The following is a 113,556-nucleotide window of genomic DNA, read 5'->3' as shown; positions in this document are numbered from 1 at the left end:
GCCATGTACCTGGCGGCGTCGGGGTGTTCGAAGCGATCCTGCTGGCGGCCTTTGCCGACAAACTGGGCGCCGCGCCACTGGCCGCCGCCCTGCTGCTGTATCGCTTGATCTACGTGCTGCTGCCGATGCTGGTGGCCTGCGTGCTGCTGTTGATCAACGAGGCCCAGCGACTGTTCCAGACACGCCAGACCCTGCGGGCGGCATCAGGCTTCGCGGCGCCGATCCTGGCGGTACTGGTGTTCCTGTCCGGCGTGGTGCTGCTGTTTTCCGGCGTGACCCCGGAGATCGATACACGCTTGGAGCACATCGGTTTCCTGATTCCCCATCGGTTGGTGGACGCCTCGCACTTCGGCGCCAGCCTGGTGGGCGTGTTGTGCCTGTTGCTCGCCCAGGGCTTGCGCCGTCGCCTGTCGGCGGCCTGGATGCTGACCACCGTCTTGCTGCTGGTAGGCGCCCTGCTCTCGCTGCTCAAGGGTTTCGACTGGGAGGAAGCCACGCTGCTGACCTCGACGGCGGCCCTGCTGGCAGTCTTCCGGCGCTCCTTCTACCGTCCGAGTCGCCTGACCGAACTGCCTTTTTCCCCGCTGTTCCTGATCGCCAGTCTCTGCGTGCTTGGTGCCTCGATCTGGCTGCTGCTGTTTGCCTACCAGGACGTGCCCTACAGCCATCAGCTGTGGTGGCAGTTCACCCTCGATGCCGACGCTCCCCGTGGCCTGCGCTCGCTGCTGGGGGCTGCCGTGCTGCTGGTGGTGGTGTCCCTGACCTGGCTGTTGCGCACCGCGCGACCGGTGATCCATCTGCCCACGGCAGAAGAACTGGAGCGGGCCAGGACGATCCTCATGGCGTCTTCGCAGCCTGACGGCGGCCTGGCCCTGACCGGTGACAAGGCGTTGCTGTTCCACCCCAACGACGAGGCGTTCCTGATGTACGCCCGCCGTGGTCGCAGCCTGGTGGCCTTGTATGACCCGATCGGCCCTACCCAGCAACGGGCCGAGATGATCTGGCAGTTCCGCGACCTGTGCGACATCCACCACGCCCGCCCGGTGTTCTACCAGGTGCGTGCCGAGAACCTGCCGTACTACATGGATATCGGCCTGACGGCGATCAAGCTGGGTGAGGAAGCCCGGGTCGACCTCAAGCGTTTCGACCTCGAGGCCAAGGGCAAGGAGATGAAGGACCTGCGCTACACCTGGAACCGCGGCACCCGGGACGGGCTGTCGCTGGAGATCCATGAACCCGGGCACGCGCCAATGGATGAGCTCAAGGTCATCTCCGATGCCTGGCTGACCGGCAAGAACGTACGCGAGAAAGGCTTTTCCCTGGGTCGCTTCAGCGACGACTACCTCAAGCATTTCCGCATCGCCGTGATTCGCTTCGAAGGCCGTCCCGTGGCGTTCGCCAACCTGCTGGAAACCCACAGCCATGAGCTGGCCAGCCTGGACCTGATGCGTGCCCACCCCGAGGCACCGAAGCTGACCATGGAGTTCATGATGGTCGGCTTGATCCAGCATTATAAGAACCATGATTACGCCCGCTTCAGCCTTGGCATGGTCCCGCTTTCGGGCCTGCAACCGCGTCGCGGTGCGCCATTGACCCAGCGCCTGGGTTCGATGGTGTTTCGCCGCGGCGAGCAGCTCTACAACTTCCAGGGGCTGCGCCGTTTCAAAGACAAATTCCAGCCTGACTGGGAACCTCGTTACATGGCCGTGCCCGCCGGACTCGATCCGCTGGTGGCGCTGGCCGATACTGCCGCCTTGATTGCAGGCGGCCTGACTGGACTGGTGAAACGCTGATGATGCAACGCTCCTGGCGATACGTAGTGGCCGCCCTGTTGGTGCTGGCGGTGATTCTCGGTGGCGGTTATTGGTATTGGAACCGCCCGGCCCCGCAACCCACCCTTGAACAACTGACCCCCACCGACGGCGCGCCGATGACCCGCGTCATTCCTGGCACCAAGCCTCGCGCCCAGGTGCTGGTGGCGGTCAATGAAGACCAGAAGCTCAGCGACACCCAATTGACGACCCTCAGCCGCGCCGGCTCGGCACAGATCGTTCAGGTGATCCTGCCCAAGGACTGCATGCTGCAGGGTCGCGCTTTGCAAGCGGGCCTGAGAGAGCTGCAAGGACCGGCGACACTGGTCAGCGGTATTGGCCCGGGCGCCGTGCTCGCGTGGCGTTGGCTGGCCGAACAGAAGGATGACAAGGTCAAGGCCATTTCGGTGGACCTGGCCCTGGAGAAACCCGGCTGCACGCACCTGTTGCCCAAAACGGCGGCCCACGGTCACTGGCTGGTCGCCTGGAACGACAACCCCGACGACACCAGCGCCGCGTTCGTAAGGGATCAGAAGAATGCCGAAACCAGCATCAGCGACTATGACATCAACCTGCCGCAGGTGCTGAACAACGAACTGCGCAAGATTCTCGTCGGCACCGACAAGGCCAAGGGTGGTCTGGCCATTCCAGTGGTCGAGGTGCCTGCGAGCCAGGCCCGGGATACCGTGACCCTGTTCCTCTCCGGCGATGGCGGCTGGCGTGACCTGGACCGCGACGTAGCTGATGAAATGGCCAAGATCGGCTACCCGGTGGTTGGCATCGACACCCTGCGCTACTACTGGCAGCACAAGAGTCCGGAGCAGAGCGCGGTGGACCTTGCCGAACTGATGCAGCACTACCGCCAGGTCTGGGGCACCAAACGCTTCATCCTGACCGGCTATTCCTTCGGTGCCGATGTGTTGCCGGCGATCTACAACCGCTTGCCGGCCACCGAACAGCAGCGGATCGACGCAATCATCCTGCTGGCCTTCGCCCGCACCGGCAGCTTCGAGATCGAAGTCGAAGGCTGGCTCGGCAACGCCGGTACCGAAGCCGCCACCGGCCCGGAAATGGCCAAGTTGCCGGCCGAGAAAGTGGTGTGCATCTACGGCGGTGAAGAAGCCGACGAAAGCGGCTGCACCGACAAGACCGCCGTAGGGGAAGCCATCAAACTGCCGGGCGGCCATCACTTCGACGAAAACTACCCGGCCCTGGCCAAGCGCCTGATCGATGAGATCAACAAGCGCCAGCCCAAGCCTGCCGATCAGTAATCCGATGCTGGCTTAACAAGAAGCCCCTGCCGCTTTGCAGCGTGCAGGGGCTTTTTGTTGTAGCGGTGCTGGCGTCTTCGCGAGCCAGCTCGCCCCCACCAAGGGGATTGGTCTTAGTAGACCTGCACCCGCCACAACTCCCGCGAAGCAGACCCCGCCGACATCGGCAGCCGCCCATGCAGTGTTCGATAGTTGTCGATCAGCACCAGATCACCTTCGCTCCACGGATGGGCAATCAGGCACTCCGGGTCGTAGACCAGGCTGTTGACCTGCTCCAGCAACGCTTGTTGAGCCGCCTCGTCATGATCCTGCACGGACTGGCTGAGGGTCTGCAGCGTCGAATCGGTACCCTCCTGGTAACGCAGGATGAGTTCACCGCTACGGGGGTGACGATCCACCAGACTGTACATGCGCGGCGAACCGCCGAAGTAGGTCATCTTGGTGTAGTAGGTGATGTTCACCGCCTGCCATTGCCGAGCGACGCGTTGCCCGACCTTGCGCAGCACGTTCCGGCTGTCGACGACAGTGGTCTGGCCTTCGCCCGGCAGCGGCGCCGTCTTGCAATACAACATGAACTTGCTGGCGCAGAATTTCGGGTTGCGCTGCACCTGTGCATCGCTGTCGGGCAGCATGTTCAGGTCCCAGTGCAAAGGCGTCTTCTCCAGCGAGTGCACCACGCCCTGCGGTTTGTCCGCAGGCTTGACCACATGCACGGCGCCAAAGGCCCATTCGTACAACGTGCCAAAGCGTTCGCAACTGCGGGCGAAACTGTCCTGGTCCTCAAAATGACAACCCTTGAGGCAAACAAAGCCGAAGGTTTCCACCAGTGACTCCAGCAGCCCCGTGGACAGCCGCTCGAAACCCAACCCCAACGGATCCCGGACCACCAGGCCAAAGAGCGGGAGCTTTTGCAGCTCGAACTCAAAGCCTTGTGCCTGGGGACCTTCTGTCTGGTGGTAAAGCCACGGCCGCCCCTGCCAAGTGACCAGCACATGCTGGTCAAGGTCGACCTGGGCCCGCGCCCGCAGGTGCTGGCTCCCATCGAGGTTGCACACCGGCACGGCGTGCCAGGGGCTGTCGGCGCGGCTCAGCCCTTCGGCCAGCCCGACGGTAAACTTGGGCCCGGCATTGTTGTATTGGTGGACCGACAGTCGAATGTCATCGGGGAAGAAGCGATCCACCGCCGCATTCAAGGCCTGCCCGCGCAGCATCATCTGGTAGGCCTTGTAGTTGATCTGCTGCAGGTACTCGTCCTCGCTCTGCCCGTCCTCGCGGCACAGGCGCAGGTCGTTGTAGAGATGACTGCAGAGATTGTCATGGGTCCTACCGAGGGCTTCATCGTGCCGGCTCTGCTCGATCAGGTCTCCCAGGTTTTTCCAGGGCAACCGGGCCTGCTTGACCAGGCTGGCGCGCACCGACTCGGCACTTTGTGCCTGCGGGAACAAGTCTTCCATGCTGACCCACTCAATCGTGTGGGTCGTACACAGTTCACGCAGCGCCCGGTTATAGGTAGCACGAACCTCGTCGGTCACCCCGACGATGTCGTTGAAAGTCGTTCCATCGCTGAGGATCGATACCACACACCCCGGCTCATGCAACGCGGCAATCGCCTGGCCCATCTGATCGAGGCGCTCGATGGCCATGAACTCGCCATAGTCCGGCAGCACGCCGAAGGTCTGGTCGATGGCATTGGGGGATTTGCAGGGAAAGCCCGGCAGGATCAGGCGTACCGGACGGCGCTGATCGAAGCATTGCCCCAGCCGGTGCGCCAGATGGTCCCGGCCCTGTGTTTCGAAACGATCATCCGTGCCCTTGAACAGGTAACCGGCCAGCAAATCGCTGACGGCCGTGATCCAGGCGTCTCTATGTTCCATGGAACAGCTTCCTTGAGAGTGGGTATATCAACAGGATTTGACGGTATCGCCACGCTCGGTGAATGCCTGCGCGGCGCCACGGTGTTGCTTGAGGATGTGTAACAGCCCGGCCGGCTGTTCACAGTAGAAGTCCGGGGCCTGGGCCTGCCAGGTGCACCCCGCGCCATAGCCCCAGGCGACCATTGCCGAGGGCATACCCGCAGCGCGGGCGGTTTGCAGGTCGATCTCGGTGTCACCAACGAACAGGCAATGGCGGGGCTCGACCGACAACCGCCGAGCGGCTTCCCACGCCACCCCCGGCTGGGGTTTGAGTGGCCGGCCGGCGCGATGCCCCAGGATCGCCTTGAAGGCCGTGTGCGCGAGCAGCGCATCAGCGACCTGGCAGGCCATGACCTCGGCTTTGTTGGTCACGATCGCCAGCGGAAGCTGTAGCGCTCGGCAGCCTTCGAGCACTGCCAATACACCGTTGAAAGGTTTGGAAAACTGCACCAGATGATCTTGGTACATCGCTATATAACGTTGATGCAGCATGGCCGCATCGGCGATGCCAAACTGCGTCGCCACCGCCTCGATCATCGCCGTGGTGCCGCCGCCGATATAGTCCCGCACCGCTTCCGCGGTCAGCGCCGGACATCCGTGCTCCAGCAATACCTGGTTCAGGCTCCAGGTGATGTCCGGCAAGGTGTCCACCAGGGTACCGTCCAGATCGAAGAGCACCGCATCGATCCGCAACCGAGACGTCCTCATTGGGCACTGGCGTAGTGACAAGGACGCCCCTTGCGAAAGACCAGTCGATGGAAACGCTCGTCGACATTGCTGCGCTTTTCGAGCGTGACCACACCCCGCCGCTTGATTGCCACCGAATGCCAGGGCGTACGCCACAGGTCACTGGTCGGCACGAGGCGGATGCCGATTTTCGTCGACACCGCCAGTTGCGGGTGGATCGACAGGCGCAGGCAATCCGGATAGCGCGCCTGCAGCAACGCGCTCCAGGCCTCGCTGCGCTGGATCACCCGCTGCGAGGCCGGCTTGGCGATCTTCTTCACCGCGTTGAGGCTCATGCCAGCGAATGCCTCGAGCCCCGAGTAGTCCTCGGACAGGAAGCGATGGATGCCGCAATACATCAACATCATGTGCGGGTCATCCTTGAAGCGCTGTTGCAACAGGATCAATGATTGACCGTGCTCGATCATCATTTCTTCGCGCATAGCGTCCAGGCAGTCGAGCTGAGGGTAGGCATTTCTGAGGTCGAAATGGGCGAACATACCGCCATAGTGCTGCTCGGCGTAGTCCTGGATCGAGTCCGTATACGCCTTGACGTCCGCATCGGGAACACGCACCAGATCGGCAAACACATAACCATCGGAGCAGATGTGGATCAACGCACCCGGCGCGTAGATCGCCTGGATTTCCGCACACAGCCGATGGAGCTCGTCGATGGCATGAAATTCAGCCAGATCAGGCAGGTGACTCAGGGTCTTCTTGCGGCTGGGGGATTTTCCGGGAAAGGCCGGCAAGACCATTTCAACTTTGCGACCGCTCTCGACCGCCCGCATGACTTTCGCCAGATGGGGTTCCAGCACCTGCAAAGAGAGTTCGTCGCTTTCCCCGGGGGCGAGGCTGCGACGGCGAAACAGGCATTCGAGAATCTGGTGGGCAATGTTCTGGGACGAGACGGGCTGATGCTCGTGCACGCGCTGACCGCCCACCTGTTGAGCAACGGTAGTTGAACCCTGCATAGACAATCCCTTGTTTGATGGTGACGGTAGCCAAATCCTTGGCCACCGGCAGATACTCCTTGATCTGCGGGCGGGTAAAAATCCTACAAAAAGCAAACACTTGTCAAATTTTTACGAAGCACCACAGGACAGTCCTGTCACGGAATACCCGGACAAATGCCGCAAAAAAGCCCCCGCTGCCGCAAGGCAACGGGGGCTTTTGGTTGACCGTTCCGATGCTACATCTCGACTTGCGTCCCCAACTCGATCACCCGGTTCACCGGCAGATTGAAGAAGCGCAGGTTGCCATTGGCATTCTTCAGCAGGAAGGCGAACAGCAACTCGCGCCAGCGGGCCATGCCCTCGAGCTTGGACGCAATGACCGTCTCGCGACTGAGGAAGTAGGTGGTGCGCATCGGGCTGAAGTCCAGGTCATCCAAATGACAAAGCTTGAGTGCCTGGGGCACGTCCGGCTCGTCGGTGAAGCCGAAATGCAGGATCACCCGGAAGAAGCCTTCGCCATAGGAATCGACCTCGAAGCGTCGCTGCGGCGGAACCCGTGGGATGTCCTCGTACACCACCGTCAACAGGACGACTTGTTCGTGCAATACCTGATTGTGCAGCAGGTTGTGCAACAGCGCGTGAGGCACGGCGTCGGAGCGCGCGGTCAGGAACACCGCGGTGCCCTGTACGCGATGGGGCGGCTGCACACGGATGCTGCTGATGAAGATCGGCAGCGGCAAGGCACCTTCGTCGAGACGTTCCACCAGCAACTGCTTGCCGCGTTTCCAGGTGGTCATCAACACGAACAAGGCGATACCGGCGACGACCGGGAATGCGCCGCCCTGAATGATTTTCGGCACGTTGGCGGCGAAGTACAGGCCATCCACCAGGAGGAAGCCGAGCAGCACCGGCACCGCCAGCAGCGGCGGCCATTTCCACAGCAACAGCATCACGGCTGACACCAGGACGGTGGTCATCAGCATGGTGCCAGTCACCGCCACACCGTAGGCCGACGCCAGCGCACCGGAGGATTCGAACCCCAGCACGAGCAGCACCACACCCACCATCAGCGACCAGTTCACCGCGCCGATGTAGATCTGGCCCTGTTCGGCGCTGGAGGTGTGCTGGATGTACATACGCGGGATATAACCCAGCTGGATCGCCTGGCGGGTCAGGGAAAACGCGCCGGAGATCACTGCTTGCGAAGCGATCACCGTCGCCAACGTCGACAAGCCCACCAGCGGGATCAGCGCCCAGCTTGGCGCCAACAGATAGAACGGGTTACGCGCCGCTTCCGGGTCGCCCAGCAGCAATGCCCCCTGGCCGAAATAATTGAGCACCAACGCCGGCAGCACCAGCAGGAACCAGGCACGGGCGATCGGTTTACGGCCAAAGTGGCCCATGTCGGCGTACAGCGCTTCGGCGCCGGTCAGCGCCAACACCACCGCGCCGAGGATCGCCACGCCCATGCCCGGATGGACCACGAAGAAGCGCACGGCCCAGGCGGGATTAACGGCCAACAACACCTCTGGTTGCCGGCTGATGCCATAGATGCCGAGCGCACCAAGCACCAGGAACCAGGTCACCATGATCGGGCCGAACAGGATGCCGATCCGCGCCGTGCCGTGCCGCTGGATCAGAAACAGCGCCACCAGCACCACCAGCGATATCGGCACCACCCAGTGGTCGATGCCTTCGAACGCCAGGCCGAGGCCCTCGATCGCCGACAATACGGAAATCGCCGGGGTGATCATGCTGTCGCCGTAAAACAGCGCGGCGCCGATCAGCCCGCAGATCACCAGGAACGTACGCAGCCGCGCCCGCTCCCCCGCCGCGCGCCGCGCCAGGGCGGTGAGTGCCATGATTCCGCCTTCGCCCTGGTTGTCGGCGCGCAGGACGAACATCATGTACTTGATCGATACGACCCAGATCAGTGACCAGAAGATCAGCGACAGGATGCCCAGCACCCCGTCATGGTTGACCGCCACGCCGTAGCCGCCGGTAAACACTTCTTTGAGGGTGTACAACGGGCTCGTGCCGATGTCGCCGTAAACCACTCCGACCGCCGCCACCAGCATGCTCAGCGGCTTCGCTGCCGAATGCTCGGCACCCGCCGTCTGACTACTTGCATGACCCATCCAACACTCCCGATTCCCAGACCTGTCTTCTTGAACGAAGCACTATGCTTGATGACGCAGCATGTACCGTTTTACATCTCGTAACAGGTATTTCGTTGACTATAAAAACCGATAAAGCACAAAGGCGCGAAGCATAGCGCAGCACTCGTCGTTTTTCCCCGTATAAAGCTGGTCAACTGCCTCGTCCATCGCTAGAATTGCGCACTTTTTGATCAGAGGCGCGTCAGGCGCCCTGTCTCGGCAAGAGACGATCCCCTTACACCGAGGTTAGACATGTCCACCACTACCGCGCCAGCCAATCCGAAGGTCGGCTTCGTATCCCTGGGTTGCCCAAAGGCTCTGGTCGACTCCGAACGCATCCTGACCCAGCTGCGCATGGAAGGCTATGACGTCGTGTCCACGTATCAGGACGCCGATGTGGTAGTGGTCAATACCTGTGGCTTCATCGATTCGGCCAAGGCCGAGTCCCTGGAAGTGATCGGCGAAGCCATCAAGGAAAACGGCAAGGTCATCGTCACCGGCTGCATGGGCGTGGAAGAAGGCAACATCCGCGACGTGCACCCAAGTGTGCTGGCCGTGACCGGTCCACAGCAGTACGAGCAGGTGGTCAACGCGGTGCACGACGTGGTGCCACCGAAGCAGGACCACAACCCGCTGATCGACCTGGTGCCGCCACAAGGCATCAAGCTGACCCCGCGTCACTACGCTTACCTGAAGATTTCCGAAGGCTGCAATCACAGCTGCAGCTTCTGCATCATTCCGTCGATGCGCGGCAAGCTGGTGAGCCGCCCGGTGGGCGATGTGCTCGACGAAGCCCAGCGCCTGGTCAAGGCCGGCGTCAAGGAACTGCTGGTGATCTCCCAGGACACCAGCGCCTACGGCGTCGACGTGAAATACCGCACTGGCTTCTGGAACGGTGCGCCGGTGAAGACCCGCATGACCGAACTGTGCGAAGCCCTCAGCACCCTGGGCGTCTGGGTCCGCCTGCATTACGTCTACCCGTACCCGCATGTGGATGAACTGATCCCGCTGATGGCCGCCGGCAAGATCCTGCCGTACCTGGACATCCCGTTCCAGCACGCCAGCCCGAAAGTCCTCAAGGCCATGAAACGCCCGGCGTTCGAAGACAAGACCCTGGCGCGCATCAAGAACTGGCGCGAGATCTGCCCGGACCTGATCATCCGCTCGACCTTCATCGTCGGTTTCCCCGGCGAAACTGAAGAGGACTTCCAGTACCTGCTGGACTGGCTGACCGAAGCCCAGCTCGACCGCGTCGGCTGCTTCCAGTATTCGCCGGTCGACGGCGCACCCGCCAACGACCTGGACCTGGACGTGGTACCGGATGACGTCAAGCAAGACCGTTGGGAGCGCTTCATGGCGCATCAGCAGGCCATCAGCTCGGCACGTCTGCAAATGCGCATCGGCCGTGAAATCGAAGTGCTGGTGGATGAAGTGGACGAGCAAGGCGCCGTCGGCCGCTGCTTCTTCGACGCCCCGGAAATCGATGGCAACGTCTTCATCGACAACGGCAGCAACCTCAAGCCTGGCGACAAGGTCTGGTGCAAGGTGACCGATGCCGATGAGTATGATTTGTGGGCTGAACAGATCAACTGATCTGACTGGTTTGACGGACCACCGCTGTACCCGTGGGAGCCGATGAGGAACCTGTGGGAGTCAAGCTTGCTCGCGATAGCGGTGTGTCAGCCGAATGAGAGACCAGCTGATCCGACGCTATCGCGAGCAAGCTCGGCTCCCACAGGGTTCTCATATTCAGGCAAAAATTGATAAGCCCCGCTCTTGCAACAAGATGCGGGGCTTTTTTACGGCTATCGTATGGGTAAACCCAGGACATCCAGCACAAGGAACAGGCGGGCATGCGCCAGCATTCGGTCATCCACACACCGAAACCCAGCGATTATCAGGAACTGACCCAAGTCTGGGAGGCGTCGGTACGGGCTACCCATGACTTTCTGCCGGACAGCTACATCGAGCTGCTGAAAAACCTGGTGCTCACCCGTTACCTGGATGCCGTGATGTTGATCTGCACCCGGGATGGCCGCCAACGTATCACCGGTTTCGCCGGTGTCGCGGCCGGCAAGGTCGAGATGCTGTTCATCGACCCGCAACACCGCGGCCAAGGTTTGGGCAAGCAATTACTGCGCTATGCCATGGACCACTTGAATGCCGATCAACTGGACGTCAACGAACAGAACCCACAAGCCCTGGGCTTCTATCTCAAGCAAGGCTTCGAAGTGGTCGGCCGTTCGGCACGGGACGGCATGAACCAGCCCTACCCATTGCTGCACATGCGCTACAGGCAGCCAGACCTGAAGGCCCAGCGCGGGTAGACGAGACAAATGGACACGCGATTAACCGGCGCCAGGCAGGTACAATGTCCCCCCTCTTTTTGTTACGGCCCTGTCATGACTGACCCGATTCGCCTCTCCAAACGCCTCATCGAACTTGTCGGCTGTTCCCGTCGGGAGGCTGAGCTGTTCATTGAAGGTGGCTGGGTCACCGTGGACGGTGAAGTCGTCGACGAGCCGCAATTCAAGGTCGACGCCCAACGCGTCGAGCTTGACCCCGAGGCCAAGGCCACCGCGCCGGAACCGGTGACGATCCTGATGAACGTCCCGGCCGGCATGGATACCGACACGGCAATGGCCACCCTCAAACCGGAGACGCTGAGCGAAGAACACCGCTTCGGCAAACGCCCGCTCAAAGGGCATTTCCTGCGCCTGACCGCCAGCGCCGACCTGCAGGCCAACGCCAGCGGCCTGCTGGTGTTCACCCAGGACTGGAAGATCCTGCGCAAGCTCACCGCCGACGCCGCCAAGATCGAGCAGGAATATGTGGTGGAAGTCGAAGGCGAGATGGTCGCCCATGGCCTGAATCGCCTGAACCATGGTCTGACCTACAAAGGCAAGGAATTGCCGGCGGTCAAGGCCAGTTGGCAGAACGAGAACCGCCTGCGCTTCGCCATGAAGAACCCGCAACCGGGCATCCTCGCCCTGCTCTGCCAGGCCGTCGGCCTCAAGGTGGTCGCCATTCGGCGCATCCGCATCGGCGGCGTATCCATCGGCAAGGTACAGCCGGGCCAGTGGCGCTACCTGTCTGCCAAAGAGAAATTCTAATTTTTTCGGCGCCGCAGCCGTCTGGGGCGCCCATTGCCGATCGATCAGGATTGAACATGATTCACAACGACGTACTGCGCAGCGTGCGCTACATGCTCGACATCAGCGACAAGAAAGTCATCGAGATCATCAAACTGGGCGGCCTGGACGTGTCCCTTGCGGACCTGGCGGGTTATCTCAAGAAAGATGAAGAAGAAGGCTTCGTGTTCTGCCCTGACGAGGTCATGGCGCACTTTCTCGATGGCCTGGTGATCTTCAAGCGTGGCAAGGACGAAAGTCGCCCGCCACAGCCCATCGAAGTACCGGTGACCAACAACATCATCCTCAAGAAGCTGAGGGTAGCCTTCGAGCTGAAAGAAGACGATCTGCACGCGATCCTCAAGGCCGCCGAGTTCCCGGTGTCCAAACCGGAACTGAGTGCCCTGTTTCGCAAGTTCGGCCACACCAACTACCGTCCGTGTGGCGACCAGTTGCTGCGTAACTTCCTCAAGGGGCTGACGCTGCGCGTTCGCGGCTGACTCCGACCCATGACCTACACGGTGTCCCCCATCGGCTTCGTCCGCTCCTGCTTCAAGGAGAAGTTCGCCATCCCCCGCCAACCCCAACTGGCCCCGGCCGCACGAGGCGTGCTGGAGCTGGTGGCGCCGTTCGACCAGGGCGATGCGGTGCAGGGCCTGGAACAAGTCAGTCACGTCTGGCTGTTGTTCCTGTTCCACCAGGCCCTGGAAGACAAGCCGCGCTTGAAGGTGCGCCCGCCGCGCCTGGGCGGTAACAAGTCCATGGGGGTGTTTGCCACCCGCGCCACCCATCGCCCCAATGGCATCGGCCAGTCGGTGGTCAAGCTGGAACGGGTCGAAGCCGGCCGGCTGTGGCTCTCGGGCATCGACCTGCTGGACGGCACGCCGGTGCTGGACATCAAGCCCTACGTGCCCTACGCCGACATCGTCGGCTCGGCGACCAACCACATCGCCAGCGCGGCGCCTGGGTTGATTCCGGTGCAGTGGACAGACTCAGCGCTGCTTCAGGCGCGAGACCACGCCATGCGCCTGGAGGAGCCCCTGGTGGAGTTGATCGAACAATGCCTGGCTCAGGATCCACGCCCGGCGTACCAGGCTCCTGCAGCAGAGCGGGAATATGGTGCGCAGTTCTGGGACCTGGATGTCCGTTGGCACTACCCGCAACCGGGGTTGATCCGGGTGCTGGAGGTCGTTCCCGTCCGGCCGTGACCGCCAGAAACGAAAAAGCCCGCGTTGCCTTCATCAGGCAACGCGGGCTTTTTTGGTGCTTTCAGTTGTACCGAGTCGCTTTCATCGCGAGCAGGCTCGCTCCCACAGAGGGTCCAGGGTTGTTCTTGAGATATGAATCAACACAGAACCCTGTGGGAGCGAGCCTGCTCGCGATGACGGCCTGTCAGCCACCAAATCAGGTTACTTCTCTACAAACGCCCGCTCGATCAGGTAGTCACCCGGCTCGCGCATACGCGGGGAAACGGTCAGGCCGAAGCTGTTGAGCACTTCGCTGGTTTCATCCAGCATGCTCGGGCTGCCACACAGCATGGCGCGGTCGTCCTGCGGATTGATCGGCGGCAGGCCGATGTCGCGGAACAGCTTGCCGCTGCGCATCAGGTCGGTCAGACGGCCTTCGTTCTCGAACGGCTCACGGGTTACGGTTGGGTAGTAGATCAACTTTTCCCGCAGCGCTTCGCCGAAGAATTCGTTCTGCGGCAGGTGCTCGGTGATGAATTCGCGGTAGGCGACTTCATTGACGTAACGCACGCCGTGGCACAGGATCACTTTTTCGAAACGCTCGTAGGTTTCCGGATCCTGGATGACGCTCATGAACGGCGCCAGGCCGGTGCCGGTGCTGAGCAGGTACAGGTGCTTGCCAGGCTTGAGGTCATCCAGCACCAGGGTGCCGGTGGGTTTCTTGCTGATGATGATCTCGTCGCCTTCCTTCAGATGCTGCAGCTGGGAAGTCAGCGGGCCATCAGGCACCTTGATGCTGAAGAACTCGAGATGCTCTTCCCAGTTCGGGCTGGCGATCGAGTAAGCACGCATAAGCGGGCGGCCGTTGGGCTGTTGCAGGCCGATCATCACGAACTGACCGTTCTCGAAGCGCAGGCCCGGATCGCGGGTGCACTTGAAGCTGAACAGAGTGTCGTTCCAGTGATGAACACTGAGGACACGCTCGTGGTTCATGTTGCTCATGTACGTGGGACTCCTGGGAATGATGCCTGCGTCGTTATATGCGCATTTGCATCGCATTCTAATGGCGGCGACAATATCTGTTAACTGAATTATTAAGATAAGGGTTATCGGTTATATCGATATGCGATTTACTCTACGTCAACTCCAGGTCTTTGTCGCCGTCGCCCAGCAAGAGAGCGTTTCCCGTGCCGCGGGCCAGCTCAATCTGTCGCAATCGGCCGCCAGCACTTCCATTACCGAACTGGAACGGCAATCCAGCTGCCAGTTGTTCGACCGCGCCGGCAAGCGCCTGAGCCTCAATGCCTTGGGTAAACAGCTGTTGCCCCAGGCGGTGGCGCTGCTGGACCAGGCCAAGGAGATTGAAGACCTGCTCAACGGCAAGTCCGGCTTCGGCTCACTGGCGGTCGGCGCGACCCTGACCATCGGCAATTACCTGGCGACCCTGCTGATCGGCGGCTTCATGCAGCGCCATCCGGAAAGCCAAGTGAAGCTGCATGTGCAGAACACTGCCAATATCGTGCACCAGGTCGCCCACTATGAAATTGATCTGGGTCTAATCGAGGGCGATTGCAGCCACCCGGACATCGAAGTACAGAGCTGGGTCGAGGACGAGCTGGTGGTGTTCTGCGCACCTCAGCACCCGCTGGCCAAGCGCGGCCAGGCAACCATGGAGGAGTTGACCCACGAAGCATGGATTCTGCGGGAACAGGGCTCCGGCACCCGACTGACGTTCGATCAAGCCATGCGCCACCACCGCAGCGCGCTGAACATCCGCCTGGAGCTGGAACACACCGAAGCCATCAAGCGCGCCGTGGAATCCGGTTTGGGGATTGGCTGCATCTCACGCCTGGCGTTGCGCGACGCATTCCGGCGCGGCAGCCTGGTGCCAGTGGAAACGCCGGACATGGACCTGGCGCGGCAATTCTATTTCATCTGGCACAAACAGAAATACCAGACCTCGGCGATGCGCGAATTCCTCGAACTGTGTCGGGCATTCACCGCCGGGGCGCAGCGCAGCGACGAAATCGTGCTGCCGGCCATTGCCTGATTAAAGGAGCACCAGACCCCACACCAGGGCAATCATGGTCAAGGCGACAAGCTGAGCGGCACTGCCCATGTCCTTGGCGTTTTTCGACAAGGGGTGCAGTTCCAGGGAAATGCGATCGATGGCCGCTTCCACTGCCGAGTTCAGCAACTCCACGATCAAGGCCAGCAGGCAGACCGCAATCAGCAGCGCCTGTTCGACACGGCTGACATTCAGGAAGAACGACAGCGGAATGAGGATGACATTGAGCAGCACCAGTTGACGGAATGCCGCTTCACCAGTGAAGGCGGCGCGCAGGCCGTCCAGGGAGTAGCCAGAAGCATTCAGGATGCGTTTCAGGCCGGTTTGGCCTTTAAAAGGTGACATAGGATGGGCAACTGATTGAAAGAAGTGGGAAAGCTAATTCAACCCTAGTCAAAAAAGCGTGAATAAAAACGCTATGACTGCGGTGAAATTGACTCAAGTTGTTGCAGCAACAGGGCCGCCTGGGTCCGGGTGCGCACATTCAGTTTACGAAAGATCGCCGTCACGTGGGCCTTGATAGTGGCCTCCGACACGTTCAATTCATAGGCGATCTGCTTGTTCAACAAACCTTCACAGACCATGGTCAGCACTCGGAACTGCTGCGGCGTGAGACTGGCCAGGCCCTCGCTGGCGGCCTTGGCCTCCTCGGACACGCTCACCGCTTCGAACGCCTGGGGTGGCCAGGCGGCGTCGCCGTCCAGGACTTTCCTCACGGCCTGCTGAATCATCTCCAGAGAACTCGACTTGGGTATGAACCCACTGGCGCCGAACTCCCGGGCCTTGACCATCACCGAGGCCTCTTCCTGGGCGGATACCATCACCACCGGTATCTGCGGATACTGCCCCCGCAACAGCACCAGCCCGGAAAAACCGTACGCGCCAGGCATGTTCAGGTCCAGCAGGACCAGATCCCAGTCGGCCTTTTCGGTCAGCCGAGTCTCCAACTCCGCAATACTGGCCACCTCCGTCAGCCGGACAGCCGGGCCAAGGCCCAGGGTCACCGCCTGATGCAACGCGCTGCGAAAGAGCGGATGGTCATCGGCGATCAGGATTTCGTATGTGGCCATTTTTCAAATGATCCTGTTTTTATGGGGGACCCGATGCAATCGCGCCCCGCCAAAACAACTCAAGACACCGCGCAGCGTTTCGAACTTCGGCTGCACCTGGTCGGCGCCAAGCATGCCCAGCGCAGCCGGGGTGGTCAAGCAGCACAGCCATCACGGCCCTGAGTATGAGCCACTATGGGGCCAATACCGCTTGGGATACGTGAATGAAGGGCCGCAGCTCGGCGTGAGCCGGAGTCGATACATCCATCTCCTGCTGCCGTTTGGCGCCCAGGTAATGCTGGCTGAACACATCGAAATAAGCGTCCAGGGCCGATGCGGCATCGTTGTCCCCCGCCAATTCGAGACACAGCGCCGCCACTTCGGCGGTGCACAAATGCTCGCTGCGGGTCGAACGGCGCAAACGGTAGCGCGACAGCTTGTCGGGTTGCAGGCTGAGGATCGGCAAGCGGTCGAAATACGGACTCTTGCGGAAGATCTTGCGCGCCTCCGTCCAGGTGGCATCCAGCAGAATAAACAGTGGGCGCCTGGAACGATCGAGGTCCACCGTCTGGGTGACGCGCGATGGCTCGACGTATTCGCCGGGAAATACCAGGTAGGGTTGCCATTGCGGGTCGTCGAGCAGCGCCAGCAGTTGCTTGTCAACTTCGGTGCGCGACCAGATGAAGGCATGGTTGTCACGCACCACATCGGCGATCAGCCAGCCGGTGTTGCTCGGTTTGAACACTTCCTTGTTGGTCATGATCAGGCAGACCCCGGAACGGGTTTCGACGCTTGGACGCCAGGCGCACAGGCAGTGGCTCTCGATCACCCGGCAGGCGCTGCATCGGGGAGCGCGCCAGCCACGGGCCTGTAGCGGCTTGATGCCTTCATCGATGCGCTGGTCGCGCAAGCGGGCGACCGCGTTAGGGGCATGATTCATCGTGGGCAACGCCGATGGACAAAAGAACTCGACACGAACAACACTCGGCAAGGCAATAGAAGCCGCCAGTCTACCAGAGCGCGTAAACCTGTACCGTCCACCCGGCCTCCCCTATAATTCGCCGCCACTGAACGCACAGTCATGTGACCGGTCGAAATAGCCGTCACTGAACCAGGAGAGTTTCATGCTGCGCCTTATCGTCCCTACCGTTGCCGTTCTGCTGGCTACGTCCTTCAGCGCCCAGGCTGCCTCGCTGAAAGAACTCGAACTGAACAAAATGCTGCAGAACGTCGCCGCGGAAAGCAGCGTCGGCACCCCGCGAGCAATCAACGAAGACATTCTCGATCAAGGCTATACCGTCGAAGGCACCGAGTTGATCAACCACCTCAGTGTGCAAAGCAGCCATGCCCAGCAAATGCGCGCTGACCCCAAGGCTGTGTATTTCCAGTTGGGCGCCAGAGTCTGCACCAACCCGGGTTTCCGCAAATTGATGGCCAAGGGTGCAACCATGCGCTACGAGTTCACCGAGGTTAAGACCAATCGCCCGGTCGCCACCGAACGCTTCAAGGAATCGGATTGCCCGAAACCGGCCAAGACCAAGAAGTAATCAAACCATGCCAGCAACCCACGCCAGCGGCCTGTCCGATTGATTCGACTCATGAATTAGCCACACAGGCCACTGTCGCGCCGTTGCTCATCGTCGGCGCGCAGCTCCGCTACCAGCGCCTGTAAATAGCGCGAACGCCACGCCCTGCCTTCCAGACGGCGGCAACATTCTTCCTCGAGACTGACCCGATTGGCCTGAGCCGCTTCCAACAGCGCCAGATACAACTGCCTATCGAGTTCCAGAGTTACCCTGGTCATCTTTCCCGCCTCCTTGCCCGATCTACCTCAATCCATCGCGTGGCCCAGCCGTGGGCATCGAATTGCCTGGCACGCCTGTTATCAGTAAATCAGAGCGGCCCGTACCCGGTCGGTAATCTGACGAGCGGCGTGCCCGACCACTGCTGGTTGCCAACTGTCACTTTCGAGGGCCATGATCAAGGCAGCGAAGATCAACGCGAGGGTCTAGGATTCAGAAGGAAGAAGGAGTAGCTGAATGCCTTATAAACCGAATGACCAGCTCAGTCGTCATTTTGAGAACCATGGCCACGACCTCACCCGCAAGGTCGAAGAGCAACTCAACCTGGTATCGCCCGACAGCCCGAACCTTCCCATCTACCGCGACATGATCCTGACCGTGCTACGCATGGCCCAGGAAGACCACAACCGCTGGAATGCCAAGATCACCCTGCAGGCACTGCGAGAGCTGGAACATGCGTTTCGCACGCTCGAACAGTTCAAGGGCCGACGCAAGGTCACCGTCTTCGGCTCGGCCCGAACGCCCGTCGAACACCCACTGTATGGCTTGGCTCGTGAGCTGGGGGCCGCGCTGGCCCGTTCGGACATGATGGTCATCACCGGTGCCGGGGGTGGCATCATGGCCGCCGCCCATGAAGGCGCGGGTCGGGAATACAGCCTTGGATTCAACATCACCCTGCCTTTCGAACAGCATGCCAACCCAACGGTCGAGGGCACGCCGAACCTGCTGCCGTTCCACTTTTTCTTCACGCGCAAACTGTTCTTCGTCAAAGAGGCAGACGCCCTGGTGCTCTGTCCGGGCGGCTTCGGGACCCTGGATGAAGCCCTGGAGGTCCTGACGCTGGTGCAGACGGGTAAAAGCCCCCTGGTGCCGGTAGTGCTGCTGGACGCACCAGGGGGCAGGTTCTGGCAGAGCGCCCTGGATTTCATCCGCGAGCAACTGGAAGAAAACCGCTACATCCTACCCACCGACATGAAACTGATGCGGCTGGTGCACAGCGCTGAAGACGCAGTGGAAGAAATCAACCAGTTCTACCGCAACTTCCACTCCAGCCGCTGGCTCAAGCACCAGTTCGTGATCCGCATGAACCATAAGCTCAACGAACAGGCCATGGCCCAACTACAGATCGAGTTCGCCGACCTGTGCCTGAACGACTGTTTTTATCAGCAAGGCTGCAGTGGCGAAGAACAGGACGAGGCCTCGTTCAGCCATTTGACGCGACTGGCGTTCAATTTCAACGCCCGCAACCAGGGACGATTAAGAGAACTGGTGGACTATATCAACCTGCCGGAAAACTGGGCGACGCCCTCCTCCAAGGCACATCCGCTGACATGGGAGCCCATCAAGGTCACCTGAACCCATAAAAAAACGGCCCGCTATCAAAATAGCGGGCCGTTTCTGTTCAATCATCCAGACCACGACCGCTGAACAAGCGGTTGATCATGTCCATGGAATAGCCTCTATACGCCAGGAAACGTCCCTGCTTGGCCCGTTCTCGCGCATCGATGGGCAAATGCCCGGAGAACTTCCGACGCCAGGTATCCATTAACTGGTCCTGCCAATCGATACCACTTTCACGCAAGGCCTGTTCAATATCCGGACGTTGCAAACCGCGCTGGCCCAATTCCTCACGAATTCGCAACGGACCGTAGCCGGAGCGGGCGCGATAAGAGACAAAACTTTCGAGATATCGGCTTTCCGATAACAGGCCCTCTTCCGTCAAGCGGTCGAGGGCCGTTTCGATCAAGTCATCGGGAGCGCCGCGCTGACGCAGTTTTCGCGTCAGCTCGACTCGACCGTGCTCGCGTCTGGCGAGCAGGTCCATCGCGGTTCGCCGCACCGCGACGAGGGTATCGAGTACGGCGGTCATCGAATCGATCAGATATCAGCGTCGGCCAGGTCGTCAGCGGTTTCGCGACTGGCCACTGCCTTGACGTCGGCAACCGGGCTCAGCAGCTTGTCACGCAGTTGCTTCTCGAGCGCTGCGGCAACCTCCGGGTTATCCGCCAGGAACTTGGCCGAGTTGGCCTTGCCCTGACCGATCTTGGTACCGTTATAGGCATACCAGGCGCCGGACTTCTCGACGAAACCGTGCAACACACCCAGGTCGATCATCTCGCCATTGAGGTAGATGCCCTTGCCGTAAAGAATCTGGAACTCGGCCTGACGGAACGGCGAAGCCACCTTGTTCTTCACGACCTTGACGCGGGTTTCGCTGCCGACCACCTCGTCGCCTTCCTTCACCGCGCCGGTACGGCGGATGTCCAGGCGAACCGAGGCGTAGAACTTCAGCGCGTTACCACCGGTGGTAGTTTCCGGGCTGCCGAACATCACGCCGATCTTCATGCGGATCTGGTTGATGAAGATCACCAGGCAGTTGGCGTTCTTGATGTTACCGGTGATCTTGCGCAGGGCCTGGGACATCAGGCGAGCCTGGAGGCCCACGTGCATGTCGCCCATTTCACCTTCGATTTCTGCCTTGGGTACCAATGCCGCCACGGAGTCGACGATGATCACGTCAACCGCGTTGGAACGCACCAGCATGTCGGTGATTTCCAGGGCCTGCTCGCCGGTGTCCGGCTGTGACACCAGCAGGTCGTCGACGTTGACGCCCAGCTTGCCGGCGTACTCAGGGTCCAGGGCGTGTTCGGCGTCGACGAAGGCGCAAGTCGCACCGGCTTTCTGGGCCTGGGCGATCACGGACAGGGTCAGTGTGGTTTTACCGGAGGATTCAGGGCCGTAGATTTCAACGATACGACCTTTTGGCAAGCCGCCGATGCCGAGCGCAATGTCCAGGCCCAGGGAGCCAGTGGAGATGGAAGGAATAGCCTGACGGTCCTGATCGCCCATACGCATTACGGCACCCTTGCCGAATTGACGTTCGATCTGACCCAAGGCCGCAGCCAAGGCTTTCTTCTTGTTGTCGTCCATTAAAGTCCTCACGTAATCAATAAGGCCTGGCGGCCAACACCTGTATAAGTAGCCAGTATTATTCCACAGGGATTCAGGATCGCCTACCCCTGATTTGAGATTTCTACGGCGGCATGTTGCAGCAGCCCCTCTAGCGCGGCCCTCACCGTCTGTCGGCGGACCTCGTCGCGGTTGCCGGGAAAGAATCGCTGCTCGCTGAAGACCCTGTCGCCCACACCCCAGGCAAGCCACACGGTGCCCACCGGCTTGTTCGGCGAACCACCGTCCGGCCCGGCCACGCCGCTGACCGCCACGGCGAACCGCGCCAGGCTTTTCTGCTGTGCCCCCCACGCCATGGCCTCGACCACCTCACGACTGACCGCCCCGACCCTTTCGAACAGCTCGCCCGGTACATTCAGTTGCTGGGTTTTCTGACGATTGGAATAGGTCACGTAGCCCGCCTCGAACCAGGCCGAACTCCCCGGAATCCGGGTGATCGCCTCGGCAATCCCGCCACCGGTGCAGGATTCGGCCGTGGTCACATGGGCATTGAGCAGTTGCAGGCGCCTGCCCAGCTCAGCCGCCAGTTCGGTGATGTCGTCCATGATGCTCTCCTGATTCGACGCAATTGGAGCCTACCGTACACGAGCATTCGCCGCTTGCAAGGCTCGGCGGACTACTGACCCAACGCCTTGACGTAGGCCTGACAGGCCTGCAAGGCGATCAATCCGCGGTCGCCTTCGTCGGTGATGGCGATAATTCGTTGAGCATGCGCCGGGTCAAGTCGGGCTCTTGCTCCTTCATGAACCACGCCGCCGGCGACGGCACCGGCAGGCACTGAGCTGCAACTGCCTGCATTCTCGAGGAGGACTGACAGCCGCAAGTCAGAAGTGGCAAGGCGATCACGCAGGCGAGCTTGATTTGATTGAGCATCGCTCAGGTCCTTGTAGTGGGTTTGTTCGCTGGCCGATAACCGTTGCTCGAGCACAAGGTGCTTGGCCTGCTCCGCCTGTACCTGGGCGGCTGCCGCGTTGCTGATGGCGGTCAGATCATCCTTGTGCAGGCCGGCCAGCTGCGCCAGCTTCGCCTCATAGCGCCAGCCCTGGACCTTCCACGCTGCACCGAAGGCCAGCAGCACGGCCACTGACACGCCGACGGCCCAGACCTTCATGTTCACCGCGTTCACGGCACATCCTTGAAGAACAGGTGATTGCCCAGGCGCAGGGTTTGCGTGGCTCTGGCAGCCCAGGCCGGCGCCGGAATACTCGTCGCGTAGTAGTGGGTCGCGCCCTTCGTCATGTCAGGCTCGGCACCGGAGATCACCAAGTCTGCCGCGCGCTTGGCTTGCTCGAACTGCTTGGGCGGGATCTCCTTGGCGCCGCTCAGGTACGGATAGTTCGGGTCGTTCTTGTTCCAGCAGCTGAACTGGTACGGCGCCTGGCAGACACCGGCATAGCCCTCACGCCACCAGGACTTGGCCCGGCCATCCTCCACCCGGTTGCGGATGGTCCAGGCCACGGCGAGCTGGCCGGCCAGACGTTCGCCACGAGCTTCAGCCCACAGCGTGCGGGCCAGGATGTCGCGGTCCTTCTCGGAGACGGTCATAATTTTTCTCCAGGCAAAAAAATCCCGCTCAGCGGCGGGAATCGTTTGTGGGATTGGTACGATGTTCAGCGCCCAGATATGGCGGATTTATGAATGGATCAGTAAAGGTCTACTGGATTCAGGGCTGGTTCAATAACCAGGGGGCTCTGGCCAACTTATGGTGGCCGGGAATCCGGACTGCTGATCAATCTTGTTCAACGCGAGTTTATAGGTCGCAAACGCCTTGAACCTCACTGTATCTGTCATATCCAGCAGGCCCGCAATATAAGCGTCGGCCATGCCGGCGGTCGCGTCGTTGGCGGCTGCAAGTAGCAGGTTACGCCGCGCCATGGCCGCTGTTTTCAGCTCCTCTACCGTAGGCACTACGGGCAAGGGCGCGGAAAATACGCCATCCAAACATGACCAGCCTTGGGCAACTCCAAGACCTTCAGGCACACCGACCCAGATCAGGGATGGATGGAACATCTCGGTAATGTCGCCATCCGTTTCAAACAACTCGATTACTCTGCCGTTTTCGATTCGTGCATACATCATCAGCAGAACTCCTCAATGATCACAATACCTGGGGCACCTGCTCCACCAGCCAAAGCACCGGCCGAGCCAAGCGAGCCGCCGGAGGCTGCGCCTGAACCTCCCGCGCCAGGGCCAAAGCCCGCGCGCCCTGCCCCTTGGTCCCCAGAACGCCGTTGGCTGGCACCACCACCAAAAGAAGTGCCGCCGCCAACCCCGGACTGAAAGTTAGCGATACTGGTAACAATGGAGGGACTGCCGCCACTGCCCTGTGCGTTGATCGTCCCTCCAGATCCCACACCTGCCGGGTCAGAACCGACAGATACAGGAACACCCGACAAAGCCGGAGAACCCAAGCCACCGCCGCCGCCTGTAGCTGATAGTAAGCCGCCAAAGGACGAAGTCCCGCCCACACCGCCTATGCCCCCGCCAGCCGCGCCAGCCACGCCAGCCGCCCCGACACTGACAGTGAGCCCAGAAAAGCCAGACGTAAAAATCCCTTCTGCATATCCGCCGCCGCTGCCGCCCGCCGCTGCCGCCATGGTAGAGGCGGTGGTTGCAGCAGTGCCGCCACCGCCACCACCGCCGCCAATCACCCGAACCCGAACTTTCTGTGTTCCAGCGGAAGGCACGTAGGTTGAGGAACCTGGAGCCGAAAAAATCTGCACGTTGAGCAGTCGACCCGTTGCTTGACCTAACTGCATGGCATGCTGTGATTTGGTGGCCGGGGCGACTTGCGATGCGCCGCCGAGAGATTCAATGATGATCCAGGCACCATTGCCCCCGTTCACACCTGCCTGCACCAAGTACATCAGTACCGCGACACCAGCCGGCAGTTCTCCACCTTGAAGAGGCTGAAGCCCAAGGCCGTATATAGGCTTTGCGGCGAGCCCATCAGGGGCGTAGGTCGAGGCGCCAGTGTTGGCGTTGGAAATTTTGACCTTTTGAAGGTAACCGCTTGCCGGCAAGGCTGCCAACGCTGGGGCATTTGCAGCAGTGTACGTATTCGCTCCCCCTGTGTCGGTCAACAGTGTCGGGGTCCTTTGCAAAAAACGAATGGCAGCGACCAATTGCGCATTGTTATCTTCCGCAGGCGCAAGGCCCGATGCCTCGATTACATTTAGAATTTCTTCGGTGACACCATTACCCCACTGTGCTGGGATCAAAGACCCAGGCGTACCCGCGATCACATCCTCGTCGACAAACTTGCCATCCACCAGCCCGATGCTGGGAACACTTTTTGGATAATCCATCCATCTACTCCTTAGTCATAATTGATATGCACCTGCGTATGCGCCGGTGCATTACGGTGAATCTGGCACGCCAAAACCGACCCCGGATTGACGCCAAAACGCTCCCCCCAATAGCTCGCGCCAAAACGCCGACCGAGCAGCAGACGCCCGCCGGTATTGAGGGTCCACATGAATTGCGCCTGCCACGTGCCGAAATGCGCGTCTCCAAAACGTGCACGGCCCATACGAGGCGCCCTGTGCTCCGTGACGGTGGCGTTGGGGTAACCCTGGCTCCTGGCGATTTCCACGTAGTACGCCAAGGTCTGGCTACCGACCGCCAACAACCGCCGACGCACCGCCAGCCTCCGGTCGTCATACAGCGGCGTGGCCCCCAGACACGGATCCGGCAGGTTCATCACCCGCTCCCAATCCGGCACCAGTTCACTCACCCCCGCCGGATCCATTTCATTGAGCAAATCACCCGCACGCGCATCAACACGCGCCAGCTCCTGGGCGATGCCTTCCAACACCTGTTCCAGCTCCGGCACCCGCTCCGGGTCCCACGCCGGGCCGTTGGGCAGCAGGCTGCGCAGTTGGGCCTGGTATTCCCCGGCGGTTCTTATTCCAGCCATACGCAGCCTCCGAAGGTCAGCAACTGATTGCTCGCCGCAATCACATCGGCGGCGGGCGCAGTAAGCGTGTGGTCGGTTTCACCGGTGGCGCTGCTGATGGCTTCGGCGATGTGAGTCAGCAGCAGGGTTTCGCCGAGGCCGGCTTCACGGTTGTGCAGGTCGCGCAACTGGGCCTCGATGGCGGCGCGTACGGCGCTGGTGTCAGGGGTGATACGCAGCCTGTAGGTCACCGGGACCTGCACCGGCGCCAGCACATGCACCTCAGCGGTCACCGGGCGCAGGGGCTCGATGTAGGCCCGGACTTCCTCCAGTTGCTCGGCATTGGGAATCGGCTGCGGATCGTCGTCACGCATGACGAACAGGCCGACGGTACCGGGTCCCAGGTAGCTGCCGCGGCACCAGGCGCGGGTGATGCCGGAGCATTCCAGGGCCCAGGTTTCATAGTCCTGGGCCGAGCCGCCATGGGGGATGATGCGGTAAGAGCGGATCACCCGCGCCCGCAGGGACTCGAGGCTTTCCCGGGCGACACCGCCGGTCAGCCCCGGCGCCAGCACGGTGAAGCTGCCGGAGATACCGAGGATCGGTTGCACGGCTGTCAGCACCAGGCCGGCATCGGCATTGCCCAGGCTGCCGGCCTCCAGTGCGGCGATGGTGGTGGTGTTAAGGCCGTTGCTGGTAGTGCGGGCGGTGGTCACCTTGTAGGCGCGGCCATCGGCCGATTGCAGCAGCGTGTCGACATCCAGCACCGCACCGGCAGTCGCGCTGAAGCTGACGCTGCCGCTGGCCGCCTGGGCCGCTTTGCGCGCCTGGTTCAGCCGTAGGGCGGCGATGCGCTCCAGGGTGGATTCGTCGGCCTTGTCCGGCAGGATCTGCTCGGCGATCCAATCGAGGTAGCCATACAGGCCATAGGCTGCGCCCCCCAGGGTACGGGCCAACACTTGGGCGTCGGACTGGCGCAGCGAATCGCTGGCCAGGTCGCTTTGGGTGCGTTTGATCAGCACCGGCAGCGAAGGGGTTTCAAACGGCATAGGTCACCTGCCAACTGTTATCGGGATTGATGTCCAGGCGCTGGCCGTCGGCCAGGGTTAGGACCGTGCGCAGGTTCAGGCGCTGGGCATCGAGGCGTTCGCTGATGATGTCGATGGCCCTGCAATGGCCGTCATCGATCAGCCATTGCAGGGCTTCGCGGGCGTAGAACTCGGCGTCGAGCTGGGTCTGGCGGGTCAGCTTGACCCGGCGCAGCAGCCACAGCCGCGAGCCGATGCGGTCATCGGCGACCGTAGGAAAAGTGTCGCCCCACCAGCCGAAACGCTCCTCGTCATCGACGGCATCGTCGTCAGCGGCGCGGCGCCAGGTGAACAGGCTGATCAGTACCGAGCGGGTCAACGCAGCGTGCAGGTTCTGGCTGATGAACATCATTGGCCTCCCGCCGGCGCGCCGGTCTGGCCGTTGCCGGCCTGTACGCCGACATGCACATGCTTGATCTGGCTGATGCCGCCGGCGATCTGGTCGCCTTGGGAAATGATCTTGCCGGTGTGGTTGATGACAGGACTGTCGATGTTCACCGCACTGCTGGCGCGGATGTTCAGGGTGGCGGTGTCAATGTCGATAACACGGCCGCGCTTGAAGTGAATCCTGTCGCCCTCGTCGGTGTAGATCGCCACTTCGCCGGGGGCCAGGGCCTTGAGGCGAAAGCGGCGGTCGGCGACTACCAGTACCACGGCATGGGAACGGTCGCCGCCCAGGAAAGTGGCGATGCCCTCGGCACCGGCCAGCGGGTTGCTGGTGAAGCCGTAGGGTTCGAAGTGCTCCATGTCGTCGTTCACTTCGCCGGCAGTGAGGCGCATCTGCAGCGACTGCAGTTTGGAAGCCGAATTGGCGAGCACGACAGTGCCGCGCGCCAGGAGGCGGGTCAGTAGGCTCATTGGGTTCCCTTCGGAAATCGGGTTGCGGGTTGGCTGGACGTCAGTTGAGGTTGGCGGTGGCTGGTCCGCCGTCATCGCGAGCAGGCTCGCTCCCACAGGGGGTTTGTGCTGGACGGGGATTTTGTGGCCGCCCCCGGAGCAGGGTGGGAGCAGGCTCGCTCCCACAGGGGGTTTGTGGTGGGCGGGCACTTTGTGGTTATCCCCGGAACAGGGTGGGAGCGAGCCTGCTCGCGATGGCGGTGGGTCAGTGGACGCTGGGGTGACTGATACGCCGCCTTCGCGAGCAAGCCCGCTCCCACAGGTGGGCGCTGCCTGGCTCAGGACTTGGGCTTGGCCGGGTTCGCGTCGAAGGTATGGGGCGGGGCGACTTGCAAGGTGGTCACCGAGCCTTGGGCAGACAGTGAATAGGTCACCTTGGAAATCAGCATGTCGCCGTCGAACCCCAGCACCGGGTCGATCACCCGCACCAGGCTGTTGTGGCGCCACAAGTCGCCATTGGCCTGGCGCCAGCCCTGCACGCGGTAGGTGGTGGTCAGGGCGCGACCGGTGCGGATGGCGCTTTCCCAGTCCGCTCGTTGCTGGGCCAGCTCGGAGGTCAGTTGGGCGCTTTCGCTGATCACCGTCACCCGCTTGCGTTTGAAACCCAAGTCGGTGGCGGTGCCCGACACCTCGCTGACTGCCGCCCCACTCTGCTGGTCGCTACCCTTGTGCTGGCCGATGACCCGGTATTCGGAGAACACCTGGCTGTAGTCCATCGGCGCGTTGCCCGAAAGAATGTTCTTGCCCAGCTCCAGCACATCACTGGCCCGCCCTGCGCTGCCGGGCTTGGCCAGCAGCACGCGGCCTTCGGCGTCGTCGGTGGAAAACACCCGGAACAACGTCAGCAAACGGTCGATGGATTGAAAGACGGTTTCTCCCGGCACGATGCTGTGCTCGCTCAAACGCGCCGTTTCCGGGATTTCACTGACCACCCCTACGCCATATTGCGAGGCCAGGGCCTGAACGATGCTCAGCACCGTCTGCCCCCGCCATTGGCTCGGACGATTGATCGCTGCGCAATCCACCAGGTCCTGGGTTCTGGAACCCCCTTCGATGCTCAGCGTGATCTGGCGCCCGTCATAGCTGACCGGAGCCTTGAACACGTAGCCGCTGAGTACCAGGTCGGCACCGATGCGTACCTGGCATTCATCACCGGGACGGATCGGCACCGCCTGGATCTGCACCGGCCATTGCCAGGTGATGTCGAGTTTGAAGGTGCGGAACTGCCGCTCCAGGTCCGCACTGATTTCCACGCTTTTCCAGCCGCCGTAGTCCAGCCCACCGACGGTGAGCGTGACGACGTTATCGAACTCGCTCATGGCTTACTCCCCCGAGACTTTCAGGTCGTTGGGCGGCAGGAAACCTGGGTGGGCCACGCCGTTGCGCTGGATCACTTCGGTCACCCGGGTGGCATCGGCAAATTGCTGATAAGCCACCACCAGCGCCGGCAGGCTTTGCTTGAACGACAGGTTGATCAACCGGACACCCGATGACGCCACCGCCGTCAGGTGCGCGGCCATTTGCTGACGCAGGTTGTTCAATGCCTGGTAATGATCCGGATCGGCCTTGAGGGAGGCCTGCCAAATGGCTTCGTTGAGGGCATCACGCAGGGCCAGGACATCGTCGGCCACCGGTACATCCCGGCGTTGGATCGGCTGCACGGCCTGCTGCGCCACTGAAGGCGTGGCGCCAAGCTTGACCACCGGCGCCGCCACGGGCATCGCCGCAATCCATTGCGCGGCCTGGACCAACAGCGTGTCCTGGACCAGATCGGCCACGGCCTGGGCCGCCGCCGTGGTGTCCTTGCCGGTGGTGAGTTTGGGCGCGTCCGCCTGGCGGATGGCTTCGACCTGTTGCGACACGCTGGCAATCACGCCGCGATAGCCATCACGGGCAAAGTCCTTCAGCTCTCGGATGTCCCCCAACAATCCCTTGAACTCGGCCGCCACTTCCTTGGGCAACTCCTTTACCGCCTTGACCAGATCGCTGAGCTGCCCATAGACCTCGATCAACGGCTTCAGCTCCTGCTCGATAACCCCGTAGACCTCCTTGAGGCTGTTGCGCAGGTCGGCGATGCCGATCCGCGCGGCCTTGATCAAGGTCATCGCGTCTTCGAAACGCCGCACCGCCGAACCCAGGAAGCTGTCAGCCGACACCAGCAGCAGTTTCTGGCTGTTGATCGCGGCCGAGGGAAATTGCAGCGGCTGGTTGGGGTAGAACTTCAGGGCAAAGGTGACCAGCCCGCCGTCCTGGCGGGTCTGGGTCATGTCGCACTCGCCGACCTTGACCTGCATCCGTCCCAGCCAAGGGTGCACCAGCTCGCCACTGCCCTGCTCCAACGCCTTGAGCAGTTTGTCACGCTGCTCCAGGCAGTCGGGGCCGACGATAAACGCGGTCAGTTCATGGATCTTCGCCTGCTGGCCCAGCCCTTCGAAAAACGGTTGGTCGCGCTGCGGGTATTCATGCAACTGGCCCTTGTGCCCTACCGGGGTTTTCGCCTGGTCGACCCAGAACCCGACGCCACGGAACGACGCCGGCAATAAACGATCACGCCAGCTCATTGGAACCTCCTGCGGACAGAGAGCGATAACCGATGCGCGAACTCACCGCCAGGCCCGGTTGATTGGTCTGCGGAGGCTCGGCGCGCAAACCGGCCGGCGCGTTTTCGAAGCGTACGGTCAGGCCGCCTTCAAGCTGGGTGCGACTGTTCGCGGCACTTTGTTGCACCAACGCACTGGAGGTCTGCGGCAGCGCACCGGGCGCCAGCGAGGCTTTCTGCGCAAGATTGCCAGGCATCGGCGCCAAGCTGGAGGACAGCCCCGACGACGATTCATTGGCCGCGCCAAAAAACGCCGGCGCCAGTTCACCCTTACCTTCGGCATTGGTCTTCTGCTGCTCGTCGGTCAGCCCTTGGACCTTGCCGGTAAACGTGGTGATGACCTCGCCAAAACCACCGTTGAAGAACGCCTTGATCGGCGCGATCACCTCCTGCAGCTCGTCCCACCACTGGCTGAGCCACTCACTCACTGGCCCCCTCTGCTTCGTGAGGCCCTCGATGGGCGACCAGTCGAATAGCCCGCCGAACACTGCCAACATGATCGACACCTGATTGCGCAGGCCTTCCCAGATTCCGGCGAAGACGTCCACAAGGGTGCCCCAGTTGGCCATGATCAGGCCCAACGGCGTCCAGTTGAAAAGGCCCTGGAGCGCGTCCATCACCGGCACGGTCAAGGCCTTGAGCAGATCCCAGATGGCCGAGAACAACCCGGTCAGGGGGCCCCAGTTATTGATGATCAAACCCAGGGGCGACCAAGCGAACAACGTCTGCATAAAGCCGATGATGGGCGTCGCCGCCGCCACGAGCACATTCCACAGCGCGCCGAAGAAACTGCTGATCGGCCCCCAGTTGCTGATCACCTGCCCCATCGGGGTAAAGGCGAACAGCGTCTTGAAGAACTCGGCCATCGGCACAACGATGGGCGCAAGCCTTTGCCAGAGCCCGGCGAAGAACGCCGAGATCGGTTCCCAGTAAGCGATGATCATCCCCGCCGCCAAGGCGATGCCCATGGCGGCCAGGCCAATGGGGTTCATTTTCAGGGCGAGGCTGACCACTTCGAGGGCCTGGCTCGCACCGCTGACCGCCGTCTGCATCGCACTGAACGCCACGGCGCCCGTTGCCAGGCCCTGCACCAGTTGCGGATTGTCCTGCAGCACCTGGGCCACACCACCGATCATCGGCTGTAGACCAACCGTCAACGCATTGACCGCGGGTACCAACGCCGAGCCGAACTGCAACGACACATTGCTGATGGACGTCTTCAATCCATCCAGGCCCTGTGCCGCTACCAACGGCGCGGCCGGAGCCTGGACGGCGCTGGCTGCCGCGTTCACCTCCACGACTTCACCCTTGAACGCCACCGCCGACTTAAGCCCGTCCATGAACGGTTTGGCGATACCGCCGTCCGGCAGCAGCCCGGAAATATCCAGACTGCCAAGACCGGTCGCATCGAGGTTCTGTTTGAAGCCCTGGACCTTCTCCCGAAGGCCGGCGAGCTTGGGCGACAGCTCGTCGATGCCGGTCAGCAGCACCGCTTTTTTCTCTACCTTCTGTGTGTCTGCCATCACTGCACCTGCTGCATCGCATTGATCCGTTGCGCGTGCTCCAGGGATTCACGGAGCACATCCAGTGGCCTGGCCATCATCTGTTCGGGGTCAACCTTCCAGAACCAGGCCAGGTCATAGGCGGCTGCGATCAGATCGCCGATGGCTGCGACGCCGCACTCATGAAAAAACTCGCGACAGCCCAGCTCAGCGCGTTGAGGTCGGCCAGGTCCAGCTGGTTGACCGACGACGGTGGGATGCCGGCGCAGACCGCGATGTATTTGGCCGAGACGTCCATGTCCAGGCTCACCTCCTCGCTCTTGTCGATCTTGTACGGCAGCGCCTTGATCGCCCGGACCTCCTGCACCGTCGGACGGCGCAGGGTCAGTTGGTTCACCGGCTCGCCGTGGGCCTCGATGGCCACGCGCAAGGTCACCATATCGCTCATTGCCAGGTCCCCTTGATGCCTTCGAATTTCAGTTCGATGGTGGCGTCGTCGCCCTTGGACACCGGTTCTTCCACCAGGTAGGCGCCGGCCAGCACGTAGACCTTGCCGTTGCTGAACTCGCACGTGACGGTCATGTCGGTGCCGGCCACCAGTTGCTTGAGCGGGAAGTCCGCAGTGTGCAACGCCGTCACCTTGAAGGACGGAGCGATGTCGGTTTCCTTATAGAAACCCGGTACGACGGTTTCACGTTTGGTGAACATCAGTGGTGCTTCGCAGCCACCGTTGATGGTCAGTTGGGCGCCGTCCACTTTGACGTAGCAGGTGCCCGCAATCAGTTGACCCATGGTGTTTCTCCTTCAAATAAAAAGCCCACGCGGGGTGGGCTGAATTCATGCGTTCAAACACGACACTCAGGCAGCAGCGTCGTACTGCAGACGGAATTGGTTGAGCAGCGCGAACACTCGCAGGCCGTTGATGTAATCCGGAGGGAACAGCACATTGACCCGGCTCGGGTCCTGGCTGTCGCGCTCGACGATCAGGTGTTCGGCGAACAACTCGGCGTTTTCCACGTGACCTTCCAGCTCCAGCTTGGCGTACTGGGCGATCAGCTCGCCGCGAATCGTGCTCGGGGTCACGATGGGTTGGCCGGCGCCGAAGCGGGTGCCGTCGGAGGCCAGTTTGTGGCGACCGTACTTGCTGGTGATCACACTTTGCAGGCGACGCACGATGAACGCCGACTGGTGCATGGTTTCGCTGTCCAGGTAAGAGTTGTCAGCCTGGCCGAAGGCATTTTTCTGATACGTGGTGATGGAGCGCTGAATACGCACATAGCCGCCTTCGTAGTAGGCGGTCGCGATGCCGTAGTTGAGCAGCGACTGGCGCTCGGTCAAGGTGAAGCGTTCGCTGGCCGGTGCCGGATCCAGGCCCGGCAGGCTGCCGCTCTGGGTCGGACGGCTGGCGTCGGCCGAGATAAACACGGCGGTGCGGGCGGCCAGTGCGGCGGCCTGGACCCACGACGGTTGCGGCACGCCCGGCTCCAGGGCCTGAATGGTCATGTGCTGGTCGTTGCGCGCCTGGCCGGCCGCCACCAGAGTGCCGATGGTGCCGCGCTTGGCACTGTAGACATGGCCGAACAACTGCTTGGCCCAGGACCAGCGACCGGTGCTGTCATCCATCACCGCTTGCCAGGTATTCAGGCTCGACAGGTCGGACCACGGCATGGCGATGAATTCGAATGGCTCGTCACCCAGGGCCGCGACGGCGGCGGTCTGGTCCGGTACGCCAGCGCCACCGGTCATGGGGGTGATGGCAGTGGTCAGGCCCGCGGGGGTGTCTTCACCGTTGCTCTTGCCCAGACGATTGAACTGCAGGCTGATGTCGTTGCCACTGTCGCCGGTCCATTTGGCGCTGAGGGTCACCACTCCGTCGACGGCTGCGGCGGTCACTGGCAGGTCGGCTGTCGCGTTGACTTTCAAGGCCAGCGCCGTGGCAGCCTGGGCCGCGGTAGCACCGTTGACGGTGGCTGCCTGAACACGTACGCCGCCGATGTAAAGGTTGAGCACACCGCTTTCGGTGGCGGTGCCGGTAAGGGTCAGCACGCCCTTGGCAATGGCGCCTTCGACGTTGTGCAGCGGCAGGCACCAGATTTCGCCAAGCGGGTCGGTCTTGCGCCAGGTCTCGTACATCGAGGCGAGCATCGAGCCCTGCCCGCCGATGCTTTTGGCCAGGGCGACGCTGGAGACCAGCACCAGTTTGCCGACCGCTGCCGGGGCAATGTTGTCGTTGACCTGGGCGACGATCAACCGGCGCATGGCCGACGACGCGCTATTGGCGGCCGAGTTGTCCATTTCGGCGTAGAACAGCGGAACACGAATGTCCGCGGGGATGTTGCTGAATCCGATCGCCATTATTTGGCTCCCTGTGGTTTGGCCGCTTTCACGGCTTTGGTAGTGATATCGCCGTCGGCCAGACGTCGACGCCACCAGGCGTTGTCCGGCACTTCACGGCCTTCGAGGGGCAACAGATCGCCCGCTTCCGGGTCCGGTACCACACGGCCCGGGGCCGGCAGTACGGTGATGCGTTTGCTCATGGGGTTACGTCTCCAGAGAAAGTCAGTTCCAGGCGCCCGTCGGGGCCGGGACGTTTCAGGTTGGGGTCCGCCGGGTCGATGGCATCGACCTGCACGGTGGCCCCGGTAAAGGACGACAATCCGTCCAGTTCACGTTCGTGCCAGCTTTCGGCAGGCTGGCTCGCCAGATTGCGGCCCAGCTGGAACTCAGCGAAAAAGCGCAACCGGAACAACGCTCGGTCGCTGTTGACGGAGACCGGTTCGCTGCCGTCGTATTCAATGCCGGAGTAAGTGGCGCCAGGCTTGAACCCCACCAACCCGCGCCACAATTCGGCTCGCAGGTCGTGCAACAGATCCAGCGCGGTTGTCGCGTCACTGGCATCGAGCACCAACACCACGTCGAAACGGTCACGCACCGTTTGCAGCGTGACGTTCTGTGCCGTGTTCCGGCTCGCCACATCGGTGCTCGACAGAACATAGGCACACGGGGTTTGCAGGGGCGTGCCGGCTTGCAACGCGACGAGGTCCAGGCCCGCGATCACTCGACTGGCGAGCGTTGGGCATTGCTCACGCAACTGCGTGAGGATCGGCGTGATCTGCATGGAGAGTGCTCCGGTGATAGGCAAGTAAAGTCAGAAGCCCTGTGGGAGCGGGCTTGCCCGCGAAAGCGGCGGGTCAGTCGAGAGAGATGTTGGATATGCCGCCCTCATCGCGAGCAGGCTCGCTCCCACAGGTCCTGCGTCATTCACGAATGCTGTGATCGCCAGCAATCCAGGGTGGGAGCGGGCTTGCTCGCGAAAGCGGTGGATCAGTCGAGATAGATGTCGGATGTGCCGACGTCTTCGCGAGCAGGCTCGCTCCCACAAAGGTCAGGTGGTGTTCCCGAATGCTGGGATCGCCAGCAATCCAGGGTGGGAGCGGGCTTGCTCGCGAAAGCGGTGGGTCAGTCGAGAGAGATGTTGGATATGCCGCCCTCATCGCGAGCAGGCTCGCTCCCACAAAGGTCCGGTGGTGTTCCCGAATGCTGGGATCGCCAGCAATCCAGGGTGGGAGCGAGCCTGCTCGCGATGGCAGTGGGTCAGTCGAGAGAGATGTTGGATGTGCCGACGTCTTCGCGAGCAGGCTCGCTCCCACAAAGGTCCGGTGGTGTTCCCGAATGCTGTGATCGCCAGCAATCCAGGGTGGGAGCGAGCCTGCTCGCGATGGCGGCGGGTCAGTTGAAATAGATGTCGGATGTGCCGACCTCATCGCGAGCAGGCTCGCTCCCACAGGCCCCGCGTCATTCCCGGATGTCGTGATTGAGGGCGATCCTGGGTGAGAATCAGGCCTTGGCGTCGAGGCAGGTTGCGTCGATCTTGCAGCGATAGCTCTTTTCCCGGTCACCGGTGGCGGTGACCTTGTCGATCGACCAGCGGCCGCGCATGAAATCCGGCCAGGTCGGGTCCAGCAGGACGATGCCTTCGGCGGACAACCCCGGGTTGCCCGGGCATTCGATGGCGACCTTGAGGGCTTCGCGCATCAGCCTGCGCACTTCGCCTTCACCGGCGGCGCGGGCGTCTTCTGCGCTCTGGAAATGCTGTCGAAGGATCTTGAACGGCGCGATGCCACTTTCCTCCACCTGCACTTTGCCAGCTGCCGCGTCCCACCAACGGGTCTTGCAGCCCTGGTATTTCGCCCGGGCGGTTTCATCGAGGACAGCGGAGATAAAGGCCTGATCGCCTGGACGATTGTTCGTCGTCACCGACAGCTTGATCTCCGGCAAAACCTTGCCCGACAGCGACTTCGCCTGACCACGCCGAGCCAGCACATACCATTCGTTGATCGGTTTGGCGACGGCGTCATGCCGATGGGCCAAGCGCGTCAGGAAGCCCATATCGGTTTCGTTGGACTGGTCGATGTGCTCGATTTTTATCAGCGACAGCTCCGGCGCCACACGCGGCGAAAAACCATGCCGGGTTGTCAGTTCACGAAACAGCGCGCCCAAGGTCGTCGGGCCATGGCTGACGGACCGGCGCTGCTTGAACCCGGTCTGGTCCGCCGCACTGAACGGCGCGGCCATGGCTACCAACGTCAAGCGCAGGGGAAACAGCGTCGGCGTGCGCCGGGTAATGACAAACTCCCCCTTGTCCACCAGTCCGGACTCCAGGTAACCCACCCGCAGACCGATTTTTCCGCCGAGGCTGGGTAACCCCTCAAGCCCTTCCAGGCTGATGACGAGGGTCAACTGATCGGACTCGATCCCCGCCGCGTCGACGTGGGTCCAACTGAGCAATCGCTCATTGAGCAGTGCCGCATTCGCACCATAGATTTCTACTGTTGGCGTGAAACCCAGTGACATGTTGCCTCCTTAATCCCAAGCCGATACCGGTGCGGGTGCAACGGGTTTCAGATCCACCTCCGGCAAGGCAACCCACACCCCCGCCGGCAGCACCGGGCCCCATTCGGCCAGCCCGGGATTGAGCAGCCAGAGCGCTTGCTCGGTGGCATCGTCACAACACTCAAGCTCGCGGTACAGCAACAGATTCACCGAATCACCGGCGATACTTCGAACCCTACGCATTGGCGAACTCCGTCAATTCAATCACCCAGCCGACCACCATCGCCGTGCCGTCATCGATGACCTCGGTCTGGGTTTCCGACACCTTGTTGATCTGCCACAGACCCCAGTTGCGCCCGATGCCATCCACCAACGGCACAGGCACGCGTAAGGCCTGCAATGCACGCAGCTCATCGAGCCGATCCATGGCGGTCGCGTACATCGACTTGCCCGTAATCGTCAGCCCTTGCAGGCCTTGACCGACCTGGCTGGACTTGGGTTTGCTGGTGAGGATGTCGATGCTCTTCCAGCCGCCATCCGAGGTGCGTACCAGCGAGTGGTACGCGAAGTTTCTCGACAGCCCGAAAATGAAACTGCCGAGTGCCATTTGCTGACGCATCACGTACCTCCGTCGGTCAGGGCCGCGTCACTGCGCATGGCCAGTGAGTTGGGCATGGTTGTCAGGCCGAACTGGCCGGTAATCTGCTGCACCACCAGATTGGCCAACTGACTGGCGCTGGCCTGATCCTGACCGTTGATGTAGATGTTGGCGGTCATGGTGTTTTGTTGGGTACTGGTCTGGCTGCTGGTGAGGTCTTTGCTGACCTGTTCCGGCGACTTGAGGCGATCACCCCCGGTGTAGATAGCCTCGCCCAGGGATTCACCGCCCTCGCTACCGAAATAGGAACCCAGCGCACCGCCGACCAATGCACCGATCGCGGTGCCGATCACCGGAACGAAACTGCCGAGCATCGCGCCGGCGGCGGCACCGGCATAACCGCCTGCCAGCCCACCAAGGCCGGCTCCAGCCGCCCCTGAAGCGGCCTTGTAATCACCGGCCTCAAGAGCTTTGATACCGTCGTAGCCGGCACTGGCCAGCGCCAGGGGCGCGCCCAGCCTGCCGGTAAAGGTTCTCGCTCGAGCTGCGGAGATTGCCAGTCGGCTGCGCATATCAGGGCGGGAAGTTCGGGCTTTTCCTGCGTCCGGTTGCTTCTGCCCGCCGTCCTTGGCTTGAGTTCCAGGCGCATCGCTTGCCGGTGGCTGGATGGCTGCGTCCGGTTTCAGCAGTGCCTCACGGGTGGAGGCAACGCCCGACGTCACTTTGTCCAGAATGGCGCTGCGAAACGGTGACGCGAGCGCCGCGCCAAACAAGGCCAACGCCGCGGTGACTTTCGGCAGCGACTCGGCCGCAGCGCTCAACCCCGTCGCCAGCGCGTCCACGCCAAGCATCGCCAGATCGGTAATGGGCGTGATGGCGCTGCCAATCGCTGTATCGAGACGGGTCACGCTGGCATCCAGTGCATTCCAGCGCGCTTGCGAGGTGTTTCCCAGCGCGTCGGCGGTTTGGGCCATCGATCCCTTGTCTCCATCGCCCTTATCGGATGCCACGGTGAGCGCGGTCTTCAGGTCCTGGGGCGACTTCAGCAACTTGCCGATGCCCTCGTCGCCGTCGAACAGCGTCTTGAGCAATAAGCTCTGCTGCTCGGCAGGTTTGCTCTGCAGCGTCGCCAGCAGATCCTTGATCGCGCCCGATGCATCCGTGCGCAGCCTGCTGGCCAGCGCCCCCGGCTCGATGTCCAGTTGAGTCCAGGCCGTTCGCTGCTCCGGCGTGACCTTGTCGCCCTTGCCTAACGCGGCGCCCAGGGTCTTCAGCGAGGCGCCCGCTTCGTCCTTGCCGACAGAGGCGTTCAACAGCGCGGCCGCAATGGCGGCGACCTGCTCAGGTGTCATGCCCGCCGCGATGGCGGTCTCGCCACCGCGCTGGGCAACCGAACCGATGTCCGCCGCCGAGGCTTTCAAACTGGCGCTGGCGCCAAGGCGGTTGGCCGCGTTAGCCAATTCGAGACTTTTCCCTCGATCCAGGTTCAAGCCAGTGCGCAAGCCAGCCATGAGCGCGCCGGCGTTCAGCACCTCAATCCTGTAGGCCGACGCCATCACCAAACTGTCGCGGGCGAAATCCGTCAGCACTTGCTGGCGGTCTTCGGGTTTGACGTCTTTGAGCAGCCCCGCGTTGATCGCCGCCAGCTGGATCTGCGCCAGTTGCACAGCGGTCGCCCCGCTGGATGCGGCTTGCTTTTCAGCGGCGATCTTCTGGTTTTCGTTGGACATCACCTGCAGTTGTTCCGGTGACAGCTGCAGCTTCTGGTTCAGGTCGACCATGGCCGTCTGCATCGCCATTGCAGGCTTGAGGACACCAGGAGGCGCCAGTTGATCGACCTCTGCCCTGAGCTTCGACTTAGGCACCGCACTCGTCGCTGGCACCACTGCATTCGCCTTGAGCAATGACTGTTGCGCCAAGAGCGTGGTGTTCAGCGATGCCAGCGTCCCCCGCAGTTTCATTTGCTCCGACACCAGCAGCCGGATGTCGAGACTGGCCGTGCTCAATGCCAGATTCAGCCCCGACGCTTCAGACACACCGCCGAGTGTCGGCATATCGGTGCTCGCCGCAAAGGACAGCGAATATTTACTGTCTGCCATCCCGCTCTACTCCTGTTTCACGCCAAGGCGAGTGATCGCGATGTCGTAACGGCGCAATGCCTTGCCGGCGTCCCATTCGAGAATCTCCGCTTCACTTACCGGGTAAATGAGCGGCACGACATCGAGGATCACTTCGATGTCGCGCTCCGAAAGAAGTCCGCCGGTTTGTTTAAAAAATCGTCGATGCGCACCTGCAGTTGTGTCCAGTCGGGCACGGTCAGCAGGTCCAGGTCGGGCAGCATCAGGCCGGTGCAGTGGGCGGTGATGAATTCGGCGCGTTCTTTCGCCGTCTTCAGCTTCTTCATCGCCTTGGTGGCTCGCAATACCGGCATTTCCAGGGTCAACGAGGTCACGCTGCGGCCCGCCACGTTGAGCGGTTGCAGCAGTTGCACCTGGTCGGGATCGGCCAGTGCGTGGTCCGCTTCGGCGACCTGCTCGAGGAAATACGCCGCCGGACGGGTCGACATGTCGTGCACGTACTGGGCGATGCTCACGTAGTCCGGGCGCTTGAGCTGATCCAGTTCCTTGACCGACAGGCCGGTGGCCAACTTGGCCAGCTCGAAGAACTGGTCGTCCTCATCGTCGCCGGCACGGGCCAGGGCGTCTTTCTGCGCGGCGTAGAACAGGGGTTTGAGTTGCAACTGGTCGATCTGCGATCCGTCGTCACCGGTGATGGATGACAGCAGAATGTGTTGGGGAGGCGTCCAGGACATGAATCAATTCCTTGGTGAATGTGAGCCCCTTGTGGGAGCGAGCCTGCTCGCGAATGCGCCAGTACCTTCAGCATCAAGGTGTCTGACACACTGCTATCGCGAGCAGGCTCGCTCCCACAGGGACTGTGTTCAACTGAGGGTCAAGGCAACAGCACCGCACGGCGCGCATCGCCGAGAATGTCGACGCCGTTGAGCACGAACTTCTGGGTGCGCACGTCGATGTCGATCACCGGAACGCCGTTTTCCAGGCGGTTGTAGGTGCGGCACGACAGCTCGAGATTGGTCTTGGGCTTCTCACCCATCTTCAGCGCGGTCTCTTCCAGGGATTTCAGCTTGCCGCCGACGGTGTGGTAGGTGAACCAGGTATTGCCATCCTGATCCTGGCCGGCTTCACGCACGTTCAGCAGGATGTCGTCACCGACACTGACACCCAGCGCCAGCATGATTTCCGGGCCGACACCTTGCAGGCTGAGCTTGGCGTTGAGGGCCTTGCCGCCTTTGGCCATTTCCTCGGTGATGAAGCGCCCGCCGCGCATCTCTTCCATGTCGAACTCGATCTTCGGCGGGGTGAATTCTTCCACGGTCGCCGACAACGGCAGGCCTTGCAGGGTGGCCGCGATGGCCTGTCTTACGCGGTTGGTAAACATTAGAGAACGTCCTCCAGGAACTGCTCGATGATTTCATCGCGGGCGTTGAGTTGATAAATCATGTGTTCGTTCGGCGCGTAGCGGCCGTAGTCGATCACCACGTACCAGGTGCCGTTCTTGTACTTCTCGACACTGTTGAGTTCCGGATGCAGGTACACGCTGCCGCCCGGGATGGTTTCGTCGGCCACCAGGGTTTGCAGCCAGTCGTTGATGCGCTTGACCTCCTGGTCCATGAAGGACTTGGTCAGGTTCTTCGCCATGGCTTTCTGGCCGGCCTTGACCAGCTTGCGGCTGATGGCATCCTCCAGGCCGACGTAGCTGATGAACTTGCCGGTGATGGAGCGGTTGCCCAGCAGCGAGAACCCGCCGAGGATGGTTCGGGCGTAGTAGCTGATGCCGTAGCGGTTGAGCAGGTCGCCTTCGGTGGAGGTGTCGAGGATGTTGTATTCCACGGTGCGCGAAACGTCCTCGGCATAGGTCACCTGGTTGCCCGGGCTCTCCCATTGCTTGACCTTGGCGAGCGCGGCGATGGCCAGGCTCGACGGCGCCAGGAAGACGTTTTTCTTCGCGGCCTTGGAGTAGACCGCTGGCATGTTGTGCACCACCAGGCAACGGTCGAAACCGAGGTCGGCGCCGCCCAGCTCCTGGCTGTAGGTCACCTGATCGGCGACTGCGACATCCTTGCCGTCGAGTACCACGCGAGCCTTGATGCGCTTGCCGAACGAGGCGAACTCACTGGCCACCGCCTTGGTGCCGGTGAAGCCCGGCGCGCCAATGATGGTCAAGTCCTCGGCCACGCCACTCAAGGCCGCCAGGCCCAGCTTGCGACCGGTCTGCGCTTCGATGCCGCCGATGACGTTGTTCTGCGTATCGGCGGGGGTGGCGCCCTCTTCGACGATCACCACGTAGACCGGCACCTTGACCACTTTGAGGATCTGGAACACCGCGTGATACAGCGTACCGGCTTCGGTGCCGGTCGGATCGAGCAACGCCTGGGTGGTGAAGCTGTTGATGCGGAACGGTGCGTTGCGCGGAATCAGCGGATCGGCCTTCGGCGCGGTGCCGACCAGCCCGATGACGTTGTCCCCCAGGCCACCCATGGCCTCGGGAGATTCGGAGGCATTGACGGTAATGCCGTTGTGCTCGAAGTTCAAAACCTCAGCCATGGTTATTCAGCCTTTTTGGTAGTGGCCTTTTTGGCCGGTTGGGATGTAGAGGCCGCATCGGCAACCTCGGTGTTTTTCAGCGCCAGGCGACCGGCGCTACGCAGGGCGCTGGCCTCGACGTCGAGCAGATCGAGTTCCTGGCCGATGGTCGACCAGTGGCCGCCTCCGGTGGGGAATGGAACGAGTACGGTGTAGGTTTGGCGTAGTGCCATTCGGGTTTCTCCAGATACGAAAAAGCCCCTTCGGGAAGGGGCTTTCAGGGTTTGACGGGAAAGAAAACGCCCCGTCGGTGCGGGGCGTTTATTGGGGTTGCTCAGGGAGCCAGGACGGGGCTATCGGACGGTGGTCGAGTAAAGGAAACTCCCCGGACTCCGGCCAGTTGCGTAGCGACCGGCGATACGCTTGAAGCTCAGCGTATTGTTCAGTCGAAAGCGTGGTTTCTGCCCCATCTTCCAACTCATCCCGGTGGCGCGTTACAACACCATCAGTCATTGAAAGCTGATTGTTCCGCCATGCGCGCTCTACGAGCGACAACTCAGCCAGCGTTGGCAATGGTGGGTCTTGCAACTGCGGACGACCATCAGCTCCTCTGCCAATGATCTTCGTCCCCAACCGCGAATCAAAGAGCGCTGCATGATCATCGTCAGATATCTCGATACCGCCGTTATCGGTCAAGTCGAAGGCAAATCGACCGTCTTCTTCAATCCATTTAGCGAACATAGCTGTTCCTCAATAGCCGATGGCTAGCCAGTTGTAACCGCCATTAGTAACGGAGGCACTATTTGTGGCCACACTGGTGAAATAACCTGTAAAACCTGTACGCGTCGGTATGCCCGACTGGCAAAGCAAGGGATTCGTCGCCGAACTGCCCCCTGCGTATATGGCACCTACGTACATACAGGCGTTGGGAAACGCGACGGGGAAAGTAACAGGCACGGTTCCTGTCGAGCCGTCCGTTGAAGCATGTCCAATCTTGAACGTCCAGCCACTGGGCAAAACTTGATGAGCGGAATATCCAAGAATTGCAGCGAACTTAGCCGAGTACCGCATAGCCGCTGTCCCGCTGATCAAGCGCCACTCCCCGGACACCCTGGTCAGCAGCGCCGAATCACCTTGCCCCAACACAATCGAGATTGCGCCGCCACTAGCGTTCGTCATGGCGTCACCCATCGAAACCAACAGTGTGACCGCCCCCGCCCCACCACATAACACCAGGATCATGGCACCTTGTGCTACCGTCGCCGTTGGCGGCAAGGTCACGCTAATAGCGGTATCCGATGACGCACTGACGACGCCACCCACATTTCCTGCGCCCAGAACCGTACTGGTACTGAGCGAATCGAAGTTCGACAGCTCGATACCCATTCGCTTGACGAACTCGGTCGTTGCGAACGCCTTGCTCTTGTCAAACTGTGCTTGGGTTATCCAGTTAGGAGCAGACATCACAGCGCCATATTTGAGCGCCATGGTCCCGCCAATCAAACGCCATTGAGCATCAAGCCGAATAAACTCCGCCGTATCTCCCAAGCCCAATGTGAGCGAGCCGGTTACACCGTTGCTGGTAAAAACCACATCGCCAGCCGCCGCCTGGATCGTCAGGCCGCCGGCCCCAGCACAGACAAGCGTGATGGTCGCAGCCTGCGCGACACCTGTGGTTGAAGGCAAAACGGCGGTGATCAGCGCCGCATTGGAGAAACTGTGCAGGCCGCCTACATGCGCTGCCGTGAGCGAGGTGTTCACCGAGTAGCTGCTGAAACTTGAATACTCGACGCCCATTCGCTTGGCGAAAGCCGTAGTCTGCACGCGCGTACTGCTATCGAACTGGGGCGGCGTCGTCGCCGTTGGGTTGATCAGCGCTGGTGAGTTGAGAGGCGCAAAGCCTTGCGTCACGTTCTGGAAAGTCAGCGCCGTGGTACCCAGCACGATCACACCATCAGTAATCAACTGCCAGAACGTATTGGCTTGGGTCGCGCCCTCTTCCACCGGCACACTCAACCCCGAGGTAACATCAACACTCGCATCAGCATCTTTCGCCCGCATCCATGCCCCATTCGCGGCGACATAAATGCCGTTGTCTTTCGCCTGGGCCTGGGATTTCACCAGGACACGATCCCCGGCGATGACCGCGACACCATCAATGGTCTGTGCACCGCTCAAGGCAATGTTGGCGGTGGTCGCCACCCGCACCGACTGTTTCCTGTCGAGCTTGGAAAGTTCATCAGCTACATAACTGGTGACCCAGGCGCGAGTTGCCTTAACGACCGTATCGTCGATCAACAGGGTGACCAACGCCGCATTACTGGTTTCAAAAATCGATCGGATATAAAACTCTTTCCCCGAACCAGACGTCGCCAATACCGGCTTGAACGACTCCGGATATTTGACAATCGCATACAGAACCCCGGTATCGGTCCAGATCCCGGCCTCACGCACATACCAACCGCCCACTTCAGGCGGGATGGTCACTTCGGCCAGCAACCAGCTCGGGTTTTTCTCGTCCTGGAACAGTGCATTGAGTGGCCCGCGCCAGACTTCGCGCTTGAGCGCCGTGGCGGTTGCGGCCGGGTTGTAGACCGAGCCGCCGCCGTCACCGACGGAAATCTGCGAGAGCTTGATGGGTGTGCCCGCCGCCTTGCAGGCGGTTTCGTAGGCGATGCCTGCATCGGTGAGCAGGGTGTAATAGTCAGCCATTCAGGCCCCCTGTGGATAAATAGTGGATGTTTCGACGACGTAGAGCCCGGCCGCCATGAAGGCCTGGCCCGAGGCTTCCAGCCCTTCGATGACAATCGGATAAACCGTGGTCAGCTCGCCGCACAATGTGGCCGCGCCGATGACGTGTCGGCCGGACGCACTCAAACCGACCGACACCGTCAAGGTGTCACGCTCGCTTTTGGCATCGGCCAGACGCCGGTCGAGACGGGCGTCGATTTCTTCGCTGTAAGGCTGTTCGGTGAATGCCCTGACGGAAAAGCTGTAAGGCTGACCGACGGGAGTTTGCTCATGCCAGGCGCGGACCTCGGGCGTCAGTTGCAGCCCCTTGGCCGCATTTTCCAGGGCCTTACGCGTCCCGGCCTGCCGTGCGGTGGGCCAGGCGAGTTCAACCGTCAGGCGTTTTTCAGCCTCGGGCGCTGCGGAGCTCCACTCGTTGACCCCGCGATCCGCCGCGAGATACGGCAGGAACGCCACGGGCGTAGCAGTCGGGTTCATCAGCTCGGGAAACGGCGGATCGATACGTTCGAGCAGCCGGGCAAAACCGATATCCAGGGCCCTTTCCAGCGCCGAACTGTTGACCGGCAGCAGGCTTGGGGTCGGGGCGTCGTCACTCATAACGTGTCCACCTCGACCACGACACCCGTGCAGTACGGCGCCTGGAAAGCCGTTGTCACGATCGGCGCCAACGGTTCGAGAATCTCGAGCCGAACCGCACCGGCGCTGTGCAATGTGTAGTCGATCCAGCTTGGGTCCACCCGGCCTTCCAGGCGATGGCACGCCTCGGCGTATTCCTGCAATTGCCGTTGCGCAGCCGCTTGGGTCAAGCCCGAGTCAGGACCTGGATTGATCTTCGCCACGACGCGAATCTTGTAGGGTTTGACTTGCGCGCCCTGGACAATGACCAGATCCGTTTCCGGTCGTACATCCGGCCGGGCGAAATGCTGGCGGACCCCGTCGAGCAGTGTCTGGGAGGGCGTGCCGTCGCCTTCACGGGACAGCACCGTCACCGTGACTTCGCCCGGCGCCGTCCGACGTCCGTTGCCGTCCTTGACCTGGGCGGCAAGCCCGTCCGGATCGAAGGTGTACGTCACCGTCACGACGCCCGCTGCACTGCTCTCAACCTTTACCGCGGGGCGTTCGCCAAGGGTAAAAATCTCCCGCCGATACTGCATGCGCGAACCGGCCGCCGGGGCATGGGGCGCCAGGTAATAACGCAACCGGGCGTCATCGTCGCTTTCGTAGACAGGGGCGATGGGTGGGAACGCCGCCGGATCGCCCGGGTCGAGCAACTGGCGTTCGAGGCCCATGTCGGCCAGGCGGGCATCGAGGTTACTGCCAGTGGCCCACCACGCCAGCATCTGCTTGATCCGGGCGTTGTATTTGCGTTCGTGGGTTTGCAGGCGCACGCAGAAGGCCTCGAGGGCCAGGGTCAGCAACTCGCTTTCGTTTTCCAGGCTGACCGCAAGCCTCGCCGCGCTGTCGGGCGAGCGCGCACCGACGTACTCGACCACGAAGGTTTTGAACTCGGCGAGCAGATCCTCGAACGCGTCAACGGTGACGATGGCCGGTTCGGCCAGTTGGTTCTGGCCGGGTATCAACATGCTCATGTCACCACCTCGAAAGTCTGTTTGCGGTTTTTCCAGGTGCCGGCGAAACGCAGCAGCAATCCGGCGCCCTGACGGCTGGCGACGATGACCTGCGGCTCGAAATCGCCGATGCCGTTGTGTGGGTTGTAGAAGGCTTGGGCTGCGTGACTCTGGGCAAGAATCAGCAGGTCATCGCCGAGGTTCTGCCCCAGCAATTGCGTGAGCGCGCAGCCATACAAAGGGCGTTTCTGGCGGGTGCCCAAGGGGGTGGTCAGCGCCCGGGTGGCGCGCTGCACGAACTGCGGCCAGTCATCCACCGTGGCGCCGGTGTTTCTATCGATTCCGATCATGGGAAGCTCTTATGCGGTACTGATGACACGCCCCTGGTGATCCACCAACGGGCCGCTCAGGTGCACACCGGAAGCGTCGAGCCGGATGCCGACGGCACCCAGTTGCAGGTCGATGGCCTCAGGTGTCATCGCCAGCCTCGACGGGCCGATGGTGAATTCGAGGGATTCACGGGAGCCGGTGAATGTCGCCGGGCCGTTTTTCCAGTGCAGGACATGACTGGCATGGTCGTAGCCGTTTTCCGTAGCATCCGGATAAAGGCGACGGGTCAGCGTTGCCTGTGTCGAGACGGGGGGAAACTGACCGCCGTTGAGGCCGAACAACGCCACCGACTGTCCGCCGCCATCACCGCCGCCATGGTTCAGCAGCAGGCATTGCTCGCCCACGGAGGGAATCCGCGACTCGCTCTGGGCGCCGGCACTCGGGTTGAAAAAGCGGATCGCCGGGGTCAACAGCTCTCCATGGGCGACCTTGCAGGTATTGGTGGCCGCATCGACTTCCTGGCAGACGCCGATGCGACAGAGATTGTCTGCGCGCCGGTACAAGTCCTCGAGCTCGGTTTCCATCCCGGCCAGGCGCTCGATGATCGGCCCCAGGTACAGGCGTAGAAGCGCATCGAACATGGTTCAGCCCTCCAGTGCGGTGTATTGGTCCGGATCGTCGATGTTCGACACTTCCCAGGTCCGGGCGAATTTCGGGATGCCCAGCGGGTCCTCCAGCAGCGTCGGACCGAGGTACAGGGTTTGGGTAAATGAAACGGCCCAGGCGCTGTACGGCCGGGTCCCGCCGTTGAACACCGATGCAACGCCCTCGATATCCGTGGGCCGGCTGCATTGCTCAGCCGACAGATCCCAGCGGTTGTCGACGATCAGGCGTTTCAACGCACAGGCCAGGTCGCAGGCCGCCAACCCCGTGCCGGGGGAAACGACTTGCATGGAAAACATCAGGACATGAGCGATACGCCCATCGTTGGCACGATTGCCTGACGTATCGCGTTCGATGGCGATCAATACCCAAGGCTGATCGCCGGTGTCGTCAAAGTCCTGGAGACTCCCAACCTTCAAGCCGGGAAAGGTGGTACGCAGCGTCTCGACAATGGCGGTAAACAACTGCGAGGGTTTTTCGATGAGAGTGGGCATTGGATGGCCTCTTTCCTATGGGTCGGCAGCATCGGGCTCACGGTTGGTCGGGACGGGAATCCGGCGGTGGCACTTCGCAAACGCCAATCCGCTTGGCGACCCAGCGTTCGTAAAGACCGATGGCCACATCGGCACCGGCCATGGCGGTCAGGCAACCCAAGGCGCAGGCACTCCAGATCGACATGCCGAGGGCATACAGCAGCATGATTGCCGAGACACCGCAGATCACGCAGGCGCCGGAGCGCAAGGCCAGACGCCGCAACAGCGACCAGCCTCGGGCCCCTTCCTTGTCGGCACGCCACATCTCGCCGGACACCCCGCCCACCAGGGCGAGCAGGATGACCAGCCAGATCGGCATGTCCAGCAACGCTTGTTGCTCGTTTGTCATTCACGCCTCCTGGGGGGTGATTGAGATTGGCAGGGAGATTTTTTTGAAACTGAACGAGGCGTGGTCAGTGCAACCAACCAGTCGCTACTAACAGCCTGAAACAGAAAGCCCCAACGAACGCCATGGCTGAACAAGGAGCACGTTCGAAGGAGCCTGAAGATTTAAAGTTTGAACAGAGTCGGCATCACTTGGGTGCCCCGCAGGTCGCGCCCTGGTAAGTCATGGTGTAGGTGTAATGCCGGTCCCAAGGCAGCGGAAGCGCACTGGGGGCTGCCCACTCCGCGTAGTTACCCGCCATCGAGCCAGTAGCGACGACTTTACCCATGGCAATGGTGGCGAGGTTGTTGGCGCTTCCTGCTCCATTCATCGGCACGCTTCCATTCCATTGGAGGTCGTCCCCATTCTGAAACCACGCGCCCTTCCAGCCAGCCTGGGAACTTGAGTACCAGGTATTGTCCGCTTTGAAGCAGATCGTTTGGTTTGCGTAAAAGCCACCACCCGGGACATGGTAGGAAGCGAACTTCCAGGAACCGACAGGCGAGGTTTCGGCAGATGCTCGAAGAGTCTGGGTGGCCAGGACTGCTGCGATCAGCAAAAGGAAGAGTTTTTTCATTCAATGATTTCCTTTAGATAAATAATCACTCGGAGAATGCCCAAGCACATACGCCGATTTACCGGCACGGAAAGTCAACCGACATTTAACGCCGACAACCGTTTAATGATTTAGCGGTGGGGTGCGTATTGATATCGCCCAGGCAGAGTCGCAGATGGAAGAGCCCGTAGTTGGGCCTAGACGCTTGCCGCCGCTTTAATTCGTGATCAGCATGTCGATCGTGCTTGAGTCGCACGAATAGTTAGACTTCCTATCCAGCACAAAATAGAGGGACGAGGCAGCAGTAACAGGTAAATTGTTCAGGGAAAAAACAGCCCCCGTACCTTTGGCCAGGCTACCGGATTGCAGAACCGTACTGCCCTGGTTAAGAGACCACGCTATACCGTCACCACAAGCAGCATGGATACTATTGATACGTCCCAGAATATTGACGGTTCCGGTGATAGGGCTGGTCCAGCGGATGACTGTTTGGCTATTCATGCCTGGGTGGAAAATCACATTACCCGCAGGTACAGTAAAACTGCCGTTCCCACTGTAGTTATACGTTTCCTTATGCACAGTTACATGCGCGCCCGACGGCACATCTTGCCAACAGGTTGCGGTTTTTCCGCCGCAGACATCGGCCGTGAACGAAGGCAGGAGAATATAGTTCTCCGGGTTATTCACGCCTGACGTATTTTCCATAAATGCCCATGGCAAGCTTGGGGACACACGCTCTTTTGCAAAAATCACGTCTTTTGCCAAGTTCCAGGACATGGCAGTTTCTGCCGAGGCGTTGATGGACACACCCAAGAACAGCAGCAACCCCAATACAGAGGCGATGGTAATTTTTTTCATAGTGATAACCTATTGAGTCGAGGATTGGAGGGTTCTGTGTTACTCGTACATGTCGCTCCATGGCGATCCACTCGAGGCTCAACGGCCTTCACATGATTCAACGTCCCACACCGGGCACATTTGATCTGGAGTTCGGTGTTCTCGCCCATTCGGGCCAGAAGTCGTTTGCAGTGACCGCATCTGAAATCCTTCAGCATTTGAAAGCCCTCCATTGGCGGCGGTATTTTTTGAAGCGCCTCACGGCGCAGGCATTCCAAAAAGCCCGGTCGCCCAGGCTTTTCAGTAATGCGCTTGATCTTTCGGCGCGACTGGCGCGGTACGGATCCATTCAAATTGTTCCTCCGGCCGCGGTCCCTGCCCGCCGGATAACTGCTTCTGGTGCTTTACGCTGCACACCTGGGCCAGTTGCCAACCCTCTGAACCGTTAAGGCCGGTTCATCGCTGCCTGTTGATGGAACTAAAGAGCTGTGTTGCCAGCCGGCTTTGTCGAGCGGCTTGGACACAGAATATGCATGTATGCATATACAGTCAATGCGTTAATGCATTTATTTGCGCACAGAAAATGCACCAGCGCATTCGCGCCCAGCAGGGACGAGGGTTGGCGCCCTTTTCGAGGGCGAAAAAAACCCGCACATCGGCGGGTTTTATCTGACAGCGGGAGGGTTAGCGGGCGTACATGCCCCACCAGAAGACATGACCGAGGATGACGATCTGCTCATCCTGCATTTCCTGGAAGCTGTAGTCTTCGTCCGGATGTTCATCGCGGTTGAAACTGCGCAGGCGGATGCCGGTGGGCAAACGGTAAAGCTGCTTCACCCGCAACTGGCCGTTGTGATTGATGGCGTAGAGGTCACCGTCGACGATGTCGCCGATCCCGCATTTGCCCGCGTTCACCCCGACCGTAGCCCCGTCGCGCAGCACCGGCAACATGCTGTTGCCACGCACCGTCACGCATTTGGCCTGGTCGAACTGCACGCCGTTATGACGCAGGCTGCGCTTGCCAAAGCGCAGGCTGGAGCGCTCGCTTTCCTCGATGACGAATCTTCCTGATCCAGCGGCCAATTCAACCTCACGCAGAAAAGGAACCGACACCTCGTCTTCTTCGACAGGGGTATCGTCGTCCCACAGGCTTATGTCCTTGAGTTCGGAATGCGGCTCGTCGCGGCGGCTGTTGCCGGCAGGCGCAACATCGGCGCGCCCGCGCAACTGGTCGGTGCTCACGGCGAAGTATTCGGCAATCTTCGAGATGTGTTTATCCGAAGGGTCGACGATCTTGCCGCTGAGGATCCGCGAGAGGGTGGATTGAGGCACGCCGGTACGCCGGTGAAGCTCCGTGGGGGAGATCCCGTGCTGATCGAGCAATGCTCTTAATACGGTAGAAACGTTGCGTTTTTGCATAATGCGCATGATGCTTGTTCTTTTTGCTGAACACAAATGCTGATTTGCATAAAAATGCATAAAACGCGTTCTGCTAGGTCCATTGTGGCGAGGGAGCTTGGAACTGCATAACGGCTCCAAACTCCCACATCTGAGCCATTGACCGGTTGAATTCAATCCTCGCAATGTCCTGAGCGAAGAAAACCAAGGAAGGTCAGGCATCACAAAGCGGAGAGCCTCGTGGGCAAGATCGAGAGGGCTCTAGACACCTTGCCAGTCCTCCCCGGCGTTCTGCCGACGGAACACTCCCCCTTTAAAGAAACAATGGACTACCGATGTACTTTTCCATTCCTGCCGGGCCTAGCCCGACACCGAAAATCGATGCCGGGCCGAAAAAATATAGCCGGTTAAATTGCTTTCGTCCGACTCTTCAGACCACCGAGCAAGCCGAACAGGAAGAAAGCCAGAGCCCCAGCACTCGGCACGATCAAGATATCCCAGGCCATGGCCATTGGTCCGAACGCCATCAACACGGTGCCCCATGCAAAGAATTGTTCAGCTGACCGCTCGACGGATTTGCTACCCGTTATGGCGGATTTCAGATTTAGAAAGATCATTGTCCCAAATGGAATGAAGAAGATCAGCCCGCCCTTCCATAACAGAGTCAGGTAATAAACGTGGGTCGAGCTGTTTGCTTCTAAGCCAGGCGTCATTCCCTCGGTGGAGTACCGACCATACCCCCCAAAACCGTTGCCGATGAGCGGACTTGTCAAAACTTCCTTAACGCCAGCAATAGCGAGCTCAACGCGACCAGTTGCGAATTGGTCGGCCTGTTTCACCAGGTTCCGGGAGTCAGCTTTTCTACTAGCTCCACCGGAAACTCCAGTTTCCTCGGACAGCGCTTGGTGGGAATCTGCTTTTTCACTAGCTCCACCGGAACCCCCAGTTTCCTCGGACAGCGCTTGGATAGAAGTTACCAGACGGCTTTCGCTCGCTCCCCTCACGTACGTCATAACCAAAGCCAGCAACATGGCAAGGATGACCGCGCCGCAAATACGCCGGGCGGCCGAGTGCCGGAGCGCATAGATGACTACCGATCCAAGAATCCACACCTGCAGGATTTGGGCGCTTCGAGAATCGCTGCCAGTGATCAGAAAAAACGCACAGAACAACGCTACCCATAGCAGCGCCATAACAGGCTTGGAGGATTTGCCACCGATAATCGTTCCGCACAGGATCATCGCCTGCAAGCACAACAGGTGCGCAAGGCTCAAGACTCCAAACGTTGCGAATACAGGAAGCCCGAGGAACTCGACATTCATCGCCGCAAACCCACTCGGACCGATATAAATCCGAACGTTCTGTTCAAGGTAGAGTATTCGGACAGTAACGACGATGAGGAAAATGGCAGAGAACAGCGACAACCAAAAGAACACCTTAGAAATATCATTACTTTTTGACACATACTTCCCAAGGAACAGGAACGACGGCGCAAACATAATCAGCACTAATGACAATATATGCTTAACCACTTCTCCGTCAGGCGAAATTTTATTCGCGACAAAGATCGAAACCAGCCCAAGCGTCATCGCAGACAGGTAAGCAATGCTTGTACGACCGAAACTCATCAGGAACGCAATTCCGATGAGCGGTGCGAGCAGAAAGGCCGGGTTAATGTCGTACCCCATCAGTGAAAACATAACTATTGGCAGAGACATAGCAGCGCCAATGATGGGCACGAACACACTGCCATCGAACTTCATATTTATAGAATTTACCTTTTGGGAAACAGACATTCTCACCCTTCCTGGATAGATGAAAGAGTTGAAGCACTGCCGCAAGGTGCGTCCTCACCCATGCATCAACTCGAAACTCCGCCGACAGAGCACTGCACAAGGCATGAAACCCTAGGTTGAGCACTTGACGACTGTGCGCCGAGGATACATCAGCCCAAAATGTTTCACTAGGTTTCAGTTCCCCAGGAATGCCCCCCGCTCGGTTATCTGGTCACCTTCCCGTAGGTTGACTGCGGGGGAAGCGCTGCAAAAAAACCTCCTCCGGGCGCCAGCAAGGCGGCGAGATTTCCACGAGAAATTTCCGTGAAATTGCCAGCAACGTATACTCCCACAGAGAGTTGCGAGCAGGTTGTGCAAACATCTGTGCGTTCAAGCGCAACGGCACTGCCGCTGGAGTCATCGGTGTAACGCTGCAAGACCTCCGCGCAGTCACTCACCAATACCGACAAACAGGGCAATAAAATACGTAGCAACTTGGCAACCACACCGGAGCTAAGATAACAGCGCGTTACCTGCGCCTTCGCGAAACGCGACATAGCCAAGCCTTCGGCAATCCCGAAAAAATCCCTGTAGTATTAGAAACTTGCCCCGAGTCAAATGGACAGATAGAGCTAAAGCCTTTGAATACCGACGTTTCCAGCCACACCCCAATGATGCAGCAGTACTGGCGCCTGAAGAATCAGCACCCCGATCAGTTGATGTTCTATCGCATGGGCGACTTCTACGAGATCTTCTACGAGGACGCGAAGAAGGCCGCCAAGCTGTTGGACATCACCCTGACGGCGCGTGGGCAATCGGCGGGCATGGCGATTCCGATGTGTGGGATTCCTTACCACGCGGCGGAAGGTTACTTGGCGAAACTGGTCAAGCTCGGTGAGTCGGTGGTGATTTGCGAGCAGGTCGGTGACCCGGCCACCAGCAAGGGGCCGGTAGAAAGGCAAGTGGTGCGCATCATTACGCCGGGCACGGTCAGTGATGAGGCGTTGCTGGATGAGCGCCGGGACAATCTGATTGCCGCCGTGCTGGGGGACGAGCGCCTGTTCGGCCTGGCGGTGCTGGACATCACCAGTGGCAATTTCTCGGTGCTGGAGATCAAGGGCTGGGAAAACCTATTGGCGGAACTGGAGCGGGTCAACCCAGTGGAGCTGTTGATTCCCGACGACTGGCCCAAGGACCTGCCGGCAGAAAAACGCCGTGGCGTTCGACGTCGGGCGCCGTGGGATTTCGAGCGCGACTCGGCGCTGAAAAGTCTCTGCCAGCAATTTTCCACCCAAGACCTCAAGGGCTTCGGTTGCGAAAACCTGACCCTGGCCATCGGTGCCGCCGGTTGCTTGTTGGCCTACGCCAAGGAAACCCAACGCACCGCCCTGCCCCATTTGCGCAGCTTGCGCCACGAGCGCCTGGACGACACGGTGGTGCTGGACGGGGCGAGCCGGCGCAATCTGGAGTTGGACACCAACCTGGCCGGTGGACGGGACAACACCTTGCAGTCGGTGGTCGATCGTTGCCAGACCGCCATGGGCAGCCGGCTGCTGACACGTTGGCTGAACCGTCCCCTGCGGGATCTGACAGTGTTGCTGGCGCGACAGACCTCCATTACCTGCCTGCTGGATCGCTATCGCTTCGAGCAGTTGCAACCGCAGCTCAAGGAAATCGGTGACATCGAGCGGATCCTCGCGCGCATCGGCTTGCGCAACGCTCGCCCACGGGATCTGGCGCGCCTACGCGACGCCCTCGGTGCGCTGCCGGAACTCCAGATGGCGATGACCGACCTCGAAGCTCCGCACCTGCAACAACTGGCACGCATCACCAGCACCTACCCGGACCTGGCCGCGTTGCTGGAAAAAGCCATCATCGATAACCCGCCCGCCGTTATCCGTGACGGTGGCGTGTTGAAAACCGGCTATGACGCCGAGCTCGACGAGCTGCAAGCCCTGAGCGAAAACGCCGGCCAGTTCCTGATCGATCTCGAAGCCCGGGAAAAAGCCCGTACTGGCCTGAGCAACCTCAAGGTCGGCTACAACCGCATCCACGGCTACTTCATCGAGTTGCCGAGCAAACAAGCCGAACAAGCACCGGCCGACTACGTTCGTCGCCAGACGCTCAAAGGTGCCGAACGCTTCATCACCCCGGAACTCAAGGCCTTCGAAGACAAGGCGCTGTCGGCCAAGAGCCGCGCCCTGGCCCGGGAGAAGATGCTCTACGAGGCGCTGCTCGAAGACCTGATCAGCCAACTGCCGCCCCTGCAGGACACCGCTGCCGCCCTGGCGGAGCTGGACGTGCTGAGCAACCTGGCCGAGCGCGCGCTGAATCTGGACCTCAACTGCCCGCGCTTCGTCAGCGAACCGTGTATGCGCATCAGCCAGGGTCGTCACCCGGTGGTCGAGCAGGTACTGACCACCCCGTTCGTGGCCAACGACCTGAGCCTGGACGACAACACCCGCATGCTGGTGATCACCGGTCCGAACATGGGCGGTAAATCCACCTACATGCGCCAGACCGCACTGATCGTGCTGCTGGCCCACATTGGCAGCTTCGTGCCAGCGGCCAGCTGCGAATTGTCCCTGGTCGACCGGATATTCACCCGGATCGGCTCCAGCGACGACCTGGCTGGCGGGCGCTCCACCTTCATGGTGGAAATGAGCGAAACCGCCAACATCCTGCACAACGCCACCGAACGCAGCCTGGTGCTGATGGACGAAGTCGGGCGTGGCACCAGTACCTTCGACGGCCTGTCGCTGGCCTGGGCTGCGGCCGAACGCCTGGCACACCTGCGGGCCTACACGCTGTTCGCCACCCATTATTTCGAGCTGACGGTGCTGCCGGAAAGCCAGCCGCTGGTGGCCAACGTCCACCTCAACGCCACCGAGCACAACGAACGTATCGTGTTCCTGCACCATGTGCTGCCCGGCCCGGCCAGCCAGAGCTACGGCCTGGCAGTGGCACAACTGGCGGGCGTGCCAGCCGAGGTGATCAGCCGCGCCCGCGAGCACCTGAGCCGCCTGGAAACCTCCAGCCTGCCCCATGAAACACCGCGCCCGAGCAAAGGCAAACCGGCCGTACCGCAGCAAAGCGACCTGTTCGCCAGCCTGCCCCATCCCGTACTCGATGAACTGGCCAAGCTCGACCTGGACGACCTGACACCACGCCGGGCATTGGATTTACTCTATGCATTGAAGACACGGATCTAACGCAAGGGCGTTCAAGCTGTTAGAATCGCGCGCGGTTTGGGATGCTGCGGACTATTAGCCTGGTCCGCTCCCAAGCCTGGCGACCCCACCGTGAAGAGGGATCCGCTGCCGCCGCCTGAGGAGAGAATTAGAAATGACCTTCGTCGTCACCGACAACTGCATCAAGTGCAAGTACACCGACTGCGTAGAAGTCTGTCCGGTGGACTGCTTCTACGAAGGGCCGAATTTCCTGGTCATTCACCCTGACGAGTGCATCGACTGCGCCCTGTGTGAACCGGAATGCCCGGCGAACGCCATTTTCTCGGAAGACGAAGTGCCGTCCGGCATGGAGAACTTCATCGAGCTGAACGCCGAGCTGGCGGATATCTGGCCGAACATCACCGAGAAGAAAGATGCGTTGCCGGACGCCGAAGAGTGGGATGGCAAGCCAGGCAAGATAGCAGACCTCGAACGCTGATCATCCGCGTTCTCCGAAAAGGCCCCTTGCGGGCCTTTTTGCTTTCCGGTGGCCGAATCGAACGCAGAGCGTCCGTAGAGGCATACCCACGCAGAGCGTGGGCACGATTCGCAGGCAAAAAAAAGGGGCGGTTTGACCCGCCCACATTTTTTCCCTAATCCCTTTGATCCTTTTCATCATCCTGATGAATCGCATCCTGCGATGTCCTTCCTTCCCCATCGTCCGTGACGGGTGTGTCTGTCCGTCGACACAGGACTGATATTAGTGTTTTCCCCAGCGAGCGCAATTCATCCGAAGCGGCCGACAGCACCTGTCATGCTTCGTTCATCTATTTAAATTCCCATTTAAATCAACAAGATACTAAAAATGAACAGCCTTGATTGTCGTCTGTCCCCGGCCACGAGAAACCGAACGCTTACACAACACTAGGCAAAAGCTTACAAGCTGAGCCGGAAACACGGCAGGAACGGAAACAGCCCTCCCAGAAACGGCAAAGCCCCGAACCAGTCGGGGCTTTTCCTGCTGCACTTGCCGGGTTGCTATTGGAACAGCGACTCGCTCGAGAGGCCGTTCTTCTCCAGGATCTCGCGCAGACGCTTGAGGCCCTCCACCTGAATTTGCCTCACTCGCTCGCGGGTCAAGCCGATTTCCAAGCCTACATCTTCCAGGGTGCTGCTTTCATGGCCACGCAGGCCAAAGCGGCGGATCACCACTTCACGCTGCTTGTCCGTCAGCTCCGAAAGCCATTGGTCGATGCTCTGGGACAAGTCGTCATCCTGAAGCAGTTCACAAGGGTCCGTAGGGCGCTCGTCAGTCAGGGTGTCCAGCAGGGTCTTGTCCGAGTCCGGCCCAAGTGAGACGTCCACCGAGGAAACCCGCTCGTTGAGCCCAAGCATGCGCTTGACCTCGCCTACCGGTTTCTCCAGCAGGTTGGCGATCTCTTCAGGTGAAGGCTCATGATCGAGCTTCTGGGTCAGCTCACGGGCGGCCCGCAGGTAGACGTTAAGCTCCTTGACCACATGAATCGGCAACCGGATGGTGCGCGTCTGATTCATGATCGCCCGTTCGATGGTCTGGCGGATCCACCAGGTGGCGTAGGTCGAGAAGCGGAAGCCTCGCTCGGGGTCGAATTTCTCGACGGCGCGAATCAGCCCCAGGTTGCCCTCTTCGATCAGGTCCAGCAGCGAAAGCCCACGATTGACGTAGCGTCGGGCGATTTTCACCACCAGGCGCAGGTTGCTTTCAATCATGCGTTTTCGACCGGCCGGATCACCGCTTTGCGACAGGCGCGCAAAATGAACTTCTTCCTCGGGGGAGAGCAGTGGTGAGAAACCGATTTCATTGAGGTACAGCTGAGTGGCGTCCAGCGCCCGGGTGTAATCGATGTACTTATGTTGTTTAAGTGAAGCGGAGTGTCTGGATTTGGCACGAACGGAAGGAGGAGACGCTCCCTCATCATTCGACATCGAATCCATAGCGATGCCGGTCTCCATCAGGAGAACCTCATCGTCGATGTCAAACTCCGGCACTTCTTTACTGAGAGCCATTGTTATAGTCCTTTGGTGAGTTCGACCTCAAGCTCAAGCGACGCCTTTATCCTTGGCAACGCTGGAGCCTGTTCCCTCTACGTGACGGAACAGGCTGACAAACAAATCAACGACGTGGCAGGAATTGCAGTGGATCTACCGGTTTACCTTGTCGGCGAATCTCAAAGTGCAGCTTCACCCGGTCTGTACCTGTTGACCCCATTTCGGCAATTGTCTGTCCGACCTTGACCTGCTGCCCCTCCCGAACCAACAGCCTGCGGTTGTGACCGTAGGCACTGACGTAGGTATCGCTGTGTTTGATGATCACGAGTTCGCCGTAGCCCCTCAAACCACTCCCGGCGTACACAACCGTGCCATCAGACGCGGCTAAAACAGGCTGTCCCAAATCCCCGGCGATATCAATTCCTTTATTCAAACTACCGTTTGAAGAGAATTTTCCAATGAGAACGCCATTAGAAGGCCATCCCCAGCCCGTCGGGGCGGGGCCTGCCGGAGGCAGGGGAGCAGGTGCCGGTTTGCTCGCGACGGACGGTACTGTCGTCGTTGCAGCCCCGACCGGCCGGCGAATGACGGTGGTTTTGCTCGACGACGAAGGCGTCGAATCCGACTGCGTGACGACCGCCGTGGGCGTTGAACCGCTACGACCATCGAAGCGAATCGTCTGACCTGGATGAATCGTATAAGGCGCAGGAATGTTGTTCCGCTCTGCGAGGGACTTGTAGTCCCAGCCGTAGCGAAAAGCGATGGAAAACAGAGTATCGCCACGACGGACTACATACTGGCCGGTCGTTACTGTAGGACGCTGCGGTGCAGCATTGTTGTTGCGATCGACAACCCGGACATTACCCGACGGTGTACTGGAACAACCGACCAGCAAGGTACTCAAGACAAGGCCAGTCACCAGGCGCTGAAAGCTCGTGATACCCATACGCTGCGCAATGACTGTGAGACTCACCCGCCGCTCCCTTTGTGGTGGCTGAAAAATTGGAAATTGCCTGCCCAGGCAGACACGATGCAAGTATAACGGGGCGCGACCGCGCTTCTATTAATGAAGCGCCAAGCGCTGTCGCACACGTTTGCTCGACGCCATTGAGTCCGGTTCGGCACTGGGGTGCCGCTGTAAGACACAACCCGCGCCTCGGAATTCAGCGTCCGTTTATAAATGCTCAGGCCAATGGCCCGTTGAGCAGCGGCACGAACCGCACAGCCCCCAGGACATGTCGTGAAAAACCGTGTTCTTCACGCACGATCAACATCAATTGCTGAACCTCACCGGACCCCACTGGAATGACCAACCGGCCACCGGGGGCAAGTTGATCCAGCAGGGCCTGGGGTACATCGGTGGCTACCGCGGTGACGATGATGCCGTTATAAGGCGCCAGCGCTGGCCAGCCTTCCCAGCCATCGCCCCAGCGAAACACCACGTTGCGCAGGTTCAGCTCAACCAGGCGCTCCTTGGCGCGATCCTGCAGCACCTTGATCCGTTCCACGGAAAACACCCGCTCCACCAGTTGCGACAACACCGCCGTCTGGTAGCCCGAACCGGTACCGATTTCCAGCACCTTGTCCAACGGCCCCGCCTCCAGCAGCAACTCGCTCATGCGGGCCACCATATAAGGCTGGGAAATGGTCTGGTTGTGGCCGATCGGCAACGCCGTGTCTTCGTAGGCGCGATGGGCCAGGGCTTCATCGACGAACAAATGCCGAGGCGTGCGGCGAATCACTTCCAGTACCTGTGCGTTGGACAGGCCTTCTTCGTAGAGCCGCTGAATCAGTCGCTCCCGGGTGCGCTGGGAGGTCATGCCGATCCCCCGGCGCAGCATATCGTCTTGCTCACGCATCAACGCAGCCCCTCCAGCCAGCCATCGAGGCTTCGAAAGGCATCGTTGAAGGTCCGGTCGAGCTGCAACGGGGTAATCGAGACATACCCCTGCATCACTGCATGGAAATCGGTGCCCGGCCCACCATCCTCCGCATCGCCGGCGGCGGCGATCCAGTAACCGGCCTTGCCTCGCGGGTCGACCACATGCATGGGTTTAGCGGCGCGGGCACGATGGCCCAGGCGCGTGAGCTGGATGCCACGGATGTGATCGAGGGGCAGGTTCGGGATATTCACGTTCAGCACCGTGCGCGGCGGCAGGTCCAGATCGCCATGGGCTTCTACCAGCTTGCGGGCAAAGTAGGCGGCGGTAGGCAAGTTATCGACCTGCCGGGAAACAAACGAAAAGGCAAACGACGGCAGCTCCAGGAAGCGACCTTCCAGGGCGGCGGCGACCGTACCGGAATAGAGCACGTCATCTCCCAGGTTCGCGCCCAGGTTGATGCCCGAGACCACCATGTCCGGCTCGCGCTCCAGCAGGCCATTGAGGCCCAGGTGCACGCAATCGGTGGGGGTACCATTGAGGCTGATGAAACCGTTATCCAGATAACAGGGGTGCAACGGACGGTCGAGCGTCAGCGAGCTGCTGGCGCCGCTTTTGTCCTGGTCCGGGGCGATCACCACGCACTCGGCAAAATCCGCCAGCGCAGCATAGAGCGCGGCAAGACCGGGTGCTGTCACCCCGTCATCGTTAGAAATCAGAATACGCATGGGCTGTCCGTCTGCCCCACCGGCACCAGATCGACGAGTTCGCGCACCAAGACAGTGGCGAAACATCCGGCCGGCAGGACGAATTCCAGTTGCAGAATGTCTAGCGAGGGATAATGCCACGACAGCCCGCCAATGGGCAGTCGCAGGATGCGACGTTCGTGACTCATTCCTGCGTTTACTAACCAATCGCGCAAATCCGCTTCGCGCTCGGCGACGGTCTGTTCCAGATCGTGAATCACACCCGAGGCCGGCGACGGGCCTTCGCCCCACTGTGGCCCGGTGGGGTGCAGATCGAGGATCGCCAGGCGCGGATCGTTGCATTCGGCTTCACCGGCCGGGAAAAAGCTGCGGCTGTCGGTGAAGGCCAGCAAGTCGCCCACTTGGGCTTGTTGCCAGGTACCGTCGGCCACCCGGGCCGCCAATACCCGGTTGAACAGGAAACTACGGGCTGTCGACAACAGCCGCGAACGCACATTGCGTTGCTCCGGCAGGGCCTTGCGTGCCGCCCACGCGCGGGCATCGACGACGTTGCCGCCATCATGGCCAAAGCGCTGGGCGCCGTAATAGTTGGGGATGCCGTGGCGGACAATCTGTTGCAGGCGCGCGTCGATGGCCGCCGGATCGCCCTTGAATTGGGTCAGGCGCAAGGTGAAACCATTGGCCGAGTGCGCACCGCGCTGCAGCTTGCGCCTATGGCGCCCGGTCTTGAGGATTTTCAACGTGTCGTTCTCTGCCGCCGACAGGTCCGGATCCGCCTTGCCCGGCAATTGGACACTGAACCATTGCCGGGTCAGGGCCTGACGGTCCTTGAGCCCAGCGTAGCTGACGGTGCGCAGCGGCACGCCGGCCGCCTTGGCAATTCGCCGGGCCGCTTCCTCGGTGTTCAAACCGCGCTTTTCGACCCAGATCCACAAATGCTCGCCATCGCCGGTCAACGGGATGTCGAGCACTTCATCGACCTGAAAATCTTCAGCGGTAGCCTTGAGCACCGCGCTGCCCAGCGACTCGCCATAGGCACGCGGCCCCAACAATTCCAGTTCGGTCATGGGCGCAGCAACAAGGCAACGGAATGGACGGCAATGCCTTCTTCGCGACCGACGAAACCCAGCTTCTCGGTGGTGGTGGCTTTCACGTTCACCTGGTCCAGCTCAACTTGAAGATCCTCGGCAATCAACTGGCGCATGGCCTCGATGTGCGGTGCCATTTTCGGCGCCTGGGCAACAATGGTGTTATCGACATTGCCGACCTTCCAGCCCTTGGCGTGGATCAGCGAGACCACATGGCGCAGCAGCACGCGGCTGTCGACGCCCTTGAATCGAGGATCGGTGTCGGGGAAATGCTTGCCGATATCGCCCAGGGCCGCCGCACCGAGCAGTGCATCGCTCAGGGCGTGCAACAGGACATCACCGTCAGAATGCGCGAGCAACCCGAAGCTGTGTGCGATACGCACGCCGCCCAGCGTAATGAAATCGCCTTCAGTGAAACGGTGAACATCGTAGCCGTGGCCAATACGCATAAAAAAACGCCCTGATTTCTGTCAGGGCGTGATTCTACCTGCATTAGACGTTTAGAGCGCGTGCATGATGTTGCAGATGGTCATCAATGAAACTGGCGATGAAGAAGTAGCTGTGGTCGTAGCCCGGTTGCAGGCGCAACTCCAGGGGATGACCCGCAGCCTTCGCCGCCTGTTGCAAGGCTTCAGGCTTGAGCTGGTTGGCCAGGAAATCATCACGATCGCCCTGGTCCACCAGCAACGGTAGCTTCTCGTCAGCCTCGGCAATCAGCGCACAGGCATCCCATTCACGCCATTTCGAGCGGTCTTCCCCCAGGTAACGGGAGAAGGCTTTCTGACCCCATGGGCAATCCATCGGATTGTTGATCGGCGAAAAGGCCGACACCGAACGGTAACGTCCCGGGTTGCGCAAGGCACAGACCAGCGCGCCATGGCCGCCCATGGAGTGACCACTGATGCTGCGCTTGTCCGATGCCGGAAAATGCGCTTCGACCAACGCCGGCAATTCCTGCACCACGTAGTCATACATCCGATAGTGCCGCGCCCAGGGTTCCTGGGTGGCGTTCAGGTAGAATCCAGCGCCCAGGCCGAAGTCCCAGGCGCCGTCCGGATCACCCGGCACGTCGGCGCCCCGTGGGCTGGTGTCCGGCGCGACGATGATCAGCCCCAACTCGGCGGCCATGCGCTGGGCACCGGCCTTCTGCATGAAGTTCTCGTCGGTGCAGGTCAGCCCGGACAACCAATACAGCACCGGCAACTTGCCGCCCTGCTCGGCTTGCGGTGGCAGGTACACGGCAAACACCATGTCACAGCCAAGCACTTCGGAGCGGTGCCGGTAACGCTTGTGCCAGCCGCCGAAGCTTTTCTGGCAGGAGATATTTTCGAGGTTCATAACTTCACCTCAGCTCCAAGCTCCAAGCTGCAAGCCGCAAGAAAAAGCACCGCGCTTCACTTGCAGCTTGTAGCCTTTAGCTTGCAGCTGCTCTTAAAAATGAATGACGGTACGGATGCTCTTGCCTTCATGCATCAGGTCGAATGCCTTGTTGATATCTTCAAGACCCATGGTGTGGGTGATGAAGGTATCCAGCGGGATCTCGCCCTTCTCGGCCATTTCCACGTAGCTGGGCAACTCGCTGCGACCGCGTACGCCGCCAAACGCCGAACCGCGCCAGACGCGGCCCGTCACCAGTTGGAACGGACGGGTAGCGATTTCCTGGCCGGCACCGGCCACGCCGATGATCACCGACTCGCCCCAGCCCTTGTGGCAGCACTCCAGTGCCGCACGCATCAACTGGACGTTGCCGATGCACTCGAAGGAAAAGTCCACGCCGCCGTCGGTCATGTCGACAATGACTTCCTGGATCGGACGGTCGAAGTCCTTCGGGTTGACGCAATCGGTGGCGCCCAACTGCTTGGCAATCTCGAACTTGGCCGGATTGATGTCGATGGCGATGATGCGCGCGGCCTTGGCTTTCACGGCGCCGATCACTGCCGACAGGCCGATACCGCCCAGGCCGAAGATGGCCACGGTGTCACCCGGTTTGACCTTGGCGGTGTTGATCACCGCGCCGATACCGGTGGTGACGCCGCAACCCAGCAGGCAGACCTTTTCCAAGGGTGCTTCTTTCGGGATTTTCGCAACGGAGATTTCCGGCAACACGGTGTACTCGGAGAACGTCGAGGTCCCCATGTAGTGGAAAATGGTTTCGCCCTTGTAGGAAAAGCGCGAAGTGCCATCTGGCATCAGTCCTTTGCCCTGCGTGGCGCGAATGGCCTGGCAGAGGTTGGTCTTGCCCGACTTGCAGAATTTGCACTGGCCGCATTCCGGCGTGTACAGCGGGATCACGTGGTCGCCGACCGCGACCGACGTCACGCCCTCGCCGATGGCTTCGACGATCGCACCGCCTTCGTGGCCGAGGATCGACGGGAAAATGCCTTCCGGGTCGGCGCCCGACAGGGTGTATGCGTCGGTATGGCAAACACCGGAAGCCACCACACGCAACAGCACTTCACCCGCCTTGGGCATGGCGACGTCGACTTCAACGATTTCCAGGGGTTTCTTGGCCTCGAAGGCAACGGCAGCGCGCGACTTGATCATCCGGTCTCTCCATCAAATAAAAACAAGACCGGGAGTGTAATCCGCCTCAGGACGATGAATAATCCAATCAAAAGCAAAACATTATTGCCATACAGGGATAATCCATGTCCGATAACCGCTGGGAAGGAATCGACGAATTCGTCGCCGTGGCCGAGTGCAGCCAATTCACCGCCGCTGCCGAACGCCTCGGGGTCTCGTCCTCGCATATCAGTCGACAGATCGTACGGCTTGAAGAACGGCTACAGACCCGATTGCTCTATCGCAGCACCCGTCGGGTGACCCTGACCGAGGCCGGGCAAACCTTTCTGCAGCATTGCCAACGGTTGCAGGATGGTCGCGAGGAAGCACTCCGGGCAGTGGGCGACCTCACCAGCGAACCCAAGGGCATGTTGCGAATGACCTGTGCGGTGGCCTATGGCGAGCGGTTCATCGTGCCGCTGGTGACACGGTTCATGGGGCTTTACCCGCAATTGCGGGTAGACATCGAACTGAGCAACCGGCCCCTTGACCTGGTCCACGAAGGGCTGGACCTGGCGATTCGCCTCGGTCGCCTGCAGGACTCTCGTCTGATTGCCACGCGCCTCGCACCACGTCGCATGTACCTGTGCGCCTCGCCGTCTTACCTGGAACGGTATGGCCGGCCCCATAGCTTGTCGGAATTGAGCCGCCATAACTGCCTGATCGGCAGTTCCGACCTCTGGCAACTGGAACAGAACGGGCGGGAATTTTCCCAGCGCGTACAGGGAAACTGGCGCTGCAACAGCGGCCAAGCGGTGCTGGAGGCGACCTTGCAAGGGGTCGGGTTGTGCCAGTTGCCGGATTACTACGTGCTGGAGCATCTGCACAGCGGCGCGTTGATCTCGCTGCTGGAGGCGCATCAGCCACCGAACACGGCGGTGTGGGCGTTGTATCCACAGCAACGGCATCTGTCGCCGAAGGTGCGCAAGCTGGTGGATTACTTGAAGGAAGGGCTGGCTGAGCGACCGGAGTACCGGGGATGAAGCCAGTGTTTCAGGGCCTGGGCAATAGCTATCGCGAGCAGGCTCGCTCCCACAGTGGATCTTAAATCGACACATATTCTGTGTACGACAGAAACCCTTGTGGGAGCGAGCCTGCTCGCGATGGCGATTTCACTCAGTGGCGATAAGCCCAACGCTGGCGCAACCACTCCAGGTCTTCGGGACGGGTGACCTTGATGTTGTCCGAGCGCCCCTCGATCAACCGAGGTGCCTGCCCCGCCCACTCCATGGCCGAAGCTTCATCGGTAATCACGGCATCCGCCACCAAACTGTCGGCCAACGCCCGATGCAAGGCACCAAGGCGAAACATCTGCGGTGTATAGGCTTGCCAAATTACGCTGCGATCAACGGTTTCCACTACACGGCCATGCTTGTCGACGCGTTTGAGGGTATCGCGCGCCTGGACGGCCAACAGGCCACCGACCGGGTCGTTCGCCAGCTCGCCGAGCAGGGTGTCCAGATCGTCCCGGGACAGGTTGGGCCGGGCAGCATCATGTACCAGCACCCAATCGTGATCGTCGGCGCCCTGGGCATGCAGGTGCAGCAAGGCATTGAGCACCGAATCCGAACGCTGCGCGCCACCGTCCACCCGCTGGATGCGAGCGTCGTCGGCACAAGCCAGGGTCGGCCAGTAAGGATCATCGTGTGCAACGCAGACCACCACGCCCTTGACGGTCGGATGATCGAGGAAACAGCCGAGGCTGTGTTCGAGAATTGTGCGCCCGCCCAGTTGCAGGTATTGCTTGGGACGGTCCGCGGCCATACGGGCTCCGACGCCCGCGGCAGGAATCACGGCCCAGAAGGCCGGCAATCGGATACTCATTGGGCCAACTGGTAGAGGGTTTCGCCCTCCTTGACCATGCCCAACTCATGACGAGCCCGCTCTTCAACGGTCTCCATGCCTTTTTTCAGCTCCATCACTTCGGCGTCCATCACCCGATTACGCTCCAGCAATGCCTCGTTCTCGGCATGCTGGTCGGCAATCTGCTGAGTCAGGTCGGCCACTTGCGCCAGGCTGCCATTACCCACCCACAGGCGGTACTGCAGGCCGGCCAGCAACAGGAGCAAGACAAGAAACAACCAATTGGGACTGCGCATCGAATATCAGGTATCCAGTGAAAAAAGACCGCCATGCCAAACTTTGAAACGTCTGATAGCACGAAGCCTGGAAGAACCAGGCTTGTGCTTCATAAGGCATCAGATTAGAAGCAAAACCGCCGCTATAGCGACTTTTGCGACCTAACCCGCTGTCTTTTTACCATTTACCGCTTAACCGCGAAACTCGGCACGACCGTTGTACTTGGCCTTGCCGTTCAACTGCTCTTCGATACGCAGCAGTTGGTTGTACTTGGAAACGCGGTCCGAACGGCACAGCGAACCGGTCTTGATCTGCCCTGCCGCGGTGCCCACGGCCAGGTCGGCGATGGTCGAATCCTCGGTTTCACCGGAACGGTGGGAGATCACCGCGGTGTAGCCGGCGGCCTTGGCCATCTGGATGGCTTCCAGGGTTTCGGTCAGGGTGCCGATCTGGTTGAACTTGATCAGGATCGAGTTGGCGATCTTCTTGTCGATGCCTTCTTTCAGGATCTTGGTGTTGGTCACGAACAGATCGTCGCCCACCAGCTGGGTTTTCTCGCCGATCTTGTCGGTGAGGATTTTCCAGCCGGCCCAGTCGGACTCGTCCAGGCCGTCTTCGATGGAGATGATCGGGTAGCGCTCGGTCAAGCCCTTGAGATAGTCGGCAAAACCTTCGGCAGTGAACACCTGGCCTTCGCCGGACAGGTTGTACTTGCCGTCTTCGAAGAACTCACTGGCGGCGCAGTCCAGGGCCAGGGTCACGTCGGTGCCCAGCTTGTAGCCGGCGTTGGCCACGGCTTCGGAGATGACTTTCAGCGCGTCTTCGTTGGACGCCAGGTTCGGTGCGAAACCGCCTTCGTCGCCAACGGCGGTGCTCAGGCCACGAGCCTTCAGCACGGCCTTGAGGTGATGGAAAATCTCGGTGCCCATGCGCAGGCCTTCGGAGAAGGACTTGGCGCCAACCGGCTGGACCATGAATTCCTGGATGTCGACGTTGTTGTCGGCATGCTCGCCGCCGTTGATGATGTTCATCATCGGAACCGGCATCGAGTAAATGCCCGGCGTACCGTTGAGGTTAGCGATATGGGCGTACAGCGGCAGGTCCTGGTCCTGGGCGGCAGCCTTGGCGGCGGCCAGGGAGACGGCGAGGATCGCGTTGGCGCCCAGAGTGGCTTTGTTCTCGGTGCCGTCGAGCTTGATCATGGCCAGGTCGAGGGCTTTCTGGTCGGCAGGATCCTTGCCCAGCAACAGGTCACGGATCGGACCGTTGATGTTGGCAACGGCCTTCAGTACGCCCTTGCCCAGGTAACGGCTCTTGTCGCCATCACGCAGCTCCAGCGCTTCGCGCGAGCCAGTGGAAGCACCGGACGGCGCGCAGGCGCTGCCGATGATGCCGTTGTCGAGAAGCACGTCCGCTTCAACAGTGGGGTTGCCACGGGAGTCGAGAACTTCACGACCTTTGATGTCGACGATTTTTGCCATTGTTGTAAACACTCCAAAGTTGACGAAACGCTGTGGGAGCACGACTTGCCGGCGATGGGGGCCTCAAGGGCGCCATCGCTGGCAAGCCATGCTCCCACAAGAGCAGTGCGGCCAGCGGGCCAGAGCGATAATCGAGCGGTACTTTACCGGAGAAAACCGCGTTACGCGGTTTCTACCGTCGGAAAACTCTTGACCAGCTCGTCCAACGCCTTGAGCTGAGACAGGAACGGCTCCAGCTTGTTCAGGCGCAAGGCGCAGGGGCCGTCGCACTTGGCGTTATCCGGGTCAGGGTGGGCCTCGAGGAACAGGCCCGCCAGGGACTGGCTCATGCCGGCCTTGGCCAGGTCGGTCACCTGGGCGCGACGGCCACCGGCGGAGTCGGAACGGCCGCCAGGCATCTGCAGCGCGTGGGTCACGTCGAAGAACACCGGGTATTCGAACTGCTTCATGATGCCGAAGCCGAGCATGTCCACTACCAGGTTGTTGTAGCCGAAGCTCGAACCGCGCTCGCAGAGGATCAACTGATCGTTCCCGGCCTCTTCGCACTTGCTCAGGATGTGTTTCATTTCCTGGGGCGCGAGGAACTGGGCTTTCTTGATGTTGATCACCGCACCGGTCTTGGCCATCGCGACCACGAGGTCGGTCTGGCGCGACAGGAAGGCCGGCAATTGGATGATGTCGCAGACCTCGGCGACGACCGCGGCCTGGTCAGGCTCGTGGACATCGGTGATGATCGGCACGCCGAAGGCTTGCTTGATGTCCTGGAAGATCCGCATGCCTTCTTCCAGGCCCGGGCCCCGGTAAGAGGTCACGGACGACCGGTTGGCCTTGTCGAAGCTGGCCTTGAAGACGTAAGGAATACCCAGTTTCTGGGTCACCTTGACGTACTCCTCGCAGACCTGCATCGCCATGTCGCGGCTTTCCAGCACGTTCATGCCGCCGAACAGCACCATGGGCTTGTCGTTGGCAATTTCGATGTCGCCAACGCGAATGATCTTCTGGGCCATCGTCTTATGCCTTTTTCTGGTGTTGAGCCAAAGCGGCCTTCACGAAACCGCTGAACAGCGGATGACCGTCCCGTGGCGTCGAGGTGAACTCGGGGTGGAACTGGCAAGCCACGAACCATGGATGATCCGGGGACTCGACCACTTCGACCAGCGCGCCATCGCCGGAGCGACCGGAGATTTTCAGGCCGGCTTCGATCAGTTGCGGCAGCAGCTTGTTGTTCACTTCATAACGATGGCGGTGACGCTCGACGATCACATCCTTGGCGTAGCAATCGTGCACCAGGGAGCCGGCTTCGAGCAGGCATTCCTGGGCGCCGAGGCGCATGGTGCCGCCCAGGTCGGAGGTTTCGGTCCGCACTTCCACGGCACCGGTGGCGTCTTCCCACTCGGTGATCAGGCCCACGACCGGGTGACCGCTGGCGCGATCGAACTCGGTGGAGTTGGCGTCCTTCCAGCCCATCACGTTACGGGCGAACTCGATGACCGCCACTTGCATGCCCAGGCAGATACCCAGGTACGGCACCTTGTTTTCGCGAGCGTACTGGACAGCAGTGATCTTGCCTTCCACGCCCCGCAGGCCGAAGCCGCCCGGGACGAGGATCGCATCGGCGCCTTCGAGCAGTCCGGTGCCCTGGTTCTCGATGTCTTCGGAGTCGATGTAGCGCAGGTTGACCTTGGTGCGGTTGCTGATACCGGCATGACTCATCGCTTCGATCAGCGACTTGTAGGCGTCCAGCAGTTCCATGTACTTGCCGACCATGGCGATGGTGACTTCGTGCTCAGGGTTGAGCTTGGCATCGACCACAGCGTCCCATTCGGACAGGTCGGCGCCGGCGCATTGCAGGCCGAAACGCTCGACGACGAAATCGTCCAAGCCCTGGGAGTGCAGGATGCCCGGGATCTTGTAGATGGTGTCGGCGTCTTCGAGGCCGATGACCGCGCGCTCTTCAACGTTGGTGAACTGGGCGATCTTGCGACGCGAGGAAATATCGATCGGGTGATCGGAGCGGCAGATCAGCACGTCCGGCTGCAGGCCGATAGAGCGCAGCTCCTTGACCGAGTGCTGGGTTGGCTTGGTCTTGGTTTCGCCGGCAGTGGCGATGTACGGCACCAGCGTCAGGTGCATCAGCATCGCGCGCTTGGCGCCGATTTCGAAACGCAACTGGCGGATGGCTTCGAGGAACGGCTGGGACTCGATGTCGCCCACGGTACCGCCGATTTCGACCATCGCCACATCGGCGTCGCCGGCACCCTTGATGATGCGGCGCTTGATCTCGTCGGTGATGTGGGGGATGACCTGGATGGTCGCGCCCAGGTAATCACCACGACGCTCCTTGCGCAGCACGTGCTCGTAGACGCGGCCGGTGGTGAAGTTGTTGTTCTGGGTCATGGTCGTGCGGATGAACCGCTCGTAGTGGCCCAGGTCCAGGTCGGTCTCGGCGCCGTCGTGGGTGACGAACACTTCGCCGTGCTGGAACGGGCTCATGGTGCCCGGGTCGACGTTGATGTACGGGTCCAGCTTGAGCATGGTGACCTTAAGTCCCCGCGCCTCCAGGATGGCCGCCAATGAAGCCGAGGCAATGCCTTTCCCCAATGAAGAAACAACACCGCCCGTGACGAATATGTAGCGCGTCATGAAAAACCCTAGAAGTCTGCGTTAAAGCGGTCCGAGCCGCCGGGGAAAGCGAAGGAAGGCCGAAGCCCCCGATCACCTGCATTAATCACAGTGCACCTTTCAAAAAAACCGCCGCGTTGGGACAGACCGGAAGAAAAATCACCGGTACGTTGCTCGCTACACATTTTTTGGAATCGCCCAGCAAAGACTGCTTGGTAATCGGCAACTCCTGCAATTCAGGCGAATCCACAGAAGTTGTATCAAGAAGGGAGCGTAGTCTACCGGAAAGCCCCTTTCAGCTCAAACCCAGATCTTGCTCCAATGGCTGCCAACGCAATTGCCAGGTGCCATCAGCGTCCCCGTCGAGCCCCGGCAGGTTGGCCACCGCCAGTAATTGCCCGTCCCGATACAACAGTGGCAATCGGCCGCGAACGAACGCCGGCAAGCCACTTTCATTGAGCAAACGCTTGAGATCCCGATGACCACGACCGGGCAACGCCATCACCTCGCCGCCCTGACGATAGCGCACGCAAAGCCGACCGTCGGGGATTTTGCCACTGAGGGTCACCCGGCCATTGCCCGGCAGTCTCAGGGGATCAGTGGCCCGGGGCCATTCGACACGGCCCGAGACCGGTTGCAGCCAATGGTCGGATAACCACCAGACCCGCCTGCCGGCCCGGTGCAGCTCACCGCCGGCCAGACGCCAGATCGGCCGGGCATCGTCCCCGGCGTCACGCAATGAATCCCAACCGGCCCAGTGGTCGCTGTCGGGCAGCGTCGTCAGGGCCGCCAGCCAGTGGCTGATTGCATTGCGCTGGCGAGCGGCTGACAAGGCCTGCAAAGGTGCCAGCGCCAGGGATGGCAGTCCGAGCCAGTCAAACACGCCTGGGAACCTTGCATCGGCCAGATCGATCCGCGCCAGGTCATCCAGCAAACCCTGGGCTTCTGTCATGTGCGCAGCGCCACGGGCCAGGGTCGACGCAGCCTGGGGCCACTGTTCGGTCAGCAGCGGAAACACCCGCTGGCGCAGGTAGTTGCGCGAGTACCGATGATCGTTGTTGGACGGGTCTTCGATCCAGCTCAAGCCCTGCTGTTTCCCATAGGCTTCCAGCTCCCCGCGGGACACATCGAGCAACGGGCGCAGCAAACATCCCTGTCCGAGTGGACGCTGCCTCGGCATCCCTGACAGGCCCCGCACGCCCGCCCCCCGCAGCAAGCGAAACAGCAGGGTTTCAGCCTGGTCGTCGCGGTGCTGGGCGGTGAGTAGTACGTCGTTGCCCTGGAACGCCGCGGCGAAGGCAGCGTAGCGCGCCTCCCGGGCAGCCCGCTCAAGACTGGCGCCGGGGCGGACCTGGACCTCAACCACCTGCAACGGCACCCCCAGCGCCTCACACACCCGGCGACAATGCTCCGGCCAGGCATCGGCCGCAACCTGGAGGCCGTGGTGGACGTGGATAGCGCTGAGGGGTGGCAGTGTATGTGTGCTCGAGAGCGATGCGAGCAGGTGCAGCAGGACGCTGGAGTCGAGACCACCGGAGAAGGCGATGCGCCAGGCGTTAGCGTTGCGCCAGGGGGACAGTTGGGTGAGGAGCCGGGTGGGGAGATCCGCGCGGGTGTTCATAGGAATCAGCCTTGGCACAAACAACTGTGGGAGCGAGCCTGCTCGCGATAACGGTGTATCAATCAACTCATTTGTTGAATGTTAAACCGCTTTCGCGAGCAGGCTCGCTCCCACAGGGGTATAGCGTTCGAATCAGAGACCGTAGCTCATCAACCGCTCGTAGCGACGGGCCAGCAGCGCGTCGTTGTCGAACTTCTTCAGCATCGACAATTGCGAACTCAGCTCTGCGCGAATCAGCGCGGCAGCCGCCGCCGGGTCACGGTGAGCGCCGCCCACTGGCTCGTTGATCACTTTATCCACGATGCCCAGGCCTTTGAGACGCTCGGCGGTGATGCCCATGGCTTCCGCGGCGTCCGGCGCCTTCTCGGCGGTCTTCCACAGGATCGAGGCGCAGCCTTCCGGCGAGATTACCGCGTAAGTGGAGTATTGCAGCATGTTCAACTGGTCGCAGACGCCGATGGCCAAAGCACCGCCGGAACCACCTTCACCGATCACAGTGGCGATGATCGGGGTTTTCAACCGGGCCATGACCCGCAGGTTCCAGGCAATCGCTTCACTCTGGTTGCGCTCTTCGGCGTCGATGCCCGGGTAGGCGCCCGGGGTGTCGATGAAGGTCAGGATCGGCATCTTGAAGCGCTCGGCCATCTCCATCAGGCGGCAGGCCTTGCGATAGCCTTCCGGACGCGGCATGCCGAAGTTGCGACGGACTTTCTCGCGTACTTCGCGGCCCTTCTGGTGACCGATGACCATCACCGGCTGGTCGTCCAGGCGGGCGACACCGCCGACGATCGCGGCGTCGTCGGAGAAGTGACGGTCACCGTGCAACTCGTCGAACTCGGTGAAGATGTGATCGATGTAGTCCAGGGTGTATGGACGACGCGGATGACGCGCCAGGCGCGCGATCTGCCAGCTGGTCAGCTTGCCGAAGATGTCTTCGGTCAGCGTGCGGCTCTTGTCCTGCAGACGAGAGATCTCATCGCCGATATTCAGCGAATTGTCATTACCGACCAAGCGCAACTCTTCGATCTTGGCTTGCAGGTCGGCGATCGGCTGTTCGAAATCTAGAAAATTCGGGTTCATAGGCGTCCGTCTTGGGTCGACGTCCAAGAGAGCTTGGGCCGGCCGGTTGTCTATTCGCGCCCTACCTTAAGGGAGAGGCGCGTTCAGGTCGAGATTAAAAATTCGGGTCGCGGTCAGGGACACTCCAAGTCCAGGAGTGGCCCCCGGCCGTCAACGGTATTGGAGGAAGACGTTGTCTTTGCCGAACTGGTCACGCAAGGCTTGAATCAACGCATCCGCCGGATCGATCCGCCAGCCCTCGCCGAACTGCAGCACGGCCTTGGCATCGGGGCGCACGTACTCCATGGTGATCGGGCAGGCACCGCGATGGCGCTTGAACAACTCGCCCAGCCAGCGTAGCTGGTCGCCCTTGAGATCCTGGGTCTGCAATTTCAGACGCAGGCTCTCGGCCAGGTTGGTCCGGGCATCCTCCATGCTCATCACCCGCTTGACCCGCAGCCGCAGACCACCGGAGAAATCATCGTTGCTGACCTCGCCTTCCACCACCACCATCGCGTCGGTCTGCAACAGCGACTGCGCCGAGTGGAACGCATCGGCAAACAACGATGCCTCGATACGCCCGGAACGGTCGTCGAGGGTGATGAACCCCATCTTGTCGCCTTTTTTGTTCTTCATCACCCGCAGGGCGATGATCATCCCCGCGACCGTTTGCGTATCGCGAGCCGGCTTCAGGTCGATGATGCGCTGACGGGCGAAGCGGCGGATTTCGCCTTCGTACTCATCGATCGGGTGGCCGGTGAGGTACAGCCCCAGGGTGTCCTTCTCGCCTTTGAGGCGCTCCTTGAGGGTCAGCTCCTTGGCCTTGCGATGGTTGCCGTAGACGTCGGCATCTTCCTCGACGAACAGGCCACCAAACAGATCGGCGTGGCCGCTGTCATGGGTGCGAGCGGTCTGTTCGGCGGCCTTGATCGCTTCTTCCATGGCTGTCAGCAACACCGCGCGGTTGCGGTCGATGTTGGCCTGATAGGCCTTGGGCTCGTCATGGAAGTAGGGACCTAGCCGGTCCAGCGCGCCGCTGCGGATCAAGCCGTCGAGGGTGCGCTTGTTGATACGCTTGAGGTCGACCCGGGCACAGAAATCGAACAGGTCCTTGAACGGCCCATCCTGGCGTGCCTCGGTGATGGCCTCCACGGGGCCCTCGCCCACGCCCTTGATCGCGCCCAGGCCATAGATGATGCGGCCCTCGTCGTTCACCGTGAACTTGAACTCCGAAGCGTTCACGTCCGGCGCGTCGAGGCGCAGCTTCATGGTCCGCACTTCTTCGATCAGGGTCACGACCTTGTCGGTGTTGTGCATATCCGCCGACAGTACGGCGGCCATGAACGGCGCCGGATAATGCGCCTTCAGCCACGCGGTCTGGTACGACACCAGGCCATAGGCGGCAGAGTGGGATTTGTTGAAGCCGTAGCCGGCGAATTTTTCCACCAGGTCGAAAATGTTACCGGCCAGGTCCGCATCGATGCCGTTGTTCGCACAGCCCTCGATGAAGCCGCCGCGCTGCTTGGCCATCTCCTCGGGCTTCTTCTTACCCATCGCCCGACGCAACATGTCCGCGCCGCCAAGGGTGTAGCCGGCCATGACCTGGGCAATCTGCATCACCTGTTCCTGATACAGGATGATGCCGTAGGTCGGCGCCAGTACCGGCTTGAGGCCGTCGTACTGGTAATCCGGGTGCGGGTACGCCAGCTCGGCGCGACCGTGCTTACGATTGATGAAGTCGTCCACCATGCCCGATTGCAGCGGGCCCGGACGGAACAGGGCCACCAGTGCGATCAAGTCTTCCAGGCAGTCGGGCTTGAGCTTCTTGATCAGCTCCTTCATGCCGCGGGATTCAAGCTGGAACACCGCCGTGGTTTCGGCTTTTTGCAGCAGGCTGTAGGTCGGTTTGTCGTCCAATGGAATGAACGCGATGTCCAGTGGCTCTTCACCGACCTTGGCCCGGTCGCGGTTGATGGTTTTCAGCGCCCAATCGATGATGGTCAGGGTTCGCAGGCCGAGGAAGTCGAACTTCACCAGGCCCGCCGCCTCGACGTCATCCTTGTCGAACTGGGTCACCAGGCCGTCGCCTTCCTCGTCGCAATAGATCGGCGAGAAGTCGGTCAGCTTGGTCGGCGCGATTACCACGCCACCGGCGTGCTTGCCGACGTTACGCACCACGCCTTCGAGTTTGCGGGCCATCTCCCAGATTTCCGCCGCCTCTTCATCGACCTTGATGAAGTCCCGCAGGATTTCTTCCTGCTCGTAGGCTTTTTCCAGGGTCATGCCGACTTCGAACGGAATCATCTTCGACAGACGATCCGCCAGGCCATAGGACTTGCCCTGCACCCGGGCCACGTCACGCACCACCGCCTTGGCGGCCATGGAACCGAAGGTGATGATCTGGCTCACCGCGTTGCGACCGTATTTCTCGGCTACGTAATCGATCACCCGGTCACGACCGTCCATGCAGAAGTCGACGTCGAAGTCGGGCATGGAAACCCGTTCCGGGTTGAGGAAACGTTCGAACAGCAGGTCATATTCCAGCGGGTCGAGGTCGGTGATCTTCTGCACGTAGGCCACCAGCGACCCGGCACCCGATCCACGCCCCGGCCCTACCGGCACGCCGTTGCTCTTGGCCCACTGGATAAAGTCCATCACGATCAGGAAGTAACCGGGGAAGCCCATCTGGATGATGATATCCAGTTCGAAATTCAACCGGTCGACATAGACCTGGCGCTTGGCTTCGTAATCTTCGGTGGTGTCCTTGGGCAGCAGGACGCTCAGGCGCTCTTCGAGGCCATCGAACGACACCTTGCGGAAATACTCGTCGATGGTCATGCCATCGGGAATCGGGAAGTTGGGCAGGAAGTGCTTGCCCAGCTTCACTTCGATGTTGCAGCGCTTGGCGATCTCGACGGTGTTTTCCAGCGCCTCGGGCAGATCGCTGAACAACTCGGCCATTTCCTCGGCGCTTTTGAGGTATTGCTGGTCGCTGTAGTTCTTGGGCCGGCGCGGATCATCGAGGGCTCGGCCCTCACCGATGCAGACGCGGGTCTCGTGGGCTTCGAAGTCTTCCTGCTTGATGAAGCGCACGTCGTTGGTCGCCACCAGCGGCGCCCCGATCTTGTCGGCCAGCGCCACAGCAGCGTGCAAGTGTTCCTCGTCGTTGGGACGGTTGGTGCGCTGCACTTCGATGTAGAAGCGATCCGGGAACACCGCCATCCACTCCCGAGCCAGCGTCTCGGCTTCCTCGGCATTGCCGCTGAGCAGGGCCAGGCCGATTTCACCTTCCTTGGCCGCCGACAGCATGATCAGGCCTTCGCTGGCCTCGGCCACCCACTCGCGCTCGATGATGATCGAACCGTTGCGCTGGCCATCGATGAAGCCACGGGAGATCAACTCGGTCAGGTTGCGGTAACCCACGGCGTTCATGACCAGCAGGCTGATACGGCTCAACGGTGCGTCCGGATCCTTGCTGGACAGCCACAGGTCGGCACCGCAGATCGGCTTGATCCCGCCGCCCATGGCGGTCTTGTAGAACTTGACCAGCGAACACATGTTGTTCTGGTCGGTGACCGCCACGGCAGGCATATTCATGCCCACCAGGGTCTTGACCAGTGGTTTGATCCGCACCAGACCGTCGACCAGGGAGTACTCAGTGTGCAGGCGTAGATGAACGAATGAAGCCGGCATAGTGATCCTGCGTTAAGTCATGAAAACAACAAGGCCCGGATTGTACCGGGCCTTGGGTATGAGTGGCGAATGCCCGTCAGTCGAAATACCGACCTTGTGGGAGCGAGCCTGCTCGCGAAGGCTGTGTATCAGGCCACATCAATGTTAGCCGCGCCGCCCTCTTCGCGAGCGAGCTCGCTTGCGCAGGGGATTGCACTTGGCTGAAGGGGACCCGCTGTTACCAAACCTTCACGCGCCTCATAAGCCAACCGCACCGGCGCGAACGAGCGCCGGTGGATCGGCGTTGGCCCCAGGCGCGCCAAGGCTTCCAGATGCACAGGCGTCGGGTAACCCTTGTGGCCACCGATGCCATAGCCTGGGTAAATCAGTTCAAAGGCGCTCATTTCCCGGTCACGGCTGACCTTGGCCAGGATCGATGCCGCCGCAATAGCTGGCACCTTCGCGTCCCCCTGGATCACCGCCTCGGCGCGCATCGACAGTTTCGGGCAACGATTGCCATCAATCATCGCCAGTTTCGGCGTGATGTGCAGGCCTTGCACCGCTCGCTGCATGGCGAGCATGGTGGCGTGCAGGATATTCAGCTCATCGATTTCTTCGACCTCGGCCCGGGCGATGCACCAGCTCAGGGCTTTCTCGCAGATTTCGTCGTAGAGCTTCTCGCGACGGGCCTCGGTGAGCTTCTTGGAATCGTTGAGACCCAGGATCGGCCGGTTCGGGTCGAGAATCACCGCCGCCGTCACCACCGCGCCGCACAATGGGCCACGCCCTACTTCATCGACGCCCGCCACCAGCTCTTCGACTTCGGCGACCAGGTTGAAGTCCAGGCCCATCTGTTGCTTCGAATGCTTCATGGTTTGGCACCGATCAAGGTCAGTACCGCGTCTGCGGCCTGGTTGGAGGCGTCGCGACGCAACGTGCGGTGGATCTCGTCAAAGCCGCGGGTCTGTTCCTGGCCGCCGTCGATCAACGGCGCCAGCGTATTGGCCAATGCATCGGCCGTTGCATCGTCCTGCAGCAACTCGGGCACCAGCAAACGCTGGGCCAGCAGGTTCGGCAGGGAGATGTAAGGACTCTTGACCATGCGCTTGAGGATCCAGAACGTCAGCGGTGCCAGACGATAGGCAACCACCATCGGGCGCTTGTACAGCAACGCCTCAAGAGTAGCAGTGCCGGATGCAATCAACACCGCGTCGCAAGCAGCCAACGCCTGGTGGGAGCGGCCGTCGAGCAGCGTGACCGGCAAATCGCGGCCGGCCAGCAGCGCTTCGAGCTGCTCACGCCGCTGCGCACTGGCACACGGCAAGACAAAACGCACGTCGGGACGCATCGCCCGAAGGCGCTCGGCGGCGTCGAAAAACAAACCACCCAGGCGACTTACCTCGCCGCCCCGGCTGCCAGGCATCAACGCCACCAGCGGCCCGTCGGACAAGCCCAACGCCTGGCGGGCATCCTTGCGGTCGGCTTCCAGGGGAATGGTATCGGCCAGGGTATGTCCGACAAACCGCACCGGCACACCATTCTCCTCATAGAACCTCGCTTCGAACGGCAGCAGCGTCAGCATCAGGTCGCAACCTTCGCGAATCTTCAGCACACGCTTCTGCCGCCAGGCCCAGACCGAGGGACTGACGTAGTGCACGGTCTTGATCCCGGCCTGACGCAACTTGAGTTCGATGTTGAGGGTGAAATCCGGCGCATCGATGCCGATGAACACATCCGGTTTTTCGTCAATCAGGGTCGCAATCAATTTCTTGCGCCGAGCCAGCAGCTCTCGCAGCCGACCGAGCACTTCCACCAGCCCCATCACCGACAGGCGCTCCATCGGGAAATAGGACGTCAACCCTTCGGCCTGCATCAATGGTCCGCCGACACCGATGAACTCGACCGCCGGGTGCTGAGCCTTGAGCGCTCGCATCAGGCCCGCACCCAGGATATCGCCGGAAGCCTCGCCCGCCACCAGCGCAACACGCAAATTACCCATGGTCAGCGAGTGATGCCGCGGGTCGAAGACTGGATGGAATCGCGGAACACCGCGACTTCCGGGAACTGGGTCGATGCCTCTGTCAACTCGACGAGCGCCTGCTCGATGGTCAACCCCTGGCGATACACGACCTTATAGGCGCGACGTAATGCACTGATCGCATCTTCGCTGAAGCCACGACGACGCATGCCTTCGAAGTTCATGCTGCGGGCTTCGGCCGGATTGCCGAACACCGTGACATAAGCCGGGACGTCCTTGCCGATGGCGGTGCCCATGCCGGAAAAGCTATGGGCGCCGATATGGCAGTACTGGTGAACCAGGGTGAAGCCGGACAGGATCGCCCAATCGTCCACGTGGACATGGCCGGCCAGCGCGGTATTGTTCACCAGGATGCAATGGTTGCCGATGACGCTGTCGTGGCCAATGTGGGCGTAGGCCATGATCAGGTTGTGGTCGCCCAGGGTCGTTTCGGAACGATCCTGAACGGTGCCACGGTGAATCGTCACGCCCTCGCGGATCACGTTGTGATCGCCGATGACCAGGCGGGTTTCTTCACCTTTGTATTTGAGATCGGGCGTGTCCTCGCCTACCGTAGAAAACTGGTAGATGCGATTGTGCCGGCCGATCCGGGTCGGTCCCTTGAGCACTACGTGCGGGCCGATCACCGTACCCTCGCCGATTTCCACACCTGCGCCGATAATCGACCAAGGGCCGACCTCGACATCGGCGGCCAGGACGGCCGTCGGATCGATGATTGCGCGAGGGTCAATCAAACTCATAGTTTGCGTTCCGCGCAAATGATTTCAGCGGAGCAGACAGGCTTGCCGTCGACCGAAGCCTGGCATTCGAACTTCCAGATCTGGCGCTTGCAACTGATGAACGTGGCTTCGAGGATCAGCTGATCGCCCGGGGTCACCGGCTGGCGGAAACGCAACTTGTCGGACCCGACGAAGTAGTAGAGCGTGCCGTCCGCGGGCTTCACGTCCATGATCTTGAAACCAAGGATTCCGGCAGCCTGAGCCATGGCCTCGATGATCAGCACGCCCGGCATGATGGGATGCGCAGGGAAGTGACCATTGAAGAACGGCTCATTGATGCTGACATTCTTGTAGGCGCGAATGCGCTTGCCCTCAACATCCAGCTCCACTACCCGATCCACGAGCAGGAACGGGTAACGGTGAGGCAGGTATTCGCGAATCTCGTTGATGTCCATCATTTCGGGGGGAAGCCTATGTAAAGATTGGGAGGTGCGCGGTAGACGCGCGCTCCGCTAGCAAATCAAGGAAGCCTGGCGGCCGTGCACACTTGATATGGAAATGGTATCAGCCATCTGATGAAGCATTACCGCCAGGGGTCACGTCCCCTACACGCTTTTCCACCTGTTTCAGGCGGCGCGCGATGTCATCGAGCTGACGGATACGGGCCGCGCTCTTGCGCCATTCGGCCGCCGGCTGCATCGCCGTACCGGAGGAATAGGCACCGGGCTCGGTAATCGAGTGGGTCACCATGGTCATCCCGGTCAGGAAAACGTTGTCGCAGATATCGATATGCCCCACCAGCCCCACGCCACCGGCGAGCATGCAGTGCTTGCCGATCTTGGTGCTGCCGGAGATACCCACGCAGGCCGCCATGGCGGTGTGGTCACCGACCTGGACGTTGTGGGCGATCTGGATCTGGTTGTCCAACTTCACACCATTGCCGATGACGGTGTCAGCCAGCGCGCCGCGGTCGATGGCGGTATTGACGCCGATCTCCACGTCATCGCCGACAGTGACGCCACCGATCTGGGCAATCTTCTGCCAGATGCCCTTCTCGTTGGCAAAACCGAATCCTTCACCGCCCAGCACCGCGCCCGACTGGATCACCACCCGCTTGCCGATGCGCACATCGTGATACAGGGTAACCCGGGGAGCCAGCCAGCCACCTTCGCCGATCTCGCTACGGGCACCGACGAAACAATGGGCACCCAGCGTGACACCGGCACCGATCCGCGCCGCACTCTCGATGACCACGAAAGGACCGATGCTGGCCGTCGGGTCGACCACCGCATCCGCCGCAATTACCGCACTGGGATGAATGCCGGCAGCCGATTTGGGCTTGGGATCGAACAGATGGGAAATCCGCGCGTACGCCAGGTACGGATCGGGCACGATCAGCGCGTCACCGGCAAAACCTTCGGCATCGGCAGCCTTGAGCAACAGCGCCGCGGCCCGGCTATCGGCCAGGTATTTGCGATATTGAGGATTTGCCAGGAAGCTCAACTGAGCTGGGCCAGCCTCTTGCAAAGTGGCTAGCCCAGTAATTGCCTTCTCCGGGTCGCCACGCAGGGTGGCTCCGAGGAACTCGGCCAACTGGCCGAGTTTGATAGTCGCTGTCATGGATTACTTCAGCTGATTCATGCGCTCGATGACCTGGCGCGTGATGTCGTACTGAGGTTTGACATCGATCACTGCGCCACGCTCGAACACCAGGTCAAAACCACCTTTCTTGATGACTTCTTCCACAGCGCTGTCGAGTTTCGGCTTGAGCTGCTTGAGCATTTCACGGTCGGCAACGGCTTTCGCTTCGTTCAGTTCCTTGGACTGGAACTGGAAGTCACGAGCCTTTTGCTTGAATTCAAGCTCCAGACGCTCACGCTCGCCCTGGGCCATCTTGTCGCCACCGGCGACCAGGCGATCCTGGATCCCTTTGGCACTGCTTTCCAGGCTCTTGAGCTTGGTCAGTTGCGGGCCGAATTTTTTCTCCGCATCCACGGCGTATTTCTTCGCCGCGTCGGATTCCAGCAAGGCCATCTGATAGTTCAGAACGGCGATCTTCATGTCGGCAAAAGCCGGACCTGCGACCAGCACGGTCGCCAGGAGAACCAATTGAGTCAACTTACGCACGATGTACTCCTACAAAATCCATTGTCGTTATCTTGGGTCAGACGCTTAGAACGTCTGGCCGAGGGAGAATTGGAACACTTGGGTTTCAGCGTCATCCGGTTTCTTGATCGGCATCGCCAGCGCGAAGCTCAAAGGACCGAGCGCGGTAACCCAGGTCACGCCTACACCAACGGAACTGGCCATGTTGCTGAGGCTGATGTCGTTGCACTGAGTGTTGGACTTGGTGCCGTTAGTGTTGGTGGTGTCGCTGCACTTGGAGTCGAAGACGTTACCCACATCCCAGAATACCGAGGTCCGCAGCGAGCGCTGATCCTTGACGAACGGCATCGGGAACAGAACTTCAAGACCACCCTGGATGAGTACGTTGCCACCAAACGGCAGTGGGTCCTGATCCGGGTCGGCTACGGTACCCGGGTTGGTGCCCTTGCTCGGGGTGCTGCGTGGGCCCAGGGTACTGTCCTTGAAACCACGTACCGAGTTGAAACCACCTGCGTAATAGTTCTCGTAGAACGGCAAGCCATCGGTCGACCCGTAGCCATCACCATAGCCCAGTTCGGTATGCAGGCGCATGGTGTAGGTGTCGGTCAACGGCTGGAACAGCTGGCCGCGATAGTCGAGCTTGAAGAACGACAGGTCACTGCCAGGCGTGGTGGTTTCCAGAACCAGGCTCTGGGAATGACCACGTGTCGCCAGCACGCCCTTGTTCAGGGTCGATTCGGACCAGCCGGCAGACGCCTTGAAGTTCAGGTAGCTGTCGCCTTCCTTGTTAACGAAATCGAAGATCTCGTCGACGGTGTATCTACCGGTGTTGATCTTGTCCTGCTGGGCAGTCAGACCGAACGTCAGGCGCGAGGTCTCGCTGATCGGATAACCGATGTTGGCGCCGACACCATAGCTGTCCACCGCATAGCTGGAGATATCGGAGTCGAGCTCGTCATAGTCGGTGGTGCGATAGAAGGCGTTGTAGCCCAGGCTCACACCGTCGGCAGTCCAGTAGGGGTCCACGAAACCGAAATTGTAGCGGGTCTGGTATTCACTGCGGGTCAGGCCGATGCTGACCTTGTTACCGGTACCCAGGAAGTTGTTCTGGGTAATCGAGCCACCGAGGATCAGGCCGGCGCTCTGGGCAAAACCGACACTGGCGGTGATCGAGCCGGAAGCCTGCTCTTCGACGCTGTAGTTCACATCGACCTGGTCGTCGACGCCCGGCACCGCGGGAGTCTCGACGTTGACTTCCTTGAAGAAGCCCAGGCGCTCCAGACGGGTCTTGGACTGGTCGATCAGGTAGGTCGAAGCCCAGCCACCTTCCATCTGGCGCATTTCACGACGCAGCACCTCGTCCTCGGACTTGGTGTTGCCACGGAAGTTGATGCGATTGACGTAGGCACGCTTGCCCGGGTCCACGGCGAAGGTGATGTCGACGGTGTGGTCTTCATCATGTGGTTGCGGCACGCCGTTGACGTTGGCAAAGGTATAGCCTTCGTTACCCAGGCGGCGGGTGATCAGTTCGGACGTGGTGGTCATCAGCTTGCGCGAGAACACCTGGCCTTTCTGTACCAGCAGCAACGACTTGACCTGGTCTTCAGGCACCTTCAGGTCACCGCTGAGCTTGACGTCGCGAACCGTGTACTTCTCGCCTTCGTTGACGTTGACGGTGATGTAGACGTGCTTCTTGTCCGGGGTAATGGACACCTGGGTCGAAGCGATGTCCATGTTGATGTAGCCACGGTCCAGGTAGTAGGAACGCAGGCGCTCCAGGTCACCGGAGAGTTTTTCACGGGCGTACTTGTCATCGTTCTTGAAGAACGACAGCCAGTTGGTGGTCTTGAGTTCGAATAGGTCGATCAGGTCTTCGTCGGGGAAAACCGTGTTGCCCACCACGTTGATGTGCTGGATGGCTGCCACGGTGCCTTCGTTGATGTTGACCTTCAGGCCCACACGGTTACGTGGCTGCGGCACCACTTCGGTGTCGACGGTGGCCGAATAGCGACCCTGGGCGACGTACTGGCGCTGCAGTTCGTTACGCACACCTTCGAGGGTCGCGCGCTGGAAGATCTCGCCTTCGGCCAGGCCGGACTGCTTGAGGCCTTTCATCAGGTCTTCAGTGGAGATCGCCTTGTTGCCTTCGATCTCGATGCTGGCGACTGACGGCCGCTCGACGACCGTAATGACCAGGACGTTACCGTCACGGCCCAGCTGGATATCCTGAAAGAAACCGGTCTTGAACAGCGCACGAGTGGACTCCACCAGGCGCCGATCATCCGCCTGCTCGCCGACGTTCAACGGCAAGGCACCAAAGACGCTACCCGCGGAAACCCGCTGGAGGCCGTTGACACGAATATCAGAGATAGTGAAGGACTCGGCGTGAACTTCGGCGATCATCAACACGGTAAACACCGCGGTTAGCAGCAGACGTTTCATGAAGTCCTTTCTTATTCCAACTGGCAATAAACAAACTGCCGCAAAATGCGGCAGATTCGCAATTCAGCGAAGCGTTACAGACGACCCAGATCGTTGACCAAGGCAAGCAACATCACCCCGACCACCAAGCTGATACCAATCTGTATCCCCCAACCTTGAACCCGATCCGACAAGGGACGACCACGCGCCCACTCGATCAGATAAAACAGCAGATGCCCCCCATCCAGTACCGGGATGGGCAGCAAATTCAGAACCCCCAGGCTAATGCTCAGATAAGCAAGGAAATTCAGGAAATCAGCAACGCCCGACTGGGCAGAAGCGCCCGCCACTTTAGCAATGGTTATCGGTCCACTCAAGTTTTTTACCGAGAGCTCGCCGAACAACATTTTCTTCAGTGAGTCGAGGGTCAGGACACTCATGGTCCAGGTACGACGCGCACCCTCGCCAATCGCTGCGACCGGACCAAAACTGACCTCGCGGATCATCTCCGGTGGCCAATCGACAGCCTTGACGCCCGCCCCCAGGTAACCCGCTGGCGTCTTGCTCTCGCCGCGAGCGGCCAGGGTCACCGGGACGTCGATTGGAGCACCGTCGCGCTCGACGTGCAGCACAATTTTGGTATCAGGACGTACACGAACCGCGTCGACCACCTGCTGCCAGTCATTGACCGACTGACCATCGAGGGCCAACAGGCGATCACCGGTCTTCAGCCCAGCCGCCTGCGCCGGCCCCTTCGGATCGAGCTCGGCCAACACCGGAGGCAATGCCGGACGCCAGGGTCGGATACCCAGGGAGCGGATCGGATCCGGCTCATCGGCCCCCTTGAGCCAGTTATCCAATACCAGTTCCCGAGGAGAATCCGTCGTCGAGCCTTGCTCGCGCACCATCAACTGCAACGAACCGCTCTCACCCAGCCGACGCACGAGTTGCAGGTTGACGGCAGCCCAACCGGAAGTCGGCTCGCCGTCAATGGCAACGATTTCCTCACCCGCGCTCAATCCCGCCCGGGCCGCAACGCTGCCGGCCTCGACCGCGCCGATGACAGGACGTACCTGCTCGCTACCCAACATGGCCAGCGCCCAGAAGAACACCATGGCCAGCAGGAAGTTGGCGATCGGCCCCGCCGCTACGATGGCGATGCGCTGCCGGACAGTCTTGCGATTGAAGGATTGATCAAGCTGATCGGCGGGCACTTCACCTTCACGCTCGTCGAGCATTTTCACGTAGCCGCCCAGCGGGATGGCGGCCACAACGAATTCGGTGCCCTTCTTGTCATGCCAGCGCAGCAAGGGCATGCCAAAGCCGACGGAAAAACGCAGGACCTTCACGCCACAGCGACGGGCGACCCAGAAATGACCGAATTCGTGAAAAGTGACCAGCACACCCAACGCAACCAGGGTGCCGACAATCATATAGAGCGCGCTCATCTGTTTTCTCCGCAATCCTGTCCAGGGCAGCCCCGGCTAACGTACCGCAGCCTCAGCGTCCGTGGCGCTTCAACCATTGACCCGCCAGCTCGCGGGCCCGGGCATCCACGGTGAATACTGCGTCGAGATCATCGAGGGCAACCACGGCCTCGAGATTCAAGACTTCCTCGATGATACTCGCGATCTCGAGGTAACGGACACGTCCATCAAGAAACGCGGCCACCGCCACCTCATTGGCGGCGTTTAGCATGGCCGGGGCACTGTCGCCCGCCTCGGCCGCCTGCCGCGCCAGGCGCAGGCAAGGGAAGCGTTGCTCATCGGGCGCCTGGAAATCCAGGCGGGCGATAGCGAACAGGTCCAGCGGCGCCACACCCGAATCGATTCGATCCGGCCAGGCCAGCGCATTGGCGATGGGCGTGCGCATGTCCGGGTTACCCAATTGGGCCAGCACCGAACCGTCTACATAGTCCACCAGCGAGTGAATCACACTCTGCGGATGAATCACCACCTCGACCTGGGACGGCCTGGCATCGAAAAGCCAGCAGGCCTCGATCAGCTCAAGCCCCTTGTTCATCATGCTGGCCGAATCCACGGAAATCTTGCGTCCCATGGACCAATTCGGATGTGCACAGGCCTGTTCGGGTGAAACATGCTCCAATTCTGACAGCGGTGTCTGCCGGAACGGGCCACCGGAAGCCGTCAGCAAGATCCGCCGGACCCCCACGGCACCCAGGCCACGGGAAAAATCCCGCGGCATGCATTGAAAGATCGCATTGTGTTCGCTGTCGATCGGCAGCAGTACCGAACCACTTTTGCCTACAGCCTGCATGAACAACGCGCCGGACATGACCAGCGCTTCCTTGTTGGCCAACAGGATCTTCTTGCCGGCCTCCACCGCAGCCAGCGTCGGGCGCAGACCCGCAGCGCCGACAATCGCCGCCATCACCGCATCGACTTCAGGATCGGAGGCCACTTCGCACAGGCCCTCCTCGCCCACCAGCACGCGGGTTTGCAGGCCAGCGGCACGCAGGTCATCCTGCAGTGCTCGCGCCACACCGGCTTCGGGCACCACGGCAAACCGAGGGGTGTGACGGATGCACAACGCCAGCAGCTCGCTCAGGCGCGTAAAGCCGCTGAGAGCGAAGACCTGGTAGCGCTCCGGGTGCCGGCCGATGACGTCCAGCGTACTCAGGCCAATCGAACCGGTAGCGCCCAGGACCGTGATCTGCTGAGGACGACTCACGATGCCGCCATCCACAGCAGCACAGCGAAGATCGGGACCGCAGCGGTAAGGCTGTCGATACGATCCAGCACGCCGCCATGGCCAGGCAGCAGATTGCTACTGTCCTTGATCCCGGACTGGCGCTTGAACATGCTTTCGGTCAGGTCCCCGACCACCGAGACGAAGACAATCAGGGCGGCGCCAAACAGGCCGATCAGCAATTGGCCGGCCGTCCATTCCCGTGCAACGCCGACGACGGTCGTAATCACCAGGCTCAGAGCGAGACCACCGTAGACCCCTTCCCAGCTCTTGCCAGGACTGACCTGAGGTGCGAGCTTGCGCTTGCCGAACGCCTTGCCGGAGAAGTAGGCCCCGACATCGGCGCCCCAGACCAGCACCATCACGGCCATGATCTGCCAGTTGCCCAGCGCGCCTTGCTTGATCCAGATAAGACCCTGCCAGGCCGGCAACAGGATCAAGAGACCGATCATCAGCTTGGTCGCGGCATTGGCCCAATGATGGGTCGTGCGGGGGTAGGTCAACACCAGGAAGGTCGCCGTCGCCCACCACAGCACCGAAGCGCCCAGCACCCAGGGTGCAAGACCGGGTACCACATACATGATGAACAGCATGGCCGCCACGACTGCGGCGTAGGTCACACGGGCCGACTGCGCGGCAAAACCGGCCAGCCGCGCCCACTCCCATGCCCCCAACGTTACGACCAGCCCGATGAACAGGGCAAAGCCCGCACCGTCAAGCAGGAAGAAACCGCACAGGGCGATGGGCAACAGGATCAGTGCAGTGATGATTCGTTGTTTGAGCATTAAACCCGGGCCCCAGCTTCGATCTGCTCGCTCGTTTTACCGAAACGACGCTGACGGGAAGCGAAATCGGCCAGCGCAACGCGCATGGCTTCGTGTTTGAAGTCCGGCCAGAACAGGTCGGAGAAGTACAGCTCGGCGTAAGCCAGCTGCCAAAGGAGAAAATTGCTGATGCGATGCTCGCCACCGGTGCGGATACACAGATCCGGCAGCGGCAGGTCACCCGTAGCCAGACAGGTCTGCAGCAGTTCAGGCGTGATGTCCTCCGGCCGCAGGTGCCCGGCCTGGACTTCCCGCGCCAGCCGCTGGGCTGCCTGGGCAATGTCCCACTGACCGCCGTAGTTGGCGGCGATCTGCAGGACAAACCGATCAGCACCGGCCGTCGCGGCCTCGGCCTCGCGCATCGCGGCCTGCAACTCCGGATGAAAGCGTGAGCGATCACCAATGATACGCAGGCTGATGCTGTTCTCGTTGAGACGCTTGGCCTCACGACGCAGAGCCTTGAGGAACAACTCCATCAAGGCGCTGACCTCGTCGGCCGGGCGCTGCCAGTTTTCGCTGGAGAAAGCGAACAGGGTCAGCACCTCGACGCCAGCCTCGGCGCACACTTCGATGACCGCGCGAACCGCATCGACCCCCGCCTTGTGCCCGGCGACACCGGGCATGAAGCGCTTCTTGGCCCAGCGGTTATTGCCGTCCATGATGATCGCTACGTGGCGTGGCACCGCGAACGACGCGGCCTGCTTGGTCTTATCCATGAAACGAGACCCTTATACGGCCATCAGGTCCGCTTCTTTTTGCTTGGTGGCCGCATCAATATCAGCCTCTGCCTTGTCGGTCAGTTTCTGGATATCGGCCGCTGCGCGACGCTCTTCGTCTTCGCTGATTTCCTTGTCCTTGACCAGCTTCTTCAGCTCGCCCAGGGCATCGCGTCGGATATTGCGCACGGCAACCCGAGCATCCTCGGCCGCGCTGCGCGCCTGCTTGGTAAAGCCCTTGCGGGTTTCTTCGGTCAGGGCAGGCATGGAGATCAGCAACAACTCGCCCAGGTTGGTCGGGTTGAGGTTCAGACCAGCGCTCTGGATCGCCTTGTCGACCGCCGCGAGCATGTTGCGCTCAAAGGCCACCACTTGCAGGGTGCGCGAATCCTTCACGGTGATGTTGGCGACGCCACTGATAGGGGTGTCGGTGCCATAGTAAGGAACCATCACGCTGCCCAGGATGCTCGGGTGCGCCTTGCCGGTACGAATCTGGCCAAACGCGTGACTCAGGGACTCCAGGGATTTCTGCATACGCGCTTGGGCGTCTTTCTTGATTTCGTTGATCATTGTTGAACTTCCTCGATCAGGGTTCCTTCGGCGCCGCCATGCACGATGTTCAACAGGGCGCCGGGCTTGTTCATGTTGAAGACGCGCAGCGGCATCTTATGGTCGCGGCACAGGCAGATAGCCGTCAGATCCATGACACCGAGCTTGCGATCCAGCACTTCATCGTAGGTCAGATGATCGAACTTCTCGGCATGCGGGTCCTTGAACGGGTCAGCAGTGTAGACACCATCGACCTTGGTTGCCTTGAGCACGACATCGGCATCGATTTCGATCGCTCGCAGGCAGGCCGCCGAATCCGTGGTGAAGAACGGATTACCGGTACCAGCGGCAAAAATCACCACTTCCTTGGAGTTGAGGTGGCGCATGGCTTTGCGGCGATCGTAGTGATCGGTCACGCCAACCATGGAAATAGCCGACATCACGATGGCCGAGATATTGGCACGCTCCAAGGCGTCGCGCATAGCCAGGGCGTTCATCACAGTGGCCAGCATGCCCATGTGGTCGCCTGTAACCCGATCCATGCCGGCCGCGCTCAGCGCTGCACCACGGAACAGGTTGCCGCCGCCGATGACCAGGCCGACCTGAACGCCGATACCGACCAACTGACCCACTTCGAGGGCCATGCGGTCCAGCACCTTCGGATCGATCCCGAACTCTTCCGAGCCCATCAGGGCCTCGCCGCTAAGCTTGAGTAGAATGCGTTTATAGCGAGCCTGATAACCACTGCCCTGCTGAGCCATTGCGAATCTCTCCTGCGGCGTATTTGAAAATTCTTGGCAGACTGTTTGCAGCCTGCTCTCACTCTAGCGTGACGCTGACACAGCGCCATCGGAACACGGCTTTGTAAGCCAGTTCCGACAGGAAACCAATAAAAATCGGCATCCTTATCCGAAAAGAGGCTGCGCGCGTGAGCGGGCAGCCTCTTCTGGGCGACAGTTGTAAAAACCTGTCTTATTGCTTGCTGGCAGCTGCTACCTGGGCGGCAACTTCTTCAGCGAAGTTGTCGACCGGCTTCTCGATGCCATCGCCTACTTTGAAGTAGGTGAAGGAGACGATTTCAGCACCGGCTTTCTTCGCCAGGTCACCGACCTTGACTTCAGGGTTCTTGACGAACGCCTGCTCAACCAGGCTGGCTTCGGCCAGGAACTTGGAGATACGACCAGCCACCATCTTCTCGGCGATGTCGGCAGGCTTGCCCTTGAGCTTCTCTTCGTTCAACTGCAGGAAAACGCCTTTTTCGCGCTCGATCGCTTCAGCCGAAACGTCCGAAGGCAGCAGGAACTCAGGGTTGGTCGCGGCTACGTGCATGGCGATGTCTTTCGCCAGCTCGGTGTCGCCGCCCTTGAGGACAACAGCCACGCCGATCTTGTTGCCGTGCAGGTAGGTACCCACCACGTCACCTTCAACGCGAACCAGACGACGGATGTTGACGTTCTCGCCGGTCTTGCCAACCAGTACCAGGCGCGCTTGTTCCTGAGCTTCGATCAGCGGAGCTGCGTCGGTCAGTTTGTCAGCGAAGGCCTTGTCGACGCTGGCAGCGACGAATGCCTTGAAGTCGTCCTGCAGAGCCAGGAAGTCGGTCTGGGAGTTCACTTCCAGCAGAACGGCGGCCTTGCCGTCGTCCTTGATGGCGATTGCGCCTTCAGCGGCAACGTTGCCAGCCTTCTTGGCAGCCTTGATGGCGCCCGAAGCACGCATGTCATCAATGGCTTTCTCGATGTCGCCGCCAGCCTTGGTCAAGGCTTTCTTGCAGTCCATCATGCCTTCGCCGGTACGCTCGCGCAGTTCTTTGACCAACGCTGCAGTAATCTCTGCCATTTCAAAATCCTCTTGGATAGGTTTTCAACCATTCCACCCGATCGAACGGGCGATCAATTCTTCCTGGAAAACCATTGCTTATAGACCGCGGCAGATTACAAACAGGTAGCTGCGCTGGCGACAAATGGTTTTCGAGGTGGCAAAAAGGGGGCCAAGCCCCCTTTTTGCTTACTGAGTCAACGCCAGGGCGTCAATTACTCAGCGGCTGCCGCCGGAGCTTCTTCAGCGAAGACTTCGGTGCCGCCTTGAACGTTGTTGCGACCACGGATAACAGCGTCAGCCATCGAACCCATGTACAGCTGGATGGCGCGGATGGCGTCATCGTTGCCTGGGATGATGTAGTCAACGCCTTCCGGGCTGCTGTTGGTATCGACAACGCCGATGACCGGGATACCCAGCTTGTTGGCTTCGGTGATCGCGATGCGCTCGTGGTCAACGTCGATCACGAACAGCGCGTCAGGCAGACCGCCCATGTCCTTGATACCGCCCAGGGAGCGGTCCAGCTTCTCAAGATCGCGAGTGCGCATCAGCGCTTCTTTCTTGGTCAACTTGGCGAAAGTGCCGTCTTCGGACTGGACTTCAAGATCACGCAGACGCTTGATGGAAGCGCGGATGGTCTTGAAGTTGGTCAGCATGCCGCCCAACCAGCGGTGATCGACGTACGGCGAACCGCAACGTGCTGCTTCTTCAGCAACGATCTTGCCAGCGGAACGCTTGGTGCCGACGAACAGAATCTTGTTTTTGCCCTGGGCCAGGCGCTCTACGAAGGTCAGTGCTTCGTTGAACATCGGCAGGGTTTTTTCAAGGTTGATGATGTGGATCTTGTTACGCGCGCCGAAAATGTACTTGCCCATTTTCGGGTTCCAGTAACGGGTCTGGTGACCGAAGTGCACACCGGCCTTCAGCATATCGCGCATGTTGACTTGGGACATGATAGTTCCTTGATAAGTCGGGTTTGGCCTCCACGTATCCCAATGACCAACCAGCGGCTTGTATAAGCCAAAGGCACCCAGGTCATCGTGTCGACACGTGTGTGGATTTAAGCTCACGGGGTCATCCCCGGAAAGCGGCGCATTTTATACCACAGCAAGGGCGAAAACGGAACATGGATTCTGAAATCCTCTGTGGCGAGGAGATTGTGGGAGCAAGGCTTGCCCGCGATGAAGCCTGTGCGGTCCTTCAGAAGTCGAATCACCTGGGTCGCGAGCAAGCTTTGCTCTCCCCCTCCCCTCGCCACTGAGTTCGGCCTGGGGAGCTCTTTGTACTGTTCGTCTGTTAGAATCGCGTTTTCAGGGCCGTGCTGGTCATCATCCGCCGCCCATTTCGTTTTGGACAGCGCCGTCGGGCGCAAAGAGAGCCTGTATGACCGTTACCCTCAAGACTGCCGAGGACATCGCAAAAATGCGTGTTGCCGGCAAACTCGCCGCCGACGTGCTGGAAATGATCGCCGACTACGTCAAGCCAGGCGTGACCACCGAAGAGCTGGACCGCATCTGCCACGACTTCATCGTCAACGAGCAGAAGGCCATCCCGGCGCCGCTCAACTATAAAGGCTTCCCGAAGTCGATCTGCACCTCGATCAACCACGTGGTCTGCCACGGCATTCCCAACGAGAAGCCGCTGAAGGACGGCGACACGCTGAACATCGATGTCACCGTGATCAAGGACGGCTATCACGGCGACACCAGCCGCATGTTCCATGTCGGCAACGTGCCAGAGTGGGCCCAGCGCCTGTCGAAGGTCACCCAGGAATGCATGTACATGGCCATCGAACTGGTGAAACCGGGCTGCCGCCTGGGAGACATCGGCGAAGTGATCCAGAAACATGCGCAGAAGAACGGCTTTTCGGTGGTCCGTGAATTCTGCGGCCACGGCATTGGCAAGGTCTTCCACGAAGAACCGCAGATCCTGCACTACGGCCGTGCCGGCACTGGCATGGAGCTTCAAGCGGGCATGACCTTCACCATCGAACCGATGATCAACCAGGGGCGCGCCGACACCAAGGTCCTGGGCGACGGCTGGACCGCCATCACCAAGGACCGCAAGCTGTCGGCCCAATGGGAGCACACCCTGCTGGTCACCGAGACCGGGTACGAAATCTTCACTCTGCGCAGCGACGACACCATCCCTCGCGTTTCCGCCTGAGTCCAATACAGCGCACAGCTATAGATAGATAGAAAGGAAAGCCATTCAATGCCGCAGGTGGATCCCGAACTCTTCGACCGTGGCCAGTTCCAGGCTGAACTGGCCCTGAAGGCAAGCCCCATCTCGGCCTTCAAGAAGGCGATCCGCCAGGCCCACGAAGTACTCGACCAGCGCTTTCGCGATGGGCGGGATATCCGTCGGCTGATCGAGGACCGCGCCTGGTTCGTCGACAACATCCTGCAGAAGGCCTGGGAGCAGTTCAACTGGAGCCTGGATGCCGACATCGCCCTGGTAGCGGTGGGTGGCTACGGGCGTGGCGAGCTGCACCCCTACTCTGACATCGACCTGCTGATCCTGCTGGACAGTGCCGATCACGAGATCTTTCGTGACTCCATCGAGCGTTTCCTGACGCTGCTGTGGGACATCGGCCTGGAAGTCGGCCAGAGCGTGCGCTCGGTACAGGAGTGCGCCGATGAAGCCCGCGCCGACCTGACGGTGGTGACCAACCTGATGGAAAGCCGCACCATTGCCGGCCCCGAACGGCTGCGCCAGCGCATGCTCGAGGTGACCAGCACGGCGCACATGTGGCCGAGCAAGGACTTCTTCCTGGCCAAACGCGCCGAGCAGAAGGCCCGCCACCACAAATACAACGACACCGAATACAACCTGGAGCCCAACGTCAAAGGCTCACCCGGCGGGCTGCGGGACATCCAGACGATCCTGTGGGTCGCCCGCCGCCAGTACGGCACGCTGAACCTTCGGAACCTGGCCGGCGAGGGTTTCCTGGTGGAGAGCGAAAACGCCTTGCTGGCTTCGTCCCAGGAATTTTTGTGGAAGGTCCGCTACGCACTGCACATGCTCGCCGGGCGCTCCGAAGACCGCTTGCTGTTCGATCACCAGCGCTCCATCGCGGGCCTGCTGGGTTTCGAAGGCCAGGACGCCAAGCAGTCCATCGAAAACTTCATGCAGCAGTACTACCGGGTGGTGATGAGCATCGCCCAGCTCAGCGAACTGATCATCCAGCACTTCGAGGAAGTCATCCTCGCACCGGAAGATACGACGCCGCCGCAGCCGATCAACTCCCGGTTCCAGTTGCACGACGGGTACATCGAGGCACGCAATGCCAATGTGTTCCGGCGCACCCCGTTCGCCATGCTCGAAATCTTCGTGCTGATGGCCCAGCAGCCGGAAATCAAGGGTGTACGCGCCGACACCATTCGCCTGCTGCGGGAGAACCGTCACCTGATCGATGACGACTTCCGCCACGACATCCGCAATACCAGCCTGTTCATCGAGCTGTTCAAGTGCAAGATCGGCGTACACCGCAACCTGCGACGCATGAACCGCTACGGGATCCTGGGGCGTTACCTGCCGGAGTTTGGCTTCATCGTCGGGCAGATGCAGCACGACCTGTTCCACATCTATACCGTCGATGCCCACACCCTGAACCTGATCAAGCATCTGCGTAAGCTTCAGTACACCCAGGTGTCGGAAAAATTTCCGTTGGCCAGCAAGCTCATGGGCAAGCTGCCCAAGCCTGAACTGATCTATATGGCTGGGCTGTACCACGACATTGGTAAAGGTCGCCAGGGCGATCATTCGGAAGTCGGCGCGATGGATGCCGAGGCGTTTTGCCAGCGGCACCAACTGCCTATCTGGGACAGCCGGTTGATCGTCTGGCTGGTGCAGAATCACCTGGTGATGTCGACCACCGCCCAACGCAAGGATCTGTCCGATCCGCAGGTGATCCACGACTTCGCCCAGATCGTCGGCGATGAAACCCGTCTGGATTACCTCTACGTGCTGACGGTGGCCGATATCAACGCCACCAACCCGACCCTGTGGAACTCCTGGCGGGCCAGCCTGTTGCGCCAGCTGTACACCGAGACCAAGCGGGCCTTGCGCCGTGGCCTGGAAAACCCGGTGGACCGCGAGGAGCAGATCCGTCGCACCCAAAGCGCGGCCCTGGATATCCTGGTGCGCGGTGGCACCGACCCGGACGACGTCGAACAGCTCTGGTCGCAACTGGGCGATGATTATTTCCTGCGCCACACCGCCGGCGACGTGGCCTGGCACAGCGACGCGATCCTGCAGCAACCGGCCGACGGCGGACCGTTGGTGTTGATCAAGGAAACCACGCAACGCGAGTTCGAAGGCGGCACGCAGATCTTCATCTACGCGCCGGACCAACACGACTTCTTCGCCGTGACCGTGGCCGCGATGGACCAGCTCAACCTCAACATCCACGATGCCCGGATCATCACCTCCAGCAGCCAGTTCACCCTCGACACTTATATCGTGCTCGACACCGAAGGCGATTCGATTGGTGACAATCCGAAACGGGTCAAACAGATTCGCGACGGTCTCACCAGCGCCCTGCGCAACCCGGCAGACTACCCGACCATCATCCAGCGGCGGGTGCCACGCCAACTCAAACACTTCGCGTTCGCCCCGCAGGTGACGATCCACAACGATGCCCAGCGCCAGATCACGGTGCTGGAACTCAGCGCCCCGGACCGCCCCGGCCTGCTGGCGCGGATCGGTCATATTTTCCTGGAGTTCGACCTGTCGCTGCAGAACGCCAAGATCGCCACCCTTGGCGAGCGGGTGGAAGACGTCTTCTTCATCACCGACGCCCATAACCAGCCGTTGTCCGATCCCCTGCTGTGCAGTCGCCTGCAGGACGCGATCGTCCAGCATTTGAGCGTCAACCAGGAACCGGATACCAACCTGACACGCATCAACATCTGAACCCATGAATTTCCCTGTGGGAGCGAGCCTGCTCGCGATGGCGGCGCGACATTCAGCATTGAGATCGCCTGCCCCACCGCTATCGCGAGCAGGCTCGCTCCCACAGCCCCACATTGAACGAGGCCCCCATGAACAACGCCCTGAACCAGTTGCAGCCCTACCCGTTCGAAAAGCTTCGCGCCCTGCTGGGCAGCGTCACGCCCAACCCGGACAAGCGGCCGATTGCGTTGTCCATCGGCGAACCCAAGCACCGTTCACCCAGTTTTGTCGCCGAAGCCCTGGCCAGCAATCTGGACCAGATGGCCGTCTATCCGACCACGTTGGGTATCCCCGCCCTGCGGGAAGCCATCGCCGGCTGGTGCGAACGACGCTTCAACGTGCCCAACGGCTGGCTCGACCCGGCGCGTCATGTGCTGCCGGTCAATGGTACCCGGGAGGCGCTGTTCGCCTTCACCCAGACCGTGGTCAACCGTGGCGACGATGCACTGGTGGTCAGCCCGAACCCTTTCTATCAGATCTATGAAGGCGCCGCGTTCCTGGCCGGGGCCAAGCCGCACTACCTGCCGTGCCTGGACGAGAGCGGCTTCAACCCGGATTTCGACGCCGTTTCGGCGGACATCTGGAAACGCTGCCAGATCCTGTTCCTGTGCTCCCCTGGCAACCCGACCGGCGCCCTGATTCCGGTGGACGTGCTGAAGAAACTCATTGCCCTGGCCGACGAGCACGACTTCGTGATCGCCGCCGACGAGTGCTACAGCGAACTGTACTTCGACGAACAGACCCCGCCACCGGGCCTGCTCAGTGCCTGCGTCGAACTTGGCCGCCAGGACTTCAAGCGCTGCGTGGTGTTCCACAGCCTGTCCAAGCGCTCCAACCTGCCTGGCCTGCGCTCCGGTTTCGTGGCGGGCGACGCGGACATCCTCAAGGGTTTCCTGCTGTATCGGACCTATCACGGCTGCGCGATGCCAGTGCAGACCCAATTGGCGAGCATCGCCGCGTGGAACGACGAAGAACACGTACGGGCCAACCGGACGCTGTACCGGGAGAAGTTCGACGCCGTGCTGGACATCCTCAGCCCGGTGCTGGATGTGCAACGCCCCGATGGCAGCTTCTACCTGTGGCCAAACGTGGCAGGCGACGACGCAGCCTTCTGCCGGGATCTGTTCGAACAGGAACACGTGACCGTGGTGCCGGGCTCCTACCTGTCCCGCGAAGTCGATGGCGTCAACCCGGGCGCCGGCCGCGTGCGCATGGCCCTGGTTGCACCACTGGCCGAATGCGTCGAAGCCGCAGAGCGGATCCGCGCATTCATCCAGCGTCGAGGTTGAGGGCTGTTGTGGGAGCGAGCTTGCTCGCGAAGGCGTCAGTTCAGTGGCCTATCCGTAGACTGATATGCCGCTTTCGCGAGCAAGCCCGCTCCCACACTGAATTACGGATTCCCACTCTCCCCGTAGCGACGCCGAAACCTGTGGGAGCCGAGCTTGCTCGCGATGACGGCGGTACAGTCGATAACATCGCAAGCTGATCCAATGCAATCGCGAGCAGGCTCGCTCCCACACTGGATAGTGAGTGGTCGCAGTATTCGGGAACTCACTGAACAAAATCTCAGCAACGCGGCGGTTACGCAACGCACCTATTTCGGTACATTTCACTGAAGACTGAGGTACCGCAAATGAACAAGCATATTGGATCTGACTTTGATGACTTCCTCGCCGAGCAAAGCATTGCCGAGGAGGTTTCCGCTGCGGCGCTCAAACGTGTTATTTCCTGGCAGATTGCCGAGGCAATGAAACTACAGAAAGTCACCAAAAAAAGCCTTGGCGGAGCGGATGCACACCAGTCGCACCGCAGTTGATCGTGCGCTAGGTCAGAGGGTGGAAGTACGGTTGGTGCCTGAGCAGGAAGGGGCTCACGCATAAGCGCTTTTGTGGCGAGGGGATTTATCCCCGCTGGGCTGCGCAGCGGCCCCCAAAACAGACAACTCGGTGTGCCAGAACGATTGAGTTCACTGCTTTAGGGTTGCTGCGCAGCCCAACGGGGATAAATCCCCTCGCCACAGGTCCAGCGCTTCACAGGTATTTTTGTGTTTGCCTTTCGATTTATCGCGCGCAAGCTTTGCTCCCACAGTGGACTTGTGGGGCTAACGCAACCTGTGATCAATACCGGATACTGTGGGAGCAAAGCTTGCTCGCGATGAAACCACCTCGGCCTGCCAGAAGACCGCGTCATCGTTCATCGCGGGCAAGCCTCGCTCCCACAGCCGTCCGGTCATGGCATAATCCCTCACCTTTTATTTCCGGCACCTGCAAAGGGGGCAGTTCCTTGACCGATTCAAGCAAAACGTTGCACCTTTTCGGCATCAAAGCCTGTGACACCATGAAAAAGGCGCGCACCTGGCTCGATGACCACGCTGTGCGCTACGACTTTCACGATTACAAGAGCGCCGGCATCGACCGTGAGCACCTGACCCAATGGTGCGACGAGCATGGCTGGCAAGTGGTGTTGAACCGTGCCGGTACGACCTTTCGCAAGCTCGACGACGAACGCAAAGCCGATCTCGACCAGTCGAAAGCCATCGAACTGATGCTCGCCCAACCCTCGATGATCAAGCGCCCGGTGCTCGATCTCGGTGACCGAACCCTGATTGGCTTCAAGCCAGATATCTACGCGGCAGAAATCAAGTAAGCCTGCCCAGTCCATTTTGTTGAGGTAATGTTCATGTCCACTACCCTGTTCAGCCTGGCCTTCGGCGTCGGCACCCAAAACCGCCAAGGCGCCTGGCTGGAAGTGTTCTACGCACAGCCACTGCTCAACCCGTCGGCCGACATCGTCAAGGCCATCGCGCCGATCCTGGGCTACAGCGAAGGCAACCAGGCCATCACCTTCACCACCGCCCAGGCCTCGCAACTGGCCGAGGCCCTCAAGGGTGTCGATGCCGCGCAAGCCGCGTTGCTGACCCGCCTGGCCGAAAGCCACAAGCCGCTGGTCGCCACCCTGCTGGCTGAAGATGCGCAACTGAGTTCCACCCCCGAGGCCTACCTCAAGCTGCACCTGCTGTCCCATCGCCTGGTCAAGCCCCATGGCCTGAACCTGGCTGGCATTTTCCCGCTGCTGCCGAACGTGGCCTGGACCAGCCAGGGTGCGATCGACCTCAGCGAACTGGCCGAACACCAACTCGAAGCCCGCCTGCGTGGCGAGCTGCTGGAAGTGTTCTCGGTGGACAAGTTCCCGAAAATGACTGACTACGTGGTTCCGGCCGGCGTGCGTATCGCCGATGCAGCACGGATCCGCCTGGGCGCCTACGTGGGCGAAGGCACCACCGTGATGCACGAAGGTTTCGTCAACTTCAACGCCGGCACCGAAGGCCCGGGCATGATCGAAGGCCGTGTGTCGGCTGGCGTGTTCGTCGGCAAGGGCTCGGACCTGGGCGGCGGTTGCTCCACCATGGGCACCCTGTCGGGTGGCGGCAACATCGTGATCAAGGTCGGCGAAGGCTGCCTGATCGGTGCCAACGCCGGTATCGGTATTCCATTGGGCGACCGCAATACCGTGGAATCGGGCCTGTACGTGACCGCCGGCACCAAGGTGGCGCTGCTGGACGAGAACAATCAGCTGGTCAAGGTGGTCAAGGCCCGCGACCTGGCCGGCCAGCCTGACCTGCTGTTCCGTCGCAACTCTGAAACCGGCGCAGTGGAATGCAAGACCCACAAGTCGGCCATCGAGCTGAACGAAGCACTGCACGCGCATAACTAAGCCGCTTCACCGTCACCTGTGGATGCAAGCTTTTGTGGGAGCCGAGCTTGCTCGCGATGAACGATGACACGGTCTTGCAGTTAAACCGTGTTGCTCCCATCGCGAGCAAGCTCGGCTCCCACAGGGCCCGCTTCCACAGGGTCCAGCTTCACTTCAGCAGGGCCCGAAAGCATGTTGATTCCATCCCCCTGGCGTGCCGATTTCCCGGCCATCGCCGCCCTGCAACGGCAAGGCCAGACCTACCTGGACAACGCCGCCACCACGCAAAAACCCCAAGCCCTGCTGGATGCCCTGGCGCATTATTACGCCAACGGCGCGGCCAACGTGCACCGTGCGCAACACTTGCCAGGCGCCCATGCCACCCAGGCGTTCGAAGACAGCCGTCTCAAGGTGTCGCAATGGCTCAATGGGGGGGAATGCGGGCAGATCGTGTTTACCCACGGCGCCACTTCGGCGCTGAACCTCCTGGCCTACGGCCTGGAACACCTATTCAATCCAGGCGATGAAATCGTCATCAGCGCCCTGGAGCACCACGCCAACCTGCTGCCCTGGCAGCAACTGGCCGAGCGCCGTTCGTTGACGCTGGTGGTGTTGCCGCTCGACACCCACGGGGTGATCGACCTCGACGCCGCCGCCGATCTGATTGGCCCGCGTACGCGCTTGCTGGCGGTGAGCCAATTGTCCAACGTGCTTGGCACCTGGCAACCCTTGCCGCCGCTCTTGGCACTGGCCAAGGCCCAGGGCGCCTTGACGGTCATCGATGGCGCCCAGGGTGTGGTCCACGGCCGTCACGATGTGCAGGCCTTGGAATGCGATTTCTATGTGTTTTCCAGCCACAAGCTCTACGGGCCAGAAGGGCTGGGCGTATTGTTTGGCCGCAACGAAGCACTTCGCGAGCTGCGTCATTGGCAGTTCGGTGGCGAAATGGTGCAGCAGGCCGACTACCACCGCGCCTCTTTCCGCCCCGCGCCCCTGGGTTTCGAAGCCGGCACACCGCCCATCGCCAGCGTGATCGGCCTGGGGGCGACCCTGGATTACCTGTCCACCCTCGACGCACAAGATGTCATTGACCATGAGACTGGGTTGCACGACTACCTGCTCCACGGCCTGCTGGCGCGCAACGGCGTGCGCCTGGTGGGCGATCCACGGCTGGCGCTGGTCAGTTTCGTGGTGGACGGCGTGCACAACGCCGACCTCGCTCATTTGCTGACCGAGCAAGGCATTGCCGTGCGCGCCGGGCATCACTGCGCCATGCCGCTGTTCAAGCATCTGCAGCTGTCGGGAGCGATCCGGGTATCGCTGGCGCTGTACAACGACTCCGCCGATATCGAGCGTTTCTTCGAAGCCCTCGATCAGGCCCTGGAGATGCTGCGATGAACCTGCCTGTCGATGCCGCCACAGCGCTGCAAATCTTCCAGGACGCCTCGGGCTGGGAACAACGGGCCCGGCTGCTGATGCAGTGGGGCGACCGCCTGCCGCCGCTGAACGAGGCGGACAAGTGCGACACCAACCTCGTCAATGGCTGCGAAAGCCAGGTATGGCTGGTGGGGCGGTTGCAGGACGGGCACTGGCAGTTTGCTGCCAGCAGTGATGCGCGGTTGATTCGCGGATTGGTGGCGCTGTTGCTGGCACGGGTCAACGGCTTGTCGGCCGAAGCGTTGCAGCAGGTGGATTTGCCGGACTGGTTCAATCAGTTGGGACTGTCGCGACAGCTGTCGCCTTCCCGCAGCAATGGCTTGAATGCGGTGTTGCAGCGGATGCGTGAACTGACTCAGCAGCCGAACGCGGAGCGTCCGTAGAGGCATTCCCACGCAGAGCGTGGGAACGATCTCACGTCCTATCCGCCGGCCGCCGCACACCCGCGACAATCTTATCCACAGCCTTGGTCGCCGCGACCATGCCGAACGTCGCCGTCACCATCATCACCGCGCCAAACCCGCCGGCGCAGTCGAGCTTCACACCGTCGCCGACAAAACTCTTCTGCAAGCAGATGCTGCCGTCGGGTTTGGGGTAGCGCAGTTGCTCGGTGGAAAACACGCAGGGCACGCTGTAGTGACGGGTCACAGTGCGGGAAAAACCGTAGTCGCGGCGCAGGGTGGACCGTACTTTCGAAGCCAACGGATCGTTGAAGGTACGGTTCAGGTCGCAGACCTGGATCAGCGTCGGGTCGATCTGCCCGCCCGCGCCGCCGGTGGTGATAATCTGGATCTTGCGACGCTTGCACCAGGCGATCAGCGCAGCCTTGGCGTTGACACTGTCAATGCAGTCGATCACGCAGTCGATGTTCGGCGTGATGTATTCGGCCATGGTGTCGCGGGTGACGAAATCCGCCACGGCGTGCACCGTGCAATCGGGGTTGATCCCGCGCAGGCGTTCGGCCATCACCTCGACCTTGGGTTTGCCGACGGTGCTGTCCAGGGCGTGCAACTGACGGTTGGCGTTGCTGACGCAGACGTCGTCCAGGTCGAACAGCGAAATCTCGCCCACGCCACACCGGGCAATGGCTTCCGCTGCCCAGGAACCGACCCCGCCCACCCCGACAATCGCCACATGGGCCGCCCGCAGGCGCTCCAGGCCTTCGAGGCCATACAAACGGCCGATACCGGCAAACCGTGGATCTTCTGTACTCATGACCATTACCCCAAAAACCGGCGCGCATTATAGGGCACCAGAAAACCATTGTGGGAGCGAGCCTGCTCGCGATGGCGGTGCTTCAGTCAATATCACCGCCACTGATCCTCCGCCATCGCGAGCAGGCTCGCTCCCACAAGGTTTTGTGCTCCAACCGACAGACACCGGGGGCCAACGATTGCTGTTTTGCTATAAGATAACCGCCATTTTGCGGGAGGCTGCCCGCTTCAGCACTCGCCTTGCGCTCACACAATATTCCCGGAGTTTCCATGACGGCCCACGCCGACCTCTCGCCGACCCTGCAACTCGCCTGCGACCTGATCCGCCGTCCGTCCGTGACGCCGGTGGATGCCGATTGCCAGAAACTGATGATGCAGCGCCTGGGCGATGCAGGTTTCAAGCTCGAACCGATGCGCATCGAGGATGTGGATAACTTCTGGGCCAGTCACGGCAAGCATGACGGTCCGGTGCTGTGCTTCGCCGGGCACACCGATGTGGTGCCGACCGGTCCGGTGCAGGCCTGGCAGCTCGATCCGTTCGATGCGGTCATCGACGATGAGGGCATGCTCTGTGGCCGTGGCGCGGCCGACATGAAAGGCAGCCTCGCGGCGATGGTGGTGGCGGCCGAGCGGTTCGTCGCCGACTACCCGGACCACAAGGGCTCGATCACCTTCCTGATCACCAGTGATGAAGAAGGCCCGGCCCACCACGGTACCAAGGCTGTGGTCGAGCGCCTCAAGGCCCGTCAGGAGCGTCTGGACTGGTGCATCGTCGGCGAGCCGTCGAGCACCGCCCTGGTGGGTGACGTGGTCAAGAACGGCCGTCGCGGCTCCCTCGGTGCGAAGCTGACCGTGCGCGGCAAGCAAGGCCACGTGGCCTACCCGCATCTGGCGAAGAACCCGATCCACCTGGCGGCTCCGGCGCTGGCGGAACTGGCCGCCGAGCATTGGGACCATGGCAACGATTTCTTCCCGCCCACCAGTTTCCAGATCTCCAACCTCAACTCTGGCACCGGTGCGACCAACGTGATCCCGGGTGAGCTGGTGGCAGTGTTCAACTTCCGCTTCTCCACCGAATCCACCGTCGAAGGCCTGCAGCAGCGCGTCGCTGACATTCTCGACAAACATCAACTGGACTGGCACATCGACTGGGCCCTGTCCGGCCTGCCGTTCCTCACCGAGCCGGGCGCGCTGCTGGACGCCGTGTCGTCGAGCATCAAGGACGTAACCGGTCGCGAAACCCAGGCCTCCACCAGCGGCGGGACGTCCGACGGTCGTTTCATCGCCACCATGGGCACCCAAGTGGTGGAACTGGGCCCGGTCAACGCAACCATCCACCAGGTCAACGAACGCGTGCTGGCGGCCGATCTCGATGTACTCACCGAGATCTACTACAAGACGCTGATCAAGTTGCTCGCCTGATGCTCGCCTGCCCGATCTGCAGTGAGCCGCTGAACGCGGTGGACAACGGAGTGGCCTGCCCGGCCGGGCATCGGTTCGACCGCGCCCGCCAGGGCTACCTGAACCTGTTGCCGGTGCAGCACAAGAACAGCCGCGACCCCGGCGACAACCAGGCCATGGTCGAAGCCCGCCGCGACTTCCTCAACGCCGGGCACTACGCCCCTGTCGCCCGACGCCTGGCCGAGTTGGCGGCTGAACGCAGCCCCGGCCGCTGGCTGGACATCGGTTGTGGCGAGGGTTACTACACCGCACAAATCGCCGACGCACTGCCCGATGCCGATGGCTATGCCCTGGACATTTCCCGCGAGGCGGTCAAGCGCGCTTGCAAACGCAATCCACAGCTGACCTGGTTGATCGCCAGCATGGCGCGGGTGCCGCTGGCCGACGGCTGCTGCCAATTCCTGGCAAGCGTGTTCAGCCCGCTGGACTGGCAAGAGGCCAAGCGCCTGCTCAGCCCCGGTGGCGGCCTGATGAAAGTCGGCCCTACCCGCGGCCACCTGATGGAACTGCGCGAACGCTTGTACGACGAAGTGCGCGAGTACACCGATGACAAGCACCTGGCCCTGGTCCCTTCGGGCATGGCGCTGGAGCACAGTGAAACCCTGGAGTTCAAGCTGATACTCGAGAACGGCCAGGACCGTGCCAACCTGCTGGCGATGACGCCCCACGGCTGGCGCGCCAGTGCCGAGCGCCGCGCCAGCGTGATCGAACAGACCGAGCCGTTCGAAGTCACGGTGTCGATGCGCTACGATTATTTCGTTCTTCAATAACCTTTTGATTCCGGGTCCCGAGCCGTCGCTCGGGACCAGTTAAATCCGCGAATGGATTTTTCGAGACCGCAATGAGGACATCCATGCGCCAACCCGATATCGAGATTTACCTCAAAGACGCCGACGTCGACCACAAGGCCGTCGCCGCCTGGCTGACCCAGGCACTGGGCCCGTGCAGCGAATGGACCCAGAAAGGCCAGACCTACAAATGCAAGGCCGGCGACATCCCGGTGACCTGGCTGCCCAAGGCCGTTGGGAAATGGAACAGCCTGTACCTGGAAAGCGATCGGACCCCCTGGGATGACGACATCGCCTGCGCCCGTGCCGCATTCGCCGCACTGAATGTAGAAGTACGCTGCGCGCCCGGCTCGTGGGTGGAAGAGGAAGGTGAGGAATCGGCCGATCGCTGGATTCGCATCAGTGCTGATGGGGAAGAAGAGATTACCTGGAAGACGGCCTGACCCGGCTCAGATCCTCGACGGATCCAAATGTGGGAGCGAGCCTGCTCGCGATAGCGGTATGTCAGTCGATTATGTATTGCCTGATATACCGCTATCGCGAGCAGGCTCGCTCCCACAAGGGGTTTGCAGTGTTTTTTGGAGGAGTGGGTTACAGCCCCACCACATCCTCGGCCTGCAAGCCTTTCTGCCCTTCCACCACCGCATATTCGACCTGCTGGCCTTCGGTCAGTGAACGGTGGCCTTCGCCGCGGATCGCGCGGTAATGCACGAATACATCCGCCCCGCCTTCGCGCTGGATGAAGCCGTATCCCTTGGCGTCGTTGAACCACTTAACGCTGCCGGTTTCCCGTGCTGCCATGATGTTCACTCCCATTTTTATTTTTTGAGTCGGCTTTTCGAAAGAAAGCCGTACGAACTTTAGCCGCCGTGCAGCCTTCCATAAGGGAAGCCGTGGCAGACACCGGCCGAGTATATGACACTCGAGAAAACTCTCAACTGACTTTACTTCGGCGCTTTTTTGCCGATTTTCGGCGAATCCGGCACACTACCTGCCGCTTGATCTCATCCACTCATGCAGAAGCCGTATGACCCGCTCCCCGTTCCGCCGTCTTGTGTTTGGCACCCTGCGCCGGCTGTTGTACCTCTGGGTTCGCTCAGAGACGATCAACCAGTCGTCCTTCACCCTCAACCTCGACCGCAGCCGTCCGGTGTTCTACGTTCTGCAAGATCCGTCGCTGACCGACCTGGCGGTACTCGACACCGAGTGCACTAAAGCGGGCCTGCCCCGCCCGGTGTTGCCGGTGTCGGTGGGCAATCTGCTGGAGCCGGCGGCGTTCTTCTACCTGACGCCTGCGCCGGATTGGCTCGGGCGTCAGGACAAGCGCGGTGCGCCACCGACCCTGACGCGACTGGTCAATGTGCTGACCCACAATGCCGCCGAAGACGCGCAGATCATCCCGGTCAGCGTGTTCTGGGGCCAGTCGCCCGACAGCGAGTCCAGCCCATGGAAACTGCTGTTCGCCGACAGTTGGGCCGTCACCGGACGCCTGCGTCGCCTGTTGAGCATCATGATCCTGGGACGCAAGACCCGCGTGCAGTTCTCCGCGCCCATCCACCTGCAGGAATTGATCGAGCACGACAAAGGCCACGAACGCACCGTGCGCATGGCCCAGCGGATCCTGCGGGTGCATTTCCGCAACCTGAAGGCGGCGGTTATCGGCCCCGACATTTCCCACCGACGCAACCTGGTCAAGGGATTGGTGAACCAGCCATTAGTCAAGCAGGCGATTGCCGACGAGGCCGAGCGGGAAAAAATCTCGGCGGAAAAAGCCAAGGCCCAGGCCCTGCGCTACGGCAACGAAATCGCCTCGGACTACACCTATACCGCCATTCGTTTCCTGGAAGTGGTGCTGAGCTGGTTCTGGAACAAGATCTACGATGGCATCAAGGTCAACAATATCGAAGGCGTGCAAGACATCGCCCCAGGTCACGAGGTCATTTATGTGCCGTGCCACCGCAGCCACATCGATTACCTGCTGCTGTCGTACCTGCTGTTCCGCAATGGACTGACCCCACCGCATATCGCCGCCGGCATCAACCTCAACATGCCAGTGATCGGCAGCCTGCTGCGCCGTGGCGGGGCGTTCTTCATGCGCCGTACCTTCAAGGGCAACCCGCTCTACACCGCTGTATTCAACGAGTACCTGCACACGCTTTTCACCAAGGGCTTTCCGGTGGAGTACTTCGTCGAAGGAGGTCGTTCGCGCACCGGGCGCATGCTGCAACCCAAGACCGGCATGCTCGCCATCACCCTGCGCAGCTTTCTGCGCTCGTCGCGCACGCCCATCGTGTTCGTCCCGGTCTACATCGGTTATGAGCGAGTGCTGGAGGGCCGCACCTACCTGGGCGAGTTGCGCGGAGCCAGCAAGAAGAAGGAATCGATCTTCGACATCTTCAAGGTCATCGGTGCCCTCAAGCAACGCTTCGGCCAGGTGGCGGTGAACTTCGGCGAGCCGATCAAACTGACCGAATTCCTCGACGGCGAACAGCCGGATTGGCGCGAGCAGGAACTGGGGCCGCAATTCAAACCGGCCTGGCTCAACGCCACCACCCATCGCCTGGGTGAGCGCGTGGCCCGGCACCTGAACGAAGCCGCCGCCATCAATCCGGTCAATCTCGTGGCCCTGGCGCTGCTGTCCACCAGCCGCCTGGCGCTCGACGATCAGGCCATGGCCCGGGTGCTGGACCTGTACCTGGCGTTGCTGCGCAAAGTACCGTATTCGCCCCACACCACGCTGCCAGAGGGGGATGGCCGGGCGCTGATCGAACATGTGAAAGGCATGGACCTGCTGTCTGAACAGAACGATGCCCTGGGCAAGATCCTGTACCTGGATGAGCAGAATGCGGTGCTGATGACCTACTACCGCAACAACGTGCTGCACATATTCGCCCTACCGGCGTTGCTGGCGAGCTTTTTCCAGAGTGCCTCGCGCATGAGCCGCGAGCAGATCCTGCGCTATACCCGTGCTCTGTACCCGTACCTGCAATCGGAACTGTTCATTCGCTGGTCACTCGAGCAACTGGACGACGTGATCGACCAATGGCTCGAAGCGTTCGTCGAACAGGGTCTGCTGCGTTTCGAAAATGACCTGTACCTGCGTCCGGCGCCAAGTTCGCGGCACTTCGTGCTGCTGACACTGTTATCCAAAAGCATCGCCCAGGCCCTGCAACGCTTCTATATGACCGTCTCGCTGCTGCTCAACAGTGGCCAGAACAGCATCAGCGCCGAAGAGCTGGAAGACCTCTGCACGGTCATGGCCCAGCGCCTGTCGATTCTGCACGGCCTGAACGCGCCGGAGTTTTTCGACAAGACCCTGTTCCGCCATTTCATCCAGACGATGCTGGACCTTGACGTTCTGCGCAGGGATGAAGCTGGCAAGCTAAGCTATCACGAACTGCTGGGCGAACTGGCCGAAGGCGCCGCCAAACGGGTGCTGCCGGCGGAGATTCGTTTGTCGATCCGCCAAGTGGCGTTGCATCGCAGTGAAGATGCGGCGGATCAGGTTGCTCCGGTGACCCAGGATTGATTCCCATCGGCGCCAGGCTGTTTCCTGGCGCCCTCGAACAAGGAATTGCGCCATGAAAAAAATGACCCTGCTGACCATTGCCGCGCTGCTCGGCGCCTGCTCCAGCGCGCCGCTGGCGAGCAAGAACCACCTCGACGGCGAAGTGTTCTACCTGCAACGTATCGCCCTGCCGCCCACCGCGACCCTGAGCGTGAGCCTGCAAGATGTTTCACTGGCCGATGCTCCGGCGGTGGTGCTCGATCAGCAGAGCGGTCCGGTCAAAGGACAGGTCCCCCTGCCATTCCACCTCAGTTATGATCCGTCCCAGGTCAAGCCCGGCCATCGTTACGCCGTGAGTGCCCGCATCGAAGTAGACGGCCAGTTGATGTTCATCAGCACCGAACAACACACCGTGCAACTCGATGGCAAAGATCCGCAGCCGTTGAAGATCCGCGTCAACCCTGCCCGTTGATCCCTTTCAATTCATTTCAAGGACGCTGTCATGCTCCGCTCTACTCTACTGTTCGCCGGCCTTCTGGCCTGTGCCAATGCCATGGCCCTGTCCCTCGGTGACCTGTCGCAGAAAGATGCCACGGGTGGCCTCAAGGACGCTTTGACCCAGGGCGCTCAAGTGGCGGTCAAGCAACTGGGCACGCCAGGGGGATTCAGCAACAACCCGGAAGTGAAAATCGAACTGCCGGGCAAACTCGGTAAAGTCGCCAGCAAGATGAAAGCCTTCGGCATGGGTGATCAGGTCGATCAATTGGAAGCCAGCATGAACCAGGCAGCCGAGACGGCCGTGGTCCAGGCCCAGCCGATTCTGGTCAATGCCGTGAAGAACATGAGCGTGGACGATGCCAAGGGCATCTTGAGCGGTGGCAACGACTCGGCGACGCAGTACCTGAACAAGAGCAGCCGCGAGCAGATCCGCGCCAAGTTCCTGCCCATCGTCAAGCGAGCCACCGACAAGGTCGGCCTGGCGCAGAAATACAACGCCTTTGCCGGCCAGGCCGCGACGTTCGGTGTATTGGATGCCAAAAGCGCCAACGTCGAAAACTACGTGACCGAGCAGGCACTGGACGGCTTGTTCGAAATGATCGGCAAGCAGGAAGCCGCGATTCGCCAGAACCCGGCGGCCGCGGCCACCAGCCTGGCGAAGAAGGTATTTGGCAGCCTCTGAATGAGCTGAACAACGGTGGGAGCGAACCTGCTCGCGGTAGCCATTTCAGCCATGACCTCTTCGTTGGCTGTCATACCGCTATCGCGAGCAGGCTCGCTCCCACATTGCTTTGTGGTGGACGGCAAATCTGCGATCACCTCGGACCCTGTGGGAGCCGGGCTTGCCCGCGATGACGGTGGCACAAACAACATCGATGCAAGCTGATCCACCGCTTTCGCGAGCAAGCCCGCTCCCACAAAAAGATTGCTGTTCACAGCCTCTCAGTCAGGTTTTCTTGACCCTGAACCAAGCCGCATACAACGCCGGCAGGAACAGCAACGTCAACGCCGTCGCCACGATCAGCCCGCCCATGATCGCCACCGCCATCGGGCCGAAGAACAGGCTGCGCGACAGAGGGATCATTGCCAGCACTGCCGCCAGGGCTGTGAGCACGATCGGACGGAAGCGTCGCACCGTCGCTTCGATGATCGCCTGCCACGGCGTCAGCCCCGCCTCGATGTCCTGTTCGATCTGGTCCACCAGGATCACCGAGTTGCGCATGATCATCCCCGACAGGGCGATGGTGCCCAGCATGGCGACGAAACCGAACGGTTGGCGGAACACCAGCAGGAACAGCGTGACGCCAATCAGCCCCAGGGGCGCCGTCAGAAACACCATGGCCGTGCGTGAGAAACTGCGCAATTGCAGCATCAGCAGAGTCAGCACCACCACAATGAACAACGGTACCCCGGCGTTCACCGACTTCTGTCCTCGGGTCGAATCCTCGACCGTGCCACCGACCTCCAGCAGATAACCGTCCGGCAACTCCGCGCGAATCGGGTCCAGGGTCGGAAAGATCTGCTGCACCAGGGACGCCGGTTGTTCCTTGCCATAGATATCGGCCCGTACCGTCACGCTAGGCAGGCGGTTGCGATGCCAGATCACGCCCTCTTCGAAGCCGTACTCCAGCGTCGCGATCTGCGACAAGGCAACACTCTGGCCATTGTCGGTAGGCACCGCCAGGCTCGGCAACAGCGTCAGCTCGGTGCGCTCATGCACCGTGCCACGCAACAGGATCTCGATCAGTTCGTTGTCCTCCCGGTATTGGCTGACGCTGGAGCCGATGAGGGAACTCTGCAGGAACTTCGACAGGTCGGCGGTGCTCACGCCCAGGGCCCGGGCGCGCTCCTGGTCGACATTCAGGTACACGACCTTGCTCGGCTCTTCCCAATCCAGGTGCACGTTCGTCACGTAGGGGTTTTCGCGAACTTTCGTCGCGACTTTGCGCGCCAGGGCTCGGACTTTTTCAATGTGCTCGCCGGTCACCCGGAACTGTACCGGATACCCCACTGGCGGGCCGTTTTCCAGGCGCGTGACCCGGGAGCGCATCGTCGGAAACTGTTCGTTCAGGGTACTGATCAGCCAGCTGCGCAGGGGCTCGCGGTCTTCGATGGTCTTGGCCAACACCACGAACTGGGCAAAGCTCGGTGCCGGCAGTTGTTGATCCAGCGGCAGGTAGAAACGCGGTGAACCGGTGCCGACATAGGCCACGTAATTGTCGATGCCCGGGTGATCCTTGAGTAACGCCTCCAGGCGCTTGACCTGTTCTGCAGTGTTACTCAGGGACGCACCTTCTTGCAGCTTCAGATCGACCATCAGCTCCAGCCGTCCTGACGCAGGAAAGAACTGCTGCGGGACAAAACGAAACAGCATCACCGAGCCGATAAACAACAGCACGGTCAAGGCGATGACGGTTTTGCGCCGACGCACGCACCACTCCACCACCCGTCGGACCCGCTGGTAGAACGGCGTGCCGTAGGGGTCGGGCTGACCGTGGCCGGTGCCGTGCTTGGCGGCATGAATTTTTGCCAGGTCCGGCAGGAGCTTTTCCCCCAGGTAGGGCACGAACACCACAGCGGCCACCCAAGAGGCCAGCAATGCGAGGGTCACTACCTGGAAAATCGAACGGGTATATTCGCCAGTGCCCGATTGCGCTGTGGCGATGGGCAGGAACCCCGCCGCCGTGATCAGCGTACCGGTAAGCATCGGGAACGCCGTGCTCGTCCAGGCGTAGCTGGCCGCCTTGATCCGGTCGAAGCCCTGCTCCATCTTGATCGCCATCATCTCCACCGCAATGATCGCGTCATCCACCAGCAACCCGAGCGCCAGCACCAACGCACCGAGGGAAATCTTGTGCAAGCCGATCCCCAGGTAATACATCGCCGCGAAGGTCATCGCCAGTACCAGCGGAATCGCCAGGGCGACCACCATCCCAGTGCGCAGCCCCAGGGAAAAAAAGCTCACCAGCAGGACGATCGTCAGGGCCTCTACCAGCACCTGGACGAACTCACCGACGCCGGTCTTCACCGCCGCCGGCTGGTCCGACACCTTGCGCAATTGCATGCCGGCCGGCAGGTTGTTCTGGATCCGGGCAAACTCAGCTTCCAGCGCCTTGCCCAGGATCAGGATATCGCCCCCCTCCTTCATCGCCACGGCCAAACCAATGGCGTCTTCACCCATGAAGCGCATGCGTGGCGCCGGCGGTTCGTTGAAGCCGCGGCGCACGTCCGCCACATCGTCGATGCGGAATGTGCGATCGGCGACGCGGATCGGGAAGTTGCGGATCTCTTCTACCGTCTGGAAATTCCCCGACACCCGTAGCTGCAAACGCTCGCTACCGGTTTCAAAAAAGCCCGCTGTCGAGACTGCGTTCTGTTTTTCCAAAGCCTGTTGGACCGCTGACAAAGGCAGGCCGAGGGTGGCCAGCTTGACGTTCGACAGCTCGATCCAGATTTTCTCGTCCTGCAGACCGAGCAACTCGACCTTGCCCACATCCTTGACCCGTTGCAGCTGGATCTGGACACGGTCGGCGTAGTCCTTGAGCACACCGTAGTCGAAACCGTCACCGGTCAGGGCGTAGATATTGCCGAAGGTGGTACCGAACTCATCGTTGAAGAACGGCCCCTGGATACCCTGCGGCAAGGTATGGCGGATATCGTTGACCTTCTTGCGGATCTGGTACCACAGCTCGGGAATCTGCGCCGAATGCATGGAGTCCCGGGCCATGAAGGTCACCTGAGACTCGCCCGGACGGGAAAACGAAACGATCCTTTCGTAATCGCCGGTTTCCATCAGCTTCTTTTCGATGCGTTCGGTGACCTGGCGCGACACTTCTTCGGCCGTGGCCCCCGGCCAGTTGGTGCTGATGACCATGGCCTTGAAGGTGAACGGCGGGTCTTCGCTCTGACCCAGCTTGGTGTAGGAAAGTGCGCCGACGATGGCCAGCAACAGCATCAGGAACAGTACGATCTGGCGGTTACGCAACGCCCATTCGGAAAGATTGAAGCCCATCGGGGATTACTCCTTGGCCGCCAGGTTAACCACGCGGTTGGAGCGATCCACCGGCCGTACCTGCTGGCCATCGAGGAGCACATGCACGCCGGCCGCCACTACCCAGTCGTTGGCACTGAGGCCCTCAAGCACCGGGACGCTCTTCTCACCAAAGGCGCCGACTCGAACGGGGACCTTCTTCAAGGTGTTGTTGGCGTTGACCACCCAGACATAGGTCGCGCCGTTTTCAGCCGTCAGGGCTGACAGCGGTACCGACAACGGCACCTTGTCGACGGTCTGGATAAAGACCCGGGCGCTCTGGCCCAGCTCGGCCGGAACACTGCCTTCGGCGAATGCGACACGGGCAGCGAAGGTACGGGACTTGGGATCGGCGGCCGGCGAGAGTTCGCGAATATGCCCGCTGAAACGCTGGCCCGGCTGGCTCCACAGTTCGACCGAGACCGGCTGGCCGATCTTGAACCGGCCAAAACTCTGTTCCGGCAGACTGATCAGCACTTCACGCTCGCCGTCGGTCGCGAGGGTAAAGACGGTTTGCCCGGCTTGCACCACCTGCCCGACTTCCACCGAACGCCGGGCGACCACGCCATCCTGGGGCGCCCGCAACACCGAATAGCTGGCCTGATTGCTGGAGACGTCGAACTCCGCCTGGATCTGCTTGAGACGTGCGGCACCGGAGCGGTAGAGATTCTCGGCATTGTCGTACTGGGAACGGCTGACCATCTGCCGGTCCAGCAATTTCTTGTAGCGATCACGCTCGGCCCGCACCAGGTTCAGGTTGGCCTCGGCCGCGGCCACCTGGGCCCGGGTGGCTTCCAGTTGCAAGCGCACATCTTGGGGATCAAGTTCGGCCAGTGGTTGGTTGGCCTTGACCCGCTGCCCCTCTTCGACCAGTCGTCGGCTCACTTTACCGCCAATGCGAAAAGCCAGGTCCGGCTCAAAACGGGCCCGCACTTCGCCGGGGTAGCTGTCAGTGGCCTGGGCCGAAGGCTCTGGCTTCACGACCATGGCGGGGCGCACGGCGACCGGTACCGGTTCGTCATGACCACACGCAGATAATAAAAAAACCAGGCTGACTGGCAGGGCGAGGGGCAATGCGTGGCGCAACATGGCGGCAGACCTTTCGCTAATGGTGCTTGGAATAATTATACTGACGGGTATGGTATTAATAGCAAACTCACCAGTCCAGTATTAAAGCGAAGAATGTCGAACAATCTTTTACCCTCCAGCGGCCCCGGCCGTCCGAAGGACCTGGCCAAGCGCCAGGCCATTCTCGACGCCGCCAAACGGCTGTTTATAGAGTTGGGTTACGCCAATACCAGCATGGACACCGTTGCCACCGAGGCGGGCGTGTCGAAACTGACGGTCTACAGCCACTTCAATGACAAGGAAACGCTGTTCTCCGCTGCAGTGATTGCCAAGTGCGAAGAGCAAGTACCGCCGCTGTTCTTCGAGTGGCCGGACGGCGTGCCTATCGAACACGTGCTGTTGAACATCGCCCGCGGCTTTCACTTGTTGGTCAGCAGCGAAGAATCGGTGAACCTGCATCGGCTGATCATGGCCCTGGGCAGCCAGGACCCCAAGCTTTCGGCGATTTTCTACCAGGCCGGCCCCGAGCGGATGCTCTCAGGCATGGAGCGGTTGCTGGCCAAGGTCAACCAGAGCGGTGCCCTGTGCATCGAAAAACCCCGTCATGCGGCCGAACATTTCTTCTGCCTGATCAAGGGCGCGGCGAATTTCCGCTTGCTGTATGGCTGCGGCGCGCCGCTGGAGGCAGACGCGGCCGAGGAGCATGTGCAGGAGGTGGTGGGGTTGTTCATGCGGGCGTATCGGCCCTAGGTTTTCGGGGCCCGGAGCGGCCTTGATCGCGAGCAGGCTCGCTCCCACAGTGGATTGACGTTGCTCAAAACCCGTGGGAGCAAGGCTTGCCCGCGATGAAGTTTATGCGTTTAGCCCTGAAACCGAGGCGCCTTCGTCGCGAGCAAGCTTTGCTCCCACAGCTCAAGCCTTTGCACGGTGCCTTGCCCGGGCGCTTCCCACAGTGGAATGGCGTTGCTCAAATCCGTGGGAGCAAGGCTTGCCCGCGATGAAACTTATGCGTTTAGCCCTGAAACCGAGGCGCCTTCGTCGCGAGCAAGCTTTGCTCCCACAGCTCAAGCCTTTGCACGGTGCCTTGCGCGGGCGCTTCCCACAGTGGAATGGCGTTGCTCAAATCCGTGGGAGCAAGGCTTGCCCGCGATGAAGTTTATGCGTTTAGCCCTGAAA

At 60.9% G+C, this 113,556-nt stretch carries 110 protein-coding genes and 2 pseudogenes (1 of these 112 only partly in view); 28 read left to right on the top strand and 84 right to left on the bottom strand.

The annotated features are described in order from the left end of the window. Positions 1-1,793, top strand: partial view of a bifunctional lysylphosphatidylglycerol flippase/synthetase MprF gene (gene mprF, locus FGE05_RS19450; protein ID WP_139647466.1) — the 3' portion only. The gene continues 847 nt to the left of window position 1, outside the view; 1,793 of the gene's 2,640 nt are visible here — the last part of the coding sequence; its start codon lies off the left edge, out of view; its stop codon occupies positions 1,791-1,793. Beyond that, positions 1,793-3,082 carry a virulence factor family protein gene (locus FGE05_RS19445; protein WP_139647464.1) on the top strand — a complete coding sequence of 430 codons (1,290 nt, stop codon included), beginning with the start codon at positions 1,793-1,795 and terminating at the stop codon, positions 3,080-3,082. The genes mprF and FGE05_RS19445 overlap by 1 nt, the downstream gene beginning before the upstream one ends. 113 nt (positions 3,083-3,195) lie before the next feature. Here the strand turns inward: FGE05_RS19445 and FGE05_RS19440 are convergent, their stop codons facing one another. The 4 genes from FGE05_RS19440 to FGE05_RS19425 all read right to left on the bottom strand — a co-directional run bounded on the left by FGE05_RS19440 (position 3,196) and on the right by FGE05_RS19425 (position 8,755). Then, positions 3,196-4,956: an L-tyrosine/L-tryptophan isonitrile synthase family protein gene (locus tag FGE05_RS19440; RefSeq protein ID WP_139647462.1), complete on the bottom strand. Its 1,761-nt coding sequence runs from the start codon at positions 4,954-4,956 to the stop codon at positions 3,196-3,198. Between the two features lie 27 nt (positions 4,957-4,983). After that, positions 4,984-5,703: an HAD family hydrolase gene (locus tag FGE05_RS19435; RefSeq protein WP_139647460.1), complete on the bottom strand. Its 720-nt coding sequence runs from the start codon at positions 5,701-5,703 to the stop codon at positions 4,984-4,986. Then, positions 5,700-6,695, bottom strand: coding sequence for an isocyanide synthase family protein (locus FGE05_RS19430; RefSeq protein ID WP_139647458.1), 996 nt, complete (start codon positions 6,693-6,695; stop codon positions 5,700-5,702). The genes FGE05_RS19435 and FGE05_RS19430 overlap by 4 nt, the downstream gene beginning before the upstream one ends. Before the next feature lie 218 nt (positions 6,696-6,913). Then, positions 6,914-8,755 carry a potassium transporter Kup gene (locus FGE05_RS19425; protein WP_373682512.1) on the bottom strand — a complete coding sequence of 614 codons (1,842 nt, stop codon included), beginning with the start codon at positions 8,753-8,755 and terminating at the stop codon, positions 6,914-6,916. A gap of 333 nt (positions 8,756-9,088) precedes the next feature. Here FGE05_RS19425 and rimO point away from each other — a divergent pair, with 333 nt between their 5' ends. From rimO to tsaA, 5 genes are all read left to right on the top strand, one after another. Continuing rightward, complete coding sequence (gene rimO / locus FGE05_RS19420) at positions 9,089-10,429, top strand: 30S ribosomal protein S12 methylthiotransferase RimO (RefSeq protein WP_139647454.1); 1,341 nt, start codon at positions 9,089-9,091, stop codon at positions 10,427-10,429. Between the two features lie 260 nt (positions 10,430-10,689). Beyond that, the gene (locus FGE05_RS19415) at positions 10,690-11,163 is read left to right on the top strand and encodes a GNAT family N-acetyltransferase (protein ID WP_139647452.1); all 474 of its coding nucleotides are present in this window, start codon (positions 10,690-10,692) and stop codon (positions 11,161-11,163) included. A 75-nt stretch (positions 11,164-11,238) separates the two neighbouring features. Beyond that, complete coding sequence (locus FGE05_RS19410) at positions 11,239-11,949, top strand: rRNA pseudouridine synthase (RefSeq protein WP_139647451.1); 711 nt, start codon at positions 11,239-11,241, stop codon at positions 11,947-11,949. 56 nt (positions 11,950-12,005) lie between these two features. After that, on the top strand, positions 12,006-12,467 hold the full coding sequence (locus tag FGE05_RS19405; RefSeq protein ID WP_139647450.1) for a DUF1456 family protein: 462 nt from the start codon (positions 12,006-12,008) through the stop codon (positions 12,465-12,467). A 9-nt stretch (positions 12,468-12,476) separates the two neighbouring features. After that, positions 12,477-13,175 (top strand): tRNA (N6-threonylcarbamoyladenosine(37)-N6)-methyltransferase TrmO, encoded by a 699-nt coding sequence (gene tsaA, locus FGE05_RS19400; protein WP_139647449.1) that lies wholly within the window; start codon positions 12,477-12,479, stop codon positions 13,173-13,175. Positions 13,176-13,376: 201 nt separating this feature from the next. Here tsaA and fpr read toward each other — a convergent pair whose 3' ends face one another. Continuing rightward, on the bottom strand, positions 13,377-14,156 hold the full coding sequence (gene fpr / locus FGE05_RS19395; RefSeq protein ID WP_003198368.1) for a ferredoxin-NADP reductase: 780 nt from the start codon (positions 14,154-14,156) through the stop codon (positions 13,377-13,379). A 121-nt stretch (positions 14,157-14,277) separates the two neighbouring features. Here fpr and FGE05_RS19390 point away from each other — a divergent pair, with 121 nt between their 5' ends. After that, positions 14,278-15,204 carry a LysR family transcriptional regulator gene (locus FGE05_RS19390; protein ID WP_024780141.1) on the top strand — a complete coding sequence of 309 codons (927 nt, stop codon included), beginning with the start codon at positions 14,278-14,280 and terminating at the stop codon, positions 15,202-15,204. Here the strand turns inward: FGE05_RS19390 and FGE05_RS19385 are convergent, their stop codons facing one another. The 3 genes from FGE05_RS19385 to FGE05_RS19375 form a co-directional block, all read right to left on the bottom strand. Beyond that, positions 15,205-15,567: a diacylglycerol kinase gene (locus tag FGE05_RS19385; RefSeq protein WP_041023590.1), complete on the bottom strand. Its 363-nt coding sequence runs from the start codon at positions 15,565-15,567 to the stop codon at positions 15,205-15,207. It lies immediately after the preceding gene. 71 nt (positions 15,568-15,638) lie between these two features. After that, positions 15,639-16,292, bottom strand: coding sequence for a response regulator transcription factor ErdR (gene erdR, locus FGE05_RS19380; RefSeq protein ID WP_055128116.1), 654 nt, complete (start codon positions 16,290-16,292; stop codon positions 15,639-15,641). A gap of 172 nt (positions 16,293-16,464) precedes the next feature. Then, entirely contained in the window at positions 16,465-17,211 is a 747-nt protein-coding gene (locus FGE05_RS19375; RefSeq protein WP_139647448.1) for a tRNA-uridine aminocarboxypropyltransferase, read from the bottom strand. Positions 17,212-17,395: 184 nt separating this feature from the next. On the opposite strand from FGE05_RS19375, the gene FGE05_RS19370 reads away from it, so the two are divergent. Then, on the top strand, positions 17,396-17,818 hold the full coding sequence (locus FGE05_RS19370) for a quorum-sensing-regulated virulence factor family protein (RefSeq protein WP_139647447.1): 423 nt from the start codon (positions 17,396-17,398) through the stop codon (positions 17,816-17,818). Positions 17,819-17,874: 56 nt separating this feature from the next. Here FGE05_RS19370 and FGE05_RS19365 read toward each other — a convergent pair whose 3' ends face one another. Then, positions 17,875-18,075 carry a hypothetical protein gene (locus FGE05_RS19365; RefSeq protein WP_024780146.1) on the bottom strand — a complete coding sequence of 67 codons (201 nt, stop codon included), beginning with the start codon at positions 18,073-18,075 and terminating at the stop codon, positions 17,875-17,877. Positions 18,076-18,310: 235 nt separating this feature from the next. On the opposite strand from FGE05_RS19365, the gene FGE05_RS19360 reads away from it, so the two are divergent. Further along, positions 18,311-19,429 (top strand): TIGR00730 family Rossman fold protein, encoded by a 1,119-nt coding sequence (locus FGE05_RS19360; protein ID WP_139647446.1) that lies wholly within the window; start codon positions 18,311-18,313, stop codon positions 19,427-19,429. A gap of 46 nt (positions 19,430-19,475) precedes the next feature. Here FGE05_RS19360 and recX read toward each other — a convergent pair whose 3' ends face one another. The 40 genes from recX to FGE05_RS19160 all read right to left on the bottom strand — a co-directional run bounded on the left by recX (position 19,476) and on the right by FGE05_RS19160 (position 51,879). Further along, a complete protein-coding gene (gene recX / locus FGE05_RS19355) occupies positions 19,476-19,943 on the bottom strand; it encodes a recombination regulator RecX (RefSeq protein ID WP_139647445.1) in 468 nt (155 codons plus the stop codon). An 8-nt stretch (positions 19,944-19,951) separates the two neighbouring features. Beyond that, positions 19,952-21,004 carry a recombinase RecA gene (recA, locus tag FGE05_RS19350; protein WP_042730773.1) on the bottom strand — a complete coding sequence of 351 codons (1,053 nt, stop codon included), beginning with the start codon at positions 21,002-21,004 and terminating at the stop codon, positions 19,952-19,954. An 83-nt stretch (positions 21,005-21,087) separates the two neighbouring features. Next, positions 21,088-21,588, bottom strand: a complete 501-nt coding sequence (locus tag FGE05_RS19345) for a CinA family protein (RefSeq protein WP_139647444.1) — start codon at positions 21,586-21,588, stop codon at positions 21,088-21,090. Between the two features lie 71 nt (positions 21,589-21,659). Continuing rightward, positions 21,660-22,154, bottom strand: coding sequence for a lysis system i-spanin subunit Rz (locus FGE05_RS19340; protein WP_139647681.1), 495 nt, complete (start codon positions 22,152-22,154; stop codon positions 21,660-21,662). Between the two features lie 11 nt (positions 22,155-22,165). After that, positions 22,166-22,588, bottom strand: coding sequence for a cell wall hydrolase (locus FGE05_RS19335; RefSeq protein ID WP_139647443.1), 423 nt, complete (start codon positions 22,586-22,588; stop codon positions 22,166-22,168). A 129-nt stretch (positions 22,589-22,717) separates the two neighbouring features. Continuing rightward, positions 22,718-23,122, bottom strand: coding sequence for a phage tail assembly chaperone (locus FGE05_RS19330; RefSeq protein WP_139647442.1), 405 nt, complete (start codon positions 23,120-23,122; stop codon positions 22,718-22,720). Next, complete coding sequence (locus FGE05_RS19325; RefSeq protein WP_139647440.1) at positions 23,122-24,351, bottom strand: hypothetical protein; 1,230 nt, start codon at positions 24,349-24,351, stop codon at positions 23,122-23,124. The genes FGE05_RS19330 and FGE05_RS19325 overlap by 1 nt, the downstream gene beginning before the upstream one ends. Positions 24,352-24,362: 11 nt before the next feature. Next, positions 24,363-24,962, bottom strand: a complete 600-nt coding sequence (locus FGE05_RS19320; RefSeq protein ID WP_139647438.1) for a YmfQ family protein — start codon at positions 24,960-24,962, stop codon at positions 24,363-24,365. Next, complete coding sequence (locus FGE05_RS19315; protein WP_139647436.1) at positions 24,950-25,990, bottom strand: baseplate J/gp47 family protein; 1,041 nt, start codon at positions 25,988-25,990, stop codon at positions 24,950-24,952. The genes FGE05_RS19320 and FGE05_RS19315 overlap by 13 nt, the downstream gene beginning before the upstream one ends. Beyond that, on the bottom strand, positions 25,980-26,378 hold the full coding sequence (locus FGE05_RS19310) for a phage GP46 family protein (RefSeq protein WP_139647434.1): 399 nt from the start codon (positions 26,376-26,378) through the stop codon (positions 25,980-25,982). Before FGE05_RS19310 ends, FGE05_RS19315 begins: the two co-directional genes overlap by 11 nt. Continuing rightward, positions 26,378-26,887, bottom strand: coding sequence for a phage baseplate assembly protein V (locus tag FGE05_RS19305; protein WP_139647432.1), 510 nt, complete (start codon positions 26,885-26,887; stop codon positions 26,378-26,380). Before FGE05_RS19305 ends, FGE05_RS19310 begins: the two co-directional genes overlap by 1 nt. A gap of 317 nt (positions 26,888-27,204) precedes the next feature. Then, positions 27,205-28,245 (bottom strand): phage baseplate assembly protein, encoded by a 1,041-nt coding sequence (locus FGE05_RS19300; protein WP_139647430.1) that lies wholly within the window; start codon positions 28,243-28,245, stop codon positions 27,205-27,207. Between the two features lie 3 nt (positions 28,246-28,248). Further along, positions 28,249-29,487 carry a DNA circularization protein gene (locus FGE05_RS19295; protein WP_139647428.1) on the bottom strand — a complete coding sequence of 413 codons (1,239 nt, stop codon included), beginning with the start codon at positions 29,485-29,487 and terminating at the stop codon, positions 28,249-28,251. Beyond that, on the bottom strand, positions 29,474-31,048 hold the full coding sequence (locus tag FGE05_RS19290; protein ID WP_139647426.1) for a phage tail protein: 1,575 nt from the start codon (positions 31,046-31,048) through the stop codon (positions 29,474-29,476). The genes FGE05_RS19295 and FGE05_RS19290 overlap by 14 nt, the downstream gene beginning before the upstream one ends. A 130-nt stretch (positions 31,049-31,178) precedes the next feature. Next, positions 31,179-31,475 carry a phage tail assembly protein gene (locus tag FGE05_RS19285; RefSeq protein WP_139647424.1) on the bottom strand — a complete coding sequence of 99 codons (297 nt, stop codon included), beginning with the start codon at positions 31,473-31,475 and terminating at the stop codon, positions 31,179-31,181. After that, a complete protein-coding gene (locus FGE05_RS19280; RefSeq protein ID WP_024780162.1) occupies positions 31,472-31,819 on the bottom strand; it encodes a phage tail tube protein in 348 nt (115 codons plus the stop codon). Before FGE05_RS19280 ends, FGE05_RS19285 begins: the two co-directional genes overlap by 4 nt. A 66-nt stretch (positions 31,820-31,885) precedes the next feature. Further along, complete coding sequence (locus FGE05_RS19275) at positions 31,886-33,382, bottom strand: phage tail sheath subtilisin-like domain-containing protein (protein ID WP_139647422.1); 1,497 nt, start codon at positions 33,380-33,382, stop codon at positions 31,886-31,888. Continuing rightward, positions 33,382-33,564 carry a DUF2635 domain-containing protein gene (locus tag FGE05_RS19270; RefSeq protein ID WP_007907211.1) on the bottom strand — a complete coding sequence of 61 codons (183 nt, stop codon included), beginning with the start codon at positions 33,562-33,564 and terminating at the stop codon, positions 33,382-33,384. Before FGE05_RS19270 ends, FGE05_RS19275 begins: the two co-directional genes overlap by 1 nt. Beyond that, complete coding sequence (locus FGE05_RS19265; protein WP_139647420.1) at positions 33,561-34,145, bottom strand: hypothetical protein; 585 nt, start codon at positions 34,143-34,145, stop codon at positions 33,561-33,563. Before FGE05_RS19265 ends, FGE05_RS19270 begins: the two co-directional genes overlap by 4 nt. A 719-nt stretch (positions 34,146-34,864) precedes the next feature. Then, on the bottom strand, positions 34,865-35,881 hold the full coding sequence (locus FGE05_RS19260) for a contractile injection system protein, VgrG/Pvc8 family (protein ID WP_139647418.1): 1,017 nt from the start codon (positions 35,879-35,881) through the stop codon (positions 34,865-34,867). Between the two features lie 9 nt (positions 35,882-35,890). Beyond that, entirely contained in the window at positions 35,891-36,103 is a 213-nt protein-coding gene (locus FGE05_RS19255; RefSeq protein ID WP_047701972.1) for a tail protein X, read from the bottom strand. Continuing rightward, the gene (locus FGE05_RS19250) at positions 36,096-36,479 is read right to left on the bottom strand and encodes a phage tail protein (RefSeq protein ID WP_024779062.1); all 384 of its coding nucleotides are present in this window, start codon (positions 36,477-36,479) and stop codon (positions 36,096-36,098) included. The genes FGE05_RS19255 and FGE05_RS19250 overlap by 8 nt, the downstream gene beginning before the upstream one ends. Further along, positions 36,479-38,557, bottom strand: coding sequence for a phage tail tape measure protein (locus FGE05_RS19245; RefSeq protein WP_139647416.1), 2,079 nt, complete (start codon positions 38,555-38,557; stop codon positions 36,479-36,481). Before FGE05_RS19245 ends, FGE05_RS19250 begins: the two co-directional genes overlap by 1 nt. A gap of 128 nt (positions 38,558-38,685) precedes the next feature. Then, the gene (locus FGE05_RS19240) at positions 38,686-39,270 is read right to left on the bottom strand and encodes a phage tail assembly protein (RefSeq protein WP_139647414.1); all 585 of its coding nucleotides are present in this window, start codon (positions 39,268-39,270) and stop codon (positions 38,686-38,688) included. A 140-nt stretch (positions 39,271-39,410) separates the two neighbouring features. Beyond that, positions 39,411-39,917, bottom strand: a complete 507-nt coding sequence (locus FGE05_RS19235; protein ID WP_024779059.1) for a phage major tail tube protein — start codon at positions 39,915-39,917, stop codon at positions 39,411-39,413. Beyond that, complete coding sequence (locus tag FGE05_RS19230) at positions 39,917-41,083, bottom strand: phage tail protein (protein ID WP_139647412.1); 1,167 nt, start codon at positions 41,081-41,083, stop codon at positions 39,917-39,919. Before FGE05_RS19230 ends, FGE05_RS19235 begins: the two co-directional genes overlap by 1 nt. Before the next feature lie 2 nt (positions 41,084-41,085). Beyond that, positions 41,086-41,295: a hypothetical protein gene (locus FGE05_RS19225; RefSeq protein ID WP_139647410.1), complete on the bottom strand. Its 210-nt coding sequence runs from the start codon at positions 41,293-41,295 to the stop codon at positions 41,086-41,088. 88 nt (positions 41,296-41,383) lie between these two features. Next, complete coding sequence (locus tag FGE05_RS19220) at positions 41,384-41,803, bottom strand: phage tail protein (RefSeq protein WP_139647408.1); 420 nt, start codon at positions 41,801-41,803, stop codon at positions 41,384-41,386. 9 nt (positions 41,804-41,812) lie between these two features. Beyond that, on the bottom strand, positions 41,813-43,774 hold the full coding sequence (locus FGE05_RS30145; protein WP_257225679.1) for a phage tail protein: 1,962 nt from the start codon (positions 43,772-43,774) through the stop codon (positions 41,813-41,815). Beyond that, positions 43,775-44,410 carry a phage tail protein I gene (locus FGE05_RS19210; protein ID WP_139647406.1) on the bottom strand — a complete coding sequence of 212 codons (636 nt, stop codon included), beginning with the start codon at positions 44,408-44,410 and terminating at the stop codon, positions 43,775-43,777. Further along, positions 44,407-45,402, bottom strand: coding sequence for a baseplate J/gp47 family protein (locus tag FGE05_RS19205; RefSeq protein ID WP_139647404.1), 996 nt, complete (start codon positions 45,400-45,402; stop codon positions 44,407-44,409). Before FGE05_RS19205 ends, FGE05_RS19210 begins: the two co-directional genes overlap by 4 nt. Continuing rightward, complete coding sequence (locus FGE05_RS19200; protein WP_024779051.1) at positions 45,399-45,731, bottom strand: phage baseplate protein; 333 nt, start codon at positions 45,729-45,731, stop codon at positions 45,399-45,401. Before FGE05_RS19200 ends, FGE05_RS19205 begins: the two co-directional genes overlap by 4 nt. A gap of 9 nt (positions 45,732-45,740) precedes the next feature. Continuing rightward, positions 45,741-46,352, bottom strand: a complete 612-nt coding sequence (locus FGE05_RS19195) for a phage baseplate assembly protein V (RefSeq protein ID WP_139647402.1) — start codon at positions 46,350-46,352, stop codon at positions 45,741-45,743. Positions 46,353-46,355: 3 nt separating this feature from the next. Further along, the gene (locus tag FGE05_RS19190; protein ID WP_139647400.1) at positions 46,356-46,868 is read right to left on the bottom strand and encodes a hypothetical protein; all 513 of its coding nucleotides are present in this window, start codon (positions 46,866-46,868) and stop codon (positions 46,356-46,358) included. A 37-nt stretch (positions 46,869-46,905) separates the two neighbouring features. Continuing rightward, a complete protein-coding gene (locus tag FGE05_RS19185) occupies positions 46,906-47,256 on the bottom strand; it encodes a phage holin family protein (protein WP_139647398.1) in 351 nt (116 codons plus the stop codon). Between the two features lie 184 nt (positions 47,257-47,440). Continuing rightward, positions 47,441-47,869, bottom strand: coding sequence for a hypothetical protein (locus tag FGE05_RS19180; protein WP_139647396.1), 429 nt, complete (start codon positions 47,867-47,869; stop codon positions 47,441-47,443). A gap of 195 nt (positions 47,870-48,064) precedes the next feature. Next, complete coding sequence (locus FGE05_RS19175) at positions 48,065-48,706, bottom strand: hypothetical protein (protein ID WP_139647394.1); 642 nt, start codon at positions 48,704-48,706, stop codon at positions 48,065-48,067. After that, complete coding sequence (locus FGE05_RS19170) at positions 48,703-48,903, bottom strand: Com family DNA-binding transcriptional regulator (RefSeq protein WP_139647679.1); 201 nt, start codon at positions 48,901-48,903, stop codon at positions 48,703-48,705. Before FGE05_RS19170 ends, FGE05_RS19175 begins: the two co-directional genes overlap by 4 nt. Positions 48,904-49,369: 466 nt before the next feature. Continuing rightward, a complete protein-coding gene (locus tag FGE05_RS19165; protein ID WP_139647677.1) occupies positions 49,370-50,104 on the bottom strand; it encodes an XRE family transcriptional regulator in 735 nt (244 codons plus the stop codon). Positions 50,105-50,490: 386 nt separating this feature from the next. Then, positions 50,491-51,879 (bottom strand): O-antigen ligase family protein, encoded by a 1,389-nt coding sequence (locus FGE05_RS19160; protein WP_139647392.1) that lies wholly within the window; start codon positions 51,877-51,879, stop codon positions 50,491-50,493. 650 nt (positions 51,880-52,529) lie between these two features. On the opposite strand from FGE05_RS19160, the gene mutS reads away from it, so the two are divergent. Continuing rightward, positions 52,530-55,070, top strand: a complete 2,541-nt coding sequence (mutS, locus tag FGE05_RS19155; RefSeq protein WP_139647675.1) for a DNA mismatch repair protein MutS — start codon at positions 52,530-52,532, stop codon at positions 55,068-55,070. A gap of 133 nt (positions 55,071-55,203) precedes the next feature. Then, complete coding sequence (gene fdxA / locus FGE05_RS19150) at positions 55,204-55,527, top strand: ferredoxin FdxA (protein ID WP_024779043.1); 324 nt, start codon at positions 55,204-55,206, stop codon at positions 55,525-55,527. A gap of 539 nt (positions 55,528-56,066) precedes the next feature. On the opposite strand, the gene rpoS is transcribed toward fdxA, so the two are convergent. The 8 genes from rpoS to FGE05_RS19105 form a co-directional block, all read right to left on the bottom strand. Further along, the gene (gene rpoS, locus FGE05_RS19140; RefSeq protein WP_041022899.1) at positions 56,067-57,074 is read right to left on the bottom strand and encodes an RNA polymerase sigma factor RpoS; all 1,008 of its coding nucleotides are present in this window, start codon (positions 57,072-57,074) and stop codon (positions 56,067-56,069) included. Between the two features lie 106 nt (positions 57,075-57,180). Continuing rightward, complete coding sequence (locus tag FGE05_RS19135) at positions 57,181-58,029, bottom strand: peptidoglycan DD-metalloendopeptidase family protein (RefSeq protein ID WP_139647388.1); 849 nt, start codon at positions 58,027-58,029, stop codon at positions 57,181-57,183. A gap of 211 nt (positions 58,030-58,240) precedes the next feature. Further along, a complete protein-coding gene (locus FGE05_RS19130) occupies positions 58,241-58,876 on the bottom strand; it encodes a protein-L-isoaspartate(D-aspartate) O-methyltransferase (RefSeq protein WP_175361775.1) in 636 nt (211 codons plus the stop codon). Between the two features lie 38 nt (positions 58,877-58,914). Next, on the bottom strand, positions 58,915-59,664 hold the full coding sequence (gene surE, locus FGE05_RS19125; RefSeq protein ID WP_139647385.1) for a 5'/3'-nucleotidase SurE: 750 nt from the start codon (positions 59,662-59,664) through the stop codon (positions 58,915-58,917). Next, complete coding sequence (gene truD / locus FGE05_RS19120; RefSeq protein ID WP_139647383.1) at positions 59,652-60,710, bottom strand: tRNA pseudouridine(13) synthase TruD; 1,059 nt, start codon at positions 60,708-60,710, stop codon at positions 59,652-59,654. The genes surE and truD overlap by 13 nt, the downstream gene beginning before the upstream one ends. Further along, positions 60,707-61,180 carry a 2-C-methyl-D-erythritol 2,4-cyclodiphosphate synthase gene (gene ispF, locus FGE05_RS19115; protein WP_139647381.1) on the bottom strand — a complete coding sequence of 158 codons (474 nt, stop codon included), beginning with the start codon at positions 61,178-61,180 and terminating at the stop codon, positions 60,707-60,709. Before ispF ends, truD begins: the two co-directional genes overlap by 4 nt. 43 nt (positions 61,181-61,223) lie before the next feature. Next, a complete protein-coding gene (fghA, locus tag FGE05_RS19110) occupies positions 61,224-62,069 on the bottom strand; it encodes an S-formylglutathione hydrolase (RefSeq protein ID WP_024779035.1) in 846 nt (281 codons plus the stop codon). Between the two features lie 93 nt (positions 62,070-62,162). Then, positions 62,163-63,275, bottom strand: a complete 1,113-nt coding sequence (locus tag FGE05_RS19105; RefSeq protein WP_053182417.1) for an S-(hydroxymethyl)glutathione dehydrogenase/class III alcohol dehydrogenase — start codon at positions 63,273-63,275, stop codon at positions 62,163-62,165. Positions 63,276-63,379: 104 nt separating this feature from the next. Between FGE05_RS19105 and FGE05_RS19100 the strand changes: the two genes are divergently transcribed. Next, positions 63,380-64,276, top strand: a complete 897-nt coding sequence (locus FGE05_RS19100) for a LysR substrate-binding domain-containing protein (RefSeq protein ID WP_024779033.1) — start codon at positions 63,380-63,382, stop codon at positions 64,274-64,276. Between the two features lie 133 nt (positions 64,277-64,409). Here the strand turns inward: FGE05_RS19100 and ispD are convergent, their stop codons facing one another. From ispD to rpsB, 23 genes and pseudogenes are all read right to left on the bottom strand, one after another. Then, positions 64,410-65,117, bottom strand: coding sequence for a 2-C-methyl-D-erythritol 4-phosphate cytidylyltransferase (gene ispD / locus FGE05_RS19095; RefSeq protein ID WP_139647379.1), 708 nt, complete (start codon positions 65,115-65,117; stop codon positions 64,410-64,412). After that, entirely contained in the window at positions 65,114-65,392 is a 279-nt protein-coding gene (gene ftsB / locus FGE05_RS19090) for a cell division protein FtsB (protein ID WP_024779031.1), read from the bottom strand. Before ftsB ends, ispD begins: the two co-directional genes overlap by 4 nt. 171 nt (positions 65,393-65,563) lie before the next feature. Next, on the bottom strand, positions 65,564-66,853 hold the full coding sequence (gene eno / locus FGE05_RS19085) for a phosphopyruvate hydratase (protein ID WP_139647377.1): 1,290 nt from the start codon (positions 66,851-66,853) through the stop codon (positions 65,564-65,566). 161 nt (positions 66,854-67,014) lie between these two features. Continuing rightward, positions 67,015-67,860 carry a 3-deoxy-8-phosphooctulonate synthase gene (gene kdsA, locus FGE05_RS19080; protein WP_139647375.1) on the bottom strand — a complete coding sequence of 282 codons (846 nt, stop codon included), beginning with the start codon at positions 67,858-67,860 and terminating at the stop codon, positions 67,015-67,017. 4 nt (positions 67,861-67,864) lie between these two features. Further along, positions 67,865-69,496 (bottom strand): CTP synthase, encoded by a 1,632-nt coding sequence (locus FGE05_RS19075; protein ID WP_024779028.1) that lies wholly within the window; start codon positions 69,494-69,496, stop codon positions 67,865-67,867. 274 nt (positions 69,497-69,770) lie between these two features. Continuing rightward, positions 69,771-71,096 carry a tRNA lysidine(34) synthetase TilS gene (tilS, locus tag FGE05_RS19070; RefSeq protein WP_139647374.1) on the bottom strand — a complete coding sequence of 442 codons (1,326 nt, stop codon included), beginning with the start codon at positions 71,094-71,096 and terminating at the stop codon, positions 69,771-69,773. A 132-nt stretch (positions 71,097-71,228) separates the two neighbouring features. Next, positions 71,229-72,176 carry an acetyl-CoA carboxylase carboxyltransferase subunit alpha gene (locus tag FGE05_RS19065; protein ID WP_024779026.1) on the bottom strand — a complete coding sequence of 316 codons (948 nt, stop codon included), beginning with the start codon at positions 72,174-72,176 and terminating at the stop codon, positions 71,229-71,231. A 150-nt stretch (positions 72,177-72,326) separates the two neighbouring features. Next, the gene (gene dnaE / locus FGE05_RS19060) at positions 72,327-75,848 is read right to left on the bottom strand and encodes a DNA polymerase III subunit alpha (RefSeq protein WP_139647372.1); all 3,522 of its coding nucleotides are present in this window, start codon (positions 75,846-75,848) and stop codon (positions 72,327-72,329) included. A gap of 248 nt (positions 75,849-76,096) precedes the next feature. Then, positions 76,097-76,699, bottom strand: a pseudogene (gene rnhB, locus FGE05_RS19055) (ribonuclease HII); the annotation flags it as partial. Continuing rightward, entirely contained in the window at positions 76,696-77,826 is a 1,131-nt protein-coding gene (lpxB, locus tag FGE05_RS19050; RefSeq protein WP_139647369.1) for a lipid-A-disaccharide synthase, read from the bottom strand. The gene lpxB and the pseudogene rnhB, both read right to left, overlap by 4 nt. 2 nt (positions 77,827-77,828) lie before the next feature. Beyond that, positions 77,829-78,605, bottom strand: coding sequence for an acyl-ACP--UDP-N-acetylglucosamine O-acyltransferase (gene lpxA, locus FGE05_RS19045; protein WP_139647367.1), 777 nt, complete (start codon positions 78,603-78,605; stop codon positions 77,829-77,831). Beyond that, complete coding sequence (fabZ, locus tag FGE05_RS19040) at positions 78,602-79,042, bottom strand: 3-hydroxyacyl-ACP dehydratase FabZ (protein WP_139647365.1); 441 nt, start codon at positions 79,040-79,042, stop codon at positions 78,602-78,604. The genes lpxA and fabZ overlap by 4 nt, the downstream gene beginning before the upstream one ends. Positions 79,043-79,148: 106 nt before the next feature. Further along, positions 79,149-80,204 carry a UDP-3-O-(3-hydroxymyristoyl)glucosamine N-acyltransferase gene (gene lpxD / locus FGE05_RS19035; protein ID WP_139647363.1) on the bottom strand — a complete coding sequence of 352 codons (1,056 nt, stop codon included), beginning with the start codon at positions 80,202-80,204 and terminating at the stop codon, positions 79,149-79,151. A 3-nt stretch (positions 80,205-80,207) separates the two neighbouring features. Next, positions 80,208-80,711 (bottom strand): OmpH family outer membrane protein, encoded by a 504-nt coding sequence (locus FGE05_RS19030; RefSeq protein WP_024779019.1) that lies wholly within the window; start codon positions 80,709-80,711, stop codon positions 80,208-80,210. Positions 80,712-80,756: 45 nt separating this feature from the next. Further along, positions 80,757-83,132 carry an outer membrane protein assembly factor BamA gene (gene bamA, locus FGE05_RS19025; RefSeq protein ID WP_139647361.1) on the bottom strand — a complete coding sequence of 792 codons (2,376 nt, stop codon included), beginning with the start codon at positions 83,130-83,132 and terminating at the stop codon, positions 80,757-80,759. A gap of 74 nt (positions 83,133-83,206) precedes the next feature. After that, positions 83,207-84,559: a sigma E protease regulator RseP gene (rseP, locus tag FGE05_RS19020; protein ID WP_139647359.1), complete on the bottom strand. Its 1,353-nt coding sequence runs from the start codon at positions 84,557-84,559 to the stop codon at positions 83,207-83,209. A 52-nt stretch (positions 84,560-84,611) separates the two neighbouring features. Continuing rightward, complete coding sequence (gene ispC / locus FGE05_RS19015; RefSeq protein WP_139647357.1) at positions 84,612-85,802, bottom strand: 1-deoxy-D-xylulose-5-phosphate reductoisomerase; 1,191 nt, start codon at positions 85,800-85,802, stop codon at positions 84,612-84,614. Continuing rightward, positions 85,799-86,605, bottom strand: a complete 807-nt coding sequence (locus FGE05_RS19010; RefSeq protein ID WP_139647355.1) for a phosphatidate cytidylyltransferase — start codon at positions 86,603-86,605, stop codon at positions 85,799-85,801. Before FGE05_RS19010 ends, ispC begins: the two co-directional genes overlap by 4 nt. Further along, positions 86,605-87,360, bottom strand: coding sequence for a polyprenyl diphosphate synthase (gene uppS / locus FGE05_RS19005; RefSeq protein ID WP_024779014.1), 756 nt, complete (start codon positions 87,358-87,360; stop codon positions 86,605-86,607). The genes FGE05_RS19010 and uppS overlap by 1 nt, the downstream gene beginning before the upstream one ends. 12 nt (positions 87,361-87,372) lie before the next feature. Beyond that, a complete protein-coding gene (frr, locus tag FGE05_RS19000; RefSeq protein WP_139647352.1) occupies positions 87,373-87,930 on the bottom strand; it encodes a ribosome recycling factor in 558 nt (185 codons plus the stop codon). Continuing rightward, positions 87,927-88,670: a UMP kinase gene (gene pyrH / locus FGE05_RS18995; protein WP_003198235.1), complete on the bottom strand. Its 744-nt coding sequence runs from the start codon at positions 88,668-88,670 to the stop codon at positions 87,927-87,929. Before pyrH ends, frr begins: the two co-directional genes overlap by 4 nt. 211 nt (positions 88,671-88,881) lie before the next feature. Further along, positions 88,882-89,748 (bottom strand): translation elongation factor Ts, encoded by an 867-nt coding sequence (tsf, locus tag FGE05_RS18990; protein ID WP_139647350.1) that lies wholly within the window; start codon positions 89,746-89,748, stop codon positions 88,882-88,884. A 194-nt stretch (positions 89,749-89,942) separates the two neighbouring features. Then, positions 89,943-90,680, bottom strand: coding sequence for a 30S ribosomal protein S2 (gene rpsB, locus FGE05_RS18985; RefSeq protein ID WP_033034560.1), 738 nt, complete (start codon positions 90,678-90,680; stop codon positions 89,943-89,945). Positions 90,681-91,110: 430 nt separating this feature from the next. On the opposite strand from rpsB, the gene map reads away from it, so the two are divergent. The 8 genes and pseudogenes from map to FGE05_RS18945 all read left to right on the top strand — a co-directional run bounded on the left by map (position 91,111) and on the right by FGE05_RS18945 (position 100,196). Then, a complete protein-coding gene (map, locus tag FGE05_RS18980) occupies positions 91,111-91,893 on the top strand; it encodes a type I methionyl aminopeptidase (protein WP_139647348.1) in 783 nt (260 codons plus the stop codon). A gap of 48 nt (positions 91,894-91,941) precedes the next feature. Next, positions 91,942-94,644 (top strand): [protein-PII] uridylyltransferase, encoded by a 2,703-nt coding sequence (locus tag FGE05_RS18975; RefSeq protein WP_139647346.1) that lies wholly within the window; start codon positions 91,942-91,944, stop codon positions 94,642-94,644. Positions 94,645-94,772: 128 nt separating this feature from the next. Next, positions 94,773-95,972 (top strand): succinyldiaminopimelate transaminase, encoded by a 1,200-nt coding sequence (gene dapC / locus FGE05_RS18970; protein WP_139647344.1) that lies wholly within the window; start codon positions 94,773-94,775, stop codon positions 95,970-95,972. A gap of 344 nt (positions 95,973-96,316) precedes the next feature. After that, positions 96,317-96,563, top strand: a pseudogene (locus tag FGE05_RS18965) (Fis family transcriptional regulator). 403 nt (positions 96,564-96,966) lie between these two features. After that, entirely contained in the window at positions 96,967-97,329 is a 363-nt protein-coding gene (locus FGE05_RS18960; protein WP_139647342.1) for an ArsC family reductase, read from the top strand. Positions 97,330-97,362: 33 nt separating this feature from the next. Beyond that, on the top strand, positions 97,363-98,397 hold the full coding sequence (dapD, locus tag FGE05_RS18955) for a 2,3,4,5-tetrahydropyridine-2,6-dicarboxylate N-succinyltransferase (protein WP_047702245.1): 1,035 nt from the start codon (positions 97,363-97,365) through the stop codon (positions 98,395-98,397). 171 nt (positions 98,398-98,568) lie between these two features. Next, entirely contained in the window at positions 98,569-99,774 is a 1,206-nt protein-coding gene (locus FGE05_RS18950) for an aminotransferase class V-fold PLP-dependent enzyme (protein ID WP_139647341.1), read from the top strand. Next, entirely contained in the window at positions 99,771-100,196 is a 426-nt protein-coding gene (locus FGE05_RS18945; RefSeq protein WP_139647339.1) for a SufE family protein, read from the top strand. Before FGE05_RS18950 ends, FGE05_RS18945 begins: the two co-directional genes overlap by 4 nt. Before the next feature lie 31 nt (positions 100,197-100,227). On the opposite strand, the gene tcdA is transcribed toward FGE05_RS18945, so the two are convergent. Further along, on the bottom strand, positions 100,228-101,028 hold the full coding sequence (gene tcdA, locus FGE05_RS18940; RefSeq protein ID WP_175385107.1) for a tRNA cyclic N6-threonylcarbamoyladenosine(37) synthase TcdA: 801 nt from the start codon (positions 101,026-101,028) through the stop codon (positions 100,228-100,230). 269 nt (positions 101,029-101,297) lie between these two features. Between tcdA and dapE the strand changes: the two genes are divergently transcribed. The 3 genes from dapE to FGE05_RS18925 all read left to right on the top strand — a co-directional run bounded on the left by dapE (position 101,298) and on the right by FGE05_RS18925 (position 103,719). Further along, positions 101,298-102,449, top strand: coding sequence for a succinyl-diaminopimelate desuccinylase (dapE, locus tag FGE05_RS18935; RefSeq protein WP_139647334.1), 1,152 nt, complete (start codon positions 101,298-101,300; stop codon positions 102,447-102,449). After that, entirely contained in the window at positions 102,449-103,258 is an 810-nt protein-coding gene (locus FGE05_RS18930) for a putative RNA methyltransferase (RefSeq protein ID WP_139647332.1), read from the top strand. The genes dapE and FGE05_RS18930 overlap by 1 nt, the downstream gene beginning before the upstream one ends. An 83-nt stretch (positions 103,259-103,341) precedes the next feature. Beyond that, positions 103,342-103,719 (top strand): hypothetical protein, encoded by a 378-nt coding sequence (locus FGE05_RS18925; protein WP_024778998.1) that lies wholly within the window; start codon positions 103,342-103,344, stop codon positions 103,717-103,719. Between the two features lie 148 nt (positions 103,720-103,867). On the opposite strand, the gene FGE05_RS18920 is transcribed toward FGE05_RS18925, so the two are convergent. Then, positions 103,868-104,077, bottom strand: coding sequence for a cold shock domain-containing protein (locus FGE05_RS18920; RefSeq protein ID WP_003198198.1), 210 nt, complete (start codon positions 104,075-104,077; stop codon positions 103,868-103,870). A gap of 226 nt (positions 104,078-104,303) precedes the next feature. Here FGE05_RS18920 and plsB point away from each other — a divergent pair, with 226 nt between their 5' ends. From plsB to FGE05_RS18905, 3 genes are read left to right on the top strand one after another with little or no spacing between them, the layout of a single operon-like run. Next, a complete protein-coding gene (gene plsB / locus FGE05_RS18915; RefSeq protein WP_139647330.1) occupies positions 104,304-106,805 on the top strand; it encodes a glycerol-3-phosphate 1-O-acyltransferase PlsB in 2,502 nt (833 codons plus the stop codon). A 52-nt stretch (positions 106,806-106,857) separates the two neighbouring features. Beyond that, complete coding sequence (locus FGE05_RS18910) at positions 106,858-107,256, top strand: YbaY family lipoprotein (protein WP_139647328.1); 399 nt, start codon at positions 106,858-106,860, stop codon at positions 107,254-107,256. A gap of 30 nt (positions 107,257-107,286) precedes the next feature. Continuing rightward, positions 107,287-107,964 carry a DUF4197 domain-containing protein gene (locus FGE05_RS18905; RefSeq protein WP_139647326.1) on the top strand — a complete coding sequence of 226 codons (678 nt, stop codon included), beginning with the start codon at positions 107,287-107,289 and terminating at the stop codon, positions 107,962-107,964. 264 nt (positions 107,965-108,228) lie between these two features. On the opposite strand, the gene FGE05_RS18900 is transcribed toward FGE05_RS18905, so the two are convergent. Together FGE05_RS18900 and FGE05_RS18895 are read right to left on the bottom strand one after the other, a co-directional pair. Further along, entirely contained in the window at positions 108,229-111,294 is a 3,066-nt protein-coding gene (locus FGE05_RS18900) for an efflux RND transporter permease subunit (protein WP_139647324.1), read from the bottom strand. Between the two features lie 6 nt (positions 111,295-111,300). Continuing rightward, positions 111,301-112,401, bottom strand: coding sequence for an efflux RND transporter periplasmic adaptor subunit (locus FGE05_RS18895; RefSeq protein WP_139647323.1), 1,101 nt, complete (start codon positions 112,399-112,401; stop codon positions 111,301-111,303). Between the two features lie 93 nt (positions 112,402-112,494). On the opposite strand from FGE05_RS18895, the gene FGE05_RS18890 reads away from it, so the two are divergent. Further along, positions 112,495-113,130: a TetR/AcrR family transcriptional regulator gene (locus FGE05_RS18890; RefSeq protein WP_139647321.1), complete on the top strand. Its 636-nt coding sequence runs from the start codon at positions 112,495-112,497 to the stop codon at positions 113,128-113,130. The last annotated feature ends 426 nt before the right edge of the window (positions 113,131-113,556 follow it).

It is taken from the genome of Pseudomonas sp. ICMP22404 (assembly GCF_006227205.1).
In the GTDB taxonomy this organism is placed as follows: domain Bacteria; phylum Pseudomonadota; class Gammaproteobacteria; order Pseudomonadales; family Pseudomonadaceae; genus Aquipseudomonas.
Note: the sequence above shows the minus strand (reverse complement) of the source record. Positions and strands in the feature narration are given on the sequence as shown.

Coding starts and splice junctions, on each gene's coding strand:
- tsaA (WP_139647449.1), top strand. CDS start 12,477: ATGACCTACACGGTGTCCCCCATCGGCTTCGTCCGCTCCTGCTTCAAG.
- FGE05_RS19210 (WP_139647406.1), bottom strand. CDS start 44,410: ATGAGTGACGACGCCCCGACCCCAAGCCTGCTGCCGGTCAACAGTTCG.
- frr (WP_139647352.1), bottom strand. CDS start 87,930: ATGATCAACGAAATCAAGAAAGACGCCCAAGCGCGTATGCAGAAATCC.
- FGE05_RS19260 (WP_139647418.1), bottom strand. CDS start 35,881: ATGTCACTGGGTTTCACGCCAACAGTAGAAATCTATGGTGCGAATGCG.
- rseP (WP_139647359.1), bottom strand. CDS start 84,559: ATGAGCGCGCTCTATATGATTGTCGGCACCCTGGTTGCGTTGGGTGTG.
- bamA (WP_139647361.1), bottom strand. CDS start 83,132: ATGAAACGTCTGCTGCTAACCGCGGTGTTTACCGTGTTGATGATCGCC.
- FGE05_RS19195 (WP_139647402.1), bottom strand. CDS start 46,352: ATGTTCGATGCGCTTCTACGCCTGTACCTGGGGCCGATCATCGAGCGC.
- FGE05_RS18920 (WP_003198198.1), bottom strand. CDS start 104,077: ATGGCAGCACGGGAAACCGGCAGCGTTAAGTGGTTCAACGACGCCAAG.
- FGE05_RS19410 (WP_139647451.1), top strand. CDS start 11,239: ATGACTGACCCGATTCGCCTCTCCAAACGCCTCATCGAACTTGTCGGC.
- truD (WP_139647383.1), bottom strand. CDS start 60,710: ATGACCGAACTGGAATTGTTGGGGCCGCGTGCCTATGGCGAGTCGCTG.
- FGE05_RS19300 (WP_139647430.1), bottom strand. CDS start 28,245: ATGAGCGAGTTCGATAACGTCGTCACGCTCACCGTCGGTGGGCTGGAC.
- surE (WP_139647385.1), bottom strand. CDS start 59,664: ATGCGTATTCTGATTTCTAACGATGACGGGGTGACAGCACCCGGTCTT.
- uppS (WP_024779014.1), bottom strand. CDS start 87,360: ATGGATAAGACCAAGCAGGCCGCGTCGTTCGCGGTGCCACGCCACGTA.
- FGE05_RS19170 (WP_139647679.1), bottom strand. CDS start 48,903: ATGCTGAAGGATTTCAGATGCGGTCACTGCAAACGACTTCTGGCCCGA.
- FGE05_RS19315 (WP_139647436.1), bottom strand. CDS start 25,990: ATGCCGTTTGAAACCCCTTCGCTGCCGGTGCTGATCAAACGCACCCAA.
- tilS (WP_139647374.1), bottom strand. CDS start 71,096: ATGAACACCCGCGCGGATCTCCCCACCCGGCTCCTCACCCAACTGTCC.
- FGE05_RS18910 (WP_139647328.1), top strand. CDS start 106,858: ATGAAAAAAATGACCCTGCTGACCATTGCCGCGCTGCTCGGCGCCTGC.
- FGE05_RS19430 (WP_139647458.1), bottom strand. CDS start 6,695: ATGCAGGGTTCAACTACCGTTGCTCAACAGGTGGGCGGTCAGCGCGTG.
- FGE05_RS19390 (WP_024780141.1), top strand. CDS start 14,278: ATGCGATTTACTCTACGTCAACTCCAGGTCTTTGTCGCCGTCGCCCAG.
- FGE05_RS19290 (WP_139647426.1), bottom strand. CDS start 31,048: ATGGCAGACACACAGAAGGTAGAGAAAAAAGCGGTGCTGCTGACCGGC.
- FGE05_RS19425 (WP_373682512.1), bottom strand. CDS start 8,755: ATGCTGGTGGCGGCGGTCGGAGTGGTTTACGGCGACATCGGCACGAGC.
- FGE05_RS19235 (WP_024779059.1), bottom strand. CDS start 39,917: ATGTTTACCAACCGCGTAAGACAGGCCATCGCGGCCACCCTGCAAGGC.
- FGE05_RS19440 (WP_139647462.1), bottom strand. CDS start 4,956: ATGGAACATAGAGACGCCTGGATCACGGCCGTCAGCGATTTGCTGGCC.
- FGE05_RS19305 (WP_139647432.1), bottom strand. CDS start 26,887: ATGAGCCTACTGACCCGCCTCCTGGCGCGCGGCACTGTCGTGCTCGCC.
- FGE05_RS19295 (WP_139647428.1), bottom strand. CDS start 29,487: ATGAGCTGGCGTGATCGTTTATTGCCGGCGTCGTTCCGTGGCGTCGGG.
- tcdA (WP_175385107.1), bottom strand. CDS start 101,028: ATGAGTACAGAAGATCCACGGTTTGCCGGTATCGGCCGTTTGTATGGC.
- FGE05_RS19185 (WP_139647398.1), bottom strand. CDS start 47,256: ATGACAAACGAGCAACAAGCGTTGCTGGACATGCCGATCTGGCTGGTC.
- FGE05_RS19250 (WP_024779062.1), bottom strand. CDS start 36,479: ATGCGTCAGCAAATGGCACTCGGCAGTTTCATTTTCGGGCTGTCGAGA.
- FGE05_RS19265 (WP_139647420.1), bottom strand. CDS start 34,145: ATGCAGATCACGCCGATCCTCACGCAGTTGCGTGAGCAATGCCCAACG.
- FGE05_RS19160 (WP_139647392.1), bottom strand. CDS start 51,879: ATGTCTGTTTCCCAAAAGGTAAATTCTATAAATATGAAGTTCGATGGC.
- FGE05_RS30145 (WP_257225679.1), bottom strand. CDS start 43,774: ATGGCTGACTATTACACCCTGCTCACCGATGCAGGCATCGCCTACGAA.
- FGE05_RS18895 (WP_139647323.1), bottom strand. CDS start 112,401: ATGTTGCGCCACGCATTGCCCCTCGCCCTGCCAGTCAGCCTGGTTTTT.
- FGE05_RS19325 (WP_139647440.1), bottom strand. CDS start 24,351: ATGGATTATCCAAAAAGTGTTCCCAGCATCGGGCTGGTGGATGGCAAG.
- plsB (WP_139647330.1), top strand. CDS start 104,304: ATGACCCGCTCCCCGTTCCGCCGTCTTGTGTTTGGCACCCTGCGCCGG.
- FGE05_RS19075 (WP_024779028.1), bottom strand. CDS start 69,496: ATGACGCGCTACATATTCGTCACGGGCGGTGTTGTTTCTTCATTGGGG.
- ispD (WP_139647379.1), bottom strand. CDS start 65,117: ATGAGTATCCGATTGCCGGCCTTCTGGGCCGTGATTCCTGCCGCGGGC.
- FGE05_RS18925 (WP_024778998.1), top strand. CDS start 103,342: ATGCGCCAACCCGATATCGAGATTTACCTCAAAGACGCCGACGTCGAC.
- FGE05_RS18930 (WP_139647332.1), top strand. CDS start 102,449: ATGCTCGCCTGCCCGATCTGCAGTGAGCCGCTGAACGCGGTGGACAAC.
- FGE05_RS19405 (WP_139647450.1), top strand. CDS start 12,006: ATGATTCACAACGACGTACTGCGCAGCGTGCGCTACATGCTCGACATC.
- FGE05_RS19415 (WP_139647452.1), top strand. CDS start 10,690: ATGCGCCAGCATTCGGTCATCCACACACCGAAACCCAGCGATTATCAG.
- FGE05_RS19255 (WP_047701972.1), bottom strand. CDS start 36,103: ATGCGTAGGGTTCGAAGTATCGCCGGTGATTCGGTGAATCTGTTGCTG.
- fghA (WP_024779035.1), bottom strand. CDS start 62,069: ATGAACCTCGAAAATATCTCCTGCCAGAAAAGCTTCGGCGGCTGGCAC.
- FGE05_RS19225 (WP_139647410.1), bottom strand. CDS start 41,295: ATGGCACTACGCCAAACCTACACCGTACTCGTTCCATTCCCCACCGGA.
- ftsB (WP_024779031.1), bottom strand. CDS start 65,392: ATGCGCAGTCCCAATTGGTTGTTTCTTGTCTTGCTCCTGTTGCTGGCC.
- FGE05_RS19330 (WP_139647442.1), bottom strand. CDS start 23,122: ATGATGTATGCACGAATCGAAAACGGCAGAGTAATCGAGTTGTTTGAA.
- FGE05_RS19220 (WP_139647408.1), bottom strand. CDS start 41,803: ATGTTCGCTAAATGGATTGAAGAAGACGGTCGATTTGCCTTCGACTTG.
- eno (WP_139647377.1), bottom strand. CDS start 66,853: ATGGCAAAAATCGTCGACATCAAAGGTCGTGAAGTTCTCGACTCCCGT.
- FGE05_RS19230 (WP_139647412.1), bottom strand. CDS start 41,083: ATGGCTGAGGTTTTGAACTTCGAGCACAACGGCATTACCGTCAATGCC.
- FGE05_RS18905 (WP_139647326.1), top strand. CDS start 107,287: ATGCTCCGCTCTACTCTACTGTTCGCCGGCCTTCTGGCCTGTGCCAAT.
- FGE05_RS19275 (WP_139647422.1), bottom strand. CDS start 33,382: ATGGCGATCGGATTCAGCAACATCCCCGCGGACATTCGTGTTCCGCTG.
- rpsB (WP_033034560.1), bottom strand. CDS start 90,680: ATGTCCCAAGTCAACATGCGCGATATGCTGAAGGCCGGTGTGCACTTC.
- dapE (WP_139647334.1), top strand. CDS start 101,298: ATGACGGCCCACGCCGACCTCTCGCCGACCCTGCAACTCGCCTGCGAC.
- FGE05_RS19435 (WP_139647460.1), bottom strand. CDS start 5,703: ATGAGGACGTCTCGGTTGCGGATCGATGCGGTGCTCTTCGATCTGGAC.
- FGE05_RS19190 (WP_139647400.1), bottom strand. CDS start 46,868: ATGCCCACTCTCATCGAAAAACCCTCGCAGTTGTTTACCGCCATTGTC.
- FGE05_RS19320 (WP_139647438.1), bottom strand. CDS start 24,962: ATGGCTGGAATAAGAACCGCCGGGGAATACCAGGCCCAACTGCGCAGC.
- FGE05_RS18900 (WP_139647324.1), bottom strand. CDS start 111,294: ATGGGCTTCAATCTTTCCGAATGGGCGTTGCGTAACCGCCAGATCGTA.
- fdxA (WP_024779043.1), top strand. CDS start 55,204: ATGACCTTCGTCGTCACCGACAACTGCATCAAGTGCAAGTACACCGAC.
- ispF (WP_139647381.1), bottom strand. CDS start 61,180: ATGCGTATTGGCCACGGCTACGATGTTCACCGTTTCACTGAAGGCGAT.
- kdsA (WP_139647375.1), bottom strand. CDS start 67,860: ATGGCCCAGAAGATCATTCGCGTTGGCGACATCGAAATTGCCAACGAC.
- FGE05_RS19165 (WP_139647677.1), bottom strand. CDS start 50,104: ATGCAAAAACGCAACGTTTCTACCGTATTAAGAGCATTGCTCGATCAG.
- FGE05_RS19240 (WP_139647414.1), bottom strand. CDS start 39,270: ATGTCCTGGACGCCTCCCCAACACATTCTGCTGTCATCCATCACCGGT.
- FGE05_RS19280 (WP_024780162.1), bottom strand. CDS start 31,819: ATGGGTCAACTGATTGCGGGCACCTGCTACGTCAAAGTGGACGGCGCC.
- FGE05_RS19360 (WP_139647446.1), top strand. CDS start 18,311: ATGCCTTATAAACCGAATGACCAGCTCAGTCGTCATTTTGAGAACCAT.
- FGE05_RS19100 (WP_024779033.1), top strand. CDS start 63,380: ATGTCCGATAACCGCTGGGAAGGAATCGACGAATTCGTCGCCGTGGCC.
- rimO (WP_139647454.1), top strand. CDS start 9,089: ATGTCCACCACTACCGCGCCAGCCAATCCGAAGGTCGGCTTCGTATCC.
- FGE05_RS18975 (WP_139647346.1), top strand. CDS start 91,942: ATGCCGCAGGTGGATCCCGAACTCTTCGACCGTGGCCAGTTCCAGGCT.
- FGE05_RS19010 (WP_139647355.1), bottom strand. CDS start 86,605: ATGCTCAAACAACGAATCATCACTGCACTGATCCTGTTGCCCATCGCC.
- dapC (WP_139647344.1), top strand. CDS start 94,773: ATGAACAACGCCCTGAACCAGTTGCAGCCCTACCCGTTCGAAAAGCTT.
- mutS (WP_139647675.1), top strand. CDS start 52,530: ATGATGCAGCAGTACTGGCGCCTGAAGAATCAGCACCCCGATCAGTTG.
- FGE05_RS19245 (WP_139647416.1), bottom strand. CDS start 38,557: ATGGCAGACAGTAAATATTCGCTGTCCTTTGCGGCGAGCACCGATATG.
- lpxB (WP_139647369.1), bottom strand. CDS start 77,826: ATGGGTAATTTGCGTGTTGCGCTGGTGGCGGGCGAGGCTTCCGGCGAT.
- lpxA (WP_139647367.1), bottom strand. CDS start 78,605: ATGAGTTTGATTGACCCTCGCGCAATCATCGATCCGACGGCCGTCCTG.
- FGE05_RS19105 (WP_053182417.1), bottom strand. CDS start 63,275: ATGATCAAGTCGCGCGCTGCCGTTGCCTTCGAGGCCAAGAAACCCCTG.
- dnaE (WP_139647372.1), bottom strand. CDS start 75,848: ATGCCGGCTTCATTCGTTCATCTACGCCTGCACACTGAGTACTCCCTG.
- FGE05_RS19335 (WP_139647443.1), bottom strand. CDS start 22,588: ATGACCGTCTCCGAGAAGGACCGCGACATCCTGGCCCGCACGCTGTGG.
- FGE05_RS19180 (WP_139647396.1), bottom strand. CDS start 47,869: ATGAAAAAACTCTTCCTTTTGCTGATCGCAGCAGTCCTGGCCACCCAG.
- FGE05_RS19130 (WP_175361775.1), bottom strand. CDS start 58,876: ATGACCTCCCAGCGCACCCGGGAGCGACTGATTCAGCGGCTCTACGAA.
- pyrH (WP_003198235.1), bottom strand. CDS start 88,670: ATGGCTCAGCAGGGCAGTGGTTATCAGGCTCGCTATAAACGCATTCTA.
- lpxD (WP_139647363.1), bottom strand. CDS start 80,204: ATGACAGCGACTATCAAACTCGGCCAGTTGGCCGAGTTCCTCGGAGCC.
- FGE05_RS18950 (WP_139647341.1), top strand. CDS start 98,569: ATGTTGATTCCATCCCCCTGGCGTGCCGATTTCCCGGCCATCGCCGCC.
- FGE05_RS18945 (WP_139647339.1), top strand. CDS start 99,771: ATGAACCTGCCTGTCGATGCCGCCACAGCGCTGCAAATCTTCCAGGAC.
- erdR (WP_055128116.1), bottom strand. CDS start 16,292: ATGGCCACATACGAAATCCTGATCGCCGATGACCATCCGCTCTTTCGC.
- FGE05_RS19310 (WP_139647434.1), bottom strand. CDS start 26,378: ATGTTCATCAGCCAGAACCTGCACGCTGCGTTGACCCGCTCGGTACTG.
- map (WP_139647348.1), top strand. CDS start 91,111: ATGACCGTTACCCTCAAGACTGCCGAGGACATCGCAAAAATGCGTGTT.
- FGE05_RS19205 (WP_139647404.1), bottom strand. CDS start 45,402: ATGAGCATGTTGATACCCGGCCAGAACCAACTGGCCGAACCGGCCATC.
- FGE05_RS19270 (WP_007907211.1), bottom strand. CDS start 33,564: ATGAGCAAACGCATCACCGTACTGCCGGCCCCGGGCCGTGTGGTACCG.
- FGE05_RS19385 (WP_041023590.1), bottom strand. CDS start 15,567: ATGTCACCTTTTAAAGGCCAAACCGGCCTGAAACGCATCCTGAATGCT.
- fpr (WP_003198368.1), bottom strand. CDS start 14,156: ATGAGCAACATGAACCACGAGCGTGTCCTCAGTGTTCATCACTGGAAC.
- rpoS (WP_041022899.1), bottom strand. CDS start 57,074: ATGGCTCTCAGTAAAGAAGTGCCGGAGTTTGACATCGACGATGAGGTT.
- dapD (WP_047702245.1), top strand. CDS start 97,363: ATGTCCACTACCCTGTTCAGCCTGGCCTTCGGCGTCGGCACCCAAAAC.
- FGE05_RS19175 (WP_139647394.1), bottom strand. CDS start 48,706: ATGAAAAAAATTACCATCGCCTCTGTATTGGGGTTGCTGCTGTTCTTG.
- recX (WP_139647445.1), bottom strand. CDS start 19,943: ATGACCGCCGTACTCGATACCCTCGTCGCGGTGCGGCGAACCGCGATG.
- recA (WP_042730773.1), bottom strand. CDS start 21,004: ATGGACGACAACAAGAAGAAAGCCTTGGCTGCGGCCTTGGGTCAGATC.
- fabZ (WP_139647365.1), bottom strand. CDS start 79,042: ATGATGGACATCAACGAGATTCGCGAATACCTGCCTCACCGTTACCCG.
- FGE05_RS19365 (WP_024780146.1), bottom strand. CDS start 18,075: ATGACCAGGGTAACTCTGGAACTCGATAGGCAGTTGTATCTGGCGCTG.
- FGE05_RS19340 (WP_139647681.1), bottom strand. CDS start 22,154: ATGAAGGTCTGGGCCGTCGGCGTGTCAGTGGCCGTGCTGCTGGCCTTC.
- FGE05_RS18890 (WP_139647321.1), top strand. CDS start 112,495: ATGTCGAACAATCTTTTACCCTCCAGCGGCCCCGGCCGTCCGAAGGAC.
- FGE05_RS19375 (WP_139647448.1), bottom strand. CDS start 17,211: ATGAATCATGCCCCTAACGCGGTCGCCCGCTTGCGCGACCAGCGCATC.
- tsf (WP_139647350.1), bottom strand. CDS start 89,748: ATGGCAGAGATTACTGCAGCGTTGGTCAAAGAACTGCGCGAGCGTACC.
- FGE05_RS19445 (WP_139647464.1), top strand. CDS start 1,793: ATGATGCAACGCTCCTGGCGATACGTAGTGGCCGCCCTGTTGGTGCTG.
- FGE05_RS19200 (WP_024779051.1), bottom strand. CDS start 45,731: ATGATCGGAATCGATAGAAACACCGGCGCCACGGTGGATGACTGGCCG.
- FGE05_RS19285 (WP_139647424.1), bottom strand. CDS start 31,475: ATGAGCGATATGGTGACCTTGCGCGTGGCCATCGAGGCCCACGGCGAG.
- FGE05_RS19370 (WP_139647447.1), top strand. CDS start 17,396: ATGCTGCGCCTTATCGTCCCTACCGTTGCCGTTCTGCTGGCTACGTCC.
- FGE05_RS19065 (WP_024779026.1), bottom strand. CDS start 72,176: ATGAACCCGAATTTTCTAGATTTCGAACAGCCGATCGCCGACCTGCAA.
- FGE05_RS19345 (WP_139647444.1), bottom strand. CDS start 21,588: ATGGACGACATCACCGAACTGGCGGCTGAGCTGGGCAGGCGCCTGCAA.